Origin of the sequence: Streptomyces sp. NPDC059224 (assembly GCF_042754285.1) — a bacterium.
Taxonomy (GTDB): domain Bacteria; phylum Actinomycetota; class Actinomycetes; order Streptomycetales; family Streptomycetaceae; genus Streptomyces.
This window is the reverse complement of the sequence record NZ_JBHZAN010000003.1, coordinates 1-113,834: the sequence shown is the minus strand read 5'-3', so window position 1 is coordinate 113,834 and position 113,834 is coordinate 1. Positions and strand designations below refer to the sequence as shown.

General features: G+C 71.5%; 99 protein-coding genes, 1 tRNA gene and 3 pseudogenes (1 of these 103 running past the window's edge). 51 read left to right on the top strand and 52 right to left on the bottom strand.

The window, feature by feature from the left end; genetic code table 11:
* The 3 genes in view from yvcK to uvrC are tightly spaced (each overlapping or abutting the next) and all read right to left on the bottom strand, a layout consistent with a single transcriptional unit that may run on beyond the window.
* Positions 1–689 carry the 5' portion of a uridine diphosphate-N-acetylglucosamine-binding protein YvcK gene (yvcK, locus tag ACFXI4_RS04370; protein ID WP_384988068.1) on the bottom strand. 379 nt of this gene lie to the left of the window's left edge, so only the first 689 of its 1,068 coding nucleotides appear in the window; the start codon lies at positions 687–689; its stop codon lies off the left edge, out of view.
* The gene (gene rapZ, locus ACFXI4_RS04365; RefSeq protein ID WP_384988066.1) at positions 686–1,732 is read right to left on the bottom strand and encodes an RNase adapter RapZ; all 1,047 of its coding nucleotides are present in this window, start codon (positions 1,730–1,732) and stop codon (positions 686–688) included. Before rapZ ends, yvcK begins: the two co-directional genes overlap by 4 nt.
* Positions 1,729–3,885, bottom strand: a complete 2,157-nt coding sequence (gene uvrC, locus ACFXI4_RS04360) for an excinuclease ABC subunit UvrC (RefSeq protein WP_384988064.1) — start codon at positions 3,883–3,885, stop codon at positions 1,729–1,731. Before uvrC ends, rapZ begins: the two co-directional genes overlap by 4 nt.
* A 759-nt stretch (positions 3,886–4,644) precedes the next feature.
* Here uvrC and ACFXI4_RS04355 point away from each other — a divergent pair.
* A complete protein-coding gene (locus ACFXI4_RS04355; RefSeq protein WP_362720338.1) occupies positions 4,645–5,592 on the top strand; it encodes a hypothetical protein in 948 nt (315 codons plus the stop codon).
* A gap of 26 nt (positions 5,593–5,618) precedes the next feature.
* Here ACFXI4_RS04355 and ACFXI4_RS04350 read toward each other — a convergent pair whose 3' ends face one another.
* Positions 5,619–6,050 (bottom strand): Rieske 2Fe-2S domain-containing protein, encoded by a 432-nt coding sequence (locus ACFXI4_RS04350; protein ID WP_384988062.1) that lies wholly within the window; start codon positions 6,048–6,050, stop codon positions 5,619–5,621.
* A 318-nt stretch (positions 6,051–6,368) separates the two neighbouring features.
* Between ACFXI4_RS04350 and ACFXI4_RS04345 the strand changes: the two genes are divergently transcribed.
* The gene (locus ACFXI4_RS04345) at positions 6,369–7,559 is read left to right on the top strand and encodes a LacI family DNA-binding transcriptional regulator (RefSeq protein ID WP_384988060.1); all 1,191 of its coding nucleotides are present in this window, start codon (positions 6,369–6,371) and stop codon (positions 7,557–7,559) included.
* Positions 7,556–8,467 carry a carbohydrate kinase gene (locus tag ACFXI4_RS04340; RefSeq protein ID WP_384988058.1) on the top strand — a complete coding sequence of 304 codons (912 nt, stop codon included), beginning with the start codon at positions 7,556–7,558 and terminating at the stop codon, positions 8,465–8,467. Before ACFXI4_RS04345 ends, ACFXI4_RS04340 begins: the two co-directional genes overlap by 4 nt.
* A 205-nt stretch (positions 8,468–8,672) precedes the next feature.
* Here the strand turns inward: ACFXI4_RS04340 and uvrA are convergent, their stop codons facing one another.
* A complete protein-coding gene (gene uvrA, locus ACFXI4_RS04335; RefSeq protein ID WP_384988056.1) occupies positions 8,673–11,702 on the bottom strand; it encodes an excinuclease ABC subunit UvrA in 3,030 nt (1,009 codons plus the stop codon).
* A 224-nt stretch (positions 11,703–11,926) separates the two neighbouring features.
* Between uvrA and ACFXI4_RS04330 the strand changes: the two genes are divergently transcribed.
* From ACFXI4_RS04330 to ACFXI4_RS04310, 5 genes are all read left to right on the top strand, one after another.
* Positions 11,927–12,613 carry a maleylpyruvate isomerase family mycothiol-dependent enzyme gene (locus tag ACFXI4_RS04330; protein ID WP_384988054.1) on the top strand — a complete coding sequence of 229 codons (687 nt, stop codon included), beginning with the start codon at positions 11,927–11,929 and terminating at the stop codon, positions 12,611–12,613.
* A gap of 44 nt (positions 12,614–12,657) precedes the next feature.
* On the top strand, positions 12,658–13,314 hold the full coding sequence (locus ACFXI4_RS04325; protein WP_362727506.1) for an MBL fold metallo-hydrolase: 657 nt from the start codon (positions 12,658–12,660) through the stop codon (positions 13,312–13,314).
* Between the two features lie 453 nt (positions 13,315–13,767).
* Entirely contained in the window at positions 13,768–14,652 is an 885-nt protein-coding gene (locus tag ACFXI4_RS04320) for an ABC transporter substrate-binding protein (protein ID WP_384988052.1), read from the top strand.
* On the top strand, positions 14,649–15,569 hold the full coding sequence (locus tag ACFXI4_RS04315; protein ID WP_384988050.1) for an amino acid ABC transporter permease: 921 nt from the start codon (positions 14,649–14,651) through the stop codon (positions 15,567–15,569). Before ACFXI4_RS04320 ends, ACFXI4_RS04315 begins: the two co-directional genes overlap by 4 nt.
* Positions 15,566–16,318, top strand: a complete 753-nt coding sequence (locus tag ACFXI4_RS04310; RefSeq protein ID WP_384988048.1) for an amino acid ABC transporter ATP-binding protein — start codon at positions 15,566–15,568, stop codon at positions 16,316–16,318. Before ACFXI4_RS04315 ends, ACFXI4_RS04310 begins: the two co-directional genes overlap by 4 nt.
* Before the next feature lie 4 nt (positions 16,319–16,322).
* Here ACFXI4_RS04310 and aroQ read toward each other — a convergent pair whose 3' ends face one another.
* Positions 16,323–16,796: a type II 3-dehydroquinate dehydratase gene (gene aroQ, locus ACFXI4_RS04305; protein WP_362731057.1), complete on the bottom strand. Its 474-nt coding sequence runs from the start codon at positions 16,794–16,796 to the stop codon at positions 16,323–16,325.
* Between the two features lie 139 nt (positions 16,797–16,935).
* Here aroQ and ACFXI4_RS04300 point away from each other — a divergent pair, with 139 nt between their 5' ends.
* Positions 16,936–18,240 carry an MFS transporter gene (locus ACFXI4_RS04300; protein WP_384988046.1) on the top strand — a complete coding sequence of 435 codons (1,305 nt, stop codon included), beginning with the start codon at positions 16,936–16,938 and terminating at the stop codon, positions 18,238–18,240.
* Positions 18,241–18,249: 9 nt separating this feature from the next.
* Here the strand turns inward: ACFXI4_RS04300 and ACFXI4_RS04295 are convergent, their stop codons facing one another.
* From ACFXI4_RS04295 to ACFXI4_RS04270, 6 genes are all read right to left on the bottom strand, one after another.
* Complete coding sequence (locus ACFXI4_RS04295; protein WP_362719120.1) at positions 18,250–19,350, bottom strand: ionic transporter y4hA; 1,101 nt, start codon at positions 19,348–19,350, stop codon at positions 18,250–18,252.
* A 381-nt stretch (positions 19,351–19,731) separates the two neighbouring features.
* On the bottom strand, positions 19,732–20,730 hold the full coding sequence (locus ACFXI4_RS04290) for a TerC/Alx family metal homeostasis membrane protein (protein WP_384988044.1): 999 nt from the start codon (positions 20,728–20,730) through the stop codon (positions 19,732–19,734).
* A 222-nt stretch (positions 20,731–20,952) separates the two neighbouring features.
* A complete protein-coding gene (locus tag ACFXI4_RS04285) occupies positions 20,953–22,914 on the bottom strand; it encodes a TerD family protein (RefSeq protein WP_384988042.1) in 1,962 nt (653 codons plus the stop codon).
* A gap of 48 nt (positions 22,915–22,962) precedes the next feature.
* Complete coding sequence (locus tag ACFXI4_RS04280) at positions 22,963–23,541, bottom strand: TerD family protein (protein WP_384988040.1); 579 nt, start codon at positions 23,539–23,541, stop codon at positions 22,963–22,965.
* Positions 23,542–23,699: 158 nt separating this feature from the next.
* Positions 23,700–25,847, bottom strand: coding sequence for an excinuclease ABC subunit UvrB (uvrB, locus tag ACFXI4_RS04275; RefSeq protein ID WP_384988038.1), 2,148 nt, complete (start codon positions 25,845–25,847; stop codon positions 23,700–23,702).
* 40 nt (positions 25,848–25,887) lie between these two features.
* A complete protein-coding gene (locus ACFXI4_RS04270) occupies positions 25,888–26,754 on the bottom strand; it encodes an MHYT domain-containing protein (protein ID WP_384988036.1) in 867 nt (288 codons plus the stop codon).
* A gap of 275 nt (positions 26,755–27,029) precedes the next feature.
* On the opposite strand from ACFXI4_RS04270, the gene ACFXI4_RS04265 reads away from it, so the two are divergent.
* Positions 27,030–27,899 carry a glycerophosphodiester phosphodiesterase gene (locus ACFXI4_RS04265; RefSeq protein ID WP_384988034.1) on the top strand — a complete coding sequence of 290 codons (870 nt, stop codon included), beginning with the start codon at positions 27,030–27,032 and terminating at the stop codon, positions 27,897–27,899.
* A gap of 49 nt (positions 27,900–27,948) precedes the next feature.
* Positions 27,949–28,503: a methylated-DNA--[protein]-cysteine S-methyltransferase gene (locus ACFXI4_RS04260; protein WP_384988032.1), complete on the top strand. Its 555-nt coding sequence runs from the start codon at positions 27,949–27,951 to the stop codon at positions 28,501–28,503.
* Between the two features lie 22 nt (positions 28,504–28,525).
* Here the strand turns inward: ACFXI4_RS04260 and ACFXI4_RS04255 are convergent, their stop codons facing one another.
* Positions 28,526–28,936: a VOC family protein gene (locus tag ACFXI4_RS04255; RefSeq protein ID WP_384988030.1), complete on the bottom strand. Its 411-nt coding sequence runs from the start codon at positions 28,934–28,936 to the stop codon at positions 28,526–28,528.
* Between the two features lie 99 nt (positions 28,937–29,035).
* Between ACFXI4_RS04255 and ACFXI4_RS04250 the strand changes: the two genes are divergently transcribed.
* Together ACFXI4_RS04250 and ACFXI4_RS04245 are read left to right on the top strand one after the other, a co-directional pair.
* Positions 29,036–29,944 (top strand): pseudouridine-5'-phosphate glycosidase, encoded by a 909-nt coding sequence (locus tag ACFXI4_RS04250; RefSeq protein WP_384988028.1) that lies wholly within the window; start codon positions 29,036–29,038, stop codon positions 29,942–29,944.
* On the top strand, positions 29,941–30,855 hold the full coding sequence (locus ACFXI4_RS04245; RefSeq protein ID WP_384988026.1) for a carbohydrate kinase family protein: 915 nt from the start codon (positions 29,941–29,943) through the stop codon (positions 30,853–30,855). Before ACFXI4_RS04250 ends, ACFXI4_RS04245 begins: the two co-directional genes overlap by 4 nt.
* Positions 30,856–30,917: 62 nt before the next feature.
* Here the strand turns inward: ACFXI4_RS04245 and ACFXI4_RS04240 are convergent, their stop codons facing one another.
* Positions 30,918–31,712, bottom strand: a complete 795-nt coding sequence (locus tag ACFXI4_RS04240) for a methyltransferase domain-containing protein (RefSeq protein WP_384988024.1) — start codon at positions 31,710–31,712, stop codon at positions 30,918–30,920.
* A gap of 289 nt (positions 31,713–32,001) precedes the next feature.
* Here ACFXI4_RS04240 and ACFXI4_RS04235 point away from each other — a divergent pair, with 289 nt between their 5' ends.
* Positions 32,002–33,129 carry a magnesium and cobalt transport protein CorA gene (locus ACFXI4_RS04235; RefSeq protein WP_384988022.1) on the top strand — a complete coding sequence of 376 codons (1,128 nt, stop codon included), beginning with the start codon at positions 32,002–32,004 and terminating at the stop codon, positions 33,127–33,129.
* 137 nt (positions 33,130–33,266) lie between these two features.
* On the opposite strand, the gene ACFXI4_RS04230 is transcribed toward ACFXI4_RS04235, so the two are convergent.
* A complete protein-coding gene (locus ACFXI4_RS04230) occupies positions 33,267–33,899 on the bottom strand; it encodes a uridine kinase (RefSeq protein ID WP_384988020.1) in 633 nt (210 codons plus the stop codon).
* 159 nt (positions 33,900–34,058) lie between these two features.
* On the opposite strand from ACFXI4_RS04230, the gene ACFXI4_RS04225 reads away from it, so the two are divergent.
* The 3 genes from ACFXI4_RS04225 (at position 34,059) to ACFXI4_RS04215 (ending at position 37,129) form a co-directional block, all read left to right on the top strand.
* On the top strand, positions 34,059–34,760 hold the full coding sequence (locus ACFXI4_RS04225; RefSeq protein ID WP_384988018.1) for a DUF2293 domain-containing protein: 702 nt from the start codon (positions 34,059–34,061) through the stop codon (positions 34,758–34,760).
* Between the two features lie 148 nt (positions 34,761–34,908).
* Complete coding sequence (locus tag ACFXI4_RS04220) at positions 34,909–35,388, top strand: DUF1772 domain-containing protein (RefSeq protein WP_384988316.1); 480 nt, start codon at positions 34,909–34,911, stop codon at positions 35,386–35,388.
* A gap of 253 nt (positions 35,389–35,641) precedes the next feature.
* The gene (locus tag ACFXI4_RS04215) at positions 35,642–37,129 is read left to right on the top strand and encodes a glutamate synthase subunit beta (RefSeq protein ID WP_384988016.1); all 1,488 of its coding nucleotides are present in this window, start codon (positions 35,642–35,644) and stop codon (positions 37,127–37,129) included.
* Between the two features lie 171 nt (positions 37,130–37,300).
* Here ACFXI4_RS04215 and ACFXI4_RS04210 read toward each other — a convergent pair whose 3' ends face one another.
* The 3 genes from ACFXI4_RS04210 to ACFXI4_RS04200 all read right to left on the bottom strand — a co-directional run bounded on the left by ACFXI4_RS04210 (position 37,301) and on the right by ACFXI4_RS04200 (position 39,304).
* Entirely contained in the window at positions 37,301–38,083 is a 783-nt protein-coding gene (locus ACFXI4_RS04210) for an SAM-dependent methyltransferase (RefSeq protein ID WP_384988014.1), read from the bottom strand.
* Between the two features lie 84 nt (positions 38,084–38,167).
* Positions 38,168–38,443 (bottom strand): DUF397 domain-containing protein, encoded by a 276-nt coding sequence (locus ACFXI4_RS04205; protein ID WP_362726559.1) that lies wholly within the window; start codon positions 38,441–38,443, stop codon positions 38,168–38,170.
* Entirely contained in the window at positions 38,444–39,304 is an 861-nt protein-coding gene (locus ACFXI4_RS04200) for a helix-turn-helix transcriptional regulator (protein WP_384988012.1), read from the bottom strand.
* A 378-nt stretch (positions 39,305–39,682) separates the two neighbouring features.
* Here ACFXI4_RS04200 and ACFXI4_RS04195 point away from each other — a divergent pair, with 378 nt between their 5' ends.
* From ACFXI4_RS04195 to ACFXI4_RS04185, 3 genes are all read left to right on the top strand, one after another.
* Positions 39,683–40,381, top strand: coding sequence for an ATP-binding protein (locus ACFXI4_RS04195; RefSeq protein WP_384988010.1), 699 nt, complete (start codon positions 39,683–39,685; stop codon positions 40,379–40,381).
* Positions 40,378–40,812 (top strand): hypothetical protein, encoded by a 435-nt coding sequence (locus tag ACFXI4_RS04190; RefSeq protein ID WP_384988008.1) that lies wholly within the window; start codon positions 40,378–40,380, stop codon positions 40,810–40,812. The genes ACFXI4_RS04195 and ACFXI4_RS04190 overlap by 4 nt, the downstream gene beginning before the upstream one ends.
* A 440-nt stretch (positions 40,813–41,252) precedes the next feature.
* Positions 41,253–43,121, top strand: coding sequence for an ABC transporter ATP-binding protein (locus ACFXI4_RS04185; RefSeq protein WP_362721701.1), 1,869 nt, complete (start codon positions 41,253–41,255; stop codon positions 43,119–43,121).
* A 137-nt stretch (positions 43,122–43,258) separates the two neighbouring features.
* Here ACFXI4_RS04185 and ACFXI4_RS04180 read toward each other — a convergent pair whose 3' ends face one another.
* Complete coding sequence (locus tag ACFXI4_RS04180) at positions 43,259–43,438, bottom strand: hypothetical protein (protein WP_362721692.1); 180 nt, start codon at positions 43,436–43,438, stop codon at positions 43,259–43,261.
* Between the two features lie 154 nt (positions 43,439–43,592).
* Positions 43,593–44,237: a DUF899 domain-containing protein gene (locus ACFXI4_RS04175; RefSeq protein WP_384988006.1), complete on the bottom strand. Its 645-nt coding sequence runs from the start codon at positions 44,235–44,237 to the stop codon at positions 43,593–43,595.
* A gap of 111 nt (positions 44,238–44,348) precedes the next feature.
* Between ACFXI4_RS04175 and ACFXI4_RS04170 the strand changes: the two are divergent.
* A pseudogene (locus ACFXI4_RS04170) lies at positions 44,349–45,380 on the top strand (endonuclease/exonuclease/phosphatase family protein); the annotation flags it as partial.
* On the opposite strand, the gene ACFXI4_RS04165 reads toward ACFXI4_RS04170, so the two are convergent.
* Both ACFXI4_RS04165 and ACFXI4_RS04160 read right to left on the bottom strand, forming a co-directional pair.
* Complete coding sequence (locus ACFXI4_RS04165; protein ID WP_384988315.1) at positions 45,317–47,287, bottom strand: FUSC family protein; 1,971 nt, start codon at positions 47,285–47,287, stop codon at positions 45,317–45,319. The pseudogene ACFXI4_RS04170 and the gene ACFXI4_RS04165 sit on opposite strands and share 64 nt — an antisense overlap.
* Positions 47,288–47,893: 606 nt before the next feature.
* A pseudogene (locus tag ACFXI4_RS04160) lies at positions 47,894–48,620 on the bottom strand (hypothetical protein).
* 307 nt (positions 48,621–48,927) lie between these two features.
* Here ACFXI4_RS04160 and ACFXI4_RS04155 point away from each other — a divergent pair.
* Positions 48,928–49,386, top strand: coding sequence for a GNAT family N-acetyltransferase (locus ACFXI4_RS04155; RefSeq protein WP_384988004.1), 459 nt, complete (start codon positions 48,928–48,930; stop codon positions 49,384–49,386).
* On the opposite strand, the gene ACFXI4_RS04150 is transcribed toward ACFXI4_RS04155, so the two are convergent.
* Both ACFXI4_RS04150 and ACFXI4_RS04145 read right to left on the bottom strand, forming a co-directional pair.
* On the bottom strand, positions 49,368–50,099 hold the full coding sequence (locus ACFXI4_RS04150) for an aspartate/glutamate racemase family protein (protein WP_384988314.1): 732 nt from the start codon (positions 50,097–50,099) through the stop codon (positions 49,368–49,370). The genes ACFXI4_RS04155 and ACFXI4_RS04150 overlap by 19 nt on opposite strands.
* Positions 50,100–50,104: 5 nt before the next feature.
* Positions 50,105–51,562 carry an NCS1 family nucleobase:cation symporter-1 gene (locus tag ACFXI4_RS04145; RefSeq protein ID WP_362722800.1) on the bottom strand — a complete coding sequence of 486 codons (1,458 nt, stop codon included), beginning with the start codon at positions 51,560–51,562 and terminating at the stop codon, positions 50,105–50,107.
* Between the two features lie 173 nt (positions 51,563–51,735).
* Between ACFXI4_RS04145 and ACFXI4_RS04140 the strand changes: the two genes are divergently transcribed.
* Positions 51,736–52,410 carry a GntR family transcriptional regulator gene (locus ACFXI4_RS04140; protein WP_384988002.1) on the top strand — a complete coding sequence of 225 codons (675 nt, stop codon included), beginning with the start codon at positions 51,736–51,738 and terminating at the stop codon, positions 52,408–52,410.
* A gap of 113 nt (positions 52,411–52,523) precedes the next feature.
* A complete protein-coding gene (locus tag ACFXI4_RS04135; protein ID WP_384988000.1) occupies positions 52,524–53,996 on the top strand; it encodes a LamG domain-containing protein in 1,473 nt (490 codons plus the stop codon).
* Between the two features lie 14 nt (positions 53,997–54,010).
* Here the strand turns inward: ACFXI4_RS04135 and ACFXI4_RS04130 are convergent, their stop codons facing one another.
* Complete coding sequence (locus ACFXI4_RS04130) at positions 54,011–54,736, bottom strand: uracil-DNA glycosylase (RefSeq protein WP_384987998.1); 726 nt, start codon at positions 54,734–54,736, stop codon at positions 54,011–54,013.
* A 149-nt stretch (positions 54,737–54,885) separates the two neighbouring features.
* Between ACFXI4_RS04130 and ACFXI4_RS04125 the strand changes: the two genes are divergently transcribed.
* The gene (locus ACFXI4_RS04125) at positions 54,886–55,539 is read left to right on the top strand and encodes an RNA-binding S4 domain-containing protein (protein ID WP_384987996.1); all 654 of its coding nucleotides are present in this window, start codon (positions 54,886–54,888) and stop codon (positions 55,537–55,539) included.
* A 42-nt stretch (positions 55,540–55,581) separates the two neighbouring features.
* Here ACFXI4_RS04125 and ACFXI4_RS04120 read toward each other — a convergent pair whose 3' ends face one another.
* The 3 genes from ACFXI4_RS04120 to ACFXI4_RS04110 form a co-directional block, all read right to left on the bottom strand.
* Positions 55,582–56,043: a DoxX family protein gene (locus tag ACFXI4_RS04120; RefSeq protein ID WP_384987994.1), complete on the bottom strand. Its 462-nt coding sequence runs from the start codon at positions 56,041–56,043 to the stop codon at positions 55,582–55,584.
* A 109-nt stretch (positions 56,044–56,152) separates the two neighbouring features.
* Positions 56,153–56,833 carry a class I SAM-dependent methyltransferase gene (locus tag ACFXI4_RS04115; RefSeq protein ID WP_384987992.1) on the bottom strand — a complete coding sequence of 227 codons (681 nt, stop codon included), beginning with the start codon at positions 56,831–56,833 and terminating at the stop codon, positions 56,153–56,155.
* 57 nt (positions 56,834–56,890) lie between these two features.
* The gene (locus tag ACFXI4_RS04110) at positions 56,891–57,844 is read right to left on the bottom strand and encodes an acyltransferase domain-containing protein (protein WP_384987990.1); all 954 of its coding nucleotides are present in this window, start codon (positions 57,842–57,844) and stop codon (positions 56,891–56,893) included.
* A 67-nt stretch (positions 57,845–57,911) separates the two neighbouring features.
* Here ACFXI4_RS04110 and ACFXI4_RS04105 point away from each other — a divergent pair, with 67 nt between their 5' ends.
* The gene (locus ACFXI4_RS04105) at positions 57,912–58,211 is read left to right on the top strand and encodes a DUF6343 family protein (RefSeq protein WP_384987988.1); all 300 of its coding nucleotides are present in this window, start codon (positions 57,912–57,914) and stop codon (positions 58,209–58,211) included.
* Between the two features lie 12 nt (positions 58,212–58,223).
* Here the strand turns inward: ACFXI4_RS04105 and ACFXI4_RS04100 are convergent, their stop codons facing one another.
* The 5 genes from ACFXI4_RS04100 to rpsA form a co-directional block, all read right to left on the bottom strand.
* The gene (locus ACFXI4_RS04100) at positions 58,224–58,610 is read right to left on the bottom strand and encodes a tetratricopeptide repeat protein (protein WP_362722957.1); all 387 of its coding nucleotides are present in this window, start codon (positions 58,608–58,610) and stop codon (positions 58,224–58,226) included.
* A 72-nt stretch (positions 58,611–58,682) separates the two neighbouring features.
* Positions 58,683–59,294 carry a dephospho-CoA kinase gene (gene coaE / locus ACFXI4_RS04095; protein ID WP_384987986.1) on the bottom strand — a complete coding sequence of 204 codons (612 nt, stop codon included), beginning with the start codon at positions 59,292–59,294 and terminating at the stop codon, positions 58,683–58,685.
* A gap of 177 nt (positions 59,295–59,471) precedes the next feature.
* On the bottom strand, positions 59,472–60,410 hold the full coding sequence (locus ACFXI4_RS04090; RefSeq protein ID WP_362725475.1) for a PAC2 family protein: 939 nt from the start codon (positions 60,408–60,410) through the stop codon (positions 59,472–59,474).
* A gap of 187 nt (positions 60,411–60,597) precedes the next feature.
* On the bottom strand, positions 60,598–62,124 hold the full coding sequence (locus tag ACFXI4_RS04085; RefSeq protein WP_384988313.1) for a flavin monoamine oxidase family protein: 1,527 nt from the start codon (positions 62,122–62,124) through the stop codon (positions 60,598–60,600).
* 401 nt (positions 62,125–62,525) lie between these two features.
* Positions 62,526–64,019 carry a 30S ribosomal protein S1 gene (gene rpsA / locus ACFXI4_RS04080; RefSeq protein WP_189947373.1) on the bottom strand — a complete coding sequence of 498 codons (1,494 nt, stop codon included), beginning with the start codon at positions 64,017–64,019 and terminating at the stop codon, positions 62,526–62,528.
* A gap of 366 nt (positions 64,020–64,385) precedes the next feature.
* Between rpsA and ACFXI4_RS04075 the strand changes: the two genes are divergently transcribed.
* On the top strand, positions 64,386–65,237 hold the full coding sequence (locus ACFXI4_RS04075; RefSeq protein ID WP_384988311.1) for a class I SAM-dependent methyltransferase: 852 nt from the start codon (positions 64,386–64,388) through the stop codon (positions 65,235–65,237).
* A 69-nt stretch (positions 65,238–65,306) separates the two neighbouring features.
* Complete coding sequence (locus tag ACFXI4_RS04070) at positions 65,307–68,207, top strand: ATP-dependent helicase C-terminal domain-containing protein (RefSeq protein ID WP_384987983.1); 2,901 nt, start codon at positions 65,307–65,309, stop codon at positions 68,205–68,207.
* On the opposite strand, the gene ACFXI4_RS04065 is transcribed toward ACFXI4_RS04070, so the two are convergent.
* From ACFXI4_RS04065 to ACFXI4_RS04055, 3 genes are all read right to left on the bottom strand, one after another.
* The gene (locus ACFXI4_RS04065) at positions 68,197–69,189 is read right to left on the bottom strand and encodes a DUF3068 domain-containing protein (RefSeq protein ID WP_384987981.1); all 993 of its coding nucleotides are present in this window, start codon (positions 69,187–69,189) and stop codon (positions 68,197–68,199) included. The two genes, ACFXI4_RS04070 and ACFXI4_RS04065, sit on opposite strands and share 11 nt — an antisense overlap.
* Before the next feature lie 22 nt (positions 69,190–69,211).
* Positions 69,212–69,346, bottom strand: coding sequence for an SPW_0924 family protein (locus tag ACFXI4_RS04060; RefSeq protein ID WP_384987979.1), 135 nt, complete (start codon positions 69,344–69,346; stop codon positions 69,212–69,214).
* Positions 69,347–69,510: 164 nt separating this feature from the next.
* Positions 69,511–71,259, bottom strand: coding sequence for a lytic murein transglycosylase (locus ACFXI4_RS04055; RefSeq protein WP_384987977.1), 1,749 nt, complete (start codon positions 71,257–71,259; stop codon positions 69,511–69,513).
* Between the two features lie 312 nt (positions 71,260–71,571).
* Here ACFXI4_RS04055 and ACFXI4_RS04050 point away from each other — a divergent pair, with 312 nt between their 5' ends.
* A complete protein-coding gene (locus tag ACFXI4_RS04050; protein ID WP_384987975.1) occupies positions 71,572–72,411 on the top strand; it encodes a DUF4184 family protein in 840 nt (279 codons plus the stop codon).
* Here ACFXI4_RS04050 and ACFXI4_RS04045 read toward each other — a convergent pair.
* Complete coding sequence (locus ACFXI4_RS04045; protein WP_384987973.1) at positions 72,347–72,718, bottom strand: hypothetical protein; 372 nt, start codon at positions 72,716–72,718, stop codon at positions 72,347–72,349. The genes ACFXI4_RS04050 and ACFXI4_RS04045 overlap by 65 nt on opposite strands.
* 141 nt (positions 72,719–72,859) lie before the next feature.
* Positions 72,860–75,586, bottom strand: coding sequence for a DNA polymerase I (gene polA, locus ACFXI4_RS04040; protein WP_384987971.1), 2,727 nt, complete (start codon positions 75,584–75,586; stop codon positions 72,860–72,862).
* A 198-nt stretch (positions 75,587–75,784) separates the two neighbouring features.
* Between polA and ACFXI4_RS04035 the strand changes: the two genes are divergently transcribed.
* From ACFXI4_RS04035 to ACFXI4_RS03995, 9 genes are all read left to right on the top strand, one after another.
* A complete protein-coding gene (locus ACFXI4_RS04035; protein WP_384987969.1) occupies positions 75,785–78,079 on the top strand; it encodes an FdhF/YdeP family oxidoreductase in 2,295 nt (764 codons plus the stop codon).
* 88 nt (positions 78,080–78,167) lie between these two features.
* Positions 78,168–78,653, top strand: coding sequence for a PaaI family thioesterase (locus tag ACFXI4_RS04030; protein ID WP_384987967.1), 486 nt, complete (start codon positions 78,168–78,170; stop codon positions 78,651–78,653).
* 82 nt (positions 78,654–78,735) lie between these two features.
* The gene (locus tag ACFXI4_RS04025; protein WP_384987965.1) at positions 78,736–79,143 is read left to right on the top strand and encodes a hypothetical protein; all 408 of its coding nucleotides are present in this window, start codon (positions 78,736–78,738) and stop codon (positions 79,141–79,143) included.
* Positions 79,140–79,733: a Tat pathway signal sequence domain protein gene (locus tag ACFXI4_RS04020; RefSeq protein WP_384987963.1), complete on the top strand. Its 594-nt coding sequence runs from the start codon at positions 79,140–79,142 to the stop codon at positions 79,731–79,733. Before ACFXI4_RS04025 ends, ACFXI4_RS04020 begins: the two co-directional genes overlap by 4 nt.
* A gap of 302 nt (positions 79,734–80,035) precedes the next feature.
* A complete protein-coding gene (locus ACFXI4_RS04015; protein WP_384987961.1) occupies positions 80,036–81,274 on the top strand; it encodes a branched-chain amino acid ABC transporter substrate-binding protein in 1,239 nt (412 codons plus the stop codon).
* Positions 81,275–81,388: 114 nt separating this feature from the next.
* Positions 81,389–82,321, top strand: a complete 933-nt coding sequence (locus tag ACFXI4_RS04010; protein ID WP_362722776.1) for a branched-chain amino acid ABC transporter permease — start codon at positions 81,389–81,391, stop codon at positions 82,319–82,321.
* 5 nt (positions 82,322–82,326) lie between these two features.
* Complete coding sequence (locus ACFXI4_RS04005) at positions 82,327–84,177, top strand: branched-chain amino acid ABC transporter permease (protein WP_384987959.1); 1,851 nt, start codon at positions 82,327–82,329, stop codon at positions 84,175–84,177.
* Positions 84,178–84,182: 5 nt separating this feature from the next.
* A complete protein-coding gene (locus ACFXI4_RS04000; protein WP_384988310.1) occupies positions 84,183–85,094 on the top strand; it encodes an ABC transporter ATP-binding protein in 912 nt (303 codons plus the stop codon).
* Positions 85,091–85,807, top strand: coding sequence for an ABC transporter ATP-binding protein (locus tag ACFXI4_RS03995; protein WP_362722770.1), 717 nt, complete (start codon positions 85,091–85,093; stop codon positions 85,805–85,807). The genes ACFXI4_RS04000 and ACFXI4_RS03995 overlap by 4 nt, the downstream gene beginning before the upstream one ends.
* 74 nt (positions 85,808–85,881) lie before the next feature.
* Here ACFXI4_RS03995 and ACFXI4_RS03990 read toward each other — a convergent pair whose 3' ends face one another.
* Positions 85,882–86,538 carry an ANTAR domain-containing response regulator gene (locus tag ACFXI4_RS03990; RefSeq protein ID WP_384987957.1) on the bottom strand — a complete coding sequence of 219 codons (657 nt, stop codon included), beginning with the start codon at positions 86,536–86,538 and terminating at the stop codon, positions 85,882–85,884.
* Positions 86,539–86,638: 100 nt separating this feature from the next.
* Here ACFXI4_RS03990 and ACFXI4_RS03985 point away from each other — a divergent pair.
* Positions 86,639–86,713: transfer RNA gene (locus tag ACFXI4_RS03985), tRNA-Leu, on the top strand.
* A gap of 106 nt (positions 86,714–86,819) precedes the next feature.
* Positions 86,820–87,494, top strand: a pseudogene (locus tag ACFXI4_RS03980) (transcriptional regulator); the annotation flags it as partial.
* A gap of 19 nt (positions 87,495–87,513) precedes the next feature.
* On the opposite strand, the gene pyk reads toward ACFXI4_RS03980, so the two are convergent.
* Positions 87,514–88,950, bottom strand: a complete 1,437-nt coding sequence (gene pyk, locus ACFXI4_RS03975) for a pyruvate kinase (protein ID WP_384987955.1) — start codon at positions 88,948–88,950, stop codon at positions 87,514–87,516.
* A gap of 187 nt (positions 88,951–89,137) precedes the next feature.
* Positions 89,138–89,845 (bottom strand): SIMPL domain-containing protein, encoded by a 708-nt coding sequence (locus ACFXI4_RS03970; protein WP_384987953.1) that lies wholly within the window; start codon positions 89,843–89,845, stop codon positions 89,138–89,140.
* A 150-nt stretch (positions 89,846–89,995) separates the two neighbouring features.
* On the opposite strand from ACFXI4_RS03970, the gene ACFXI4_RS03965 reads away from it, so the two are divergent.
* Positions 89,996–91,810, top strand: a complete 1,815-nt coding sequence (locus ACFXI4_RS03965) for a bifunctional metallophosphatase/5'-nucleotidase (RefSeq protein ID WP_384987951.1) — start codon at positions 89,996–89,998, stop codon at positions 91,808–91,810.
* A gap of 40 nt (positions 91,811–91,850) precedes the next feature.
* Here the strand turns inward: ACFXI4_RS03965 and ACFXI4_RS03960 are convergent, their stop codons facing one another.
* Together ACFXI4_RS03960 and ACFXI4_RS03955 are read right to left on the bottom strand one after the other, a co-directional pair.
* Complete coding sequence (locus ACFXI4_RS03960; RefSeq protein ID WP_384987949.1) at positions 91,851–93,272, bottom strand: lysine N(6)-hydroxylase/L-ornithine N(5)-oxygenase family protein; 1,422 nt, start codon at positions 93,270–93,272, stop codon at positions 91,851–91,853.
* Complete coding sequence (locus tag ACFXI4_RS03955; protein ID WP_384987947.1) at positions 93,269–94,627, bottom strand: pyridoxal phosphate-dependent decarboxylase family protein; 1,359 nt, start codon at positions 94,625–94,627, stop codon at positions 93,269–93,271. Before ACFXI4_RS03955 ends, ACFXI4_RS03960 begins: the two co-directional genes overlap by 4 nt.
* 207 nt (positions 94,628–94,834) lie before the next feature.
* Here ACFXI4_RS03955 and ACFXI4_RS03950 point away from each other — a divergent pair, with 207 nt between their 5' ends.
* Positions 94,835–95,383 (top strand): GNAT family N-acetyltransferase, encoded by a 549-nt coding sequence (locus ACFXI4_RS03950; protein ID WP_384987945.1) that lies wholly within the window; start codon positions 94,835–94,837, stop codon positions 95,381–95,383.
* Between the two features lie 26 nt (positions 95,384–95,409).
* On the opposite strand, the gene ACFXI4_RS03945 is transcribed toward ACFXI4_RS03950, so the two are convergent.
* The 4 genes from ACFXI4_RS03945 to ACFXI4_RS03930 form a co-directional block, all read right to left on the bottom strand.
* Positions 95,410–96,243, bottom strand: a complete 834-nt coding sequence (locus ACFXI4_RS03945) for an NAD(P)H-binding protein (protein ID WP_384987943.1) — start codon at positions 96,241–96,243, stop codon at positions 95,410–95,412.
* A gap of 113 nt (positions 96,244–96,356) precedes the next feature.
* Positions 96,357–98,840, bottom strand: a complete 2,484-nt coding sequence (gene pepN / locus ACFXI4_RS03940) for an aminopeptidase N (RefSeq protein WP_384987941.1) — start codon at positions 98,838–98,840, stop codon at positions 96,357–96,359.
* Positions 98,841–99,000: 160 nt separating this feature from the next.
* Positions 99,001–99,351: a chorismate mutase gene (locus ACFXI4_RS03935; protein ID WP_384987939.1), complete on the bottom strand. Its 351-nt coding sequence runs from the start codon at positions 99,349–99,351 to the stop codon at positions 99,001–99,003.
* 34 nt (positions 99,352–99,385) lie between these two features.
* Positions 99,386–100,258 carry a helix-turn-helix domain-containing protein gene (locus ACFXI4_RS03930; RefSeq protein WP_384987937.1) on the bottom strand — a complete coding sequence of 291 codons (873 nt, stop codon included), beginning with the start codon at positions 100,256–100,258 and terminating at the stop codon, positions 99,386–99,388.
* A gap of 105 nt (positions 100,259–100,363) precedes the next feature.
* On the opposite strand from ACFXI4_RS03930, the gene ACFXI4_RS03925 reads away from it, so the two are divergent.
* Together ACFXI4_RS03925 and ACFXI4_RS03920 are read left to right on the top strand one after the other, a co-directional pair.
* Positions 100,364–102,115 carry a beta-galactosidase family protein gene (locus ACFXI4_RS03925; protein WP_384987936.1) on the top strand — a complete coding sequence of 584 codons (1,752 nt, stop codon included), beginning with the start codon at positions 100,364–100,366 and terminating at the stop codon, positions 102,113–102,115.
* Positions 102,116–102,435: 320 nt separating this feature from the next.
* Complete coding sequence (locus tag ACFXI4_RS03920) at positions 102,436–103,329, top strand: hypothetical protein (protein ID WP_384988309.1); 894 nt, start codon at positions 102,436–102,438, stop codon at positions 103,327–103,329.
* Between the two features lie 11 nt (positions 103,330–103,340).
* Here ACFXI4_RS03920 and ACFXI4_RS03915 read toward each other — a convergent pair whose 3' ends face one another.
* Together ACFXI4_RS03915 and ACFXI4_RS03910 are read right to left on the bottom strand one after the other, a co-directional pair.
* Positions 103,341–104,246 (bottom strand): SDR family oxidoreductase, encoded by a 906-nt coding sequence (locus ACFXI4_RS03915; protein ID WP_384987935.1) that lies wholly within the window; start codon positions 104,244–104,246, stop codon positions 103,341–103,343.
* Between the two features lies 1 nt (position 104,247).
* Complete coding sequence (locus tag ACFXI4_RS03910; RefSeq protein ID WP_384987934.1) at positions 104,248–105,030, bottom strand: SDR family oxidoreductase; 783 nt, start codon at positions 105,028–105,030, stop codon at positions 104,248–104,250.
* A 101-nt stretch (positions 105,031–105,131) separates the two neighbouring features.
* Between ACFXI4_RS03910 and ACFXI4_RS03905 the strand changes: the two genes are divergently transcribed.
* Genes ACFXI4_RS03905 through ACFXI4_RS03885 form a run of 5 tightly spaced genes read left to right on the top strand, consistent with a single transcriptional unit; the run spans position 105,132 to position 108,768 of the window.
* Positions 105,132–105,884, top strand: coding sequence for an enoyl-CoA hydratase family protein (locus tag ACFXI4_RS03905; RefSeq protein WP_384987933.1), 753 nt, complete (start codon positions 105,132–105,134; stop codon positions 105,882–105,884).
* On the top strand, positions 105,877–106,725 hold the full coding sequence (locus ACFXI4_RS03900) for a CoA transferase subunit A (protein WP_384987932.1): 849 nt from the start codon (positions 105,877–105,879) through the stop codon (positions 106,723–106,725). The genes ACFXI4_RS03905 and ACFXI4_RS03900 overlap by 8 nt, the downstream gene beginning before the upstream one ends.
* Positions 106,725–107,453, top strand: coding sequence for a CoA-transferase subunit beta (locus tag ACFXI4_RS03895; RefSeq protein ID WP_384987930.1), 729 nt, complete (start codon positions 106,725–106,727; stop codon positions 107,451–107,453). Before ACFXI4_RS03900 ends, ACFXI4_RS03895 begins: the two co-directional genes overlap by 1 nt.
* Entirely contained in the window at positions 107,453–108,517 is a 1,065-nt protein-coding gene (locus tag ACFXI4_RS03890) for an NAD(P)H-dependent flavin oxidoreductase (RefSeq protein ID WP_384987928.1), read from the top strand. Before ACFXI4_RS03895 ends, ACFXI4_RS03890 begins: the two co-directional genes overlap by 1 nt.
* A gap of 32 nt (positions 108,518–108,549) precedes the next feature.
* Positions 108,550–108,768, top strand: coding sequence for an SIMPL domain-containing protein (locus ACFXI4_RS03885; protein WP_384987926.1), 219 nt, complete (start codon positions 108,550–108,552; stop codon positions 108,766–108,768).
* A 106-nt stretch (positions 108,769–108,874) separates the two neighbouring features.
* Here the strand turns inward: ACFXI4_RS03885 and ACFXI4_RS03880 are convergent, their stop codons facing one another.
* From ACFXI4_RS03880 to ACFXI4_RS03870, 3 genes are read right to left on the bottom strand one after another with little or no spacing between them, the layout of a single operon-like run.
* On the bottom strand, positions 108,875–110,032 hold the full coding sequence (locus ACFXI4_RS03880; RefSeq protein WP_384987924.1) for an acetyl-CoA C-acetyltransferase: 1,158 nt from the start codon (positions 110,030–110,032) through the stop codon (positions 108,875–108,877).
* Positions 110,033–110,078: 46 nt separating this feature from the next.
* A complete protein-coding gene (locus ACFXI4_RS03875; RefSeq protein ID WP_384987922.1) occupies positions 110,079–110,690 on the bottom strand; it encodes a TetR/AcrR family transcriptional regulator in 612 nt (203 codons plus the stop codon).
* Positions 110,691–110,705: 15 nt separating this feature from the next.
* Positions 110,706–111,494: an SDR family oxidoreductase gene (locus ACFXI4_RS03870; protein ID WP_384987920.1), complete on the bottom strand. Its 789-nt coding sequence runs from the start codon at positions 111,492–111,494 to the stop codon at positions 110,706–110,708.
* A gap of 53 nt (positions 111,495–111,547) precedes the next feature.
* Here ACFXI4_RS03870 and ACFXI4_RS03865 point away from each other — a divergent pair, with 53 nt between their 5' ends.
* Together ACFXI4_RS03865 and ACFXI4_RS03860 are read left to right on the top strand one after the other, a co-directional pair.
* A complete protein-coding gene (locus tag ACFXI4_RS03865) occupies positions 111,548–112,687 on the top strand; it encodes an acyl-CoA dehydrogenase family protein (protein ID WP_384988308.1) in 1,140 nt (379 codons plus the stop codon).
* A gap of 1 nt (position 112,688) precedes the next feature.
* Positions 112,689–113,651, top strand: coding sequence for an acyl-CoA dehydrogenase family protein (locus ACFXI4_RS03860; protein ID WP_384987918.1), 963 nt, complete (start codon positions 112,689–112,691; stop codon positions 113,649–113,651).
* Positions 113,652–113,834: the final 183 nt, after the last annotated feature.

Genomic DNA, 113,834 nt, shown 5'->3' with positions numbered 1-113,834 from the left:
GGGCCCAGCACCACCCAGTCCGCGTCCCGGACCGCCGCGACTGCCTCCGGCACGGCCGGCGGGTCGTGCGGCACCAGGTGCACGGACTGCACCTCGCCGGGCGTCAGGGCCACCGTGGCCTGCCCCCGGACGATGTCCACCTCCTCCGGCCGCTCCGGATCATGCCCCTTGACCAGGGCCTGCAGCTCCAGCGGAACGGCGGACATGGGCAGCACCCGCCCGTGCGCGCCGAGCAGCTTGCCGACCAGGTCCAGGGCCTGGACGTGGTCCCCGAGCTGTTCCCACAGGGCGACGATCAGCAGATTGCCGACGGCGTGCTCGTGCAGGTCGCCCTTGGACTGGAAGCGGTGCTGGATGACCCGGGCCCAGGTCTGGCCCCAGTCGTCGTCACCGCACAGCGCGGCCAGAGCCTTGCGCAGATCACCCGGAGGAAGCACGCCGAGTTCGTCACGAAGGCGCCCGCTGGAGCCACCGTCGTCGGCCACGGTGACGACGGCGGTGAGGTCGCCGGTGATCCGGCGCAGCGCGGCGAGCGAGGCGGACAGACCCATGCCACCGCCCAGCGCGACCACCTTGGGCTGGGTACCGCGGCGGCGCGGCCTGGCGCCGCGGGCCTCGACGGGGCGGCCCGAGCGGGACTCGGGCACGCCCCGGCGCAGCCTGGTCAGCCGTGGAGAGCGTCCGGTCACTCGCGCCCCATGTCCCGGTGCACGACTACGGTCTCCACTCCCTCGGCGGCCAGACGGGCGGCCAGTTTCTCGGAGACGGCGACCGAGCGGTGCTTGCCGCCCGTGCAGCCGATGGCGATGGTCACATAACGCTTGCCCTCGCGCCGGTACCCGGTCGCGATCAGCCGCAGCAGCTCGGCGTACCGGTCGAGGAACTCCTTGGCGCCCGGCTGGTTGAAGACGTACGCCGACACCTCTTCGTTGAGGCCGGTGTACGGGCGCAGCTCCGGCACCCAGTGCGGGTTGGGCAGGAACCGCATGTCGGCGACCAGGTCGGCGTCGACGGGCAGGCCGTACTTGAAGCCGAACGACATCACGGTGGCCCGCAGCTCGGGCTCTTCCTCGCCGGCGAACTGGGCGTCCATCTTGGCGCGCAGCTCGTGCACGTTGAGGCTGGAGGTGTCGATCACCAGATCCGCGTCCCCGCGCAGCTCGCGCAGCAGCTCGCGCTCGGCGGCGATGCCGTCCACGATCCGGCCGTCGCCCTGGAGGGGGTGCGGGCGGCGCACCGACTCGAAGCGGCGGACCAGCGCGTCGTCCGAGGACTCCAGGAAGACGATCCGGCGGGTCACGCCCCGGCTGTCGAGGTCGGCGAGGGACTCGCGCAGATTGTCGAAGAAGCGCCGGCCGCGCACGTCGACGACGACCGCGATCCGGGCCACGTTGCCCTGCGAGCGGGCACCCAGCTCGACCATGGTGGGGATGAGGGCCGGCGGGAGGTTGTCCACGACGAACCAGCCGAGGTCCTCCAGACACTTGGCCGCCGTCGAACGGCCCGCTCCCGACATGCCGGAGATGATCACCAGCTCGGGGATGGCCGCCTCGGGCACCCCCGCCGGTGTGGCATCCGTACTCACTTCTGCTCCGTTTTCCTGGACCGCTTCCGCCTCCGCTTGCTGCGGCTGATCCTGGCCCGCTTCGTCGGGCGTCTCCTGGGACGCGCCCTGCGTTTCGCTGAACGCCGGATCTCGTCGGGCTGTGTGCTCTGCGTCGCGCTCGGTCATCTCTCCTGCCCCCGATCGTCCGGGGCACCCGCGGATACGGGCTCCCCCGAGGCGTCCGCCGTCGTCTCGGGCACCTCGTCTTCCCTGTCATCCATGATCTCTCCGGTCGCCGTGTTCACGGCAGGCGCGGCCGGGGCCGCCTGGGCGAGGGCCACGGCGATGGTCTCGGCCGTCTTGCGGCCTATCCCGGGCACCTCCTGGATCTGCTCGATTGTGGCGGACCGCAGCTTCTTCACCGAGCCGAAATGCTTGATCAACGCCTGTTTGCGGGCCTCACCGAGCCCCGGTACGTCGTCCAGCGGACCGGAGCGGAAGCGCTTGGCGCGCTTGGTGCGCTGGTAGGTGATGGCGAAGCGGTGCGCCTCGTCACGGATGCGCTGGAGCAGGTAGAGACCCTCACTGCTGCGGGGCAGGACCACGGGGTCGTCGTCCTCGGGCAGCCAGACCTCTTCGAGACGCTTGGCGAGGCCGCAGACGGCGATGTCGTCGATGCCCAGCTCGTCGAGCGCCCGCTTGGCCGCGGCGACCTGGGGCTGGCCACCGTCGACGACCACGAGCTGGGGCGGGTAGGCGAACTTCCTGGGACGGCCGTCGTCATCCTTGAATCCGTTGACCGGGCCGTTGGCGTCGTCACCGTCGGTGCTGGAGACGGGGATGGTACGGGCGACCGGGGGCGTACCCGGGTCCGTGAGCGTGTCGGCGTCCGGGAGGGGGCTTACCGAGCCGTCCTCTTCCGACCATTCCCCGGTCCTCTCCTTCTCGGCAAGGTAGCGGCGGAAGCGGCGGGTGATCACCTCGTGCATGGAGCGCACGTCGTCCTGGCCGGCGAAGCCCTTGATCTGGAAGCGGCGGTACTCGCTCTTGCGCTGCAGACCGTCCTCGAAGACGACCATGGAGGCCACGACGTCGTCGCCCTGCAGGTGCGAGATGTCGTAGCACTCGATGCGCAGCGGAGCGCTGTCCAGGTCCAGGGCGTCGGCGATCTCCTCCAGGGCCCGAGAGCGGGTGGTGAGGTCGGAGGCACGCTTCGTCTTGTGCAGGGCGAGCGCCTGCTGGGCGTTGCGCTGCACTGTCTCCATCAGCGCCTTCTTGTCGCCGCGCTGCGGGATGCGCAGCGAGACGTTCGACCCGCGGCGGCCGGCGAGCCACTCCTGGACCGGCTCGACCGGCTCGGGCAGGGCCGGAACCAGCACCTCCTTGGGAACGGCGTCCCCGGTCTCCTCGCCGTAGAGCTGCTGGAGGGCGTGCTCGACGAGCGCCGCTGTCGTCACGTCCTCCACCTTGTCCGTCACCCAGCCGCGCTGACCGCGCACGCGCCCGCCACGCACGTGGAAGATCTGGAGGGCCGCCTCCAGCTCGTCCTCGGCGACCGCGATCAGGTCGGCGTCGGTCGCGTCCGCGAGCACGACCGCGTTCTTCTCCATGGCCTTCTTCAGGGCCTCGATGTCGTCGCGCAGGCGGGCGGCCCGCTCGTACTCCATCTCCTCGGCGGCCTCCATCATCTGCTTCTCCAGGCGGCGGAGGTAGGTGCCGGTACGGCCCGCCATGAAGTCGCAGAAATCCTCGGCGAGGTCGCGGTGGTCCTCCGGGGAGATCCGGTCGACGCAGGGTGCGGAGCACTTGCCGATGTAGCCGAGCAGGCAGGGGCGGCCGGTACGGGTGGCGTTCTTGAACACCCCGGCGGAGCAGGTGCGCACCGGAAACACGCGCAGCAGCAGGTCGACGGTGTCCCGGATCGCCCACGCGTGGCCGTACGGCCCGAAGTAGCGCACGCCCTTCTTCTTGTGACCGCGCATCACCTGGACGCGCGGGAACTCCTCGTTCATCGTCACCGCGAGGTACGGGTAGCTCTTGTCGTCGCGGTACTTGACGTTGAACCGGGGGTCGTACTCCTTGATCCAGGAGTACTCCAGCTGGAGCGCCTCGACCTCCGTGGACACCACGGTCCACTCCACGGACGCCGCGGTGGTGACCATCGTCCGGGTACGGGGGTGCAGGCTCGCCAGGTCCTGGAAGTAGTTCGCCAGACGCTGGCGCAGGCTCTTCGCCTTTCCGACGTAGATCACCCGGCGGTGCTCGTCACGGAACCTGTACACCCCGGGAGTGTCCGGGATCTGTCCCGGCTTGGGGCGGTAGCTGGAGGGGTCGGCCATGTCTCACACCCTACTGGCGCACACCGACACCGCGACGAGCCTGTGGACAACCCCGGAGGGGCCGGCGGACCTGCGAGATCGGCGGAGCAGCGGACCATCGAGCCGGCGGACCCGCGGACCGGCTGCCCCCGGCGGGGAGACGGCTCGGATCGGCGGGGCCGACTGCACCGGCGGGATGACGGGACCGGCTGGACCGGCTGGATGACGGGACCCGCGGGATGACGGGATCGTCGGGATGGGGCGGATCGGCAGGACCACGAGGACTGGCGGACCGCGAGGACCGGCGCGACCGGCGGTGGCAGCCGCAGCAGCTCCGCGAAGCGGATCTCGGAATCGGCCACCTCGGTGGCAACGCGAGCCGTCCGGACGCTTCGGCCAGGCGCACCCCGTCCACGCCCGCCCCCGGCCCGGCACAGAACCTCCGCCCCGGTCACGACGGACCTTGCGCGGCTTCCTCCCCAAATCGGTGCCCTGCGTGCGCGCCCGCCTCGATCCCCCGGACAGCCGCGGCACCCACTCCCCCGCATGATCCGTCCGGCGCCGGGGTCACGCCTCGGCCAGGTGGGCGCCTTCGGCCGGCCGAAGGTGTTGTCGGGGATTGGTCAACACGCTTCAATGCGGGGGAACTCGGGGCCGTGAGCAGCGGCCTGCGGACGCGGCGTACCCAAGTGCGGCCGCCCCGACGCCGCCGGGGTGGCCCCGGACCCGCGCCAACGGCCTGACCAGCCGTGGTGAACCCCAAGAGAAAGGCCCTCCTGCATGCGGCACGGCACACAGCACGCGGACGTCGCCACCGCGGAACTGGACTCGGCCCTGCGCGGCGGCCCCTTCCATGTGGCCCTGCGCGCCGCGATCGCCGCCCGGGGGCTGCCGCTCCAGCGCGTGCAGCATCACCTCTCGCGCTACGGGGTCAAAGTGGGCGTGACCAGCCTGAGCTACTGGCAGCAGGGAGCCCGTCGCCCGCAGCGCCCGGAGTCATTGCGCGCCGTCCGCGCGCTGGAGGAGATACTCCAGCTCCCGGAGGAGTCCCTGATCCGGCTGCTCGCCGACGCCGACCAGGGTCCCGCCGTACGCCGCCCCGCCGCCCGCTCCTACCGCTCCCTGATCGAGGCCTCCGACGCCCTGGACCGACTGCAGTCCGAGCTCGGCTGGTCCCTCGACGGCGGTCTGCACACCCTGGGACACCACGAGCGCGTGCGGATCGGCGCCCACCGCGAGCTGGCAGCCCGTGAGTCGCAGCACATCGTGCGCGCCCACCGGGACGGCGTCGACCGCTTCGTGGCCGTCCACCACGGCGACCCCGGCTGCACCCCGCAGCACATGAACGTGCGCGCGCTGGAGAACTGCCGTACCGGACGCGTCCGTTCGGACCCGGAGACCGGTCTGCTCGTCGCCGAACTGCTCTTCGGCACCCGCCTGCGCTCCGGCGACACCTTTCTCTTCCGCTACGCCGTGGAGGACGGCACGGCGGGCGTCTCCCGCGAGTACACCCGCGACTTCGGCTTTCCCGGCGGCCAGTACACCCTTCAGGTACGTTTCACCGCCGACGCGCTGCCGACGCACTGCCACCGGTTCGCCCAGCACTCCGCGGCGGCCCCGCGCAGTGGCCGACAGGCCCTCCCGCTGAGCGGGCTGCACCGCTCCGTCCACCTGGTCGAGCCCCGGGTACGGCCGGGCCTGCTGGGGATCGGCTGGGACTGGGAATGAGCCGGCGCTGAACCAGCCGCCCGGCCTCAGGCTCCCGGCCCCGCCACGATCCGACCGTTGGCCGCCTTGACCGGCAGTTCGTTCAGCGGCTCGGTGGCCGGCGACTGCACCACCTTTCCGGTCACGGCGTCGAACTCGCTGCCGTGGCAGGGGCAGATCAGCGTCGTGCCCTGGAGTTTGTTGATCGGGCACCCCGCGTGCGTGCAGATCGTGCTGTACGCCTTCAGGGTGCCGTCGGCGGACCGGCTGACGACGACGTTCTGGTCCCGGTAGAGCTTCGCGCCGCCCTTGGCGACCTCGCTCTCGGCCCCGAGGTCCACCGGAGCGGTCGGCGTCGCGTCCGCGGTGGCTCCGCCACCGGGAGCCGAGCAGGCGGCCAGCCCGAGCCCGGCGACCGGCGTGACCGCCGCTCCCCGCAGGACGGTACGGCGGCTGGCGGAGGGACGAGCGGCAGGCATCGGGGCTCCAGGCGGGGTGGGATGGGGTCGGGTGGGGTGGGGTCGCAGCGGCATGTGGGGCCGGTGGCGGTGGCACGATACCTGGGCGGATCATCCCGCTTCGGGGCGGGTCGGGGCGCGGGGGCGTCATAGGTGAGTTTGGGGCATCCGCAGCCGATGGCATGTCCTCGTGCGAGTTCATTCGAATGGACGTAAACGCTTGCGTAAGCGTTTACGCGGCGGTCTCGGATGGAGTAACTTCCCGGCCGAGGCCATCGGCAGCGCGGGAGGAAGCCGATAAGCCTCACCCGAACGCGGGATGCGGAGGAGGGAAGCCCTGTGCCCACCATGGCCGACGTCGCCCGTAGCGCCGGAGTCTCCGTGGCGACCGTCTCCCATGTGCTGAACGAGACCCGTCCGGTGCTGCCCCACACCCGTCAGGCGGTGCTCGACGCCATCGAGGAACTGGGCTACACGCCCAACACCCTCGCCCGCTCCCTGGTGACCTCCCGCACCCGGTCCATCGGGCTCGCGGTGTCCGCGATCAGTAACCCCTACTTCACGGAGATCCTCCAGGGCGTCGAGGCCGCTGCCCTGGCGCACGGCTACAGCCTGCTCATCGCCGATCCGCACGACGACCCCGCGCACGAACGCAAGGTCGTCCAGCTTCTGCACGAGCGCCGCGTCGACGGCATGATCGTCGCCACCTCCGCCGAACCGCGTGAACTCCTCGCCTACCTCGACCGGCACGCCGTACCGACCGTCCTCCTCGACCGGGTGATCGACGATCGCGCGGACGGCGGCCCGCGCTTCGACCAGGTCTGCGCCGAGAACACCGGGCCGACGGCCCGGCTGGTCACCCATCTGGCCGGTCTCGGGCACCGCCGGATCGGCCTGGTCGCCGGGCTGTCCGGACTCAGCACCACCAGTGAACGGATCACCGGCTACCGGCAGGGGCTCGCCGCCGCCGGGCTGCCCCTCGACGACGGTCTGGTCGTCCCGGGCAACTCCGAGTCCGCCGGTGCAGAGCGGGCCACCGCCGCTCTGATGTCACACGCCACACCACCCACGGCGCTCGTCACCGCCAACAACGCGATGACCATCGGCGCCCTGCGCGCTCTGCGCGAGCACGGCCTCTCGGTGCCGCACGACATCGCCCTGTGCTGCTTCGACGACTTCGCCTGGGCCGATCTGTTCTCGCCCCGCCTCACCGCCATCGCCCAGCCCAGCAGAGAGATCGGCGCCGAGGCGGTCCGGGTGCTCCTGGAACGCCTGGCCGCACCCGACCGGGCCGCCAGGACCGTGCGGCTTCCGTGCGCCTTCGTCCACCGGTCGTCGTGCGGCTGCCCCGAGGAGAACGGCGCGGCGGCGGCCGCGCGGAGCCGACCCGCCTGGTCGACGGGCTCTCGTCAGCGGTCCGCCCGCTCCCGGCCGGCCCCGCCGTCCGGGCAGCCAGATCATCCCCAGCATCCCGGGTGCTCCGGGCACCACGAGCACTCCGGGTATCCAGAGGAAGGAACCCTCTCGTGATCGTCGTCGCCGGTGAGGCACTGATCGACCTGGTACCGCAGGGCGCGGGCGCCCTCGCGCCCCTGCAGCCGGCGCTCGGCGGCGGCCCCTACAACACGGCCGTGGCCCTCGGCCGCCTCGGCTCCCCCACCTCGTTCTGCTCCCGCACCTCGCACGACGCCTTCGGCGAGGCTCTCCTGGACGGGCTGCGACGCGCGGGAGTCGACGTCTCCCTCGTGGAACGCGGCACGGAACCGACCACCCTCGCGGCCGCCACGGTCGACGCACAGGGATCCGCCTCCTACTCCTTCTATGTCGACGGCACCGCGGACCGTCTGTTCACGGCACCCGCCGCTCTCCCCGCCACGACTCGTGCCGTCTCCTTCGGCACGCTCTCACTCGTCCTGGAGCCGGGTGCGAGCGCCTACGAGGAGCTGATGCGGGGTGCGGCCGCGGTGGGTCTGTTCACCGCCCTCGACCCGAACATCCGGGCAGGCCTGATCACGGATCCGGATGCCTACCGGGCACGCTTCAAGAGCTGGCTGCCCTCGGTGACTCTCCTCAAGCTCTCGGAGGAGGACGCGCTCTGGCTGGGCGGCACCCCGCGCGAGTGGCTGGCGTCGGGCCCCTCGGCAGTGGTGATCACCCACGGCGGTGACGGCCTCAGTGCTTTCACCCCCGACGGCACCGTGTACGCCGTTCCCGGTGAGGAGGTCGGCGTCGTGGACACGATCGGTGCCGGCGACACCGTGAACGCGGCTCTGCTGCATGGACTCGCCGCCCAGGACGCGCTGTCCGCCGAGGCCTTGGCGGGGCTCGGCGCGGACGGCTGGACCAGGCTGCTGCGGTTCGCGGCGCGGGCGGCCGCGATCACCTGCTCCCGGGCGGGTGCGGAGCCGCCGTACGCGTCCGAACTCGGCGACCTGTAGGGGACGTTCGGATCTCCTTCGCCGATTCACCGGGTGCCCTCATGCCGGTGATTGCGTAGCTTCCGTTGCTTCCGCTGTTGATGAGTCAAGGTTCGTCGTAGCCGCGGGAATCCGGCGGCTGATGAGGGAACGAGCGGCGCCCCGCGGGAAGTTCCCACGGGGCGCCGCACTTTTCTGGATTTGTCACGACCTGGCGCCGAGGGCCTCAGGCCTTGCGGGCCCGGGTCGTCTTCTTCGCGGGCGCCGTCTTCCTCGTGGCCCCGGCCGCCTTCTTCGTGGCCGTGTTGTTGGCGGTCGAGGCGGTCGCCGTCTTCTTCGTCGCCGACCTGGCCGCGACCGTCTTCTTCGCCGCCGTCTTGCGCGGGGCCTTCACCGAGCTCGCGTCGCTGATGCGATCGGCGCCGAGGATCTCGCGCAGGAACTTGCCAGTGTGGCTGGCCGGGACGGCGGCAACCTCCTCGGGCGTGCCCTCCGCGACCACGAGCCCGCCGCCGGCACCGCCTTCCGGACCCATGTCGACGACCCAGTCCGCGGTCTTGATGACATCGAGGTTGTGCTCGATGACGATGACCGTGTTGCCCTTCTCGACGAGGCCGGCGAGCACCTTCAGCAGCTTGCTGATGTCCTCGAAGTGCAGACCGGTGGTCGGCTCGTCCAGGACGTAGACCGTACGCCCGGTGGAGCGCTTCTGCAGCTCGCTGGCGAGCTTCACGCGCTGTGCCTCACCGCCGGACAGCGTGGTTGCGGACTGGCCGAGACGGACGTAGCCGAGACCGACGTCGTGCAGCGTCGTGAGGTGCCGGTTGATCGCCGGGACGGCCTCGAAGAAGTGCATGGCTTCTTCGATGGGCATGTTCAGGACCTCGGAGATGGACTTGCCCTTGTAGTGGACCTCCAGCGTCTCCCGGTTGTACCGGGCTCCGTGGCAGACCTCGCACGGGACGTAGACGTCCGGGAGGAAGTTCATCTCGATCTTGATGGTGCCGTCGCCCGCGCAGTTCTCGCAGCGACCGCCCTTGACGTTGAAGGAGAAGCGGCCCGGCAGGTAGCCGCGGACCTTCGCCTCGGTGGTCTCGGCGAACAGCTTGCGGACGTGGTCGAAGACACCCGTGTACGTCGCCGGGTTCGATCGCGGGGTGCGGCCGATGGGCGACTGGTCGACGTGCACGACCTTGTCGACGAGGTCGTCGCCGTCGACCCGCGTGTGTCTGCCGGGGACGTTGCGCGCACCGTTGAGCTCACGCGCCAGGTGCGTGTACAGGATGTCGTTGACCAGCGTCGACTTGCCGGAGCCGGACACGCCCGTGACGGCCGTGAACACGCCCAGTGGGAAGGACACGTCGATGTCCTGGAGGTTGTTCTCGCGGGCGCCGTGCACCGTGAGCCGGCGGGTGGGATCCTGCGGGCGGCGGATGTCGGGCAGCGGGATCGCCTTCTTGCCGGACAGGTACTGACCGGTCTGCGACTCCTCGTTGGCCAGCAGTTCCTTGAGGGAGCCGCTGTGCACCACCTTGCCGCCGTGCTCGCCGGCGCCGGGGCCGATGTCGACGACCCAGTCGGCGACCTTGATGGTGTCCTCGTCGTGCTCGACGACGATGAGCGTGTTGCCCATGTCGCGGAGCCGGACCAGGGTCTCGATCAGCCGGTGGTTGTCGCGCTGGTGCAGGCCGATCGACGGTTCGTCGAGGACGTACAGGACGCCGACGAGACCGGAGCCGATCTGCGTGGCCAGACGGATGCGCTGGGCCTCGCCGCCGGAGAGCGTGCCGGCCGCGCGGTTCAGCGAGAGATAGTCCAGGCCGACGTCGACCAGGAACCGCAGCCGCTCGTTGACCTCCTTCAGGACACGCTCGGCGATCTTCTTGTCGCGCGCGTTGAGCTTGAGCTCGCCCAGGAACTCGGCGCAATCGCTGATGGACATCGCCGAGACCTCGGCGATCGACTTGTCCATGATCGTGACGGCGAGGACGATCGGCTTCAGGCGCGTGCCCTGGCAGGTCGGGCAGGGCACCTCGCGCATGTAGCCCTCGAAACGCTCACGGCTGGCGTCGCTCTCGGCTTCGCTGTGCCGGCGCTTGACGAAGGGCACCGCGCCCTCGAAGGGGGTGGTGTACACGCGCTCGCGGCCGTACCGGTTGCGGTAGCGGACCTCGATCTGTGTCTTGTGGCCGTAGAGCAGGGCCTTCCTGGCGCGCTGCGGCAGGCCGGCGAAGGGGATGTCGGTGCGGAATCCCAGCGCGTCCGCGAGGGCGCCGATCAGGCGGCCGAAGTAGTCCTTCGTGTGCCCGTGCGACCAGGGATGGATGGCGCCCTCGTCGAGGGACTTGTCCTCGTCCGGGACGATCAGCTCCGGGTCGACCTCCATGCGCGTACCGATGCCGGTGCACTCGGGGCAGGCGCCGAAGGGCGAGTTGAAGGAGAAGGAGCGGGGCTCCAGCTCCTCGAAGGACAGGTCGTCGTACGGGCAGTACAGGTGCTCCGAGTACATGCGCTCGCGCTCGGGGTCGTCCTCGGGGAGGTCGACGAAATCGAGCACGACCATGCCGCCGGACAGTCCCAGCGCGGTCTCCACGGAGTCCGTGAGGCGGCGCTTGGCGGTGTCCTTCACCGTGAGGCGGTCGACGACCACCTCGATGGTGTGCTTCTCCTGCTTCTTCAGTGCCGGCGGTTCGGAGAGCTGCACGGTCTCGCCGTCCACGCGTGCGCGGGAGTAGCCCTTGGTCTGGAGGTCGGCGAACAGGTCGACGAACTCGCCCTTGCGCTCGCGCACCAGCGGCGAGAGCACCTGGAAGCGGCTGCCCTCCGGCAGTTCCAGCACCTTGTCGACGATGGCCTGCGGCGACTGGCGGGAGATCGGGCGACCGCACTCGGGGCAGTGCGGCTTGCCGATGCGCGCGAAGAGCAGACGCAGGTAGTCGTAGACCTCGGTGATGGTGCCGACCGTCGAGCGCGGGTTGCGCGAGGTCGACTTCTGGTCGATGGACACCGCCGGGGACAGGCCCTCGATGAAGTCCACGTCCGGCTTGTCCATCTGCCCGAGGAACTGGCGCGCGTACGAGGAGAGCGACTCCACGTAGCGACGCTGACCCTCGGCGAAGATCGTGTCGAAGGCGAGGGAGGACTTGCCCGACCCGGACAGCCCCGTGAAGACGATGAGCGAGTCACGAGGCAGGTCGAGCGAGACATTCTTCAGATTGTGCTCGCGCGCGCCACGGACGATGAGACGGTCGGCCACAGCCGGTCCGCACCTTTCTTGAGAGAAGTGGCAGGGGCAGGGCCCCGTGCTTCTTCAGACTAGGGGGAGCCACTGACAACGCCGGTTGGATTCCTGGATGCGTAAACAATCCCGGACCATCCAGCATGCCCGACGTCGCCACCGACGATATAGCACGCGCATTCGAATTACGGACCCAGCGCGAAACCTTCACCCGATGGAGTGGCGGAGCTAGTGTCGGCCCCATGATTGATCACGCTCATGACCTGGCGTCTGTACAGGAAGCGACGGACCGGCTCCTCACCGCAGTCGCCGAGCTGGACAACGCGTCCGTGGCACGACCGTCACGGCTGCCCGGTTGGACGGTCGGTCACGTCCTGGCCCACCTCGCCCGCAACGCGGACGCGCTCACGAACGTCCTCGACGGACGTCCCATGTACGTCTCAGGCGAGGCCCGGGACGCCGACATCGCGCGCGACGCCCCGCGCCCTCTCGACGCCCAGCTCGCCGACCTGCGCGAGAGCGACGCCCGTTTCCGCGTGCGCGGAGCCGCCCCCGCGGACTGGGCGCGCACGGTGGAGCTGCGCAACGGGGTCACCGACAGTGCGGCGCGGGTGCCGTTCCGGCGCTGGGGCGAGGTCGAGCTGCACCATGTCGACCTGGGGATCGGGTACGAGCTGGAGGATGTTCCGGCGGACTTCACGGAACGGGAGATCGACTTCCTCGCGGACCGCTTTCTCGCGCATCCCGACGTTCCCGCGACGAGGATCACGGACGGCACGCGCGCGTGGCGCACCGGACGGCAGGCCCCCCGGCCGGAGGTCACCGTCACCGGCCGGCCCGCGGACCTGCTGGGCTGGCTCGCCGGGCGGCGTGCCGGGACCGCCCTGGAGGTACTCGGCGGGCCGCTGCCCGCGCTTCCTCCGCTGTAGCGCACGTCACCTCGCCGGCCACTCCCCGCTATAGGCTGAGCGTCATGACGTACAGCGGAGAGGTCACGGTCGGCGGACCGGCGGACGTGCACGAGCTCAAGGACCTGATGATCACCAAGATCGCGGTCGGGCCCATGAACAACAACGCCTATCTGCTGCGCTGTCGCGCCACGGACGAGCAGCTGCTGATCGACGCGGCCAACGACGCGGAGACGCTCCTCGGCACGATCGGTGACGACGGCATCGCGTCCGTCGTCACCACGCACCAGCACGGCGACCACTGGCAGGCGCTGGCCGAGGTCGTCGCCGCCACCGGTGCCCGGACGTACGCGGGCCGCGAGGACGCCTCCGGCATCCCGGTCACCACCGACGTCGCCGTCGACGACGGCGACGTCATCCGGGTCGGCCAGGTCGAGTTGACCGCCCGCCATCTCGTCGGTCACACCCCCGGCTCCATCGCCCTGGTCTACGACGACCCGCACGGCCACCCGCACGTCTTCACCGGGGACTGCCTCTTCCCAGGGGGTGTCGGCAACACGCGCAAGGACGCGAAGGCCTTCGCGAGCCTGATCCGTGACGTCGAGACGAAGATCTTCGACGCGCTCCCGGACGAGACCTGGGTGTATCCGGGGCACGGCAACGACACCACGCTGGGCACCGAGCGCCCGCACCTTCCGGAGTGGCACGCACGCGGGTGGTGAGCCCTGGGCCTGAGCCGTCCAAGTGAACCGCGTGTACGAGGTGCGCGTGTGAAGTGCGCGGCCCGGCGCACGGGCCCCGGCGCGCTCGGCGTGCGGTTCACAACTCCCGCCCGGCGCACGCCCCTTCACCCGCGCCCCGCGCGCACAACCTCACACGCCCCGCGCGGGGCCGACGCGCGCCCCGTGTGAAGGGTTCGCACGCGCCGGGGTGCAGCGCACTCTCCCCTCGCGCGTCGCCGCGCGGTCAACTGGTGACGGCCCCGCACAGGATGACGGCTCCTGCGCGGTACGGGCCGCCGGTCATCATTCCCCGCCCTCGACCGGCGGCCCTGGCGGGGTCGCCCCGCAACCCGCAGCGGGCAACGTTCACACGACCGCAACACCGGTTCCCAGCATGCGGACAGGTAACCCTTTGACCTGGACATACGCGGCGTTCGCTGTCACTCTCCGGCCATGCATCCTGCCCCGAGCGCACTGCGCAGCGCTGTCGCCGCCGCCACCATAGCCCTGCTCGCCACCGCTGTCGGCTGCGCTCCGCAGCCGGAGGAGAAGGCGTCCGGCGGATCTTCCTCGTCGGACCGAACCACCTGCGCCAGGGGTGAGTTGACGACCCGGACCTCCGGCAAGCTGACGATCGCGACGGACGAACCGGCCTACGAGCCGTGGTTCAAGGACGACAAGCCGGCCGACGGCGAGGGGTTCGAGTCAGCGGTCGCGTACGCCGTCGCGAAGCAACTGGGTTACGACAAGAGTGCGGTCGTCTGGCAGAGCGTGCCGTTCAACAAGGCGTTCGCGCCCGGTGCGAAGACCTTCGACTTCGACATCAACCAGGTGTCCATCAGCGCCGAGCGCAAGAAGGCCGTGGACTTCTCGTCGGGTTACTACGACGTCCGTCAGGCGGTCATCGCGCTCAAGGGCAGCAAGGCCGCGAAGGCGACGGGTATCGCGGATCTGAAGGGGCTGAAGCTGGGAGCCCAGGTCGGCACCACCAGCCTCGAGTACATCACCGACGTGGTGAAGCCGTCGCAGCAGCCCGCCGTGTACGCCAAGAACGACCAGGCCAAGTCGGCGCTGAAGAACGGCCAGGTGGACGCGATCGTGGTCGACCTGCCGACTGCCTTCTACATCACCTCGGCCGAGGTGACGAACGCGGAGATCGTCGGCCAGTTCGAGAACCAGGGCGGCACGCCCGAGCAGTTCGGTCTGGTCCTCGACAAGGGCAGCGCGCTCACCTCGTGCGTCACGAGCGCGGTGGACGCCCTGCGGCGGGACGGCACACTGGCGAAGATCGAGCAGCAGTGGCTGTCCGACGCGGTCGACGCCCCGGTGCTCAAGTGACCGTCGCCGAGGACGGGCCCGGCCGGGAGGGCGCGGACGGCACGAGCGGCATGTCCGCGCACGCGGACGACGGCTACACGCCCTCCGAACGGCGGCTGAAGCGGGAGCGCCACAGGCGGGTCCGCGCCCGGCGCGCCACCGCGATCGCCGCGCTCTCGACGCTGGTCACGGCGGCCGTGCTCTACCTGGTCGTCGTGAACGCGCCCGGCTGGCCGCGCACCAGGGAGACGTTCTTCAACGGGCAGTACGCGCGCGAGGCGTTGCCGAAGGTCCTCGAAGGGCTGTGGCTGAACGTCCGGCTGCTGCTCGTCTGCGGCGCCGCCGTACTCGTCCTCGGCATGCTGATCGCCATCGCGCGTACGCTGCGCGGACCGGTGTTCTTCCCGCTGCGTGCGCTCGCAGCGGCGTACACCGACTTCTTCCGCGGGCTGCCGCTGCTGATCAACCTGATGATCGTGGTGCTGGGCGTCCCGGCGCTGCGCCTCCAGGGCGTGACGGTCGATCCGGTGCTGCTGGGCGGTACCGCGCTGACGCTGACGTACTCCGCCTATGTGGCCGAGGTGTTCCGCGCCGGCATCGAGTCCGTTCACCCCTCGCAGCGCGCGGCGGCCCGCTCCCTCGGCCTCAGCAACCGGCAGGCCCTGCGCCACGTCGTGCTTCCGCAGGCGATACGGCGTCAGGTTCCGCCGCTGCTGAACGACCTGGTGTCGCTCCAGAAGGACACCGGTCTCGTGTCGATCGGCGGCGCGATCGACGCCGTACGGGCGGCGGACATCATCGTGGGCCGCAGTCTCAACTACACGCCGTACATCGTCGCCGGGCTGGTCTTCGTGGCGCTGACCATCCCGATGACCCGCTTCACGGACTGGGTGACGGCACGGATGGACCGGCAGCGGGCCCAGGGAGGATCCATATGAACGACGCACCTGTCCTGCGCATGGAGTCCGTCCGCAAGACATTCGGCGGTTCGGTGGTGCTGCGCGACGTGGACCTGGCGGTCGCCCCGCACACGGTGACCGCGCTGATCGGGGCGTCCGGCTCCGGCAAGTCGACGCTGCTGCGCTGTGCCAACCTCCTCGAGGAGATAGACGACGGCGCAATCTGGCTGGACGGCGAGGAGATCACCGCTCCGCGCGCGGACCAGGACGCGGTACGCCGCCGCATCGGCGTGGTCTTCCAGTCGTACAACCTCTTCCCGCACATGACCGTGCTGGACAACATCACCCTGGCACCGCGCCGGGTGCACGGCGTCTCCCGCGCGGAGGCCGAGGAACGGGCCCGGGAGCTCCTGGAGCGCCTCGGACTGGGTGACAGGACGGACGCCTACCCGGACCGGCTGAGCGGCGGTCAGCAGCAGCGGGTGGCGATCGTGCGCGCCCTGGCGGTACGGCCCCGGCTGCTGCTGCTCGACGAGGTCACCGCCGCCCTCGACCCGGAGCTGGTCGGCGAGGTACTCGCCGTGGTCCGCGGCCTGAAGGACGAGGGCATGACCATGGTGCTGGCGACGCACGAGATGGGCTTCGCCCGGGACGTCGCCGACCAGGTCTGCTTCCTCGACGGCGGTGTCGTGCTCGAACGCGGCAGCCCCGAGCAGGTGTTCGGCGATCCGCGGCAGGAGCGCACCCGGCGCTTCCTGCGGCGGATCGTGGAGGCCGGACGGCTCTGAGGCGTCAGGCGTCGGCGGTGGCCGCGCCGGCCAGCGCCGCCACCCGCTCGACGCCGAACACATAGCCCTGCACACCGCATCCGGCGATCACCCCGTCGGCACGCAGGGAGACATAGGAGTGGTGCCGGAACGACTCGCGCTTGTGGATGTTGGAGATGTGGACCTCCAACACAGGCATCCCGTCGCAGGTGTTGAGGGCATCCAGGATGGCGACCGAGGTGTGCGAGTAGGCGCCCGGGTTGATGACGATCCCACAGTGGTTCAGGCGCGCCTCGTGGATCCAGTCGACCAGTTCGCCCTCGTGGTTGGACTGCCGGAAGTCCACGGTGCCGCCGTGCGCGGCCGCCGCCTTGACGCAGAGGGCCTCGACGTCGGCGAGCGTGTCGGAGCCGTAGATCTCGGGCTGACGCTGGCCGAGCAGGTTCAGGTTGGGCCCGTTGAGGATCATGATCGGGGCGTTGGCCAGGGTGCGGGGCACGCTTCCTCCGGTCCGTTCGGACGATGAGCGGCCCTGGGCGGACCGCGGGTCAGACCGGTTTATCACGGTGCGCCGAGGCGCCCGCGAAGGGCGCCGTGCGCCCCCGTAACGGACGGTCACCCTGGGTAGTTGACGCGGCATGCGCGATGTACGCACCGTAAGGGTTCCCTCGATGCTGCGGCTGGCGGCCGCCTCGCTCGCCGGGACCGCCATCGAGTTCTACGACTTCTTCGTCTACGGCACGGCCGCGGCGCTCGTCCTGGGGCCGCTGTTCTTCCCGACGTTCTCACCGCTCGCGGGGACGCTGGCGGCTTTCGGTACGTTCGGCGTGGGGTTCGTGGCCCGCCCGCTGGGCTCGGTGCTGTTCGGGCATATCGGGGACCGGCGCGGCCGGCGTCCGGTCCTGGTCGCGTCCCTGCTGCTGACCGGCGCCTCGACGGTCGCTGTCGGCTGCCTGCCGGCGTACGGCACGATCGGCGTCGCCGCCCCTGTGCTGCTGCTCGTGCTGCGCTTCCTGCAGGGGCTGGGACTCGGCGGTGAGTGGGGCGGGGCGGTGCTGCTGACCGCGGAGCACGCGCCGCCCGGGCGGCGCGCCCTGTGGTCCAGCTTTCCGCAGATCGGCCCTGCCGTCGGGTTCCTGCTCGCCAACGGCGTGATGCTGGCGCTGTCCGCGTCGCTGTCCGAAGCGCAGTTCGCGCAGTGGGGCTGGCGGGTGCCGTTCTGGGCGGCGGGGGCGCTGGCGCTGAGCGGGCTGTGGCTGCGTTCGTCGCTGGCCGAGAGCCCGAGGTTCCTGGAGCTCGACGACCACGCGCGCGTGCCGATCGCCGAGGTCGTACGCCATCACTGGCGGACGGTGCTGCTGACGGCGGGGGCACTCGCGGTCGGGTACGCGGTGTTCTACGCGGTGACCACCTGGTCGCTGGCGTACGGGACGGAACGGCTCGGGGTGAGCCGTACCGTCATGCTCGTCTGCATCATGGCCGCCGTGGTGGTGAAGGGCTCGCTCACGCCGGTGATGGCTCTGCTCGGCGACCGCTACGGACGACGGCCGCTGTGTCTCGCGGGGTGCACGGCCTCGGCGCTGTGGATGTTCCCGATGGTCGCGCTGCTGGCGACCGGTGAACCCCTGCTGATGTTCCTCGGGTTCACGGGCGCGCTGATCGCCTTCATCGCCATGTTCGCGGTCGTCGCCGCCTATCTGCCGGAGCTGTACGAGCCCCGGGTGCGCTGCACCGGTGCCGCTGTCGGCTACAACCTCGGCGGGGTGCTCGGGGGCGCGCTCACTCCGATCGTCGCGACAGCGCTGGCGGAGCACAGCGGGCGCGTGCCGTGGGCCGTGGGGACCTATCTGACGGCGATCGCGCTGCTGAGCCTCGGCTGCTTCGCACTGCTGCCGGAGACGCGACCGGTGCCGGTGGCGGCGGCCGAGCCGGTCACCGGCTGAGTGCGGCGTCTACGGGTTGATCGCCAGCTCCAGGTAGGCGGCGAACAGCACCAGGTGGACGCCGCCCTGGAGCGGCGTGGCCCGGCCCGGCACGACCGTGAGGGAGCTAACCACCACGGTGAGCGCGAGCAGCAGCATGTGGGTCGCGCCGAGACCGAGGAGCAGCGGGCCGGTGAGCCAGATAGAGGCGAGCGCGACGGCCGGTATGGTCAGGCCGATGCTGGCCATGGCCGAGCCCAGCGCCAGGTTGAGGCTGGTCTGCACGCGGTCGCGGCGGGCGGCGCGCAGGGCGGCGATGGTCTCGGGGAGCAGCACCAGCAGGGCGATGATCACACCGACGACGGCTTGGTGCAGTCCGGCCGCCTGCACACCGGACTCGATGGTCGGTGACACGCCCTTGGCCAGACCGACGACGCCGACGAGGGCGAGGCCCAGCAGTCCGAGGCTGATCCAGGCGGTGAGCGCGGAGGGGGCATCGGCGTGGTCGTCGCCGTCGATCACCTCGCCCTGCCTGGTGATCGGAAGGAAATAGTCGCGGTGCCGCACGGTCTGGGTGGCGACGAACAGGCCGTACAGGATCAGTGAGGACAGGGCCGCGAAGGTCAGCTGTACTCCGGAGAACTCCGGACCCGGTTTGCTGGTGGTGAAGGTCGGCAGGACCAGGCTGAGTGTGGCCAGGGTGGCCACGGTGGCGAGGGCGGCACCGGTGCCCTCGGGGTTGAAGACCGCGGTGCCGTGGCGCAAGGAGGCGACGAGGAGACAGACGCCGACGATGCCGTTGCAAGTGATCATCACGGCGGCGAAGACGGTGTCCCGGGCCAGGGTGGAACTCTTGTCACCGCCGTCGACCATGAGGGTGACGATCAGGGCCACCTCGATGATCGTGACGGCGATGGCGAGGACCAGGGAGCCGAAGGGTTCGCCGACACGGTGGGCGACGACCTCGGCATGGTGGACGGCGGCGAGGACGGATCCGGCGAGCACCACGGTCACCAGCGCGACGACCGCGCCCGACAGATCGCGGCCCCAGGTGAACAGGAGCAGGACGACCGCGAGCACCGGCACGAGGAACGTCCACTGGGTGGTGAGCGACCTGAGCCGAATGATCATGCAGCGATGGTGACAGAGGCGTACTGGGTTCGCATTCCGGTCCTTTCGGGTGCCGGGCGCCTGCCGCCGGCGCGGTACGGCCCCAGTTGAACTCGATCACGCCCAGGTAGCGGCCCGGCCGGCTCCGGCCCCTGAGGATCAGTCGGCGCATCGGGCTGTTCTCGCCACCGGCGTGCTGGCTGCCCAACTCGCCGGCGAGGGCCCTCATCTCGTCGATGCGGTCGGTCTCGAAGTCGACGATCTGGGCGAATGTCACGGTTGCCTCCACCAGGTGGCGGCACGCCCGATCGGGGACACTCCGCCACCCGACGAAGCACCGGGAGCGGTGGGTCGGCAATGCGCTGCGCACCGCTCCACGGGGTGGTCCTACGTCCGACGTGGTCAGACGTCGACACTGTCCTTCGGAGCGCCTTCGCTCCGGCCCTGCGCCGCCTCGGCCGCCTGCTTCCCGGAGGCCCTCAGGCTGGTGATCGTGGTGACGATCAGAACCGCGCAGATCACGCCGAGCGAGACCGGGATGCTGATCTCCGGGACGTGCACACCGGACTCGTGCAGAGCGTGCAGCACGAGCTTCACACCGATGAAGCCGAGGATGATCGACAGACCGTACGACAGGTGGACCAGCTTCCTCAGCAGTCCGCCGATGAGGAAGTACAGCTGCCGCAGACCCATCAGCGCGAAGGCGTTGGCCGTGAAGACGATGTACGGGTCCTGCGTGAGACCGAAGATCGCAGGGATGGAGTCCAGCGCGAACAGGACGTCGGTCGAACCGATCGCAAGCATCACGACCAGCATCGGGGTCATGACCCGCTTGCCGTTCTGCTGGATCCACAGCTTGGTGCCGTGGTACCGGTCGGCCACGCCGAACCTGCGCTCCGCGGCCTTGAGCAGTTTGTTCTCCTCGAACTCCTCTTCCTCCTCGTCGGCGCGGGCCTCCTGGATCAGCTTCCAGGCGGTCCAGATGAGGAAGGCGCCGAACAGGAAGAACACCCACGAGAAGCTGGCGAGGATCGCGGCGCCCGCGGCGATGAAGATCGCCCGCAGGACCAGGGCTATGAGGACGCCGACCAGCAGCACCCGCTGCTGGTACTGCGAGGGCACGGCGAACTTCGCCATGATCAGGACGAAGACGAAGAGGTTGTCGACGCTCAGCGACTTCTCGGTGATGAAGCCCGCGAAGAACTCACCGGCGGGCCGGCCGCCACCGAAGAGGAACAGGCCGATGCCGAAGAGTCCGGCCAGGGCGATCCAGACGACGGTCCAGATCCCGGCTTCCTTGACGGACACGTCGTGAGGTTTGCGGCCGATGAAGAAGTCGACCCCGATGAGGGCTGCCAGCCCCAAGATGGTGAGGACCCAAAGGGTCACGGACACATCCACTGCGCCTCCGGTTTGTGAATGGCAAAGGGTCAGCGTTGTCGCTGCCGGAGGTCTCTTCCACCCGAGACGGGCCGACGCCCCGGGATCCGGCCGGATCCGTATTGACGGGTACGCCGCAGCAGACAGGGAGTACTCCCCTCCGTGAGGAAAACAGTACCTCAATCACCAAGGATTGGTAAAGCATCAGGTAAAGGGAAGGCAGAATTGGCTGGTCAGAGGATTTTACATACGCTTGGTACAAGCGATCGCGACCTGGCGGAGCACGTGCTGGAGCACCTGGCTGCCGGGCGGCACACGGCAGGGCTCGTACGTCCAGGCATGCCCCACCCACGGGTCGGCCAGGTGGTCGTCCGGCACCGGCGTGAGTCGCATCAGTGAACGCCACAGTGGATCGAGCAACGGTCCGTAGGCGGCGGCGTCCTCGCGGTCGGCGACCAGCAGGAGATGGACACCGGCGTCCGGACCTTCATCCGCGAGATACCTCAGCTGCGTGACGGCTCGGTCGTCGAAACCGTGCGGGAACTCGTTGACGATCAGCAGGTGCCGTGAGGTGTCCAGGCCGGGCGGCAGGGCGTCCGCCGCGCCACCGCGTACGGCCATCCGCACCAGGTCGACGCGCTCGGTCAGCCGGCCCAGCACCTCCGCCACCCCGGCCGCGCCGGTCGCGGGCGGCCCGGCCAGTACGCCGGCTCCCGTCAGCGAGGCGAGTGCGGCGGCGCCCGAACCGGCCGGATCGATGACCTGCACGCCGAACTCACCGGCCGGGTGCACGGCGAGCAGCCGGGCCGCGAGCGCCACCGCCGTGTCCAGAGCAAGGTGCCTCAGCTCACCGGCGTCGGGAAAGCCGCCGTCGGGAGTCGAGGTGAGGCCGCTGTCCATCCACAGACCCCGCTCCAGCGGCAACCGGACCAGCAGCGGAATGCGCAGCGGATCGCTCTCGGCGAGGTGGAGGTCGCCCAGGCGCACGGCCATGGGCATTTCCGTCGGTACCCGGTAGGCGTGCCAGACAGGGTTGTCCCACCGTGCGTACGCCGGTGGCAGGGCGGGCTCGACGACCTCGGACTCGGCGGTGAGCTGGGTCAGGTCGCGGTCGAGGACCGCCTGGGCCCGGTCGACCAGTTGGGCCTGCCGGGCGCGGGCCGCCTCGCGTGCGGCGTCGCCCGCCGAGCCCAGGCGGTTACGCGGGTCGGCGAGGACCTGGTCGAGATCCTTCTCCATCCGGGACTCGGCGAAGTCGACGGCGCTGCGGTAGGCGGCGGTGGAGCGGGCCAGGTCCTCGAACATGCCCCAGACCTGGTTGTACAGCCGCTCGTCCATGGACCAGCCGACCGCATCGCCCGCGACGGGCGGGACGGGTCCGTCGGCCGGAGCCGGCGGAGCCGGGGTGGGCGCCTCCGGGACCGTGGGCACGGACTGCCGGCGGCGCTTGGGATGCGTGTAGTCGACGGGGCCGTCGGCGGGTGCCGCAGCCTCGGCGGCAGCGCGTTCCTCGGGTGTCGGGGACCCCCCGTCGGCGGGGGCCTGGACGTCGTACGGGGACCCGGCGACGGTGCCGGACGCGTCCGGACCGGCGACGGAGGCGGCCGTGGGGCGGGAGCGGCCGGTGTCCGCGTGCACCGGGACCGCCCGGGCCACGCCGCGTGCCACCGCCTCCTCGATACCGCGGGCGAGCTCGGCGGCCTGCGGCAGACCCTGGTCGGTCAGGAGCGCGGTGAGGCCCTGCGCGTAACCCTGGCCCACCGCGCGGATCTTCCAGGCGCCCTGGCGGCGGTAGAGCTCCAGGGCCACGACCGCCGACTCGGCGTCCAGGCCGGCGAGGGTGTAGCCGGCGACCTCGGTGCCGTCGAGACTGGTGACGGCGGCGCGCGGCGCGGCGACCGCGCCGAAGCGGAGCGGGCCGCCGGGTGCGGCGGGCAGGGCGATCAGGACGCTGACCCGGTGCACGGTCTCGGGCAGGGCGTCGAGGTCGACGGCGAGCCGGTGTTCGGCGGCCGCCTGCCGGGGGACCTCGATCCCGGGCAGCGTGGGTGCGCCCGGGTGGGCCACCCCGTCGGCGTCCCGTACCCGGCCGCTGTCATCGGCGAGGGTGGCCCCTGCAACGACCGGCACGTCGGCCGAGATCCGGATCTCGATCCGGTTCCGCGGAAGCGGATGGTTCTGGCCGCGCGTCAATTCGGCCGACATCGCCCGTGTCCCCCTGTGTGTCGTGTCGTCGTGCGCCGCGGGCCGCTCCTAGAGGACCGGCAGGATCGTGGGCACCAGGTCCTGGAAGGTACGGCCCTTGGCCGGCACACCCAGGGCCGTCAGCGTCCAGCCCGAGCCGGACCGGTGCACCTTCGCCATGATCTGGGCGGTGTACTCGCCCCCGCCGTCGAGCGTGTAGCGCGCGAGTTCCTGGCCGTTGGTCTCGTCGACCAGCCGGCAGAAGGCGTTCTGCACTTCCTGGAAGGTCTGGCCGGTGAAGGAGTTGACGGTGAAGACGATCTGGTCGATGTGGACCGGGACGCGCGAGAGGTCGACGAGGATGGCCTCGTCGTCGCCGCCGTGTCCCGCGCCGCCGACGAGGTTGTCGCCCGTGTGCCGGACGGAGCCGTCGTCGCTCACCAGGTGACGGAAGAACACGACGTCGACGGGCTGCTTGTCGGCGAACAGCACTGCCGAGGCGTCCAGGTCGATCTCCCGGGTGCGCGAACCGAACAGCCCGCGGCGGGGTGCCGCCTTCCAACCAAGACCCATGCGGACCGCGCTCAGGGAGCCGCCGTCCTTCTTCTCCAGGCTGATGGCCTGACCCTTGGTCATGTTGACGGTCACGGCTGCTGTCCCCTCGTCGGATGTCCCCGGTTACCGCGGAGTGCACGGTTGTCCAAAACCCTATGCAGCGCCACTGACAGTGCCGAACCCCGGTCCGCGGTTTGTGTCGGTGTTGCAACACTTCGCGTCCTTACCGGGGTCCGGCGGCGACCCGGTGGTCAGGCCAGGCCCGCCTCCCTCATCTGGCGCAGTTCCTTCTTCATCTCGGAGACCTCGTCACGCAGCCGGGCCGCGATCTCGAACTGCAGATCCGCGGCGGCGGCACGCATACGCTCCGTCATCTCCTCGATCTGCTCGGCGAGTTCGGCCGCCGGGCGGTCGGTCGGCACCGTTTCCTTCGCCTTGCCCCCGGCGGCCTTGCCCGCCTTCGCGCCCTTCGCCGCCTTGCCGCCCAGGGCCGGAACGGGTGCCTTGGCCGCCTTGCCGTCCTTCTGCCCCCGGTAGCCCGTGCCGAGCAGCTGTTCGGTGTCGACCTCTTCGCGGGCGATCTGCGCGACGATGTCGTTGATCTTCTTGCGCAGCGGCTGCGGGTCGATGCCGTTGGCCGTGTTGTAGGCGACCTGCTTCTCCCGGCGGCGGTTGGTCTCGTCGATGGCCCGCTCCATCGCCGGGGTGATCTTGTCGGCGTACATGTGGACCTGGCCGGAGACATTGCGCGCGGCGCGGCCGATGGTCTGGATCAGCGAGGTGCCGGAGCGCAGGAAGCCTTCCTTGTCGGCGTCGAGGATGGCCACCAGGGACACCTCGGGCAGGTCGAGGCCCTCACGCAGCAGGTTGATGCCGACCAGGACGTCGTACTCGCCGGAGCGCAGCTCGCGCAGCAGCTCGACGCGGCGCAGGGTGTCGACGTCGCTGTGCAGATAGCGCACCTGGATGCCGAGTTCGAGGAAGTAGTCGGTGAGGTCCTCGGCCATCTTCTTGGTGAGGGTGGTGACCAGGACCCGCTCGTCCTTCTCGGTGCGCTTGCGGATCTCGTGCACCAGGTCGTCGATCTGGCCCTCGGTGGGCTTGACGACGACCTCCGGGTCGACGAGGCCGGTGGGGCGGATGATCTGTTCGACGACGCCGTCCCCGCGCGACAGCTCGTAGGTGCCGGGGGTGGCCGACAGGTACACGGCCTGCCCGATGCGCTCCTGGAACTCCTCCCACTTCAGGGGGCGGTTGTCCAGGGCGGAGGGCAGCCGGAAACCGTGGTCCACGAGGGTGCGCTTACGGGAGGCGTCGCCCTCGTACATGGCGCCGATCTGCGGCACGGTGACATGCGACTCGTCGATGACGAGGAGGAAGTCGTCCGGGAAGTAGTCGAGCAGGGTGTTGGGCGGCGAGCCGGGCGAACGGCCGTCGAAGTGCATCGAGTAGTTCTCCACGCCGGAACAGGTGCCGATCTGGCGGAGCATCTCGATGTCGTACGTGGTGCGCATGCGCAGCCGCTGGGCCTCCAGGAGCTTGCCCTGCTTCTCCAGCTCCGCGAGGCGCTCCGCCATCTCCTTCTCGATGTCGTTGACGGCCCGCTCCAGGCGCTCGGGACCCGCGATGTAGTGGGAGGCCGGGAAGACGTACAGCTGCTGGTCGTCGCTGATGATCTCGCCGGTGAGCGGGTGCAGCGTGGACAGCGCCTCGATCTCGTCGCCGAACATCTCGATGCGGACGGCGAGCTCCTCGTAGACCGGGAAGATCTCGATGGTGTCACCGCGGACGCGGAAGGTGCCCCGGGTGAACGCCATGTCGTTGCGCGTGTACTGGATGTCGACGAAACGGCGCAGCAGGAGGTCGCGGTCGATCTCGTCTCCGACCCGCAGCGGGACCATCCGGTCGACGTACTCCTGCGGTGTGCCGAGGCCGTAGATGCAGGACACGGAGGCGACCACGATGACGTCTCGGCGGGTGAGCAGCGAGTTGGTGGCGGAGTGGCGCAGTCGCTCGACCTCCTCGTTGATCGAGGAGTCCTTCTCGATGTAGGTGTCCGACTGCGGGACGTACGCCTCGGGCTGGTAGTAGTCGTAGTACGAGACGAAGTACTCGACCGCGTTGTTCGGGAGGAGCTCGCGGAACTCGTTGGCCAGCTGCGCGGCCAGGGTCTTGTTCGGCGCCATCACCAGGGTGGGGCGCTGGAGCTTCTCGATCATCCACGCGGTGGTGGCGGACTTGCCGGTGCCGGTCGCGCCGAGAAGGACGACGTCCTTCTCACCGGCCCCGACGCGCTTGGCCAGGTCGGCGATGGCCGCCGGCTGGTCGCCGCTGGGCTGGTACGGGCTGACGACCTCGAAGGGCGCCACCGTGCGTTCGATGTGGGAAACGGGCCGCATGGCATCAACCGTACGACCCCGCACTGACAACCGGCTCTGATCAGCGATTCTGCGGGGTGCGGGAGCTGCGGTGGCCCTGCTGGCGGCTGATGCGCAGCTGCGGCCGGCGGCTCGGGTGGTGGGTCACCTCGTCGGCCGGGACACCCGGCTTGTGCTCGACGCGGAGCCGCTCGGGCCTGCCGATGATCATCATGGGGTCGAGGACGACGACCACGGCGGCGAGGCAGAGGAAGGCCAGCGGGCCGATCAGCATGGGGGCGAGCAGGGAGGCCGGCGAGTCGCCGGGGGGCGTGCCACCGGTGTGGTGGAGGTGCACGGTCATGGCGGCCATGCCGGTGTAGTGCATACCGCTGACGGCCAGTCCCATCACGAGGCTCGCGCCGACGCTCCACAGGAAGCCGCGGACCCGCCCGGCCGCCCACAGCGCCGAGGTGGCGGCCACGACCCCTATCAGGACCGACGCGACCATGGTGAGCGTGTCGTACTCCAGGGTCCCGTTGAGGCGCAGGCCGGCCATGCCGAGGTAGTGCATCGAGGCGATGCCCAGGCCGGTGATCGTGCCGCCCGTGAAGAGCGCGGTTCCGGTGGCACCCCGGTAGCCGACTATGAAGATCCCGACACTCACCATGACGATGGCGAGGCCGAGGCTCGCAAAAGTGATCGTCTTGTCGTAGTGGACCGGCGTCTCCTTGACGCTGAACCCCATCATGGCGACGAAGTGCATGGTCCATATGCCGGAGCCGATCGCGGCCGACCCCAGGGCGAGCCAGGCGGGCCGCCAGGACTGTGCCACCAGCATCGCGCGGGTCGTGCAGCGCAGCCCGAGGGCACCGCCGAGGCAGGCCATCACGTAGGCCACCAGCGGGGTGACGACCCCGTAGCTGAATCCGTCGACCGTGCCCTGCATACGTGGCTGCCCTTCACCCTTTGCGTCCCGGAATATTTGATATGCGCCCCGTCCCAGGACCGCCCGAGCGGTCAGGGTTGACGCAGAGAGTATGACCCGCACCGGAATGGTCGAACGATTTTCCGGCAAAGAAACACGGCCTTGCCGCACTTGTGCGGCATCAGTGAGCGGACTTGGGTAACTCCGTTCATCTGTGGCCGTCCCGTACCCGGCCGCCGTTGACTCCTTGCTGTCAGTCTTGTGCTGTACGTATTCGACCGACATGAGGAGGACGCATGCACGCGCGTGCCGTCGCCGCCACGACCACCGCGCTGCTGGGCACGGCGGCCCTGCTCAGTCCCGTGCCCGCCGCCGGGGCCGGCGACGCCCGCGAGCCCACGGTGCTGGCGCACCGGGGTGCCTCCGCCTACGCGCCGGAGAACACGCTGCCCGCCGTCGACAAGGCGGCCGCGCTGGGCTTCACCTGGGTCGAGAACGACGTGCAGCGCACCAGGGACGGCCGGCTGGTGGTCCTCCACGACGACAGCCTCGCGCGCACCACGAACGTCGAACAGGTCTTCCCCGGCCGCGCGCCGTGGAAGGTGAAGGACTTCACCGCCGCGGAGATCGCCCGGCTGGACGCGGGCAGCTGGTTCTCGGCCTCCTGCACAGGCACGCGCGTGCCCACGCTCACGCAGTACATGCGAAGGATCGAGCACAACCACGAGAAACTGCTCCTGGAGATCAAGAACCCGGAGCTGTATCCCGGCATCGAGCGGCAGATCGTCGACCTGCTGGGGAACGAGGGCTGGCTGGACGGCCGTCACCTGGACCGGATCGTCGTGCAGAGTTTCAGCGCGGACAGCCTGCGCGTCGTGCACGGTCTCAGGCCCGCGGTGACGACCGGCTACCTCGGCACACCGCCCGTGTCGGCCCTGCGCCGGTACGCGGGATTCACGGACCTGGTCAACCCCTCGGTGGACTCCATTTCCGCCGGTTACGTCTCCTCCGTGCACTCGTTCGACGGTCCGCACGGCAGGCCCCTGCGCGTCTTCACCTGGACGGTGAACGACGCGGCCACCACCTGGAAGGCCGTCGGCTACGGCGTCGACGGGATCATCACCAACAAGCCTGACGTGGTGCGGGCCGCGCTGCGCGCGGGCTGAGCGGAACGGGCGGACCGGGTTGTCAGTGGCGGGTCGTACGGTGGGTCGCATGGACAGCGAAGGGCAGTACGGGCAGCGGGTGGTGTGGGCCGTCGTGGGCACCGACATCGGTCCGCTGCTGCTGGCGGCGACCCGTGAGGGCCTGGTCACCGTGGTGTTCCACGCCACGGACGCGGTGCGGGAGCGGACTCTGGAGCGGCTGGCGGCCCGGCTGGGCGCCGAGCCCGTCGAGGACGCGGGGGCGCCGGTGCTGGTGGAGGCGATACGTCAGCTGCGGGCGTACTTCGCGGGCGAGCGGCAGGACTTCGAGCTGCCGCTGGACTGGTCGCTGATCTCCGGCTTCAACCGTCAGGTGCTGCGTGAACTGGCCGCCGGCGTGCCCTACGGCAGCGTGGTCGGATATGGCGACCTGGCCGGGCGGGTCGGACAGCCCGGCGCGGCGCAGGCGGTGGGCGCGGCGATGGGCGCCAATCCGCTGCCGGTGGTCGTGCCGTGTCACCGGGTGGTGGAGAGCGACGGCGGCATCGGCGGGTTCGGCGGCGGCCTGGAAACCAAGCGGAAGCTGCTCGCCCTGGAGGGCGTCCTGCCCGAGCCGCTGTTCTGAGGCGCCCCGGCGCAAGGGGCGCTCAGGCGTAGTGCCGCACCTCGACGACATTGCCGTCCGGATCGCGGAAGTAGAAGTTGCGCGGGGCCTTGCCCCAGGCACCGAAGAAGTCGTGGCCGATGCCGGTCATGGGGACCGTGTGTTCGGCCAGGCGGGCGCGCAGCGCGTCGAACGGCAGGGACAGACAGATGTGGTTCACCGGCTGGCCGGCCGAGCCGGGGTGTGCCGGCATGCGGTCGGCGAGGGTGTGCGGCGCAAGGTCGAGGATCGTCTCCTCGTTGACACGTACCGAGGGGAAGGGCGCCTCTCCCGCGGTGAACTCGGCCGGCCTCAGCGGCTCCAGGCCGAGCGTCCGCTCGTAGAAGCCGGCCGCGGCGGCCGGATCGGCGGCCCAGAGGACGACATGGTCCAGGCGTGCCGTGTGATGCGTCATGCGTCTGAGGCTGGTGGCGTCACGCACAGCCCGCAAGCGTTTATCCGGGTGTGCCGCCCGCCAGGGATGAGGGAAGACCGACGGACAGGAGGCAGGCGCGTGGTGCTGATGGTGTCGGATGAGGTCCGGGAGGCGCTCGGCGCGGGCCGGGCAGTGGTGGCCCTGGAGTCCACGATCATCGCGCATGGGCTGCCCCGCCCGCGCAATCTTCAGGTGGCGCTGGAACTGGAGGAGGCGGTACGACGCGAGGGTGCGGTACCCGCGACCATCGCGGTGCTGGACGGGCGGCCCCGAGTCGGTCTGGCCAAGGACCAGCTGGAGCGGGTCGCCAATGAGGGCGGGATCCGCAAGCTGGGCCACCGCGACCTGCCGCTCGCCGTGGCGGCAGGGGTGAGCGGGGCGACCACCGTGTCGGCGACGGCACAGCTGGCGGCGCTGGCCGGCATCCGGGTGTTCGCGACGGGCGGTCTCGGCGGGGTCCACCGGCAGTGGACGGTGACCCAGGACGAGTCCGCCGATCTGGGTCTGCTGGCACGCACCAGGATCACCGTGGTGTGCGCGGGCGTGAAGTCGATCCTCGACGTGCCGGCGACCCTGCAGCGTCTGGAGACCCTGGGGGTGGCGGTGGCCGGCTACGGCACGGACCGTTTCCCCGGCTTCTACCTGTCCGACTCCGGGCACCCGGTCGACTGGACGCTGCAGACCCCGGCGCAGGTCGCCGAGGTCATGCGGGCGCAGGACGCCCTGGAGGCGGCGGACACGGCGCTCATCGTCGCGAACCCGGTTCCCGAGGCGGAGCAGCTCGATCCCGCACTGCACGCGCGGGTGCTCGCCGACGCGCTGCGCGCGTGCGACGGGGAGGGGGTCACCGGTCAGGGGGTCACGCCTTTCCTGCTCGACTATCTGGTCAGGCACACGGACGGCGCCTCGCTGGAGGCCAACCTGGCGGCCGTGCGCGGCAACGTACGGCTGGCGGCACGGATCGCGTCGGCGTGGACCAGGCGGTGACGACTGCCGAAGAGGGCGCCCTGCTGGTCGTCGGGGACGTCGTCACGGATGTCGTCGCCCGGCACCGGGGGCCGCTCGCGACCGGTACGGACACGGTGGCCGTGATCCGGACCGTGCCCGGCGGGGCGGGTGCGAACGTGGCCTGCTGGGCCGCCCGTTCGGGCTGTGCGGAGGTGCGGCTGCTGGGGCGGGTCGGCGTGGACGCCGCCGAGTGGCACCGGCGGGAACTGGTCGCGGCGGGGGTGCGACCACGCCTCGTGGTGGATCCCGAGGCCGCGACGGGGACGGTCATCTGCCTGGTCGACAACGGCCACTCGGCCGAGCGCACTTTTCTCACGGACAGCGGGGCGTCGCTGCGACTGGAGCCCGCCGACTGGTCGGACGCGCTGCTCGACGGGGTGGCCCGGCTGCATCTGTCGGGTTACCTGCTGTTCTCGGAGCCGAGCCGGGCACTGGCGGCGGTGGCGCTGGCGTCGGCCCGCGCGCGTGGCGTGCCGGTGAGCCTGGATCCTGCGTCGGCGGGGTTCCTCGTCGCGATGGGCGTGGAGAGCTTCCTGGCGCTCGTCGAGGGGGTGGACGTCCTGTTGCCGAGCCGGGACGAGGCCTGTCTGCTGACGGGGCTGTCCGATCCGGCCGAGGCGGCGGTGGAGTTGAGCCGCCGGGTGCCGCTGGTGGTGGCCAAGGCGGGGGCGGACGGCGCGCTGGTCGCCCGGGCGGGCGACATCCTGGCGCGGGTCCCGGCCGAACCGGCGACGCCCCGGGACACCACGGGCGCCGGTGACGCCTTCACCGGGGCGTTCCTCGCCGCGCTGGTCGCCGGTGCGGATCCCCGGCGGGCGGCGGAGCGGGGCTGCCGGGCGGGCGCACTGGCGGTGGAACGCGTGGGCGCCAGACCGCCCGTCCATGGCTGACACGGCACCGCGGCCGAAGGCGGCGGACCGGCGCCCTGCCCGGCGGGCCCCTTCCGGCGGGTCTACTTCCTGACGCCCCACGCCGAGATCATCGGGGCGGTGGCGAGGTCCATGGTGCCCGCCGCCACGTTGGCGAGGTGCTGGTCGATCTCCTCGTCGGTGGCCAGACCCGCGCTGACGAGCCGGCCGCGGATCTGGCGGACCGTCGCGGACTCCAGGGCGGTGCAGGCCGGCGAGGCGATGGGGAAGTAGGCCTCGGCCGCCACCTGGTGCAGTCCGGCCTCGCGGAGCAGCCGCGGGAGTTTGCGCCCGTACGACAGGTCGGCGCCGCGTTCGGCGAGGAGCTTGCGGAAGCCCTGGCGCAGGCGGTTGGCGAGCCGCTGCTCGGGTCCGTACTCGTAGGGGCAGGTCAGGGGCTGGAGAGCGGGGTCGGCGTCCTCGATCAGCAATCGTCCGCCGGGGCGCAGTGCCTTGATCATGGAGCGCAACGCATGTTCCCGGTCCGGGACATGGACCAGCACCAGCCGGGCGTGCACCAGATCGAAGTCCTCCCCCGGCGGCTCCTCAGTGCCGACGTCGTGGGTGCGGACCTCGACCGGTGCGTGGGCAACCGTGGCGAGCAGCGAGGTGTCGATGTCGGTGGCGACGACCTGGCCCGCCGGTCCGACCTGGCCCGCCAGCCAGGACACCACGGAGGTGCCGCCGGCCCCGACCTCCCAGCACCGCCGGCCCGCTCCGATACCCAGTGCCTCGAGGTGCCGGAAGGTGGTGGGGTCGAAGAGCGCGGCGAAGGCGTCGAAGCGCTGCCGGGCCTCGCTCTGGCGGTTGTCGAGGAGGTATCCGTCGGCTTGTGTCATGGAGCGATGATTCCAGTTGCCCGGGTTGTCGGGACGGTCGACGCCCGATGGTGCGGTGGACGACTGCCGGTGCGCTCGACGCTCCGGTGCGGGGGGGATACGGCCGCCGGGCGTGGGGAACCTGTGGCCGACCGGCGGGAACAGCCCTCGGGAGCCTGGTTGTCCACAGGCGGGAACCAACCGGAACCCGTCACTCCCCCACCCTTACCCGTGTTTCACACCGGGCTGGCAGACTTGCCCGGCAGGGCGCGAGAGCGTTGCGCGAGGGGACCCATGCAAGGAGATCCGGATGACGATGGCAGGGAATCTGCGGAAGGTCACGGGGCTGGGCAGGGCCGGCGGCCTGGGCAAGGTGGCGCGGCTGGCCCGGCGGCGGCCCCGCGTCGACCTGAACCATCACGCGCGGTCCCCGCTGGGCTCCTCTGTCGTCAACTGCGTGACGTACGAGGACGGGAAACGGGTCCCCGAATGCGGCGATCTCTACTCGGCGGTGGAACGCGTACGGAGGAAGGGCGAGGGGTTCGTCTGGCTGGGGCTGCACGAGCCGACGGACAGCGAGTTCGCGGGCATCGCCGAATTGTTCGACCTGCATCCGCTGGCCGTGGAGGACGCGGTCGAGGCCCATCAGCGCCCCAAGGTGGAGCGGTACGGCGAGACGCTGTTCGCGGTCTTCAAGACGGTCTGCTACGTCGAGCACGAGAAGCTGACCGCGACCAGTGAAGTGGTGAACACCGGCGAGATCATGGTGTTCGTCGGTGCGGACTTCGTGATCACGGTGCGGCACGGCCGCCATGGCTCGCTGGGGCCGCTGCGCGAGGAACTGGAGTCGGCACCCAGCCAGCTGGCCAAGGGTCCGGCGGCGGTGCTGCACGCGATCGCTGACCATGTGGTCGACGACTATCTGAACGTCACGGACGCGGTGCAGGCGGACATCGACCAGGTCGAGGCCGACGTGTTCGCGGAGGACGGCGCGCGGGCCGACCCGGGGCGGATCTACCAGATGAAGCGTGAACTCCTCGAGCTGAAGCGGGCGGTGGTGCCGCTGAGCAGGCCCATGGAGGAGCTGACGACGCGCCCGATACGGGTGATCGCCCCCGAGATACAGGCCTACTTCCGGGACGTGCTCGACCATCTGATGCGGGCCAAGGAGCAGATCGCGTCCTTCGACGAACTGCTCAACTCCATTCTTCAGGCGCATCTGGCACAGGTGACGGTCGCCCAGAACGAGGACATGCGGAAGATCACGGCCTGGGCCGCGGTGATCGCCGTGCCGACGATGGTGTGCGGGGTGTACGGCATGAACTTCGATCACATGCCGGAGTTGCACTGGCGGTTCGGCTATCCGCTCGTCATCGGCGTCATATCCCTTGCCTGTCTGGTGTTGTACCGGGGCTTCCGGCGCAACGGCTGGCTCTGAGCATCAGCCTCGGCGGCGCCGAGGACCACGGCCCCGCCGAACGGCCGCTCAGCGCGGACCGGCCGCTCAGCGCGGACCGGCCGTTCAGCGCGGACCACCGGGGGCCGGCGCGGACCACCAGGGCCGGCGCGGGATGCTCAGCCGTTCCACGCCGGATGCCGCGGGTCGTCGGCGCGGACCAGCACGTCCGCCACGCCGGCGGGGTCGCTCTCGGCTTCGTAGCGCTCGAAGGCGGGAAGGGTCCAGTGCTCGGACTCGGGGGTACGACGGCGAAGGGCGCCGGGGGACAGCAGGAGGTGAACGGTCAGGTCGAACGGGAACCAGTGCCGCAGCAGCAGCGGGCCGCACAGCAACAGCAGCCCACCGGGCGGGAGTTGGATGTAGGGGCTGCGGGTGGCCCGGTCGGTCGCCGGGTCCCACAGGTCGGGCAGGACGCGTCCGGTGCCGCCGGGGTCGAGGGGGCCGAAGACCTCCCGCCACAGGGCGTTGGTGTCGAACCAGCCGCCGTAGTAGGACTCGGCGTCGCGGTGGCCGTGTTCCAGACGCAGTGAGGCGGGGCGCAGGAAACCCTCGGTGCCCACGACGAGCGACGGCAGGCCCCGTAGGCGCAACGCCTCCGCGACGCGCTCCGCGAGGTCCCCGGGCAGGGCCGCCGGGGCTCCGTCCAGGGCGACGCGCGGCCAGGCACTCCCGTCTGCGGGCTTCAGCCCGGCCAGCCGCTCGGCGAGGCGGTCGGCGAGCCGGTCCCAGGTGATCGCTTCGAGTCGCACGGGGCCATGATGCCGCCCGGTCAGGTCGGCGGAGGCGCCGGGGGCGGGGCACCCAGGTGAGGTTCGCAGGGATGCCCGGCGCCCCGGCCTGACCGCCCGCCGTGCGTCCGCCGCCTCGCGGACGTGAGATCCCATGCCAGGACGGGGAAAGAACCGCATATGACACGCCTGGCAACTCCCCCTCATCACGGTGGACTTCTGGTGGTCCAGCCTCTCAGGCACAAGCGGTGTGCGGCCTGCCGGCGAGGGCCGTTGTCGATGCTGGTGCTGGAGGCCGGAGCGCCGCGGTGTCTGGTGTGTACCGATCTCGCGCATCTGGTGTTCCTGCCGCGTGGCGACACCGCGCTGACCAGGCGGTCGCGGGAGGAGAGCGCGCTGTCGGCGGTGGTGGTGCGGTTCAACCGGCGCAGAAGCCGGTACGAACGGCAGGGCGTCCTCGTCGAGGAAGCCGCACTGGCCCGGGCCGAGGCACGGTGTCTGGCCGATGCCGAGGCGCGGCGGCGGCGCCGGGCGCGGGACGCGAAGCGCCGGGCGACGCAGGACGTGCGGTTCACGGAGGCCTTCGCGGCGGAGATCCTGCGTCTTTTCCCGGGATGTCCGGTGGAGCGGGCTCGGGCGATCGCGGCGCACGCGTCGGTGCGGGGCAGCGGGCGGGTGGGGCGGACGGCGGACGGGCGGGCGCTCACTGAGGGGGCGGTGGTCTCGGCGGTGGTGGCGGGCGTACGGCATGGGGACACGCCGTACGACCAGCTGCTGATGGGCGGGGTGCCGCGGTACGAGGCGCGGCGGCGGATCGCGAGGACGGTCGAGGCGGTGCTGCGGGAATGGGAGGCCGGGGTGGAGATACGCCTGACCGGGTGACGTCGGCGGAGACGGACGGAACAGCCGGGCCGCACATGGCCCGGCGCGGGAGGCGGGCAGGCAGGGCAGGCAGCCGGAAGGGGAGGCATGGCGTGGAATCGAATGGCGGCGGTGTCCGGGGCGAGCGACGAGAGCGGGCGTGGTGGAAGTGATCGACGGACCGTATTACGTACTGGTCCTGCTGGGAGTGCTGGGGACCGGGCTGGTGGCGGGGGTGTTCTGCGGGTTCTCGACCTTTGTGATGCGCGGACTGTCGGCGTTGCCGCCGGCACAGGGGGTGGCCGCGATGCACGCGATCAACCGGGCCGCGGTCACCACCGCCTTCATGCTGGTGTTCGCGGGGGCGGCGGTGCTGTGCGCGATGATCGCGGTGGTGACGTTCGTGGTGTGGCCGGACGAGAGGAAGACGGAGCTGCTGCTGGGCAGTGCGCTGTATCTTTCGGGTTCGTTCGGGCTGACCCTGGTGGCGAACGTGCCCCGGAACGAGGCGCTGGCCGCGCTGGAGCCGGGCACCCCGGAGGCCGCCTCCTACTGGCCGGCGTACGTGCGCGAGTGGACCCGGTGGAACCATGTCCGCACCCTCGCGTCGGCCGCCGCGTCGGTCATATATGTGCTGGCCCTGTCCTGAGAGAGGCTCGGGGGGACTCCGGCGCCCGCCGCCCACCCGGCGGGGTCGCGCCTGGCCCCCGCCGGGTCCCTGCCGGCACTCGGCTGACCGTCCGCCGGCACTCGGCTGGATCTTTGCCGCCCGGCGGCTGAGGAGGCCCTGGCAGAAGGCACTGTCAGCCACTCTGCGGGCGCAACCGAGCGGACGTATCGTGGCCGAAAGAGTGCCGCCCGATGACGCATGACCCGGGCAATCGCACACGAGGAAGTCGACCATGGCCGATCCCAAGGGTTTCATGACCACGCCGCGGGAGGAGTGGCCGCGGCGACCGGTCGAGGAGCGGGTCCGGGACTGGGACGAGGTGTACGTCCCGGGGGCGCTGCTGCCCATCATCAGCAAGCAGGCGGACCGCTGCATGGACTGCGGGGTGCCGTTCTGCCACGACGCGTGTCCGCTGGGCAACCTGATCCCCGAGTGGAACGACCTGGTGTCGCGGGAGGACTGGCGGGCGGCGGCCGACCGGTTGCACGCGACGAACAACTTCCCCGAGTTCACGGGGCGGCTGTGTCCGGCGCCGTGCGAGGCGGGGTGCGTGCTGGCCATCAACCAGCCGGCGGTCACGATCAAGAACGTCGAGTGTGCCATCGGCGACCGGGCGTGGGCGGAGGGTTTCGCCTCGCCGCGCCCACCGGACCGGCTGTCCGGGCGGACCGTGGCGGTGATCGGGTCCGGCCCGACCGGCCTGGCGGCGGCGCAGCAGCTGACCCGGGCCGGGCACACCGTCGCCGTGTACGAGAAGGACGACCGGCTGGGCGGACTGATGCGGTACGGGATCCCCGCGTTCAAGATGGAGAAACACCATCTGGAGCGGCGGCTGGGGCAGATGCGGTCCGAGGGGACGAAGTTCCGTACGTCGGTGACGGTGGGCCGGGACATCGGGGCGACGGAGCTGCGGATGCGGTACGACGCGGTGGTGATCGCGACCGGAGCGACGGCGTGGCGGGAACTCACGGTGCCGGGCCGGGAGCTGGACGGGATACATCAGGCGATGGAGTACCTGCCGCTGTCCAACAGGGTGGGCGAGGGCGATCTGGAGCGGTCACCGTTGTCGGCGGCCGGCAGGCACGTGGTGATCGTGGGCGGCGGTGACACGGGGGCGGACTGTCTGGGGACGGCGGTGCGGGAGCGGGCCGCGTCGGTGACCCAGCTGGACATCTACGCGCAGCCGGGGGCGGAGCGGGACGAGGACGTCGAGCCGTGGCCGACGTATCCGAAGATCTACCGGCTGTCGGCGGCGCACGAGGAGGCGCGGGACCTGGAGACGGCGCCCGACGCGCACGCGGACGCGCGGTTGTTCGCGGCGTCGACGCTGCGGTTCAGCGGCGACGGGAACGGGCATGTGCGGTCACTGCACCTGACGGAGGTGGACGCGGCGCGGCGGCCGTTGGAGGGCACCGGCCGGACGCTGCCCGCCGACATGGTGCTGCTCGCCCTCGGCTTCTCGGGGCCCGATCTGGAGGACGGGCTGGTCGACCAGTTGGGCGTGGTGACGGAGCCGCGCGGGACGATCGCCCGGGACGCGGAGTTCACCACCAACGTGCCCGGTGTGTTCGCCGCCGGGGACGCGGCGCGCGGGCAGTCGCTCATCGTCTGGGCGATCGCGGAGGGGCGGGCGGTGGCGGCGGCGGTCGACCGCTATCTGACGGGGAGTTCGCAGCTCCCGTCGCCGATATCGCCCTACGACCGGCCGATGACTGTATAGGGACGAGGGTGCGGGGGGAGCCGTAGAGCGGCCGGGTTCCCGGCCCGGCTGGGCCGGGTCCGGGCGTCATACGTCTGCCCGTCCGCGACGGGCGGGCCGGCCTGCGCGGGCCCTCCTGCAGGCTGAGCGCCGGCCTATCCGGTGGTGGCCCGGGGTTCGGCGCAGGGGCCTTCACGGCTTGCGTCCCACCGCCGCGTATCCCGGGATCACGCCGTCGTCCTGCCCCGGCACCGGCTCGCCCAGTTCCGGATGCCAGTGGTGGACCACCGAGACGCCGGGATCGGCCAGGTCCAGGCCGTCGAAGAAGCGGCCGAACTCCCCACGGGAGCGCAACGCCAGGGTGACTCCGGCCGCCTTGAGTTTCGCGGTGGCCGCCGCCGACTCCTGAGGGGTGAAGTCGGCGGTGGCGTGGGTCATGGTCAGGTAGCTGCCGGAGGGCAGTTCGGCGAGCAGGCTGCCGACCAGCTCGTGCGCGCCGTCGGCGTCGGGGACGAAGTGGAGCAGGGCGACGAGCGACAGCGCGACCGGGCGGTCGAGGTCCAGGATCTCGCGCGCGCCGGCGACGATCGCCGCCGGGTCGCGGACGTCGGCCTGGAGGTACTCCGTGGCGCCCTCGGGCGTGCCGCGCAGCAGGGCGGCCGCGTGGACCAGCACGATCGGGTCGTTGTCGCAGTAGACGACCCGGGCGTCGGGCGCGACGCCCTGGGCGACCTGGTGCAGGTTGGGCTCGGTCGGGATGCCCGTGCCGATGTCCAGGAACTGCCGTACGCCCCGCTCGGCCAGCCACCGGGTGGCGCGGTGCATGAAGGCGCGGTTGACCCGGGCCATCACCGGCACCCGGGGGTCGAGGGCCAGCATCTGCTGGCCCATGTCCTCGTCGACGGGGTAGTTGTCCTTGCCGCCGAGGTACCAGTCGTACATCCGCGCGGGATGGGGCCTGCTGGTGTCGATCACGAGGCGCTCCGCAGGCGTTCGACACGGTCGATGATCAATTCAGCACCATTACAAAGGAAGTTGAACAAGAAAAATTAAACAGTGTCAGGTGAGCAGGAAGTCGGCCTCCCCCGCTTTGGCGCCCTCGATGAAGGCCGTCATCTCGTCCGTGGTGTAGATCAGCGCCGGTCCGTCGGGGTCGGTCGACTGGCGGACGGCGATCCGGCCGTCGGCCAGCTTCATCGCCTCCAGACAGTTGCCGCCGTTGCCGCCGCTCCACGGCTTGTGCCAGCCCTCACTGCCCAGTTCCCGTGCGGGCATGCCGTTGTAGATCCGGTCGGTGCGGTTCCGTGGCCCGGACTGGGGCTTGATGCGATCCATTCACAGCTCCTTGCGGAGATCCCGGAGGATCTCCTTCGTGCGTTGTGCCGTAGCGGCCTGCGCCGCCATGCGGTCCATGACCTCGAGGTGGGTCGCCACCTCGGTGCGGGCGTCCAGGTAGACGGCGCCGGTCAGGTACTCGCTGTAGACCATGTCCGGGAGTTCGGGCATGGCGAATCGGAACAGCACGAAGGGCCCGTACGTCCCCGGGTGCGGCCCGTCGGCGAACGGGGCGACCTGGAGCGTCACATTGGGCAGCTTCGTGACCTCTAGCAGCCGGTCGATCTGCGCGCGCATCACCTCCGGACCCCCGACCGGGCGGCGCAGGGCGGTCTCGTCCATCACGGCCCAGAAACGTGGGGCGTCATCGCGGGTGAGCAGATCCTGGCGTTGCATGCGCAGGGCGACATGGCGCTCGATCTCCTCCGGCTGGGTCTGGCCGACGGCTCCCGACTTGAGCACCCCGCGCGCGTAGCCCTCGGTCTGCAGCAGCCCGGGCACGAAGTGCGGCTCGTAGGAGCGGATCAGGCTCGCCGCGCCCTCCAGGCTGACGTACATGGAGAACCAGCCCGGCAGGATGTCGTGGAACCGCTGCCACCAGCCGGGCTGGTTGGCCTCCTCGGCGAGCAGGACGAAGATCTCGGCTTCGTCGTCGGTCACCCCGTAGGCCTTCAGGAGCAGTTGGAGGTACGGGATCTTGAGGGCGACCTCGGCCATCTCCATACGGCGGACCGTGGCGGGCGCCACGCGGAGCACACGGGCAGCCTCCTCACGCTTGAGCCCGGCGCGTTCACGCAGGTCAAGGAGGCGCCGGCCGAGGACCACCTGGCCCACGGTCGGCGCGGACCGCGGCTCGCTCACGCTCCACCTCCACGAAGTTCCCTGGCCGGACCGTCACTTGTGTTCACCGGCGGTATGACCGCCGCCACATACAGGTGTCACCCGGCTGCAGGTGCCAGCGGCATGCTGACAGCCCAGCGGCGCCATTCGAAGACTCATTCGAGGATCCGACGGGGCGACCGGACCGAGCAGGGTGACCGAATTGACCGTAATGGCCGGAAACTTCCGGTTGAGTCGCATCGACCGCACTGGCCGGATCGGTCCGTCGGATCCTCACTCATCCCAACTGGCGCCGCTCGACATGCTGTTGCGAGCAGTGTGCCACGGCGTCCGACCGCGTCACACAGCACTCTGCATTTTTCAGAGTGACTCTTGCCAAGTGTTCACGGCGGGGCGATAGTGGCAAGCGTGATTCCGTCCCCGCCCTTAGGGGCAGACGCCGCCGCGGACCGTCTCGGTCTCGGCGCTGCCGCGGTTGTCGCCCCTGGTGGGGGCGGTGCCGAGCGCCGGTTCCGGTTCGAGCTGGCCGCTCATCCGGGTTCCCCCGCCCAGGCGAGACACCTGGTGCGTGCCCGGCTGACCGGCTGGTCGGTCTGCGAGGACACCTGCGACACCGCCGTGCTCGTCATATCCGAGTTGGTCACCAACGCGATCGTGCACACCGCGAGCAGTCGGGTCGTGTGCGAACTGCGCGACCACGACGACACGGTGCGCATAGCCGTGCAGGACGAGGGCTGTGCACCGGATGAGCCCCACCCGTCCCCACAGCGTCCGGAGGAGGAGCACGGGAGGGGGTTGCTCCTCGTCGAGGCGCTGTGCCAGGCCTGGGGGGCTCAGGAGCACGGTTCCGGGCTGCTGGTCTGGGCGGAGCTGTCGCGCCGGGCCGATGCCGCCCAGGACACCGCCGGGGCGCGCAACGACCTGGGGTGGGGCGCTCGCCCCGAGCCGGGCCCGTCGCGTGGCTCGTCCCGCGGAACCACGCGCGACCCCTCGCACGGGCCCGCGCACAGCCCGGTCCACCGTCCCTCGCCCGGTTCCGGGGAAGAGGGGCAGTCGGAGGCGGCGCTGCGCCCGGTGCCCGGGCGGAGGCAGGCATGAGCGGCGCCCCCGGTTCGGGCCGGCCGCTGGGCCTGGACACCCTGGTCAGGCTGCAGCGCGGCCGGCCGGCGGCCGCCCCGGGCGGTGACCGGCGACTCCTGGTGCCGGAGGGCATGACGACGCCGCTGGGCTGCGACGCCGTGGCGGTACCGGCACGTCTCGGGCCGCTGGTGGTACCCCGGTTGCCACGAGTGGGCTGCGTGTACGCCGACGGCACGCGCTGGTGGTGGATCGTCCCGTCCGACTCCGACTACGCCCTCAGCTGGCCCGCCCCGGCCCACTACAGCGCGGGAGCCCCGCTCGTCGGCGCCGCCCGGCTGATCCACCGTCCCGAGGGCACGGTGCCGTACACCCCGCCGATACCGCTCTACCTCGCCCTGTGCCGGGTGACCGGGACGACACCGGAGTGGTCACGCCCCCTGAGCGCGTGACCGCCACGCGGTTCCGGCCGGCGGCGGCGCGGGAGGCACTCGCCCGTTCCGAGGGCCGCCGTACGCCGGCGTAGTACCGACCCGCCCGTTCCGACGCCGACTGGACGCCGGCGTAGTACCGACCCGCCCGTTCCGAGGCCCGGCGAGGGCTTCGGACCAGGTCTTCTCCGGTCGGCCGGACCGGCCTCCCGTCCTCTCCCGCGGCCCACCCCGTCCTCACCGCCTCACCTCCTCGCCCCGCACCCCGCACCACCCCGGCGCACTCCCCCGTGCCCCGTGAGCCCCGTCGCACGCTCTGCCCGGGGGCCGCCGTGGCCGCGATAGTGGCCGTTCGTCCACGGCCCTGGGGGAGGAACTCGGTGACGAAGAGGCGGGACACGGCGGCGTCCGAGGTGTCGGAGTCGGAGGAGCTGTTGTTCGGGGGGCCGCTCCGCTACGACATGGGGTGGAACCAGCACCGGGACGCCTTCCTGGAACTTGACCTCCGCGCGATGCTGACCCGCCTTCCCGGCATGCTCATGTCGAGCCTGCGGCTGGCACGCCAGGCCGACGCAGGCGCCGCGCGCGTGGTGCTGGCCGCCCAGTTGGTCATCGGCGTGACCCAGGCCGTGAGTCTGCTGGCCGTCAACAGCGTGCTGGGGCGGCTGATCGGCGCCGGCGCCGGCACCATCGAGGAACGGCTGCGCGGTGCCGCCCCGGCCCTGGTGGTCATGGCCGCCGTGATGTTCCTGGCCGCCCTGCTGCGCGCCGCGTCCACCTACGCCACAGGCCGCCTGGAGCCCAAGGTCGAGCGGGTGGCGACCGAGATGTACCTGGAGCGCGCGGCGGCCGTCGAGCTCGCCGCGATCGAGGACCACGCCTTCCACAAGCTGCTGGACACCGCACAGTACGGCGCCTCCTCCGCCCGCCGCATGATCATGTACGGCACGCGGGTGGTGAACGCGATGATCTCGCTGATCGCCGCGGCCGGTGTGCTGACGGTGCTGCATCCGGCCCTGCTGCCGCTACTGGTCACGATGACGGTCCCGAGCGCGTGGGGCGCCCTGACCAACGCCCGGCGCCGCTACGAGTCGTTCCACACCTGGGTGCAGCACGCCCGCGCCGGTCATCTGATCAGCTCCCTGCTCACCGAACCGGAGGCGGCGCCGGAGATCAGGGTGCACGGGGTCGGACCGTTCCTGCTGCGGCACTTCCGGGCGATGTCGGAGACGGCGGAGGCGGAGCAGGCCCGGCTGGCCCGGCTCGCCGCCCGCACCGGCCTGATCGCGGCGGCCTGGACCGGTCTGGCGACGGTCGCCACGTACGCGACGCTGGGCGCGCTGCTGCTGAGCGGGGCGATGGCCCTGTCGGTGGCCGGTACGGCCGTGATCGCGATCCGTACCGGCTCGGCCAGCCTCAACACCCTGGTGCTGGAGGTCAACACGCTGCACGAGGAGGCGCTGTTCGTGGGCGACCTGGAGCGGCTGTACGTCGAGGCCGCCGAGCGGGCCATCCCGACCGGTGGCGACACGCTCCCGGAGGATCCGCGGGAGATCCGCTTCGAGAAGGTCACGTTCAGCTACCCCGGTGACGCGACCCGTCCCGCCCTGGACGACGTCTCCCTCACACTCCCGCTCGGCCGGATCATCGCCCTGGTCGGCGAGAACGGCTCCGGCAAGACCACCCTGGTCAAGCTGCTGGCCGGGCTGTACCAGCCGGACCGGGGCCGGATCCTGTGGGACGGGGTCGACGCGGCGCGGGCCGACCGGCACCGGCTCGCCGAGCGCATCGCGATGGTGGCCCAGGACTTCAAGCGGTGGCCCTTCACCGCCAAGGTCAACGTGGCCGTCGGCCGCTCGTCGGCGCCGCTCACCGAGGAGCGGCTGGCCAGGTCGGTCTCGGAGGCGGGCGCCGAGGAGGTGGTCGAGGACCTGCCGCACGGTCTGGAAACCCTGCTGGCCCGCAACTTCAGCGGCGGTCACGAGCTGTCCGGAGGCCAGTGGCAGCGGCTCGGCATCGCACGGGCCGCCTACCGGCGCGGTCGCATCCTGATCGTGGACGAGCCGACGGCCGCCCTGGACGCCCGGGCCGAGCTGGAGGTCTTCGAGAAGATCCGCGCGCTGGCGGGCAGCGGGCAGACCGTCGTGCTGATCACGCACCGTCTGGCGTCGGTCCGCCATGCCGATCTGGTGCACGTCCTCGACCAGGGCCGGGTCGTGGAGTCCGGGACCCCCGACGAACTCCTGGCCAACGGCGGTGTCTACGCGGAGCTGTACGCGCTCCAGGCGGACCAGTTCACGACCAAGGTGCCCGCCCGGAAGGTGAGTTAGCCCCGGCCGGTCCCAGACCGGCCCCGCCCCGAACCGGTCCCCGCCCCCGGACCGGCCCCGCCCCCGTTCCGGGCCGGTCCCCATCCCCGTCGCCGACCGGCTCGGCCGGCCCCCGATGAGCCCTCGCCCAACCTCGCCTAGCCCTGGGCTCCGTCTCCGCCGCGGACGATGACCAGGAACGTGTCCGTGGCCAGGTCCATCACGACCTCCGCGGGCATGCCCTCGAGTCGCCGCGCATGCGCGAACTCCTCCGCCGGCCATGATCCGCGCGGTCCGCCTGCGGGAAAGCGTTCGAGCACGGTTCGCCCGTTCACCATCCTGCACCTCCAGAAGTGCGTCGTACTTGTTGGAGTTAACGCTCTGGAGAACACGAATGGCTCGCCCGGTGACGGTACTGAGACACAGCCGACACGTCACCGGCGCGGAGGGTGAGGGTCCGTTGACTTTCGGCCACTTCCGTGACCGCTTGTGTCAGTCCTCGTACTCGTCGTGACAGCGCACCGGGCCGCTGCCCCCGGACGCCCGGCCGAACGCCGTCAGGTCGAGCAGGGAATTGGTCGAGCCGAGTCCGTCGAGACCGCGGTCGTGGGCGGAGTAGGTGTGGAAGACCCGGTCGCGCTCCCTCAGGAAGCAGCTGATGCCGGGCCGTTCGACCGGTTCGTCGTCGACCACGAGGGTCGCCCCGAAGTCGCGGTTGAAGTCGCTGTGGCAGGAGGAGTACCAGGGCAGCGTCCAGCCCATCCGCGCCTTGAACGGCAGGATCCTGGTGAACGGCGCCCGGGACACCGCCGCGAACGAGGTACCGCGCGCCCGCAGATGGGCGAGATGGCCGATCTGGTCCAGGAACGCGGAGCAGTTGGGACAGCCTGCCTCCCACTCCGGCGCGAACATGAAGTGGTACACGATCAGTTGCGCCCGTCCTTCGAAGAGGTCGAGCAGGGTGGCCTTGCCGTCGCCGCCCTCGAACACGTACTCGGGGTCCACCTCGACCATCGGGAGCCGGCGCCGCTCGGCGTTGAGCACGTCCCGCGCGCGCGTGAGCGCCTCTTCCTTGAGCAGCAACTCCTCGCGCGCGGCACGCCACCGCTCACGCGAGACGATCTCCGGAAGCGACATGGGCCCTCCTGTACGACGGTCGGTTCCGGGTGGTGACCGCCGGGAGGCGGAGAACTCATCGGCGCGGCCGGAGATTTTTTCCGGCGTCACCGTCAGGTGCCGTAGCCCCTGATGCGCCGGCCCTGGGCGGCGGCCGGCGGCGAGCGGCGCTCACCGTCTCGACGTAGGGCAGCGTCCTCGCGCCGGGTGAGCCGGACCGCACATCCTGTCCCGGCTCTGTCGTGCACCGGCGGGGGCGAGCACGCTGGCGGCACCACCTCCTGGAAGGAGCCGGGCATGCTCCTCGGCACCTGGAACCTCGAGAACCTCTACCGACCCGGTAGCCCCTTCGGCCCCAAGGACAAGTCCGCGTACGAGGCCAAGCTCGCCGCCCTCGCCTCCGTGATCGGCGCGCTGGACCCGGCCCTGCTCGGAGTCCAGGAGGTCGGCGACCCCGGTGCCCTGGCGGATCTGGCCGAACTGCTCGGTGCGAACTGGCACGTCGCTCTCTCCGCGCACGCCGACGGCCGGGGAATCCGGGTCGGCTTCCTGGCCCGCACCGAGCTGACCGTGGTCTCCGACACCGCGGCTCTCCCGGCCCAGCTGGACCCGGTGCAGACCGACGACTCGGGGACCACCGTCACCGGGACCGGGCGCGGCTTCCTGGCCGTGACCGTGCAGACCCCGGCCGGTCCGCTGACGGCGGCGGTGGCCCATCTCAAGTCCAAGCTCCTCAGCTACCCCGGCGACCGTTTCTCCCCGCGCGACGAGGGCGAACGGGCGCGTTACGGCGCGTACGCCCTCTTCCGGCGGGCCGCGGAGGCGGCGGCCCTGCGGGCGCTGGCGGACGAACTGCTGGACGGGCAGGGCAGGTCCAGGGACGTGACGGTGCTCGGGGACCTCAACGACGAGGTGCAGGCGGCCACCACCCAGATCCTGCTCGGCCCGCCCGGCTCGGAGATCGGCACCACCGGCTACGACCGCGCCGACCGGGGCGACGCCTTACGGCTGTGGGACACGGCCCCGCGGATTCCGGCCGGGCAGCGCTACTCCCGTGTGGACTCCGGCCGCCGCGAGCTGATCGACCACATCCTCGTCAGTCACCACCTGGTCCACCGTCTGGCGGCGGCGGGCACCGGCCTGCCGGGCGCCACCGCGCCGCCGGACCTGCCGTCGGTGGGCGAGGACCCGGCGGAGCGCCGCGGAGTACCGGGGTCGGACCACGCACCGGTGTGGGCGCGGTTCGAGGACTGAGGCGTACGGCATGGCCGGGGTCGCCCGTGCCGCCGGGCCGCGGCCGGCATCCGCAGCACCGTGAGTCCGAGCTTCTGTCCGTCGCGCTCCAGCTCGGCCGCCAGGTCGTCGAGTCGCCGGGCCTGCCGGGGGGTGAGGCGTCCGGTCTCGTCGAGGTGCACGGCGCACGCGGTGGTCGTGTCCACGAGCCCTTCGAGTACGGCAGCCACCGCGTCGGTGCCCTCGGTGCGCCGGGCGAGGGCGGGGAGTTCGGCGGCGGCGAGGGTGATGGCGGTGCGGGCCTCGGCGAGGGTGCGGTAGGCCTCGCGGCGCAGGGCCGGGCGTTCGCCGCGGTCGGCGGACTCGCTCAGGACGTGGTCGAGGTAGGCGTGCGCGGCCCGCCCGGCCGCCGCGAGCCGGGCCCGTACCCCGCCGCCCCGTTTCCCGGCCATCGGCAGATGGCCCACGATCAGCACGATCGCGCAGGCCAGCAGGGTCTCGCCGATGCGGCTGAGGGATGCCTGCGGTTCGCCGCCGGCCATGACCAGGGCGAGCACCAGGACGGTGGCGGCGGCGGTCTGGGCGGCGAAGTGCCGGGTGGCCACCGGGAGGACCGCTCCGCAGACGGCGACCAGCGCGACGAGTCCCTCGGGCCGGGGCAGTACGGCGGCGAGGCCCGCGAAGACGAGGGCGCCGAGGACGGTGCCGGCGGCCCGGCACAGCACCCGGGAGGCGAGCGGTCCGAGGTCGGGCTTGACGAGGAAGACGGCGGTGGCGGGCAGCCAGTACCAGTGCTGGTGCTCGCCGTACCAGCGGGCCTGGTGCAGGGCCTGGGCGATGGCGGCGCTGGCCCCGAAGCAGAGGGCGACCCGCAGCCCGTACTCCCGGCCGCCGCTGCCGAACGCGGCCCGCAGGATCTCCTTCGGGCCGCGCCGCCGGGCGGGTGGCCGCTGCCCCGCGCCCTCGGTCTCGGCCCGGTCGAAGGACTCGGCGGCGCGCAGCAGGGCGTCGTCCAGGGCGCGCAGGGCGGGTACCGACCGGGACGGCGCGGGCAGTGGCCCGGTGGCGGCGTTGCCCCGGACCGCCGCGGCGAGCCGCCGGGGCCCCTCGGCGGCCCGCTCGGACGTCCGCCGGTCCGCCCAGGCGAGGGCGGTGGCCGCCTCGGCGAGGGGCAGCGCGGCCGCGTACTGCGCGTACAGCCGGCGCTCGGCGGCGGAAGTGGCGTACCGCCGCAGCCGGGGCCCGGTGAGCGCGTCCTGGGCCTGGTCGAGTGCGGTGCTCAGCGCCTTGCGCCGGCCGAGGGCGGCCTCGCCGCCGACGGCGTCGAGGAGGTCGGCGACGGCGTCGTACACGGCGGCGACGGCGTCGCGTTCCCCGTCGAAGCGGTAGTCGCCGGCGAGGGCGCCGGGGGTGGGCAGGGCGAGCCGCAGCACCAGCAGCCAGCCGGCGCCGGCGAGGAAGGCGAGGGCCCGCTGCCCGCCCGGTTCGGCGACCGGCATCCCGGCGCCGATGGCGGCGGCGACCAGTAGCTGCGTCCCGGCCGCGGAGGCGACCGGCCCGACGGCGCTCGCCCCGCCGGCGACCAGTCCGAGCCCGGTGAGCAGCAGGGTCAGGGGGACGGCGGTGAGGTGTTCGCCGCCGTACGTCCCGGCCAGCAGCCCGACGCCCCCGGCGGCCGCGGGCACCCCGAGCCGGCGTACGGCGGCCCGACGGCTGCCCGGCCGGTCGTTGATCCCGGCGAGCATCGCGGCGATGGCGGCGACCACCCCGAGACAGGTGTGGTGGAGGACGATCGCGGTGAGCAGCAGCGGTCCGGCGGCCATCGCGCCTCTGGTCACGGCGGTCCACGGGACGGGCCCGCGCTGAGCGCGCAGGGCGTGGGCGAGCCAGGGCGGCAGGGCGGCGGGAGGGGACACGGGGCTCCTGTCCGGGCGCGGGCGGGGTGTGCCTTCGGACGACGGTGGCCGGGCTGTCGGCTTCGGTGTTCCCACCGTAGGCCGTGTTCCCGTACGGAAAGGTCCGTCTGTATTTCGCAGGTGTGACAAGTGGGGCGAAGAGCCGTGTTCTTTATGAACGCAATTTCACGGTGAACGGGAACGGGCCCGGGAGCGTAGCCTGCCCCCGGGCCCTGGAGAGCCGCCCATCGTCACACGCCGGTCCACTTGAGAACCCGGGTCAGTCGTGAGGTCGCCGCGTCCTTCCTTTGGACCACCACGCATCGAGCTGCGCGGGCAGGACTTGAACCTGCATTTCGACGTGCTGGGGCCCGGGCCCGGTCGATCCGGCGATCGGCGGCGAATGCCGAGTCTGGAGCGAGAGTCTGAGATTCAACGCGGTCCGCCCCGTGTTCTGTGGGGGTACGACCGCTCGTCACGACAAGGCTCAGCTTCAGCTTTGCGCTCCTCGCGCACCCCGGCCGCGAAGGGCCGGGGAGTCTGGAACGGCTATCCGAAGAGATAGCCGAACACGGCGTCACCGACCCGCTGGTCGACGACGTCGGTGCCGTTCGCCTCCTCGCGGGCGAATTTGACGGCCTGCTGCAACTTCTCGACCCGGTCGAGGAGTTCGTTGATCCGCCGGGCGGGCAGAGCACCCGAGAACTTCACGGTGGTCCAGTACCCCACCGGAACGTCCTCGTAGTACACCTCGACCTGCGCCGGGTGTTTCTCGGTCGCCTCGGCCTTCACGTGGTTGCGGGGCACCTTCTTGGTCCGCAGGGTCCGCACCGGCTCGGTCTTCCAGGCGTCGGTGGAGGGATCCTGCACCCACGACTCGGAGGCGTCGAGCACGGGCAGCTTCCGCACGAAGGTGTTGAGATCGACGAGCTGCTTCTCCAGGAACAGCAGGTAGGCCACGGGTACGGCGGCGACGAGCACCCGCCCGTCCACCTTCACGTCGGCCCTGGCCGCGCAGTTGGCCCAGTCCTTGGTGGCGGTCACGTCGAAGAGCCGCGTCAGCGTGGCCGAGGTCTCCCGCAGCACGTCCTCGGCCTTGACCTGAACCCGCGTGGACTCGGGCGGCAGCTGCTCACCCTCCTCGTCCTTCGGCTGATACGTCCGCGAGATTCCGGCCAGCAAAGCGGGCTTCTGCAGCCCGTGATGAGCTGCCGTCAGGTCCTGCTGAGCCTTTGATGCCCTTCTCGACCGCGATGATCTGATTGAGTTTCGCCACGTGAGGGACGGTAGCAACGTCAACTCGGCTGTCTCCAACGGATTTTCGAGCGGCGAATGGATTCCGTCCGCGATCCCGCAGGAATGCCGTCGACAGGACATGGGAGGTGCGGGAATCCGGCGGACCCCGCGGCCGGTGGTCTCCCTGCCGAACGGAAATCCGGGTGCGATCACGGGCCCGTGTCCGGATGATCGGTACACCGCCGGTCGTCTGCCCGAGGAGCTGCCGTGATCCGTCGTGTCACCACCCCTGTCCTCCTTCCGCCGCCCCGCTGTTCGCACGCCTCCGTCGTCGAGGGGGCGGGTGCGTGAGCGCGGCTGACGAGGCCGTGGTCCGGCGGGCGCTGGAAGGGGATGCCGCCGGCGTCGCCGATGTCTGGCTGCGCTCGTTCTCCGCCGCCCTGCCCACCGTCGTCCGGCCGCGCTCCGACGACGAGGTGCGGGCGTACTTCAGGGACGTGGTGGTGCCGGAGCGGGAGACCTGGCTCGCGCAGGCGGACGGCCGCGTGGTGGGCGTGATGGTGCTCGACGAGGGTGTGCTGTCCCAGTTGTACCTCGACCCCCGGTGGCGGGGGCGCGGCCTCGGCGACCGGTTCGTCGCGCTGGCCAAGGAGCGCTCCCCGCGGGGGCTCACGCTCTGGACGTTCGAGGTCAACAAACCGGCGCATCGGTTCTACGAGCGGCACGGCTTCGTCGCCGTCGAGCACACGGACGGCAGCGGGAACGAGGAACGGGAGCCGGACGTGCGCTATGTCTGGCGCCCCTGAGGGCCGCCCCACGCCCGCCTCTTCGGCAACGGCTTCGCGTAGCTGCCCGCCCGGCTGGTCGTGAGCCCGAGCGTCACCAGTGACTCCGCCAGTTTCACCGCCGCGCCGACGCCGTCGACCACCGGGAGCCCGAGCTTCTCCCCCATCGCGCGCTGCAGTCCCGTCATCCCGGCGCAGCCGAGGACCAGGACCTCGGCGCCGGCGTCCCGGGCGCGTTCGGCCGCCGCGAGGAACGCGGCCTCGGTGCGCCCGGGGTCACCGGCGAGGTCGAGGACGCCGAGTCCGGTGCCGGCGACGGCGACGCAGTTGCGGGCCACCCCGGCGTTCTCCAGGCTGTCCTCGATCTGCCCGCGCGACCGGTCCAGGGTGGTGACGACGCCGTAGCGGCGGCCCAGCAGGCAGGCCAGGTGGGCCGCCGCCTCGGTGATGTCGACGACGGGGACGTCCAGCAACTCACGGGCGCCTTCCCGCCCGTGCTCTCCGAAACCGGCCATGACCACCGCGTCGTACGGCGGACCGGCGTAGGTCCGCAGTGCGTCGAGGACCGCCGCCGCCGACAGGTAGCTGTCCAGCCAGCCCTCCGCCGACTCGGGTCCCCAGTCGGGGGTCAGGCCGGTCACGGTGGTGCCCGGGCCTGCGGCGGCCCGGGCACCTCGTACGATCTCCTCGGTCATCTCCTGCGTGGTGTTGCAGTTGGTGACGACGATCCGCACGGCCGTCATACCTCCCGCGTGGCGACGGCCCGCTCGGTGCGGCAGAGCGCCGCGTACAGCCCGGCGGCCAGCGCCGTGCCGATGAACCAGGAGTACGGCGCCACCTCGCTGAACGTCTTCACGAGCGCGAGCACCGCCGCGACCGCCGCCGACGGCAGGAACGCCCACAGGGCCTTGGGGTTGACGCCCTTGCGGTAGTGGTACGGCGCTCCCGGCGCCGCGTCGAAGAGCTTCTCGACGTCCACTGCGCCGCGCTTGACCCAGTAGTAGTCGACCATGATCACGCCGAACAGCGGGCCCAGGAAGGCGCCGAGGCCGCCCAGGAAGTAGTTGACGACGGTGGGGTTGGAGAAGAGGTTCCAGGGGGTGACGACCAGCGCGGCGACCGTGCTGATCATGCCGCCGGCCCTGAAGCTGATCTTCTGCGGCCAGACGTTGGCCAGGTCGTACGCCGGTGAGACGAAGTTGGCGACGATGTTGACGCCCATGGTGGCGACCGCGAAGGTCAGCGCGGCCACCACCAGGACCCAGGTGTTGCCGACCTTGGCGACCAGTTCGGCGGGGTCGGTGATGGCCTCGCCGAAGACCTCCAGCGAGCCCGCCGTGACGATCACGGAGACGACCACGAACGCCGTGGAGTTGATGGGCAGGCCCCAGAAGTTGCCGCGGCGGACGGTGCGGTAGTCGGGTGCGAAGCGCGAGAAGTCGCAGAAGTTGAGCATCAGCGTGCCGTAGGTGGCCAGGATCAGCCCGATCGCACCGAACCACTGCCGCCACTGCTCGCCGGCCGAGACCGGGTGCGGGGTGGAGGTGAGCGAGATGCTCCAGTGGGCCCGGGCCAGGATCCAGAGGGCGAGCGCGATCATCACCAGCCAGATCGCGGGGCCGCAGAAGTCCTGGAACCTGCGGATCGTCTCCATGCCCCGGCTGATGATCGCCGCCTGGATCAGCCAGAGGGAGACGAAGGAGGTCCAGCCGAGCGCGTCCAGGCCCAGGAAGGAGTGGTGGGTCCAGGACTCCAGGCCGGGCCAGGCCGCCAGCAGCATCACGTTGACGGCGACGGACGCCAGATAGGTCTGGATGCCGTACCACATGATGGCGATCACGGCCCGGATGAGTGCCGGGACGTTGGCGCCCCAGACGCCGAAGCTGATCCGGCTGACCACCGGGAACGGCACGCCGTGGCGCTGTCCGATCCTGCCCATCCGGTTCATGCCGACGTAGATGAGCACGAAGCCGGCGAGGAGGGAGGTGAAGACCTGCCAGACGTTCATGCCGAGGACCAGGAGGCCGGCGGCGAAGGTGTAGTTGCCGAGGTTGTGGACGTCGGACATCCACATGGCGAAGAGGTCGAAGACCTTCCAGTTCCGCTTCTCGGCGGGGGCGAGGTCTTCGTTGGTGAGCCGGGGGTCGGGGACGAACGCGGGTGCGCCGGTGGCTTCGGCGCGGTCGGCCAGGGACACGGGGCCTCCAGGAACTACGGGGCTGCGGGGACAGGGAGGGGCGGAGGGTGATTGCCGAATGGTGCGCGTTTGGTATACCAAACTGGGGTCATGGTCCTCCCGTCAAGCGTTCCGACCGATGTCCGTCCCGTTACGGCTCCGTAAAAGCCCCCCAGGTCGGCGAGGATGGCCTCATGGGATCCCCCACGACGAAGATCGAACCCCTGGGCGCGGTGCGCGAGCGCGTCCTCGCGACGCTGCGGCAGGACATCATCGCGGGGCGTCTGGGCCCGGGCGACCGGCTGGTCGAGCGCGAGCTGGCCGAGCGGTTCGGGGTGTCCCGGGTGCCGGTGAGGGAGGCGATCCGGGCCCTGGTCGCCGAGGGATTCGTCCTCTTCGAGTCGGCTCGCCGCACCGTCGTGCGCCGGCTGACCCCGACCGACGTCAAGGAGCTCTTCGAGCTGCGCGAGGCGCTGGAGGTGTACGCGGCCGGGCTGGCGGCGGCACGGGCGACCCCGCAGGCACTGGCCGAGCTGCGGGACCTGCTCGACCGGGCCGCCACCGCGACGCGGGCCGGGGACGCCGAGACGATCACCGACATCAACACCCGTTTCCACGACCGGATCCTGGCCCTGGCCGGCAACAGCCTGCTCATCTCGGTGATGGAACCGGTCGACGGCCGGCTGCGCTGGCTCACCCGGCGGAACGAGGAGTGGCCGCAACTGCTCACCGAACACCGCGAGCTGTACGACGCGATCGCCTCCGGCGACCCGGACCGCGCCCGCGCCCACGCCCTGCGCCACGTCCGGGCCAACCACCGGTCGACGGTACGGCACCTCTTCGGCGAGGAGCCCGGGCAACAGCCCTGACCTCACATCAAGCCATCCACAGGAACACCCGTTCGAACAGCAATCTCCTAGAGTTCACCTCATCGGCGAAGACCGGAGCGGATCCGGTCGGACCACACGGGGAGGACATCACCATGGTGAGCAGGCGGGGGCTGTTGAGCGGAGCCGCGCTGATGGGAATGGGCGCGGTGGGCGGCCTGGCGGCGAGCGCGGGGACCGCCGCGGCCGACACTCCACTGGACACACCGTTCACCCCGGTCTCCGCACCGCATCTGGCCGAGGCCGAGCAACTGGTGCAGTACCAGCGCATGCTGGCGGCCGGCTACCTGCCGACGGGACTGGCCGGGCACTGGCCGCTGGACGGCTCCGGCACCGACCGCTCCGGCCTGGAGCATCCCGTCGCCCTGGGCTCCGGAGCGAGCTGGACCGGCCTGCGGGCGGGCGGTGAGCTGAGCCTCGACGGCACCTCCGGCGCCTACGCGGCCACCGGCCCGGTGCTGGACACCACGACCCCGTTCACGGTGACGGCCTGGGTCCGGCTCGCTGACGACGCCGTACTGACGAACATGTACACGGCCGTCAGCCAGGACGGCGCCGGCGCCAGCCGATTCCTGCTCCAGTACGACGACGCGGCCGGGACCTGGGCCTTCAAGGTGCGCAGCGAGGACCAGAGCACCAAGGTCTCCGCACTGGGCGCCACACCCGTCACCAGGACCGGCGTCTGGACCCATCTCGCGGGTGTCTGGGACGGCACCCGCGTCCGGCTCTACGTGAACGGTGTACTGGAAGGCAGCGCCGACACGACCCTGTCCTGGGCCGCGCCGCAGGGCTTCAGCATCGGCCGGGCCCGCTGGGACGGCGGCTACGTCAACCGCTTCAAGGGCGCGATCGACGACGTCCGCGCCTACGGCCGCGCCCTGAGCGCCGCCGAGATCGCCCTGGTCAGCGGCGCCACGGCACGTGCCAACAACGTCTACCTGATGAACGCGACGGCGACCGTCAGCTGGGGCCGCCCGGACGACCCGGCGAGCTGGGTGGCCCGGGCCCGCTGCTCGTCCTTCGTCACGGCGCTGCTCAGACACACCTACGGCTGGGCGACCGACGCCTACTTCCTCCAGTACTTCCAGGACAAGGGACCCGAAGCCGCCGACTACTGCACGGCCTTCCTGAAGAACACCGGCGGCCCCCGCTTCCGTCCCGTCCGCGAGGTCGCCGACCTACGGCCGGGCGACCTGATCGCGATCGACTACAGCGGGCAGGACACCGAGAACACCGGGCACATCGTGATGGTCCGTGCGGTCAAGGGCGTCTTCAGCGGCGTCGCCGACTTCCCGAACGAGACCCAGTACGCCGTCGAGATCATCGACTGCACCTCCGACCCGCACGGGGTCTACGGCCTGAAAAACTACCCGCAGTACCCCGACACCCGCATGGTCAGCAACGTGGACGGCGAGAGCCTCCAGGGCGTCGGCATCGGACACATGATGTTCTACGCCGCCGACGCCACCGGAGCGTTCTCCCGCTACCGCTGGAGCGTCAACTCCTCCGCGTCCACCGGCACCCACCCGGTCACCGACCGCCCGGTGGCGGCCGCCCGCGTGGTCTGAGCGCTCTGCCGTCCTCACAGCCCGGCCGCCTCGGCCGCCGTGCGCAGCACCTCGCGGAGCATCTCGGGGGTGAGGCGACCGGTGAAGGTGTTGCGCTGGCTGACGTGGAAGCAGCCGAAGAGGTCCAGGCCGTCGAGGCCGACCCGGGTGCCGTGACCGAAGGCCGGCCGGGGCCGGGGCACGCTCCAGCCGGCCGCGGCCAGCGCGGGCAGCGCGGCCTGCCAGCCGAAGGCACCGAGCACGACGGCGGCGCGCGCCGTCGGACGCAGCACCGTCAGCTCCTCGACCAGCCAGGAGCGGCAGGTGTCGCGCTCCTCGGGGGTCGGTTTGTTGTCGGGCGGGGCGCAGTGCACAGGCGCGGTGATGCGCACTCCGTGCAGTTCCAGACCGTCGTCGATGCGCTCCGACGTCGGCTGCGAGGCGAGCCCGACGTCGTACAGCGCCTGGTACAGCACGTCACCGGAACGGTCTCCGGTGAACATCCGGCCGGTGCGGTTGGCACCGTGCGCGGCCGGCGCGAGGCCGATGATCAGCAGCGGGGCGTCGGCCGGCCCGAAGCCCGGGACGGGCCGGCCCCAGTACGTCCACTCGGAGAACGCGGCGCGCTTGGTACGCGCCACCTCCTCCCGCCAGGCGACCAGGCGGGGGCAGGCCCTGCATTCGCTGACCCGCTGGTCTAGCCGGGCGAGGGGGGTGAGCGGGGAGGGGACGGGGTGGGGGGAGGGAGGGGGGAGGGGCACAACCCCAACGGTAGAGCTGCAGGCACCTGGCCGTACGGCGTGGGGGCTCGTTCCTGTCGCCCCGAGTGGTCTGCGTACGCTGCACGGGCTGCGTGGGCGTCCGGGAAATCGGCTCCGTTTCTCTCCGCTCGTGGGGCTAAGGTCGGGGCATGGCTTCTGAGGACGCGGGTGAGAGCAGGGAGCGCGGGAGCGGCGGGACGGGAATCCCCGCCGCCGCACAGCCTGCCGAAGGCGCCGGAGCGCCTGCCGCCCAGACCCCCGACTCGTCCCCTGACTCGTCCCCCGGCTCCGCTTCCGCCCCCGACCCCGCCGCAGTGGCGGCGGCCGTCGCCGCCGCCGAGGCCGCGGGGCCCGCTCCCGGTGAGAACGTGCGGATCGACAGCTGGATCTGGGCCGTACGCCTGATCAAGACACGCTCGATGGGAGCCACGGCCTGCCGGGGCGGGCACGTCCAGGTGAACGGCGAGCGGGTCAAGCCCGCCCACTCCGTGCGCGTCGGGGACGAGGTGCGGCTGCGTCAGGAGGGGCGTGAGCGGGTCGTCGTCGTGAAGCGTCTGATCCGCAAGCGGGTCGGGGCCCCGGTGGCCGCCCAGTGCTACGTCGACAACTCGCCGCCGCCCCCGCCCCGGGAGGCCTTCGTCCCGATCGGCCTGCGTGACCGCGGTGCCGGACGCCCCACCAAGCGCGACCGCCGCGACCTGGAACGGCTGCGCGGGCTCGGCGGGACGGGCGGTCCGGGTGGGGCGGGCGGTCCGGGCGGAACGGGCCGGCCACCGGGTGGCGGACGCCCCGGCGGACGGTGATCCACCGGGGTCGGTCCGCCCTGCGCGCGGCGGTCGCGGGGGTCATGTGCGTGACCGCAGCAGTCCCCACAGCCGGGTGTTCTGTTCACGCCGGGCCCAGGCGATCAGGGCCAGCGGCACGATCAGGATCAGCGGGGTCGCCGCGTTCTGGCCGTCGAAGACGGTGACCTGGACGATGAACGCGCCCACCATGAGCGCGCTCAGCGCCGTCGCCGCCACCGACTGCAGCACCGGTATCAACAGGGCGACCGCACCGGCCAGTTCGAGTGCGCCGATGGTGTACATGCCGACGCCGCCCCAACCGATCCTGTCGAAGGAGTCGACGGCGGACGGGTGCGCGATCAGCTTGGGCAGGGCGCTCGCGACGGCGTAGAAGAGGGCGAGCAGCACCTGCACCGTGCGCAGGGCCAGGCGGGCCCTGCGGCCACGGGCCGCCGCCGGCTCGGCGATGCCGGGGGCCGAGGCGGTGGTGGCGAGGGAGGCGGAGGCGGCGGACTCGGTCATGGGGTTCTCCTGCGGGAAGCGGTCCCTGTTGCTGTCACAGAGGTAGACCCGCCGCCGGCCCGGAACTCATCGAGTGCCGGCAGGATTTCCCGGCCGCCGCCGTTTCTCGCTATGCCGCCGGTACCGCCCGCACCCACACTCCGTCCTCGGTCAGGTACTCGGTGGCCGTCAGTCCCGCTTCCGCGAGTGCTTCCTCGAACTGCTCCCGGGTGAGTGGCCGGGCCAGGAACGTCTGTGTCCAGGCGGCGTCCGGGAACTCGTATTCCACGTGCACGGAGTTCACGCCGTCCCCGACCGGCCGCGCGGACACGATCCGTACCGTGTAGCCGCTGGGGTCGACGCGTTCCCTCGGCACGTTCGAGTGGTAGTCGGCGCCCTCCCGCTGGATGAGCACGCAGCCGCCGTCCGCGACGTGTGCCGCGCAGGTGCGCAGCATGCCCCGGCGTACGTCCGGGTCCCCGGTGTGCACCAGGAACGACGCGAGCATCACGACGTCGAATTTCTCGCCGAGGTCGAGCTCTTCGATGGTGCTGTGGATCGTGCGTGCGCCGTGGACGCGTTCCAGCATCTGGGCTGACTCGTCCACCGCCGTGACGGTGAACCCGCGTGCCAGGAGTGGGTGTGTCATCCGTCCCACGCCACTGCCCAGTTCCAGGATGTGGGCGCCGGCCGGGACCGCCGCCTCGATGATGTCCGGCTCGCCGCCGACGGACAGCCGCGAGTAGAGCTCCACCGCGCAGCCGTCCGGGGTGATCGCACCGGGCCCCGTCCCTTCGTACCCGTCACGCATCTCAACCGTCATGCCCGTCCAACGACCCGTCCGGGTGGGGACGTTCCCGTGACGGGGTCATCCTTTCCAGGGGAGCCAGCCGTGTCCGAGGTACCAGTGGCCGCCCGTCCGCAGGTGGTCGCCGACCGCCCGCTCCACCGAGGTGCGGCGGGGCAGGTCCTGGATAGGCAGGTCCGGGGCGCCGAACACGAACTGGACGGCCGCGGTGTCGACCGGCTCGGTGTCCTCGTATCCGGGGCGGAACCGTTCCTGGAAGCGGACGATGTTCGAGTCCGCCCGCAGGTAGCGCTTCAGCTGCGGGTCGAGCAGCCAGGAGTGGCAGGTGGCGACCGCGTACTCCGTGTCGGGGAAGTGCCGGGGGAAGAAGCCCCGTGCCAGGGCCAGCGAGCGGTCGCAGGCGGTGGGGGTCAGGGGCCCGCGGTAGTCGGGTATGTGCAGGTCCAGACTGGGCGTCCCCGGAGCGACGGCCGCGGACGGGTCCGTTCCGGTCGCGGTGATCGCCTGGGCCGTGCGTTCGCCGAGCCGGGTCCGTTCGTACTGCAGCCGGCCCAACTGGTACAGCTCGCCGCGGAAGTGGCGGACGAGCCAGGACGCCTGGAAGGCCGACAGTCCTCCCCTGCCGTAGCGCCTGCGGTGCAGCGTCATGCCGCGTCCCAGGTCGGCGAGCGTGTGCCGGGACACGTCGGCGGGGATGTTCCGTGCCTGGTGGTAGGCGCGGGCGTGGGGCAGTGCGGCGAGGAGGACGTAGACCAGGAAGTATCCGTCGAGTGCGGCCGGGGCGGCGGCGGCGAGCTCGTCGAGCCCGGACGGGCTGCCGGACCCCGCCGGAGCGGCCGGAGCGGCGGGATCGGAAGAGGTGCCGGTGACCTCGTCGGCGCCTGCGGCGAGCAGCCGCAGTACTCCCGGGTCGGCGGTCACCGTCCGCCGCAGGGCCACCACCTCGTTGATGTCCTCGTGCGGCACGGCGAGGTCGAGGAGCAGGTCGGGCAGGTCGTCGGCGTCCGGCAGCACGGTGGGTTCCCCCCTTGGTGAACGTCCTGGTCGAAGAGTACGTTGCAGAGAGGAGTGGTGATCCGTGATGCGTACCGGCAGTGAACCGGCGACCGCGCGCAGTGCGCTGAGGGCGCGGTTGTGGCTGAGTGTGTGGGGCGTGGCCTGGGCGATCTTCGGGACGGCGGCGTTCGCGCTGGTCGGCCGTCCGGGCTGGGCGGCGGCCTGTGGGGTGCTGTGGCTGGTGGCCACGGCCGACATGATGATGATCCTGCGGCACATCCGGCAGGGTCCGCATTACCAGCCGGGTCGGGACGTGCCGCCGTACCGGCCGGCGGACGGTGGTCCGCGGCGGCTGCGGCGTCCGCCGCAGCACCGTCACCCGTGAGTGGCCGTTCGCTCACCCGGCGTCGTCGAAGCGGGCCGCTTTCAGGTACTCGGGGTTCGGGTCCAGGGCGGCCGCGAGCCGGAAGTGGCGTATCGCGAGGTCGGCGCGGGCCTGGCGTTGGTAGGTGCGGGCGAGCGCGAAGTGGGCGAACGCGTTGTCCGGCTCGCGTTCGAGGACGATGGTGAACTCCAGCTCGGCGGGGCGTAGTTGCGCGGCGGCGAAGAAGGCACGCGCGCGCAGCAGCCGGGCGGCGGTGTTCTCTGGGTGGGCGGCGATCACTCCGTCGAGCAGTTTCACCGCACCCCGTGGGTCCCGTGCGTTGAGCAGTTGCTCGGCGGCACGGAAGTCGATGACATGCGTCTCCGGAGTACGTCCTGTCGAACCGCTGGTCTCGGGCACGGCACAGTCCTTCCCTCGCTGAAGCGGTTCAACGCCCGGACGGGTGCCCGCTATTTCGAAGAGGTGTGGCGGCTAGTCCGGGCGGCCTTCGCGGGCCCGGCGCACGAGGTCGGTCCAGACCGTGGCGACCTGCTGTTCGAGCTGGTCCAGGGGGACGTCGTTGTCGATCACGATGTCGGCGATCTCCAGGCGCTTCTCGCGTGTCGCCTGGGCGGCCATGCGCGCGCGTGCGTCGTCCTCGGTCATCCCGCGCAGGCGGGTGAGCCGGTCGAGCTGGGTGTCGGGGGCGACGTCCACGACGATGACGAGGTCGTAGAAGGGGGCGAGGCCGTTCTCCGCGAGGAGCGGAACGTCGTTGATCACCACTGCGTCGTCGGCGGCGGAGTTCTCCAGTTCGCGGGAGCGGGCTCCGACCAGGGGGTGGACGATCGAGTTCAGTAGGGCGAGCCTGTCGGGGTCGGCGAAGACGATGGAGCCGAGCTTCGGCCGGTCCAGGGTGCCGTCGGCGGCGAGTACGCCGGGTCCGAAGGCCTCGACGACGGCGGTGAGGCCGGGGGTTCCGGGCTCGACGACCTCGCGGGCGATGCGGTCGGCGTCGATCAGTACCGCTCCGTGTCCGACGAGCAGTCGTGACACTTCGCTCTTGCCGGCGCCGATCCCGCCGGTGAGACCAACTTTCAGCATGCTCCGAAGCTTAGGCCCTGCCACCGACACGGGTCCGGACCGGTCCGGGGTACCGCCTCGGGCCGGCCCTCCCGGGTACCCGGGAGGCCCCTGGCCGCGGGGAGACCCGGGTCGCGGGAGGCTCAGGTCGCGGGCGCACCCTGGTCCGGGACGGGCCCGGTGGAGGCTGCGCGGGGTTCAGCCGTCGCCTTCCCGCTCCGCGAGGAAGCGCTCGAACTCCAGGCCGATCTCGTCCGCCGAGGGGATCTCCACCGGCTCGGCGAGCATGTTGCCCCGGGTCTCGGCGCCCGCGGCGGCGTCGTACTGGTGTTCAAGGCCCTGGACCAGGGCGGTCAGTTCCTCGTCGCCCTCCTGGACCTGGCGGTCGATCTCCGTCTGCGTGCGGTACGCGTCCGTGCGCAGGGCGTGCGCAATGCTGGGGAGTACCAGGCCGGTCGCGCCCGTGATGGCCTCCAGGACGGTCAGGGCGGCGTCGGGGTAGGCGGAGCGGGCGATGTAGTGCGGTACGTGTGCGGCGACGCCCAGGACGTCGTGGCCGGCCTCCATGAGGCGGTATTCGACGAGTGCCTCGGCGCTGCCGGGTACCTGGGCCTCGTCGAAGGGGCTGCTGTGGCCCGGGACGAGGTCGGTGCGGTTGCCGTGCGGTGTGAGGCCGACGGGCCGGGTGTGGGGGACGCCCATGGGGATGCCGTGGAAGTTCACGGCCAGCCGGACGCCGAGCCGTTCCACGATCTGCCGTACGGCGGCGGCGAAGCGTTCCCATTCGACGTCCGGTTCGGGGCCGGACAGCAGCAGGAAGGGTGCGCCCGTGGCGTCCTGGACCAGCCGGACCTCGATGCCGGGCTCCTCGTACTCGGTCCAGCGGTCCCGCTTGAAGGTCAGCAGCGGGCGGCGGGCCCGGTAGTCCACGAGCCGGTCGTGGTCGAAGCGGGCGACGACCTGGTGGGGCAGCGAGTCGAGGATCCGGTCGACGATCTGGTCGCCGGTCTCGCCCGCGTCGATGTATCCGTCGAAGTGGTAGAGCATGACAAGACCTGCCGACTCCTGGGCCAGCGCCATGTCCACCACGGCGAGGCCCTTCGGCTCCCATGCGTACAAACCCTGCGGATCAAGCACTGTGACCGCTCCTCCTCGTGTTCGTACGGGACAACGTGGCGGGGGCGGCGGGCATTCCCGCCCCCGCTGCGATCAACTGACCGTTCGGCGTCCTGTCATGCCGGAGGGTTCCCGGCGCACGCCCGTCGACGTTCTTCCCGTGCCGGCGGGACGCGGCTGCGTGGACGTGTCCGCGTCCTGGCGGGCCCTATGCGGACAGCACGCGCGCGTGCAGTGCGGTGACCGCTTTGCGCGCGGAGCTGAACGCGCCGTGCTGCCAGGCGTCCGTGTGGCTGAGCCAGTCGCCGGCGAAGTAGACGCGGCCGGTGGGTTCGTTGAGCGGCTTGTAGCGCACGTCGTCGGGGCCGCCGGGGGTGTCGTGCCAGGCGGCTTCCAGGTGGGGGGTCTGGCGCCAGTGGTGGGAGAAGGAGGAGACCAGCTCGGTGCGGTACTTGTCGCCGTAGATCTTCACGCCGGCGGCCACGGCGCGTCGTTCGCGCCGGGCCGGGGTGAGTTCGGCGTAGGAGTCGGCGTCGGAGCCGTAGTTGTAGTAGCCGATGAGGACGCCTCGTTCGCCGTGGAAGCCGTGGGAGGGGTGCCAGATGTGGGTGACGTCCTGGTCGGTCTCGGTGATGCCGCCGTAGATGCGGTGGTCCAGTTCCCACCAGCGGGAGCGGTATTCGAGGCCGATCTTGGCCGCGGACGACGGGGTGACGGCCGCCAGGGCGTTCTGTACGCCGGAGCCCAGGTTGTGCGGCACTTCGGCGAGGATGTTGGGGGGCATGGCGGCGACGCAGTAGTCGGCGTCGACGGTCCTGGTACGGCCGCCCTGGGTGTAGGTGACGGTGACGCCGTGGCCCTTGTCGGTGATCGCGGAGACGACGGCTCCGGTGCGGATGCGGTGGGCGCCGATCGCCCGGGTGAGCGCTCTCGGTATCCGGTCCATGCCGCCGACCGGCTGGAACATGAGCATCGCCTGGTCGAAGCCGAACTCGAAGGAGAAGTAGCGTCCGACTCCGCTGGCGAACACCTCGGAGGCGGCCGGGACGTCGCCGAGGAGGACGCCGGGGGTGCCGGCGGCGGCGGGGACGGTCGTGTATCCGCGGCGCTCACCGCCTTCGTAGGTCAGGTTGTCGCCGAGTGCGCCCCAGTCCTTGAGGAATTCGACGAGCCGCTCCTGGTCGGCGGCGGTCAGTTCCTTGTCCAGGGCGCCTTTGTCGGTGGCCTTGGCGAGCAGTTCCGAGACGTAGCCGTACACGTCGGCCTTGGCGGTGCGGTAGCGCTCGGGTCCGGTCATGCCGGCGGACTCGTTGTAGAGGTACGCGTCGGCGTTGGTGTTGGTGAACACCTCGATGGGGACGCCGAGTTCACGGCAGTAGTCGAGGGTGATCATCCATTGGGGTATGCGGGCCGGTCCGGCGTTCATGTAGTGGCCGGTGGCGAATCGTGCGGTCTGTGTGTGGCCGTGGAGGTCGGTGGTGGAGTCGCCGCCGCGGACGGTGAAGTTGCGTCCGCCGGTGCGGTCCCTGGCTTCCAGGACCGTGCAGTGGTAGCCGGCCTTGCCCAGTTCGTAGGCGGTGGTGAGGCCGGCGATGCCTCCGCCGAGGACGACGACGGTGGCGGCGGCGCGCCCGGTGAGGGTGAAGTCGCTGGTGCCGGGCGCCCGGAAGGGCTGTTCGCGCTGGGCGGCCTGGGCAGTGGGGGCGAGGCCGAGGGCGCCCATGGTGGCGAGCATGGTGCCGGCGCCGCCGGTGAGACCGACGTTGCGCAGGAACGTCCGCCGGCTCGTCCCTGACCCGTGCTGAGGCTGTGCCATGTCCGGACTCCTCTCCCGATCTTGAACGAAGACCGGGGAAGCGTCCCAGCGCCGCGTTACGGCCCTGCGGTTACTCGTGTATCCCGCACGTTTCTGTGTACGGGACGTCCGGCGCCACGAGGGGGCGCCGGGGAGCCCGCGTTGCCACGGGGTACGGGGAGCCGCGCGCTCAGCCGCGAACGAGGCCGTGCGGGCGGACGATCGCGTGCCCGTGGACGAACGCCGAAAACACCGGGAACACCGGGAACACCGGGAACACCGAGGGGCCGTACCTCGGAAGGTACGGCCCCTCGGTCACCGGTTAAACCCAGTGGCGAGCGTCAGCTCTGGCCACCCGCGAGCTTCTCGCGGAGCGCGGCCAGCGCCTCGTCGGAGGCGAGTGCACCGGAGGTGTCCGCACCCTCGGAGGAGTACGAACCGCCACCCGAGGCGGCCGGAGCGGCAGCCTCGCCACCCTCGGCGGCAGCGGCAGCGTCGGCCTCGCGGCTCTTGATGACCTGCTGCTGGTGCTGCTCGAAGCGCTGCTGCGCCTCGGCGTACTGGTGCTCCCACGCCTCGCGCTGGGTCTCGTAGCCCTCGAGCCAGTCGTTGGTCTCGGGGTCGAAGCCCTCGGGGTAGATGTAGTTGCCCTGGTCGTCGTACGAGGCAGCCATGCCGTACAGGGTCGGGTCGAACTCGACCGAGGCCGGGTCGGCACCGAAGGACTCGTTGGCCTGCTTGAGGGACAGCGAGATCCGGCGACGCTCCAGGTCGATGTCGATGACCTTGACGAAGATCTCGTCGTTGACCTGGACGACCTGCTCCGGGATCTCCACGTGGCGCTCGGCCAGCTCGGAGATGTGGACCAGACCCTCGATGCCCTCGTCCACGCGGACGAACGCACCGAACGGAACCAGCTTGGTGACCTTGCCCGGGACGACCTGGCCGATCTGGTGGGTCCGGGCGAACTGCTGCCACGGGTCTTCCTGGGTCGCCTTCAGCGACAGGGAGACACGCTCGCGGTCCATGTCGACGTCGAGGACCTCGACGGTGACTTCCTGGCCGACCTCGACAACCTCGGACGGGTGGTCGATGTGCTTCCAGGAGAGCTCGGAGACGTGGACCAGACCGTCGACGCCACCCAGGTCCACGAAGGCACCGAAGTTGACGATCGAGGAGACCACGCCGGAGCGGACCTGACCCTTCTGCAGGGTCGTGAGGAACGTCTGGCGGACCTCGGACTGGGTCTGCTCCAGCCAGGCACGGCGGGACAGGACCACGTTGTTGCGGTTCTTGTCCAGCTCGATGATCTTGGCCTCGAGCTCCTTGCCCACGTAGGGCTGGAGGTCGCGGACGCGGCGCATCTCGACCAGGGAGGCCGGGAGGAAGCCACGGAGGCCGATGTCGAGGATGAGACCACCCTTGACGACCTCGATGACGGTACCGGTGACGATCCCGTCCTCTTCCTTGATCTTCTCGATGGTGCCCCAGGCACGCTCGTACTGGGCGCGCTTCTTCGAGAGGATCAGGCGGCCTTCCTTGTCCTCCTTCTGGAGAACAAGGGCCTCGATCTCGTCACCGACGGCGACGACCTCGTTGGGGTCGACGTCGTGCTTGATGGAGAGCTCGCGGCTCGGGATAACGCCTTCGGTCTTGTAACCGATGTCGAGCAGGACCTCGTCCCGGTCGACCTTCACGATGACGCCGTCGACGATGTCGCCGTCGTTGAAGTACTTGATCGTCTCGTCGATCGCGGCGAGGAAGGCTTCCTCGTTACCGATGTCGTTGACCGCTACCTGCGGGGTGGTGGCGGTGGTCTCGGTGCTGCTCGTCATGTGGGAAAGGGCTCCGGTACGGACATTGAAGTCGTAGGTACTGCTTACGCCGGGAGCCCGTTTCGCTCTGATGAAGACCGGACAGCCAAGGAAGCGCCACACAAAACCGCTGGTGGCGCCTCGAAAACCGAGGGGGCAAACAACAGATGCGAGCGCAGCCTGCTACGTCTGAGGTGCGCAGGCCCGCAGCGCAACTTGTAGCATACGGGGGCAGCCGGACAGGGTCAATGCGCGAAGGCGCACACCCGGGGCGGATCGCCGCATACCCGGCACAAAAGCCGTCCCACGAGGCCACGCAGGCCTGCCAGACCTCCTCCGTGACACCCCCCTGAACGGGTTGCACGGAAGAGTACGACGAGGGAGCCGATCATCCAAGAGCCCGATTCGTTCGACCTCGAAGAGGCCGGGTCAGAGCCCGGAACAGAGGACGAACCCGAAGCCACCCGGCGTGCCGCCGGCGTCACCGAGAGCAGCCGGGCCAACCGGGGCTGGTGGGACCGCAACGCCGACGAGTACCAGGTCGAGCACGGCACGTTCCTCGGCGACGACCGTTTCGTGTGGTGTCCCGAGGGCCTCGACGAGGTGGAGGCGGAGCTGCTCGGCCCGCCGGAGGACCTCAAGGACAAGGACGTCCTGGAGATCGGCGCCGGCGCGGCCCAGTGCGCGCGCTGGCTGGCCGTCCAGGGCGCCCGTCCGGTCGCCCTGGACCTCTCGCACCGCCAGCTCCAGCACGCGCTGCGCATCGGCGGATCGTTTCCGCTCGTCTGTGCGGACGCCGGCACGCTGCCCTTCGCCGACGGCTCCTTCGACCTGGCCTGCTCGGCGTACGGTGCGCTTCCCTTCGTCGCCGACCCCCGCCTGGTGCTGCGCGAGGTGCGGCGGGTGCTGCGCCCGGGAGGCCGTTTCGTCTTCTCCGTGACGCACCCCGTGCGCTGGGCGTTCCCGGACGAGCCGGGCCCCGAGGGGCTCACGGTCTCGGCGTCCTACTTCGACCGCACGCCGTACGTCGAGCAGGACGAGGACGGCCGCGCGGTGTACGTCGAGCACCACCGGACGCTGGGCGACCGGGTCCGGGACATCGTCTCCTCGGGGCTGCGGCTGGTCGACCTGGTGGAACCGGAGTGGCCGGCCTGGAACACCGCCGAGTGGGGCGGCTGGTCGCCCCTGCGGGGCGGTCTCGTCCCGGGGACGGCGATCTTCGTGTGCGAGCGGGACTGAGCGCGGGCGCGGGGCCGTTTCCCACGGCCGTGATCCGCGGCCGCAGGACGCCGTAAGACACTGGGTGGCGTGATCCGTTACGACGCCCTGGGCGAGCTGCCGGTACGACAGGCCCTGCCCGGTCTGGACGACGCCCTGGCCGGGCACGGCACCGCCGTGCTGGTGGCGCCGCCCGGCACCGGCAAGACGACGCTGGTGCCACTGGTGCTGGCCGGGCTGCTGGACGAGGGGCGGCCCGCGCGGCGGGTGGTCGTGGCCGAGCCCCGCCGGATCGCGGCGCGCGCGGCGGCCCGCCGGATGGCCTGGCTGCTCGGTGAGCCGGTAGGGCGGAGCGTCGGCTACACCGTGCGCGGCGAACGGGTCGTGGGTCCACGCGCGCGCGTGGAGGTCGTCACGACCGGCGTGCTGCTGCAGCGGCTGCAACGTGACCAGGAGCTGTCGGGCGTGGACGTCGTCGTCCTCGACGAGTGCCACGAGCGGCATCTGGACGCGGACACGGTGGCGGCCTTCCTGTGGGACGTGCGCGAGACGCTCCGCCCCGAGCTGCGTCTGGTGGCCGCCTCGGCGACCACGGACGCGCAGGGGTGGGCGCGGCTGCTGGGCGGTGCGCCGGTGGTCGAGGCGGACGGCGTGTCGTACCCGGTGGAGGTGGTGTGGGCGCCGCCGGTGCGGCCGGTGCGGCCGCCGCACGGGATGCGGGTGGATCCGGCGCTGCTGGCGCACGTGGCGTCGGTGGTGCGGCGGGCCTTGTCCGAGCGGCCCGGTGACGTGCTGTGTTTCCTGCCCGGGGTGGGAGAGATCGCGCGGGTGGCGGGCCAGTTGGGTGACCTGGGGGACGTGGCGGTGCTCCAGGTCCACGGCCGGGCGCCGGCCGCCGTCCAGGACGCGGTGCTGACGCCCGGGGAGCGGCGCCGGGTGGTGCTGGCCACGGCGGTCGCCGAGTCCTCGCTCACGGTGCCCGGGGTCCGGGTGGTCGTCGACTCCGGGCTGGCCCGGGAGCCTCGGGTCGATCACGCGCGCGGGCTGAGCGCGCTGGCGACGGTGCGGGCGTCCCGGGCGGCCGGGCGGCAGCGGGCGGGCCGTGCCGGGCGGGAGGCCCCGGGGGCGGTGTACCGCTGTTGGACGGAGGCCGAGGACGCCCGCCTGACGGCCTTTCCGGCACCGGAGATCAAGGTGGCCGACCTGACCGCGTTCGCCCTTCAGGCGGCGTGTTGGGGCGATCCCGGGGCGGCCGGGCTGGCGTTGCTGGATCCGCCGCCGGGCGGGGCGATGGCGGCGGCCCGGGAGGTGCTGACGGCGATCGGGGCGGTCGGCCCCGCCGGACGGGCCACGGAACGGGGGCTGCGGCTGGCCCGGCTGGGGGTGCATCCGCGGTTGGGGCGGGCGTTGCTGGACGGCCCGGGCGGGAGCGCCGAGGTGGTCGCGCTGCTGAGCGAGGAGCCGCCTCGGGAGTACGGGGACGACCTGGCGGCCGCGCTGCGGACGGCCCGGCGGGGCGGCGGCGCCTACGCGGGACGGTGGCTCACGGAGGTACGCCGGCTACGGGCGGGCCACCGTGACACGTCGACCACCCCTGCGGACGCCCGCCGGGAGACCGTGCGCCCGGCGAAGGCCCCGGCGCCGCACGACCACAGGGCGGACGGCCCCACGGAGAACAGCCCCGCGGCAGCAGACCGCCCGGCGGACCACCTCACGAGCGATCCCCGCACGGCCAACGACCGCACGACAGCCGACGGCACTAGAGCCGACCGCACGGGGAACGGCCGCGCGGGCCAAGCCACCAAGGACATCGGCCCCACGGCGGCCGCTCCTGCAGACAACAGCCCCGCGGCAGCAGACCGCCCGGCGGACCACCTCACGAGCGATCCCCGCACGGCGAACGACCCCGCAGTGAACGCCCGCACGGCGAAGGCCCCCGCCGTGGACGACCGGGCCGTGGACGACCGGGCGGTGGACGACCGGGCGGTGGACGACCGGGCGGTGGACGACCGGGCGGTGGACGACCGGGCGGTCGGGCTGGTCACCGCTCTCGCCTTTCCCGAGCGGGTCGCCAAGGCGGACGGTGGCTCGTATCTCATGGCCTCGGGCACCCGGGCCGAGCTCGCCGACGGCAGCCCGCTGCGTGGTGCCCCGTGGCTCGCGGTGGCCGTCGCGGACCGGCCGCTGGGCCGGGGGCACGCACGCGTGCGGCTGGCCGCGGCGGTGGACGAGGGCACGGCCAGGTCGGCGGCGGCGTCGCTGTACTCGGAGGGCCAGGAGGTCCGCTGGGCCGACGGGGACGTCGTGGCCCGGCGCGTGGAGCGGCTCGGCGCGATCGAGCTCGTGGTGCGGCCGCTGCGCGACGCGGCCCCCGCCCTGGTACGCGGTGCGCTCCTGGACGGGCTGCGGCAGGAGGGGTTCGGCCTGTTGCGGTGGACGGCCGACGCGGCGGTGCTGCGGCAGCGGCTCGGGTTCCTGCGGCTGCGCGTCGGGGAGCCCTGGCCCGACGTCGGCGACGACGCGTTGCACGCGCGCGTGGACGAGTGGCTGGAACCGGAGCTGAGCCGGGCCCGGCGCCGGGCCGACCTCGGGCGGATCGACGCCGGGGAGGCGCTGCGGCGGCTGCTGCCGTGGGCGAGCGGCCAGGCGGGGCGGCTCGACGAGCTGGCGCCCGAGCGGATCGTCGTGCCCAGCGGGTCACGGATCCGGGTCGACTACGCGAATCCCGAGCAGCCGGTGCTCGCCGTGAAGCTGCAGGAGATGTTCGGGGCGCAGGAGTCGCCGGCCGTGGCCGGGGTGCCGGTGCTCGTGCATCTTCTGTCGCCGGCCGGACGGCCCGCCGCCGTCACCGCCGACCTCGCCTCGTTCTGGCGGGACGGCTACAAGGGCGTACGGGCCGAACTGCGCGGTCGCTATCCGAAGCACCCCTGGCCCGAGGACCCGGCGTCCGCCGAGCCCACCCGGCACACCAACGCGCGGCTCAGGCGCTGACGGGTTCCGCCACCGTGGCCGGGGCGGGTTCCGGATCGGCGGGGCGGCGGCCGAGGGCTTCCAGGCACAGGGCGAGGGCGAGCAGGGCGATGCCGAGGGAGAGGAAGCCCCAGGGGAGGTAGGAGGTCAGCATCAGGACGAGGGTGCGGTTCTGCTTGACCAGCGCGACCGTGTGCTCGATGTAGTCCTCGCGCATCTTCACGTCGCCGGCGAAGGCCGTCACCTTGGCGCGGCCGCCCAGCAGGGTGCCGCCGCGCAGCTCCTCCTTGTGGATCTCCTCGCCGTAGACGGGGGCGCCGGTGACGGGTTCCACCCAGAACCTGCGGACCGTGGTGTACCAGCGGGTGGTGCCGGTCTTGGCGACCGTCTCGGGGGTGATGCCCTGCACAGGCATCTTCTTGGGCATGGGGACCTTGGTCCAGGGGATGGTCTGCTCGAAGTAGTAGACCTGCACGCCCCGGAAGGTCTGCGTCCCCTGGTAGTGGATGGGGTTGGTGGTGCGGGTCTGCGCGTCGAAGTACTCGTAGTCCCGTTTCTCGGTGAGGAACGGCCACTTGAACTCGATGCCGTCCCGTTTCACCGGGTCGCCGTCGACCATCTCGCCGGTGGCGTGGACGGGTTCCTGGCTGTGGGCGTCGAAGATGTAGCGCTCGGGGATCTCGGAGACCATCTTGCCGTCGGGGCCCTGGACGTAGGACAGGCCGTCCCAGACGACGACGTCCCGTCCCGCCGTCTTCTCGATCCTCTCCGCGGCCGCCACGTCGCCCTTGAGGGTCTGCACGATGGTGACCTGCGGGACCTTTTTCGCCTTCATGGTGCCGTAGTCGAGGAGGGTGGCGTCCTTCGCCACCAGGACCATGTCCTGGTACTGGTTGGCGGGGATCTTGGCCAGGCGCGGGAAGGCGTACCAGCGCAGCAGCGGGGACAGCGCCGCGAAGAACACGGCGCAGGCGAGCAGGACCAGACTGGCCTTGCGGCGCATCTCGGCCTCCCGGGGCGGCGGTTTACGGATGTGAGGGCACCGTCGTGAGCAGCGGCTCGGGGGACGTCTTTCCGGCCGGTGAGCCCAGGGCGCTGACCGTGACGACCAGGACGATCGCGAGGGCGAGACCGGTCGCGGCGGCGATCAGGGCACGCATGCGGGGCCTCCCGACGGCCGGTTGTTTCCCTGCGGTTGTCCTGATGGTTCGTCAGGTCCGGGCACCGTAGCAACGGGAGGGTGAGATGAGAACAGGTCGTACGACGCCGAAGGGCGCCGTCCCGCGTCGGCGGGAGGGCGCCCTTCGGTGTCGACGACCGCGGGTCAGGGGGTGGCGGAGGCGCTCGGGGAGGCGGACGCCGACGCGGACGCGGACGGGCTCGGCGACGGGCTCGGTGAGGAGTCGGCCGCGGCGACCGTCAGTTCCACGGTGAGGGTCGCGCCGCCGGTGGTGGTGATGCGGAGCAGGAACGTGCCGGTGGTGTCGTCCGCGTAGAGCTTGGGCAGGGTGAGCAGGCCGTTCGCGTCCGTCTTGAGGTCCGTGAGGGTGCGTACGGCGTTGCCGTCGGCGTCCTTGAAGTACGGGCCCTTGTCGTTCTCGCCGGTGTCGTCCGCCGACTTGACGAGCGTGGCGGTGGCGGCGACCTGGCCGGCGACGGCGCCGTGGTAGGTGGCCTTCACCTGCACCTGGTCGGTGAACTCGGCGCCCGGGGTGGCCGTGGGCGCGGTGGTGTCGACGAGGGCGAGGGTGTCGGCGGCGCGCGCGGTGACGCTCGCCGTGTAGTCGACGCCCTTGACCGTACGGCCGACCACGCCGGCCCGGATCGTGAAGTCACCGGTCTGCTCGCCGGCCCGGAGGGTCGGTGCGACCGCGACGCCCTTGCTGTCGGTGGTGACCGTGGCGACGCTCTCGCCGCCGGTGAAGGTCGCGTCCGTGTCCCCGACGATGGTGAACCGGACCCGGACCTTGGCGGTGGCGCGGCCCGTCCTGGTCTCCGCGCGCGTGCTGATCTTCTTGGTGAACGCGTCGCCGGCCGTCGCCGTGAGCTTGGCGGTGCCCGCGTCCTCCAGGTGGTCCACGGTGTCGGTGGCCGTGGGCGGCACGGTCGGGGTCGTGGTCGGCCCGCCCGGCCTCGGCTCGTCGGGCTTCGGGGTGCCGGTGCCCGGCGCGCTGGGCGTCGGGGATCCCCCGGAGCCGGTGTGGCCGGGCTTGTCGTCGTCGCTGCGGTGGCTGGGCACGCCGCCGGTCCCGTTCGGGATCGAGTGGGTGCCCTTGCGGTAGAACTCGTACCAGGACAGCACCAGGTTCAGGTACTCCTGCGAGCCGTTGTAGCTGAGGATCGCGCGGTTCATGTCGGCCTGGACGGACAGGTCCCAGTCGTAGCGGCACAGGTAGTGGCCGGCGGCGAGCGCCGCGTCGTAGACGTTGTTGGGGTCCTTGACGCCGTCGCCGTTGCCGTCGCGGCCGGCCCACGCCCAGGTCGAGGGGATGAACTGCATGGGGCCGACGGCCTGGTCGTACGAGCTGTTGCCGTCGTACTGGCCGCCGTCGGTGTCCTTGATGAGCGCGAAGCCGTTGCCGTCGAGCTGCGGGCCCAGGATCCGGTGCAGGGTGTTGCCCTCGGCGTCGACGTCGCCGCCGCGGGCCTGTCCTGACTCCACCTTGCCGATGGCGGCGAGCAGTTGCCAGGGCAGGTTGCAGCCCGGCTTGGAGCCGCGCAGTTCGGCCTCGGCCTTCTTGTAGGCGTCGAGGACGGTGGCCGGTATGCCGGCCTCGGCCGCGCCCCGGGAGACGGCGGTGCCGATGCTCGACGAGGAGGCGGTGGGACTGGCGCTGGGGGCCGGGCTGTTGAGCGGCGGCAGGTCCGTGTAGTACGGCGAGTTGCCGGTGGCGCCGTCCGTCGCGCCGGCCTTGTCGGATGCGGAGGTGCTGGCGCCGGCGTTCGACTGCCGGCCCGTGTCGCCGCTCGTCGCGCCCGGTGCCTGGGACGCGGACAGAGCCGCCACCGCCAACGCGGCCGCGGCGGTCGTCGCCGCTCCCTTGCGCAGCCGCCTGCCGAATTGCGCCGCCATAAGGTGAACCCCTCCCATGGGCGCCTTCTGAGCGCCCGTCTCCGTCTGTCCGCTCGCCCCTGGTGGGACGGTCGACCTGGTGTTGTGGTTGCCCCCTGTTACCTCTTTCGAGTGGTGAGGTAGCGCACCGGTGGAGCCCGCCGGGGCGGCGACCCAGGCGACACTACGACAACTTCCATTCCGCGGACACCCGGCGGTGCCCGATTTTCACCAGTTGGCCATTCCCCGTTGAACGATGGTGGTGTCGCGGATACTTGCCGTACGCGATCACTTGTTCGGCGCTTCGGCCGACGACTGCTCCAGGGAGACCGGGTGCCGTTCACTCTCAGCCACGCCGCCGCCGTCCTGCCCGTCGTGCGTGGCGACGGTACCGGGCGCGGGCGGCTGGTACCGGCGGTGCTCTTCGCCGGGTCCTTCTCCCCCGACCTCACCTACTACGCGGCGAGCGCGGTGCCGGACGCGATGGAGTTCGGCACGTTCACGCACTCCTTCACCGGGGTCCTCACCGTGGACGTGCTCTTCTCGTGGGCGCTGGTGGGTGCGTGGGTGCTGGTGCGGGAGCCGCTCGTGGCGCTGCTGCCCCGGGCCCGGCAGGGGCGCCCGGCGGCTCTGCTGCGCTGCGGGGCGCCACGGACGCGTGCCGGTCTGCGCGTCGCGGTCCGGTGGTACGTCTGCGCCGTGCTCGGCGCTCTCACCCATGTCGTCTGGGACGCGTTCACGCACCACGACCGCTGGGGGACCCGGCTGATCCCCGCGATCGGCCGGACCGTGGCGGGTGTTCCGCTCTACACCCTGCTCCAGTACGGCACTTCGGCGGTGGCCGCGGTCGTGCTCGCCGTGTTCGTGCTCCGTGCGCTGCGGCGGGCCCGGGCCGGGGAGCCGGTGGGGGTGCCGCCGCTGTCCGCACGGGACCGGTGGTGGGCGGGGGCGGGGATCGCGGGCTGCGCGTTGGTCGCCGCGGTGCAGCGGGCGACGCGGTGGTGGGCCTACTGGGGTTCGACGGCGAAGTCCTGGGAGCTGCTGCCCACCGTGCTCTTCGGAGGGGGCGCCGGGCTGCTGCTCGGGGTGCTGGGGTACGCCGTGACGGTCAGGGTGTGGCGTCCGGCGCCGGTGGCCGGGAATGTGCGCCGGAATCCTTCGGCCGTTCGGTGAGGGTCGCCACGAACACGGTCATGGTGCGGGGGCGGCGGGGGCCGGGGAGTGTGCTGAGGAGCAGCGCGAGATAGCTGCGGACGAGATCGAGCCACTGCCGTGGCCGGGGGCGGGTGCGGAGCCTGCGCCGGAGGCGGGCGACCGCTTTGCGCACGGTGAGGACGAGGTCGGTGGGGATGCGGGCGGAGCTGGCGCCGGGTGCCATGGCCGGGGCCGACGGGACCGCCGTGACCTGCGCCGCGGCGGAGCGGGCCTTGGCCGGGGGCCTGGTCTGGGGCGTCCGGCCGTGAAGCATGCGTATACCCATGCCCGCATCCTTGCCGCTGCCCGGTGCGGGGGCGTTCTGACGGGGTCCAGCTGAGTGACGGCCGGGGTGCGGCGCGGGGCGGGCGCCGCCGCACCGGTGCCGGTGCGGCGGCGGCCGCCCCGCGCGGGGGACCGCCGAAGGCTAGTGGGCGGCCGATTCCCAGTCCGGGCCCACGCCGACCGAGACGTCCAGCGGGGCCCTGAGGCGGACCGCGTCGGCCATCTCGCGGCGCAGGATCGCCTCCACCTCGGTGCGCTCGCCGGGGGCGATCTCCAGGACGATTTCGTCGTGCACCTGCAGGAGCATCCGGGAGTTCAGGTCCGCCGCGCGCAGCGCGCCGTCCACCTTCAGCATGGCCAGCTTGACGATGTCCGCCGCAGTGCCCTGGATGGGCGCGTTGAGCGCCATCCGCTCGGCCGCCTCGCGACGCTGGCGGTTGTCGCTGTTGAGGTCGGGGAGGTAGCGGCGGCGGCCGAAGAGCGTCGCCGTGTAGCCGGTCGCCCGTGCCTCGTCGACCACCCGGCGCAGGTAGTCACGGACGCCGCCGAACCGCTCGAAGTAGGTGTCCATCAGGGCGCGGGCCTCGCCCGCGTCGATGTTCAGCTGCTGGGAGAGGCCGAACGCCGACAGTCCGTAGGCGAGGCCGTACGACATCGCCTTGATCTTGCGGCGCATCTCCGCGTCGACGGCCGGGCCGTCGACGGAGAACACCTGCGAGGCCACCGTGGTGTGCAGGTCCTCGCCGGAGGTGAACGCCTCGATCAGGCCCTCGTCCTCGGAGAGGTGGGCCATCACCCGCAGTTCGATCTGGCTGTAGTCGGCCGTCATCAGCGACTCGAACCCCTCGCCGACCACGAAGCCACGGCGGATCGCCCGGCCCTCGTCGGTACGGACCGGGATGTTCTGAAGGTTGGGGTCGGTGGAGGAGAGCCGGCCGGTCGCGGCCACCGTCTGGTTGAACGTGGTGTGGATACGGCCGTCCGCCGCCACCGTCTTGATCAGGCCCTCGACCGTCACCCGGAGCTTGGCCTGCTCACGGTGGCGGAGCATGATCACCGGCAGTTCGTTCTCGGTCTGGCCGGCCAGCCAGGCCAGCGCGTCGGCGTCGGTGGTGTAACCGGTCTTGGTCTTCTTGGTCTTGGGCAGCGCCAGCTCACCGAAGAGGACCTCCTGGAGCTGCTTGGGCGAGCCCAGGTTGAACTCGTGCCCGGCGGCCGCGTGTGCCTCCTTCACGGCCTGCTGGACCGCGCCCGCGAACATCTGCTCCATCGCTTCGAGATGCGTGCGGTCGGCCGCGATGCCGTGCCGCTCCATGCGGGCGAGGAGGATGGAGGTGGGCAGCTCCATGTCACGCAGCAGGTCCGCCGCGCCGACCTCCTGGAGCCGGCCCTCGAAGGCCTCCCCCAGGTCGAGGATGGCGCGGGCCTGGATCATCAGGGCGTCGGCCTCGGCGCCGTCGTCCGCGCCGAACGCCAGCTGGCCGTCGGCCGCGGCGGCCGGGGCCAGCTCGCGGTGCAGGTACTCCAGGGTCAGCGCGTCCAGGTCGAAGGAGCGGCGGCCGGGTTTGACCAGGTAGGCGGCGAGCGCGGTGTCCATCGTGACGCCGTCGACGCTCCAGCCGTGCTCGGCGAAGACCCGCATGGCGCCCTTGGCGTTGTGGAAGACCTTGGGCCGCGCCGCGTCGGCCAGCCAGGCCGTCCACGCCCTCTCGTCGGCCTCGTCCAGTTCGGCGGGGTCGAACCAGGCGGCCGCGCCCTGGGCGGCGGCCAGCGCGACCTCGGCGACCGATCCGGTGCCGAGCGCCCAGGTGTCGACAGTGGCGACGCCGAGCAGACCGGTGCCGTGCTCGGTGAGCCAGCCGGTCAGCTCGCCGGTGCCGAGGACGGTGCCGTCGACCGCGACGCCCGCCTCGGGGGCCGGTGCGGACTCGGCCTCCTCGGCACCGGGGTCGACGGCGTGGAGCCGCTCGCGCAGCGACGGATTGCGGATCTCCAGGGTGTCCAGGATCATCGCGACGTTCTTGCGGTCGTACGGCGCGCGCTCCAGGTCGGCGACCGTCCTCGGCAGCTCGACCGCGCGATCCAGCTCGGTGAGCCGGCGGTTGAGCTTGACCGACTCCAGGTGGTCGCGGAGGTTCTGGCCGGCCTTGCCCTTCACCTCGTCGACGCGCTCCACCAGCTCGGCGAAGGAGCCGAACTGGTTGATCCACTTCGCGGCCGTCTTCTCGCCGACGCCCGGGATGCCGGGGAGATTGTCGGACGGGTCGCCGCGCAGGGCCGCGAAGTCGGGGTACTGGGCGGGCGTCAGGCCGTACTTCTCGAACACCTTCTCCGGGGTGAACCGGGTCAGCTCGGAGACGCCCTTGGTCGGATAGAGCACCGTGGTGTGTTCGGTGACCAGCTGGAAGGAGTCCCGGTCGCCGGTGACGATGAGGACCTCGAAGCCGGCGGCCTCGGCCTGGGTGGCAAGGGTGGCGATGATGTCGTCGGCCTCGAAGCCCTCGACGGCGAAGCGCTGCGCGTGCATGGCGTCGAGCAGCTCGCCGATCAGCTCGACCTGGCCCTTGAACTCGTCCGGGGTCTTGGAGCGGTTCGCCTTGTACTCGGTGAACTCCTGCGAGCGCCAGGTCTTGCGGGAGACGTCGAAGGCCACCGCGAAGTGCGTGGGCGCCTCGTCACGCAGGGTGTTGGCCAGCATCGACGCGAAGCCGTAGATCGCGTTCGTCGGCTGGCCCGTCGCGGTCGTGAAGTTCTCCGCGGGCAGCGCGAAGAACGCGCGGTAGGCCAGCGAGTGCCCGTCCATGAGCATCAGCCGGGGACGGGTCCCACTGGGGGTCGGGTCGGTCTTCTTCGATGCTGTCTCTGCCACGCCCCCGATCCTGCCACGCCGCACTGACAGTGAGGGCCGTCGGTTCGGATCGCGGTGGCCGCGGCGCGCGACCTGGGGCCCGGCGCTGTCGGGCACAGCGTGCGTGCTCGTCCGCCGCACCCCTTCGGCCGACGTCGGCCGGTCGTGCGAGGATCGGCTGCACAGGGCAGTGATGCTGGCGTAGAGGGAGTGCGTGTCATGGCGACGAAGCCGCCCCAGGGGGATCCCGTTCAGGACGCGCCTCGGGTCGTCGACCCGAAGCACGCGGCGGCGGGGCTGCCGGCCGTCGGGCACACTCTGCGCGTCGCCCAGCAGCAGATGGGGGTGAAGCGCACCGCGCTGACGCTGCTGCGGGTCAATCAGAAGGACGGCTTCGACTGCCCCGGCTGCGCCTGGCCGGAGCCCGATCACCGGCACACCGCCGAATTCTGCGAGAACGGCGCCAAGGCGGTGGCCGAGGAGGCCACCCTGCGCCGGGTCACGCCCGATTTCTTCACCGGGCACTCGGTCGCCGACCTGCACCACCGCAGCGGCTACTGGCTCGGCCAGCAGGGGCGGCTCACCCACCCCATGTATCTCGCCGAGGGCGCCGACCACTACGAGCCGGTCGGCTGGGACCGTGCCTTCGACATCATCGGTGAGGAGATCGCCGCCCTCTCCTCCCCCGACGAGGCCGTCTTCTACACCTCGGGCCGCACGAGCAACGAGGCGGCGTTCCTGTACCAGCTGTTCGCACGCGAGCTGGGCACCAACAACCTGCCGGACTGCTCCAACATGTGCCACGAGTCCTCGGGCTCGGCGCTCGGCGAGACCATCGGCATCGGCAAGGGCAGCGTCCTTCTCGAGGACCTCTACCAGGCGGACCTGATCGTCGTGGCCGGGCAGAACCCGGGGACCAACCATCCCCGGATGCTGTCGGCACTGGAGAAGGCCAAGGCCAACGGCGCGAAGATCATCAGTGTCAATCCGCTCCCGGAGGCGGGCCTGGAGCGGTTCAAGAACCCGCAGACCCCTCAGGGCATGCTCAAGGGCGCCGCGCTGACCGACCTGTTCCTGCAGATCCGCATCGGCGGCGACCAGGCCCTGTTCCGGGTCCTCAACAGGATGATCCTGGAGACCGAGGGAGCGGTCGACGAGGAGTTCGTGCGCGAGCACACCCACGGGTTCGAGGAGTTCGCCGAGGCGGCCCGCGCCGCCGACTGGGACGAGACGCTCGCCGCCACCGGTCTGACCCGCGCGGAGATCGAGGAGGCGCTGCGCATGGTGCTCGCCTCCGAGCGCACCATCGTGTGCTGGGCCATGGGTCTGACCCAGCACAAGCACTCGGTCCCGACGATCCGGGAGGTCGTCAACTTCCTGCTGCTGCGCGGCAACATCGGCCGTGCCGGCGCGGGCGTGTGCCCGGTCCGCGGCCACTCGAACGTGCAGGGCGACCGCACGATGGGCATATTCGAGCGCCCGGCCCCGGCGTTCCTGGACGCCCTGGAGAAGGAGTTCGGCTTCGCGCCGCCGCGCGAGCACGGTCTCGACGTCGTCCGGGCCATCCGCGCGCTGCGCGACGGCGAGGCGAAGGTCTTCTTCGCGATGGGCGGCAACTTCGTCTCCGCGACCCCCGACACGGAGGTCACCGAGGCGGCGATGCGCCGGGCGCGGCTGACCGTGCACGTGTCGACGAAGCTCAACCGCTCGCACGTCGTGACGGGCGCGCGGGCGCTGATCCTGCCGACGCTCGGCCGCACCGAGCGTGACCTCCAGGGCAGCGGCGAGCAGTTCGTCACCGTCGAGGACTCGATGGGCATGGTGCACGCCTCCCGCGGCCGCCTGGACCCCGCGAGCCCGCACCTGCTGTCGGAGCCGGCGATCGTGTGCCGGCTCGCCCGCCGGGTGCTCGGCGCGCGGAGCGCCACCCCCTGGGAGGAGTTCGAGAAGGACTACGCGACGGTCCGCGACCGCATCGCGCGCGTGATCCCCGGTTTCGAGGACTTCAACGCGCGCGTGGCCGAGCCGGGCGGCTTCGCGCTGCCGCACGCCCCTCGCGACGAGCGCCGCTTCCCGACCGCCACCGGCAAGGCGAACTTCACGGCGGCGCCCGTGGAGTACCCCGAACTGCCCGAGGGGCGGCTGCTGTTGCAGACGCTGCGTTCGCACGACCAGTACAACACCACGATCTACGGTCTGGACGACCGCTACCGGGGCATCAGGAACGGCCGCCGGGTGGTACTGGTGAACCCGGAGGACGCGCGGGCGCTGGGTGTGGCCGACGGGTCGTACGTCGACCTGGTGAGCGAGTGGAAGGACGGCGTGCAGCGGCGGGCGCCGGGCTTCCGGGTGGTGCTCTATCCGACGGCCCGGGGCTGCGCGGCCGCTTACTACCCGGAGACCAATGTGCTGGTGCCGCTCGACGCGACCGCCGACACCAGCAACACCCCGGCCAGCAAGTCCGTCGTGGTCCGCCTGGTCGGCGGTGTGCCGCGGCAGAGCACGGCGGACTGAACGGGCGTTCGGGCCGTCTGGAAGAATCGGCGGCCTACTGAGCGTTTGCTCAGTGACGAGACAGCCGTACGACGATCGGAGCCGGCCCATGGGCGAGCAGCAGCGTGTGAAGTTCCCGCAGGAGGTCATCGACGAGTACGCCGCGCTCGGTGTCGACCTGCCCGCCCTGTTCTCGGCGGGTCACCTCGGCACCCGGATGGGCGTGCAGATCCTCGAGGCCTCCGCGGACCGGGTCGTCGGCACGATGCCGGTGGAGGGCAACACCCAGCCGTACGGACTGCTGCACGGCGGGGCCAGCGCGGTGCTGGCGGAGACCCTGGGGTCGGTCGGGTCGATGCTGCACGGCGGCAGCTCGAAGATCGCGGTCGGCGTCGACCTGAACTGCACGCATCACCGCGGGGCCCGCTCCGGCCTGGTCACCGGCGTGGCCACACCCGTCCACCGGGGGCGTTCCACGGCGACGTACGAGATCGTGATCAGCGACGCGGAGGGCCACCGGGTGTGCACGGCCCGCCTTACCTGTCTGCTGCGCGAGCTGACGGGCGACTCCCTCCCCTCCGCGGTCCAGGGCTGAGCCGCCGGCCACCGCCCCGGGGCCGGGGCCCGTCGCCGACGGGCCCATTGCTCCCCGCCGTCCCCGCCCTTACCTTCGGCGCATGGGACGGCGAGGAGGCACCCTGCCGGGTGGAGCGACCGCACTGGGTCTCGGACTCGTTCTGCTGACCGGCTGCGGCACCACCCCCGCTCCCACCGCCGCTCCCACCGCCGCGGGCCCCACGTCCCCCTCGGCATCGGCCGCGGCGACCTCGGACGCCACCCTGTGCGCCGCGATCGTCGCGCACTGGGCGCGCGAGGTGCTCGACAGCGGCACCTACGGCGACTACCAGTCGATGGGGCTCTCCAACGGCCAGTACGAGATCCTCCGGGACGTCGTCGACGCCGCACGGGCCGTGAGGCACCGTCAGGGAGCCCCTGCCGCACATCGGTTGACGGACCGTCGGGCGCGCGCCGCCTGCACCGAGCGGTACCGCGACGGCGTACCGACGGGAGGCCCCTGGCAGTGAGCGGAACGACCGGCATCGGCCCCGTGGAGCCGGGCGAGGGCACCCACGGCCTGGAGCTCCCCGGACCCGCGGCCGCCCCTCCCCCGCACCCCGGCCGCCGCCGCGCGGCCCTCGCCCTGGCCGCGGCCGCCGCCGTGCTGGCCGGCGGCGGGTACCTCTACGCGACCCGGCCGCACGACCCGCCACCGCCCGAAGTCCCTTACCCCGCACAGACGGTGGCGTTCACGTTCCTGGGCGACCGGGTCACCCCGCCCGGCGCCCCGACCCGCAGCTTCAGCTTCGCGGTGCGGATGAGCGTCCTGGAGGGACCGCCGGTCACCGCGGACCGGATCAGCCAGCCCTACGCCGGTCTCTCACTGACCGAGACGCCCCGCGCACCCTTCCGGACGAAGGCGGGCACACCGCGCGACATCACGATAACCATGCACGTGACCGACTGTGCGACGGTTCCGAAGGACGCCGGACTTCCTTTCCTGGACGTAACTCTGCGTAATACGCGCGCAATACAAGTCCAGAGTTTCATCCTGGGGACCCGCTACGCACAACACCTGTCACGCGCCCTGAAAGTCGCCTGCAGCAACGGCCGGTAAGCGCTTCAAGTAATTACCAAAAGCCCTGAGACGCCTGATCGGATTACGGCGGGTCCTGCGGGTTCTCACCATGCGGACGGAGCGAATCGGCCTGAATTCCACTCTTCTCGACACCATGTACCGCTCTGCATTACCTCGTGTCATAACAAGAGCGTCACAGCATCGGTCAGACCCTCCTCCACGTTCCCCAAGCCCGCTTAGAGTCACGGCCAGTCACGGCGCCGTCGGAATGTTCACTTCGACAGGGCGCGCGACTCGACCGTCTCCACGGGGATGCGGTTGTTCAGGGGAAAGGACTGATCGTGCGTCAACGTTCGCTCATCGCCATCACCGCAGCTCTGGCAGCGGGAGCACTCACCCTCACGGCCTGCGGCTCGCGCGACAGCGGCGACAAGGGCTCCGACTCGGGCAGTGGTGGCACCACGGTCACCATCGGCGTCGACGCCCCGCTGACCGGCGACCTGTCCGCGCTCGGCCTGGGCATCAAGAACTCCGTCGACCTCGCGGTCAAGCAGGCCAACAAGAAGAAGTACGTCGACGGCGTCACCTTCAAGATCGAGGCCAAGGACGACCAGGCCCAGCCGTCCTCCGGCCAGGCCAACGCCTCCGCGTTCGTCAGCGACAACAACGTCTACGGCGTGGTCGGCCCGCTGAACTCCTCCGTCGCCCAGTCGATGCAGAAGGTCTTCGACGACGCGAAGCTGGTCGAGGTCTCCCCGGCCAACACCAACCCGGCGCTGACCCAGGGCGACAACTGGCAGACGACGAAGACGCGTCCGTACAAGTCGTACTTCCGTACCGCGACCACGGACGCCATCCAGGGCCCCTACGCCGCGCAGTACGTGTACAACACGGCGAAGCTGACCAAGGCCTTCATCATCGACGACAAGAAGACCTACGGCGCCGGCCTCGCCGCCACCTTCACCGACGAGTTCAAGAAGCTCGGCGGCAAGGTGGTCGGCACCGAGCACATCAACCCCGACTCCAAGGACTACTCCGCGGTCGTCACCAAGGTGAAGAACTCGGGCGCCACCGTGGTCTACTACGGCGGCGAGTACCCACAGGCCGGCCCGCTGAGCAAGCAGCTCAAGGCCGCCGGCGCCAAGATCCCGCTGGTCGGCGGTGACGGCATCTACGCCGACGACTTCATCAAGCTGGCGGGCACCGCCGCCACCGGCGACATGGCCACCTCCGTCGGCGCCCCGGTCGAGACCCTCGACTCCGCCAAGGAGTTCGTCGCCAACTACAAGGCGGGCGGCTACGCGGAGGCCTACGGCGCCTACGGCGGCTACTCCTACGACTCGGCCTGGTCCATCATCGAGGCCGTCAAGAAGGTCGTCGACGACAACGGCGGCAAGCTGCCGTCCGACGCCCGCGCCAAGATCACCGCCGCGGTGCAGAACGTCTCCTTCGACGGCGTGACCGGCAAGGTCTCCTTCGACGAGTACGGTGACGCTACCAACAAGCAGCTCACCGTCTACAAGGTCACCGGCGGGGCCTGGAAGGCCGCTACCTCGGGCACGTACACGCCGAGCAGCTGACCCTCACCCGTACGCAGCACCGAGCCGCGCGGGGCGCTGTTCCACTGGCGCCCCGCGCGGACTCGCATCCGGCCTCATCCGTCGAACTTATCCGAACGTCTCGGAGGACATGCGGTGAACGAACTGCCGCAGCAGCTGGTCAACGGCCTGCTACTGGGATCCATGTACGGGCTGGTCGCCATCGGCTACACGATGGTCTATGGCATCGTCCAGCTCATCAACTTCGCCCACGGCGAGATCTTCATGACCGGCGCCTTCGGCGCGCTCACGGTCTACGCGTACGTACTGCCCGGCGGCACCTCGATGTGGATAGCTCTCCCGCTGATGCTGGTGGGAGCAATCATCGTCGCCACCCTGGTCGCCGTCGGAGCGGAACGGTTCGCCTACCGGCCGTTGCGCACCGCCCCGCGTCTCGCCCCCCTCATCACCGCCATCGGCCTCTCCCTGGCCCTCCAGCAGGCGGTGTGGGCCTGGTACCCCGAGGCGAAGTCCGCCCGGACCTTCCCGACCATCCCGGGCGGCCCCTTCGACATCGGCAACGTCACCATCCAGACCGGTGACATCTTCCTGGTGGTCGTGGCCCCGCTCAGCATGGCCTTCCTCGCCTACTTCGTGATGCGCACCCGCACCGGCCGGGGCATGCAGGCCACCGCCCAGGACCCGGACACCGCGAAGCTCATGGGCGTCAACACCGACCGCATCATCGTGATCGCGTTCGCCCTCGGCGCCGCCTTCGCCGCCGTCGGCGGCGTCGCCTACGGCCTCAAGTACGGCCAGATCGACTTCAAGATGGGCTTCCTGCTCGGCCTGAAGGCCTTCACCGCGGCCGTCCTCGGCGGCATCGGCAACATCTACGGCGCCATGCTCGGCGGACTCGTCCTCGGCGTCGCCGAAGCCCTGTCGACCGCCTACATCTCGGACATCCCCGGCATGGGTCAGTTCGGCAGCCAGTCCTGGGCCGACGTCTGGGCGTTCGTACTCCTCATCCTCGTACTGCTGTTCAGACCACAAGGTCTGCTCGGCGAACGCGTCGCGGACAGGGCGTGACACCGATGACCACAGAGACCACCACATCCGAGACCCCCGAGACCCCGGGGACCCCGACGACCGAGAACACCTCCGCACCCGCCGCGACCGGCCTCATCGGCCTGCCCACCCCGCTGGGCCGGGCCCTCGCCACCGGCGGCGGCGTCCTCGCCGTCATCTCCACGTTCATGTCCTGGACCTGGACCTCCGCCTTCCCCGGCGACCTCACGGTCTACGGCTACCCGGGCGGCCTGCAGGTCCTCGTCCTGATCGGCGGCCTCCTCACCACCCTGTTCGGCCTCGCCTCCTACGGCGTCAAAGGCCTCGGCGCGCTGACGCCCGGCAGCGCCGACAGCGCACTGAAGATGGCCGCGCTCGGCACCTTCGCCACCGCCTGGTACACCGTCATCGCCATCAGCGACGAACTCGGCGGCGTGGTGAACCTGGACCCCGGCGGCTTCGTCGTCGCGATCGCCACCCTCGCCGCCCTGATCGGCGCGATGTCCCTGCCGTTCGAACGGCCCGAGCCCGACCCGGTCGACCCCGACGACACCGGCTGGGAACTGTTCCGGCACAACACCCGCCAGAACTGGAACACCTTCCGCGCGTCCTTCGCCGCCAAGACCCCCGCCCCGGCCCGCCCCATGGCCGCCTGGGCCGAGATCCTGGTGATCGTCGCCGCCATGGCCGTCGGCCTGATCGTCTTCAGCTACGGCGTCGGCACGTCCTACGACGAACTGTTCATCGGGTTCCTCATCACGGCCGGCTTCGGCTTCGCCGCCCTCTCCAAGGCCGGGATCGTGGCCCGGGTCTCGGCGATCACCGCGAAGCACCGGAACATCACCATGACCGGCGCCTTCCTGGCCGCCGCGGCCTTCCCGTTCACCCAGTCCAACGACCAGTACGCGACCATCGGCGTCTACATCCTGATCTTCGCCACCGTCGCACTCGGCCTGAACATCGTCGTCGGCCTCGCCGGCCTCCTCGACCTCGGCTACGTCGCCTTCCTCGGCGTCGGCGCCTACACCGCCGCCCTGGTCTCCGGCTCGCCCTCCTCCCCCCTGCACGTGCAGTGGCCCTTCTGGGCCTCCGCACTGCTCGGCGCCGCCGTCGCAATGATCTTCGGCGTCATCATCGGCGCACCGACCCTGCGACTGCGCGGCGACTACCTCGCCATCGTCACCCTCGGCTTCGGTGAGATCTTCCGCATCACCGTCCTCAACCTGGACGGCACCTCCGGCCCCGACGTCACCAACGGCTCCAACGGCATCTCGTCCATCCCGAACCTGGACATCCTCGGCTTCGACTTCGGCGCCGAACACCAGATCCTCGGCTCCACCATCGGCCGCTTCGCCAACTACCTGCTCCTGATGCTGATCATCACGCTCATCGTGGTCATCGTCTTCCGGCGCAGCAGCGACTCCCGCATCGGCCGCGCCTGGGTCGCCATCCGCGAGGACGAGACCGCCGCACTCGCCATGGGCATCAACGGCTTCCGTGTCAAGCTCATCGCCTTCGCCCTCGGCGCCTGCCTCGCCGGCCTCTCCGGCTCGGTCCAGGCACACGTCACCTACACGGTGACCCCCGAGCAGTACCAGTTCGCCTACGTCGTCCCGCCCAACTCGGCCTTCCTGCTCGCCGCGGTCGTCCTCGGCGGCATGGGCACCATCTCCGGCCCCCTGGTCGGCGCCTCCCTGCTCTACCTGATCCCGGCCAAGCTGCAGTTCCTCGGCGACTACCAGCTCTTCGCCTTCGGCGTGGCACTCATCCTGCTGATGCGCTTCCGCCCCGAGGGCCTCATCCCCAACCGGCGCCGCCAGCTCGAATTCCACGAAGAGGCCGAAGCGCCCGCCGTCCTCACCAAGGCAGGGGCGTGACCACGATGACCACCGACACCACCGTCCAGGACACCACCCCCGGCGCCACCGACCCCGGCCGGACCGTGCTCGACGCACGCGGCGTGACCATGCGCTTCGGCGGCCTCACCGCCGTACGCAACGTCGACCTCACCGTCAACAGCGGCGAGATCGTCGGCCTGATCGGCCCCAACGGAGCCGGCAAGACCACCTTCTTCAACTGTCTGACCGGCCTCTACATCCCCACCGAGGGCGAAGTCCGCTACAAGGGCCAGGTACTGCCGCCGAAGTCCTTCAAGGTCACCGCCGCCGGCATCGCCCGCACTTTCCAGAACATCCGGCTCTTCGCCAACATGACCGTCCTGGAGAACGTCCTGGTCGGCCGGCACACCCGCACCAAGGAAGGCCTGTGGTCCGCACTCCTGCGCGGCCCCGGCTTCCACCGCGCCGAAGCGGCCTCGCGGGCCCGCGCCATGGAACTCCTGGAATTCGTCGGCCTGGAACACAAGGCCGAACACCTGGCCCGCAACCTCCCCTACGGCGAGCAGCGCAAACTCGAGATCGCCCGCGCCCTCGCCAGCGAACCCGGACTGCTGCTCCTCGACGAGCCCACGGCCGGCATGAACCCCCAGGAGACCCGGACCACCGAAGAACTGGTCTTCAAGATCCGCGACAAGGGCATCGCCGTCCTCGTCATCGAGCACGACATGCGCTTCATCTTCAACCTCTGCGACCGCGTCGCCGTCCTCGTACAGGGCGAGAAACTCGTCGAGGGCGACAGCGCCACCGTGCAGGGCGACGACCGCGTCATCGCCGCCTACCTCGGCGAACCGTTCGAGAACGCGCCCGGCGACGAGGAAGCCGCCGAGGTCGAGACGGCCGAGGCGAACGCCGAGTCCCCGACCGACGCCGCGCCCGGCAAGGAGAACGACCGATGACCGCACTGCTCGAAGTCGAGGACCTGCGAGTCGCCTACGGCAAGATCGAGGCCGTCAAAGGCATCTCCTTCAAGGTCGAGGCCGGCCAGGTCGTCACCCTGATCGGCACCAACGGCGCCGGCAAGACCACGACCCTGCGCACCCTGTCCGGACTGCTCAAGCCGGTCGGCGGACAGATCCGGTTCAACGGCAAGTCGCTCAAGAAGATCCCGGCGCACAACATCGTCTCGCTGGGCCTCGCCCACTCCCCCGAGGGCCGGCACATCTTCCCGCGCATGACCATCGAGGACAACCTGCGCCTCGGCGCGTTCCTGCGCAGCGACAAGCCGGGCATCGAGAAGGACATCCAGCGCGCCTACGACCTGTTCCCGATCCTCGGGGAACGGCGCAAGCAGGCCGCCGGCACCCTCTCCGGCGGCGAGCAGCAGATGCTCGCGATGGGACGGGCGCTCATGTCCCAGCCCAAGCTGCTGATGCTGGACGAGCCGTCCATGGGACTCTCGCCGATCATGATGCAGAAGATCATGGCGACCATCGCGGAACTGAAGTCCCAGGGGACGACGATCCTGCTGGTCGAGCAGAACGCCCAGGCGGCGCTCTCACTGGCCGACCAGGGACACGTCATGGAGGTCGGCAACATCGTCCTGTCGGGAACCGGCCAGGACCTGCTGCACGACGAGTCCGTCCGCAAGGCCTACCTCGGCGAGGACTGACACCCCGCTTCGATACGCCGAGGCCCGCGCTCCCTTCTCCGGAGCGCGGGCCTCGGTGCCGTTACGGGACGTCGTCAGCCCTTGCCGGACTTCTTCTCGTCGCTGTCCACGATGACCGCCTCCGCGACCTGCTGCATCGACATACGACGGTCCATCGACGTCTTCTGGATCCAGCGGAACGCCGCCGGCTCGCTCAGCCCGTACTCCGTCTGCAGGATGGACTTCGCCCGGTCGACCAGCTTGCGGGTCTCCAGACGCAGGGTGAGGTCGGCGACCTCCTTCTCCAGCTCCTTCAGCTCGGTGAAGCGGGAGACCGCCATCTCGATCGCGGGCACCACGTCGCTCTTGCTGAACGGCTTGACGAGGTACGCCATCGCTCCGGCGTCCCGCGCCCGCTCGACCAGGTCGCGCTGCGAGAACGCGGTGAGCATCAGGACCGGGGCGATGGACTCCGCGGCGATCTTCTCGGCCGCGGAGATGCCGTCCAGCTTCGGCATCTTGACGTCCAGGATGACCAGGTCGGGGCGGTGCTCGCGGGCGAGTTCGACGGCCTGCTCACCGTCACCGGCCTCGCCGACGACGCTGTACCCCTCCTCCTCCAGCATCTCTTTGAGATCGAGCCGGATCAGGGCCTCGTCCTCGGCGATGACGACACGGGTCGTCAGCGGAGGCACGTGCGACTTGTCGTCGTCGGGTACGTCGACTGGCTTGGGCGACTCGGCGGCGGTCACGGGGGCTCCTCGTTCAGGGCAGGGCTACTGCTGACAAGAGCCTACCTAGCTGCGGTAAGGTGGACGCGCGGAGGGTCGGGTACGACCTTTGATTCTTCGAGCCCCGGTAGCCCAATTGGCAGCAGGCAACGGATTCAAAACCCGTACAGTGTCGGTTCGAGTCCGACCCGGGGCACTTTTCCTTATTTTCCAAGGTCACGGGATTCAAACGGAGGATCACGTACGCGTGGACCTCGTCTTTTTGCCGCGTGTCGCCGCGGACCTCCTCTCACAGTGGCCTCATGTACGACGTCAGCACACGCAAGCGAGCCCTCGCACTGGTTGCTCAGGGCCGAAGCCTGAACTCCGTCAGCAAGGAGACGGGGGTGTCCCGGGCCGCGATTCGCTCGCGGCAACACCGCCTTGAGCCGCTCCCCCGCATGACGGCTCCAGACCCCGGACCGCCCGCCGACGAACGCGCGTACTCCTACCTGCTGGGCCTCCACCTCGGCGACGGCTGCATCAGCACCCACCCACGCGGCACTGGTCACTACCTGCGGATCGCCTGCGCCGACGCCTGGCCAGGGCTCATCGAACGGTGCCGCGACGCCATCAAGACGGTGCGGCCCGCCGCGGGTGCCTACCTCAAACACGAGCGCCCCATCGTCCTCGCACCCTGGCAGCGCGCGATCGTCGACGCCCACCCCTGGGAGTTCGTCCGCGGCCTCGTCCATTCCGACGGCTGCCGCATCACCAACTGGACGACCCGCATCGTCGCCGGTGAGCGCAGGCGGTACGAATACCCGCGCTACTTCTTCACCAACAAGTCCGACGACATCCGGGGCCTGTACACGGACACCCTCGACGGACTCGGCGTCAGGTGGACGCACTGCGCCCGCGGCGACAACCCGTACAACATCTCCGTCGCCAAGAAGGCCTCCGTGGCCCTCATGGACACCCACGTCGGCCCCGAACACGGACAGGGACCCACCGGTGCTACTTGGGGCTGTCGTCCTCGCCGATGTGGTGGACGCGGACCATGTTCGTGGAGCCGGAGACACCGGGCGGGGAGCCCGCCGTGATGACGACGACGTCGCCCTTGTGGCAGTGGCCGTGCTTCAGCAGCAGTTCGTCCACCTGGTCGACCATCTTGTCCGTCGAGTCGACGTGCGGGCCGAGGAACGTCTCCACGCCCCAGGTCAGGTTGAGCTGGGAACGCGTGGCCGGTTCCGGGGTGAAGGCGAGCAGCGGGATCGGGGAGCGGTAGCGGGAGAGCCGGCGGACGGTGTCTCCGGACTGGGTGAAGGCGACCAGGAACTTCGCGCCGAGGAAGTCGCCCATCTCGGCGGCGGCCCGGGCGACCGCGCCGCCCTGGGTGCGGGGCTTGTTGTTCTCGGTCAGCGGCGGCAGCCCCCTGGCGAGGATGTCCTCCTCGGCGGCTTCGACGATCTTCGCCATGGTGCGGACGGTCTCGACGGGGTACTTGCCGACGCTGGTCTCGCCGGAGAGCATCACCGCGTCGGTGCCGTCGATGACCGCGTTGGCGACGTCGGAGGCCTCGGCGCGGGTGGGCCGGGAGTTCTCGATCATGGAGTCGAGCATCTGGGTGGCGACGATGACCGGCTTGGCGTTGCGCCTGGCCAGTTTGACGGCGCGCTTCTGGACGATCGGTACCTGTTCCAGGGGCATCTCGACGCCGAGGTCGCCGCGGGCGACCATGATGCCGTCGAAGGCGGCCACGATGGAGTCGATGTTCTCGACGGCCTGCGGCTTCTCCACCTTGGCGATGACCGGGAGGCGGCGGCCCTCCTCGGCCATGATGCGGTGGACGTCCTCGACGTCGCGGCCGGTACGCACGAAGGAGAGGGCGATCACGTCGAAGCCGGTGCGCAGTGCCCATCGCAGGTCGGCCTCGTCCTTGTCGGAGAGGGCCGGGACGGAGACGGCGACGCCGGGGAGGTTGAGGCCCTTGTGGTCGGAGACCATGCCGCCTTCGACGACGGTGGTGTGCACCCGGGGACCGTCGACGTGGGTGACTTCCAGGCAGACCTTGCCGTCGTCGACGAGCACGCGCTCACCGGGGGTGACGTCGTCGGCGAGGCCGGCGTAGGTCGTGCCGCACTGCCGGCGGTCGCCCTCGGCGCCCTCTTCGACCGTGATGACGAAGGTGTCGCCGCGTTCGAGGAGTACCGGCCCCTCGGTGAAGTGGCCGAGGCGGATCTTCGGGCCTTGAAGGTCGGCGAGCATTCCGACGCTGCGGCCGGTCTCGTCGGAGGCCTTGCGGACGCGCTGGTAGCGCTCCTCGTGCTCGGCGTAGCTGCCGTGGCTGAGGTTGAACCGGGCGACGTCCATTCCGGCCTCGACCAGGGCCTTGATCTGGTCGTACGAGTCGGTGGCGGGCCCCAGAGTACAGACGATCTTTGCTCGGCGCATGCTTCGAGCCTAGGCCTTACCGGCGGGTAGAGAATTGGTCGCGCATGACGACCCAACAACCTTTGCGTGAAGGCCTATTGACAAGTGTTGAATTGTGCGGGGGCCCGCTCTGATGAGCATCTCGCACAGGTTGAACGCGGGAATGCGTGCGCTCGCTCAATCGATACACCGAACGCACGCTTCCGGCTCACAGCCGTGGCGGTGCCATCGTGAATTGCGCGCCGACCTGAGCGGTCACGCGCAGTTGCGGGGGTTCGAGATCGAGGGGTTCGGCGGGCTCGGCGATTTCGGCGGCGGCCGCCATCCGGCGGACCCCGCCGCCGACGGCAGGGCGTCGCGGCCGCGGCCCCTCGCTGCCGGTGTCGGCGAGTTCGATCAGGGCGACGAGGGAGGTGCCGAGGGCGCCGGCGTACTCGCGGGCGCGCTGTACCGCCTCGGAGACCGCCTGTCGTCGGGCTTCGCCGTGCACCGGTGAGTCGGGGCGCAGCGACCACCAGGGGCCGTCGACCTGGGTGAGTTCCAAGTCGGCCAGTCTGGTCGCGAGTTCGCCGAGGACGGTGAAGTCGGTGAGCTCGGCGGTGAGCTGGACCCGGCCCTGGTAGCTGCGGACCCGTTCGCCGCGGCCGCGCTCGGCGAATTCGGGGGCGATGGAGAAGGTGCCGGTCGACAGGCGGGTCACCGCTTCGCCGTAGGACTTGACGAGGTCGAGGGCGGCGGTGTTGCGGCGGGTGAGGTCGTCCAGGGTGGAGCGGCGGTCGCGGCCCCGGGCGTTCACCGTGACGCCGATCCGGACCAGCTCGGGCTCGACCTCCAGTTCGGCCTCGCCGCGTACGACGAGCAGGGGGGCCTCGGCGGTGCCCGCCGGCCGGCGGTCCTCGGGCGGGGGTGCGGTCATACGCCCCACTGTGTCACGGCATCCTCGGGTGTGCGCACCGGAGTTCACGGTCCGGGTCACCAGATCGCAACCTTCCGGACCTGTTGCCGTCGGTCATGTCCAAGAAAGAATCTACGCGCGTCGTTGACCATTTCTCGAGGAGATCAAGACATGTCCTTGAACCGCCGGAAGTTCCTGACGAAGTCCGCCGTCACCGGAGCGGGGGTCGCGGTCGCCGGTGCGGCGGCGGCTCCGGCGCGGGCCGCCCAGGCCTCCCCGAAGCCCGCCGAGCCCGCCAGGCACCCCAAGCGGTACTCGCTGACCGTCATGGGCACCACCGACCTGCACGGGAACGTCTTCAACTGGGACTACTTCAAGGACGCGGAGTACTCCGACGCCAAGGGCAACGCGCTGGGCCTGGCGCGGATCTCGACCCTGGTGAACCAGGTGCGCGAGGAGAAGGGCCGCTGCAACACCCTGCTGCTGGATGCCGGCGACACCATTCAGGGCACCCCGCTGACGTACTACTACGCCAAGGTCGACCCGATCACCGCCAAGGGCGGTCCGGTGCATCCGATGGCGCAGGCGATGAACGCGATCGGGTACGACGCGGCGGCGCTCGGCAACCACGAGTTCAACTACGGCATCGAGACCCTGCGCAGGTTCGAGAGCCAGCTGCGCTTCCCGCTGCTCGGCGCCAACGCGGTCGACGCCAGGACCCTCCGGCCCGCGTTCCCGCCGTACTTCATGAAGGAGTTCCACGTGCCGGGCGTCCCGCCGGTCAAGGTCGCCGTGCTCGGTCTGACCAACCCGGGCATCGCGATCTGGGACAAGGCCTTCGTCCAGGGCAGGCTGGCCTTCCCGGGGCTGGAGGAGCAGGCCGCGAAGTGGGTGCCGAAGCTGAGGGCGATGGGCGCGGACGTGGTCGTGGTCTCGGCGCACTCCGGCACCTCGGGTACCTCCTCCTACGGCGACCAGGTGCCCTACGTGGAGAACGCGGCCGCGAACGTGGCCAGGCAGGTGCCGGGCATCGACGCGATCCTGGTCGGCCACGCGCACGTGGAGATCCCGGAGCTGAAGGTCGTCAACGAGGCGACCGGGAGGACCGTCGTGCTCTCCGAGCCGCTGTGCTGGGCCGAGCGCCTCACCCTCTTCGACATCGAGCTGGTGTTCGCCAAGGGCGGGTGGGAGGTGGAGTCGGTCGCCGCCTCGCTGCGCAACTCCAGCACGGTCGCCGACGACCCGAGGATCACCCGGCTGCTGAAGGACGAGCACGCCCGGGTGGTGGCGTACGTCAACCAGGTCGTCGGCACCGCCACCGAGACCCTCACCACGGCCGAGGCCCGTTACCGGGACGCCCCGATCATCGACCTGATCACCAAGGTCCAGGAGGACGTGGTGAGGGCGGCCCTGGCGGGCACCGAGTACGCGGCTCTCCCGGTGCTCGCCCAGGCCTCGCCGTTCTCCCGGACCTCCCAGATCCCGGCCGGCGAGGTCACCATCCGGGACCTGTCCGGCCTCTACGTCTACGACAACACTCTGGTCGCCAAGTTGATGACGGGCGCTCAGGTCCGCGCCTATCTGGAGTACTCGGCGGAGTACTTCGTGCAGACGGCCGCGGGCGCGCCCGTCGACGTGGAGAAGCTGACCAACGCCGGCAACCGTCCGGACTACAACTACGACTACGTCTCGGGCCTGCGGTACGAGATCGACATCGCGCAGCCGGCCGGGTCCCGCATCAGGAACCTCAGCTACGAGGGCGCGGCCCTGGACGATGCCCGGCAGTTCGTGCTCGCGGTGAACAACTACCGGGCCAACGGCGGTGGCGCGTTCCCGCACGTGGCCTCGGCCAGGGAGCTGTGGTCGGAGTCGACGGAGATCCGTACCCGGATCGCGGAGTGGGTGACCGCCAAGGGTGTCCTGGACCCGAAGGACTTCGCGTCGGCGGACTGGCGGCTGACCCGCGAGGGCACGCCGGTGTTCTGACAAGACGGCGGGCGCCGGTCCGGGGACCGGCGCCCGTCCTTCAGTCGGCGAGGGGGGTGAGCTGCCTGGGCCGCTGCCCGTTCTGTGGGGGGACCCTGTCCTCGGACCGCTCCAGGCCGAAGCTGGTGAAGGCCGTGCGGGCGGGCAGCGGATAGGGCTCCTTGCCGGTCAGGGAGTTGAGGATGGTGGCGCTGCGCCAGGCGGCGAGCCCCAGGTCGGGGGCGCCGACGCCGTGGGTGTGCAGTTCGGCGTTCTGTACGTACGCCGATCCGGTCACCGACGGGTCGAGGACGAGCCGGAACTGCTGGTCCACGCGCGGGCGTTGGCTGCTGTCCCGGCGCAGGTAGGGGTCGAGTCCGGCGAGCAGCCGCCCCAGGGGGCGTTCACGGTAGCCGGTGGCCAGCACCACGGCGTCGGTGGCGAGCCGGGAGGCGGTGCTCTGCTGGATGTGTTCGAGGTGGAGTTCGATCTTGGCGGTGGCGATACGTCCGGCCGTACGGACCTGGACGCCGGGGGTGAGGACGGCGTCGGGCCAGCCGCCGTGCAGGGTGCGGCGGTAGAGCTCGTCGTGGATGGCGGCGATGGTGTCGGCGTCGATGCCCCGGTGCAGCCGCCACTGGGAGGCGACCAGCCGGTCCCGGACGGGCTCGGCCAGGGCGTGGAAGTAGCGGGTGTGGTCGGGGGTGAAGTGCTCCAGGCCGAGCTTGGAGTACTCCATGGGCGCGAAGGCCTCGCTGCGCCCGATCCAGTGCAGTTTCTCGCGGCCCGCCGGGCGGTGGCGCAGCAGGTCGAGGAAGACCTCGGCGCCGGACTGTCCGGAGCCGACGACGGTGACGTGTTCGGCGGCGAGGAAGGCCTCGCGGTGGTCGAGGTAGTCGGCGGCGTGCACGACGGGCACGCCCGGTGCCTCCACCAGGGGCTTGAGCGGGTCGGGCACATGGGGGACGGTGCCGACCCCGAGCACCACGTTCTTCGCGTAGGTACGGCCCAGTGCCTCGGCCTCCCCTTCGGCGCCGAGCCGGGTGAAGTCGACCTCGAACAGGTCGCGCTCGGAGTTCCAGCGGACCGCGTCCACCTGGTGGGAGAACCGCAGCCCGGGCAGGCTCCCGGCGACCCAGCGGCAGTACGCGTCGTACTCGGCGCGCCGGATGTGGAAGCGCTCGGCGAAGTAGAACGGGAAGAGCCGGTCGCGGGACTTGAGGTAGTTCAGGAAGGACCAGGGGCTGGCGGGATCGACGAGGGTCACCAGGTCGGCGAGGAAGGGGACCTGGATGGTGGCGCCGTCGATCAGCAGCCCGGGGTGCCAGTCGAAGCCGGGGCGCTGTTCGTAGAAGACGGCGTCCAGTTCGGCGAGCGGGTGGGCGAGGGCGGCGAGGGAGAGGTTGAACGGTCCGACGCCGATGCCGACCAGGTCGCGGGGTGCGTCCTGTTCCTGGTGTGGGGGGGTGGGCAGCGAGCTCATTGGGGCGTCGTTCCTTCCACGAGTTTGAGGAGGACGGCCAGTTCGTCCGGCCGGGTGTGGGGGTTGAGGAGGGTGGCCTTGAGCCAGAGTCGGCCGTCCAGCCGGGCCCGGCCGAGGACGGCGCGGCCGTCGTGCAGCAGCCTGCGCCGTATGCCGGCCACGTCGTCGTCGGTGGCCTCGGTGGGGCGGAACAGCACCGTGCTGATGTCGGGCCGGTCGTAGAGCTCGAAACCGGGGTGCTCCCGGACCAGGGCGGCGAACTCCCGGGCCCGGGCGCAGACCTGGTCGACCAGTGCGCCGAGTCCGGAGCGGCCCAGGGTCCTGAGGGTGACCGCGATCTTGAGGACGTCGGGGCGCCGGGTGGTGCGCAGTGAGCGGCCGAGCAGGTCGGGGTAGCCGGCCTCGGTGTCGTCGTCGGCGTTGAGGTAGTCGGCGCGGTGGTGCAGTACGCCGAGTTCGGCCGGGCGGGCGACCGCGAGGAGGCCCGCGGCGACCGGCTGCCAGCCGAGTTTGTGCAGGTCGAGGGTGACGGTGTGGGCGCGCTCCAGGCCGGCCAGCTTGTCCCGGTGCCGGTCGCTGAAGGCGAGGGCGCCCCCGTAGGCGGCGTCGATGTGCAGCCGGGCGCCGTGGGCCGCGCACAGGCCGGCGATCTCGGGCAGCGGGTCGATGAGGCCGGCGTCGGTGGTGCCGGCGGTGGCGGCCACGACGAACGGTTTCGGCAGCTGGGTGAGAGCGGCGTGCAGGGCGGACGGGTCGAGGATGCCGTTCGGTGCCGGGACGACGACCGGGTCGGGCAGGCCCAGCAGCCAGGCGGCGCGAAGCAGTGAGTGGTGGGCGTTGGCGCCGCAGATCAGCCGGACCCCGCCGCCCAGGGTCTCGCGGGCGAGGAGGAGGGCGAGCTGGTTGGACTCGGTGCCGCCGCTGGTGACCACGGCGTCGGAGAGACCGACGGAGTGGGCGAGGCCGCGGGTGACGATGGCTTCCAGGGCGGAGGCGGCCGGGGCCTGGTCCCAGGAGTCCAGTGAGGGGTTCAGGGCGCTGGCGGCGAGGTCGGCGGCGGTGGCGACGGCGAGCGGCGGGCAGTGCAGGTGCGCCGCGCACAGCGGGTCGGCGGGGTCGGCAGCGCCCGCCGCGAGGGCGGCCACCAGGGTGCGCAGGGCGTCGGGGTCGCCGTCGTCCGGGAGTACGTCGCCGACGGCGTCCGCGACCCGCTCGGCCACCGCCTCCGGGCCGCCCGCGGGCAGCGGTCCGCCACGGTCCCGGCCGCCGTCGCGCAGCGCGTCGAGCACGGTGTCGAGCAGGGGCCGCAGGGCGTCGGGGCCCTGGGGTCCGGATGCGAGGGGCGGCGTGCTCATGGGTCTCCTCGGGGCGCCGGCCGAAAGGGGTTGTCCGCGTGGGGAGTTCCAGCTTGTACGGGATCGGGTCTGCGCGCCCCCGAAGCTCAACGATCGGAACCCGAAAGTGGGTACTGCCGTGCGGGGAAAACGTGTCGGGGCGGCTATGCCGGAGCAGGCGGTGACGGGGCGTTGAGACCGGGGCTGACCGGGGTTAACGTCGGTCGGGTGGTTGACGCGTGGATGATCGACGTGCCCGGTGAGCGGGTGCTGGTACGGGAGCCGCTGCCTATCGACGAGGCGCCGCTGCTGGATCTGTTCGAGGCGTGCGAGGACTGGTTCGTGGCGGCTACGGGGCTGCCGTCCGGGCCGGGTGATGTGCAGAGCCTGTTCTACGGGCTGCCCGAGGGCGCCGACCCGGACGACAAGGTGCTGCTCGTACTGGAGCGGGACGGGGTCGTGTCGGGCCTGGTGGACGCGGTGCGCAACCATCCGGTGCCGGGCGCGGTCGCGGTGGGCCTGTTCCTGCTGGCGCCCTGGGCGCGGGGCCGGGGCCTGGGGCGGGCGCTGGCCGAGTCGCTGCTCGCGCATGCCGAGGGGGTGTCGCTGGTGACGGCGAGCGTGCCGCCGGGCTGGCGGTCCGGGGAGTGTTTCCTGGAGCGCCTCGGCTTCACGCTGGGCGCACAGGCGCCCCGGGCGGCCGAGGTGGGCAACCGGCGCGCGGGTCCGCGGGAGGGCGGCGTGCGGCGGGCGGAACTGCGGCCGTCGACGGGCTGAGGTCCCGGCTCAGGGCGTCGGTTCGCTCACGGCTGGAAGTCGGCCGCGTGGTCCTCGGCCCACTGTCCGAAGGTGCGGGCCGGGCTGCCGGTGATCTCCTGGACCGTGGTGGTGATCTCGGGGGCGACGCCGACGGTGTCGGCGAAGGTCCTCAGCAGGCCCCTGACCAGTTCCGGCGGCGTCCGCGGGAAGAGCAGCGGGCCCGCTTCCTCCGGTTCCACCTCGACGAAGGCCAGGTCCCGGCCGACGGCCGCGCCGATCGCGGCGATCTGGCCGGTGTTGGTGGTGGCGGCGGGCCCGGTGAGGCGGTGCGCGGCGCCCTCGTGGCCGTCGTCGAGGAGGGCGCGGGCCGCGACGGCGGCGATGTCGTCCTCGTGGACGGGGGCCGTGAGCATGTCCGCGAAGACACCGCGGACGGTGTTGCCGCTCCGGATCTGGGGCGCCCACTGTAGGGCGTTGACGGCGAACGCGTTGGGGCGCAGGAACGTCCAGGCGAGGCCGCTGTCGCGGATCTGCCGCTCGGCGGTGGCGTGCATGGCGTGGATGGGGTGGGTCTCGTCGGCGCCCTCGCGGATGATCCCGGAGGAGAGCAGGACGGCCTGCCGCACCCCGGCCGCGCGGGCCGCGTCCAGCAGCTCGGGCATCCGTCCGCCGGCGCCCTGGACGTACAGGAAGACCTTGTCCGCGCCCTCGAACAGGGCGGCAAGGCCGTCCGGCCGGAACTTCACCACCTCGGCCCTGCCGGGCAGTGCGGCCCGCTCCGGGGCACGGGTGAGCGCCCGTACGGGAGCTCCGGCGGCGACGAGGCGGCCGACCAGGGCGCGGCCGACGTTGCCGGTGGCACCGGTCACTACGATCACGGGTCTCTCCATGGGTCGGCGGTGCTGGTCCGGCACCGAGCCTAGGAGCGGCGGCGGGCCCCCGCATCGTCATCGGGGACCAGCCGCGCCCGTGTCGTCCTACGTCGGCGGCCCTACGCCTCCCGGATCCGCAGTGCCCTTTCCAGGTCGTCGAGTTCGTCGGTCAGGCGGCGGCGCAGAGCGGTGACGGGGTCGCCGTCGCGCAGGCAGGCCCGGCCCAGGGCGAGGTTCTCGGCGTCGACGGCGTGGGAGGGGAAGGCCTCCCGGCCGGCGACGGCCGCGATGGCGGGGCCGCGCCGGGCGGCGACGGCGGCCGCCTCCTCGTAGTAGCGCGGCACGTACTCCCTCACCAGGTCGGCCTGTTCGGGGTGCCAGAAGCCCTGGGCGGTGGCGGTGAACAGGTAGTTGGACAGGTCGTCGCCGGTGAACATGGCCTCCCAGGCCCTGCGCTTGGCCTCGGGGTCGGGCAGCGCGGCCCGGCAGCGGGCGGCGCCCTCCTGGCCGCTGGCGCTGGGGTCGCGGGCCAGCTCGGCGGCGATCTGCGCCTCGTCGGTGGCGCCGAGGACGGCGAGCCGGCTCAGGATGCGCCAGCGCAGCTCGGGGTCGAGCTCGGGGCCGCCGGGCACCGTGCCCTCGGTGAGCCAGGCGGCGATGGTGTCCGGGTGGGCGGCCGCGCGGACGAAGTGGCGTACGGCGATCAGGCGCAGGCCGGGGTTGTCGCCGTCCTCGGTGCGCCGGATGAAGTCGCGGCACAGGGCGGAGACGGTGGCGAGGGCGGCCGGACGGTCCTCGGGCCTGAGGTACCGGTCGACGACGTGGACCGTGGTGAAGGCCAGCACGCCTTGGACGAGGGCGAGGTCGGTCTCGCGCGGGAGGTGGGCGCGGGCGGTCTCCAGGTAGTCGGCGGGCGGGAGTTCGCCGTCGCGGACCGCGTCCCGCAGGGCGTTCCACACCACCGCGCGGGTGAGCGGGTCGGGCAGGCCCGACAGGTCGGCGCGGACCGCCTTGGCGGACTCGGCGTCGAAGCGGACCTTGGCGTAGGTGAGGTCGCCGTCGTTGAGCACGAGCAGTGCGGGGCGCTTGCCGACGGCCTGCGGAGTGTTCTGCGGGACGTCGAGGTCGATGCGCTCGCGCAGGGTGAGCCCGCCCGCGTCGGCGAGGTCCCGGTCGTAGACGCCGACGCAGACGCGGTGCGGGCGGTTGCCGGCGTGCTCGACGGTGAGGGTGCGGGTGCCGTCGGGGGCGGTGGCGAGGACCGGGGTGAGGGTGTCGACGCCGGTGGTGCGCAGCCAGGCGTCGGCCCAGGCGTGTACGTCGCGTTCGGTGCCGGCGGCCAGGGAGTCGATGAAGTCGGCCAGGGTGGCGTTGCCGAACCGGTGCCGCCGGAAGTGGATGTTGATGCCGGCGAGGAAGTCCTTCTCGCCCATCCAGGCGACCAGTTGGCGCAGTGCGGAGGCGCCCTTGGCGTAGGAGATGCCGTCGAAGTTGAGCAGGGCGGCGGCGGTGTCGTCGACGGCCTCGGGGGCGACCGGGTGGGTGGAGGGGCGCTGGTCGGCGTCGTAGCCCCAGGCCTTGCGGGCCACGCCGAAGTCGACCCAGGTGTCGGCGAAGCGGGTGGCCTCGGTGAGGGTCTGGTAGCCCATGTACTCGGCGAACGACTCGTTCAGCCAGATGTCGTCCCACCACTTCAGGGTGACGAGGTCGCCGAACCACATGTGGGCCATCTCGTGGGCGATGACCATCGCGCGGGTCTGCCGCTCGGTGTCGGTGACGGCGGAGCGGTAGACGAACTCGTCGCGGAAGGTGACCAGGCCGGGGTTCTCCATGGCGCCGGCGTTGAACTCGGGGACGAACGCCTGGTCGTAGGAGTCGAAGGGGTAGGGCTCCTCGAACTTCTCGTGGTAACGGTCGTAGCAGGCGCGCGTGATGTCGAGGATCTCCTCGGCGTCGGCGTCGAGGTGCGGCGCCAGCGAGCGGCGGCAGTGGATGCCGAAGGGCAGGCCGCGGTGCTCGGTGCGCACCGAGTGCCAGGGGCCGGCGGCGACGGCGACCAGGTAGGTGGAGACCAGCGGGGTGGCGGCGGCCCGCCAGCGGCCCTCGCCGAGGTGCTCGGTGACCCCGTTGGCGAGCACGGTCCAGTCTTCGGGGGCCCTGACGGTCAGCTCGAAGACGGCCTTCAGGTCGGGCTGGTCGAAGGCGGCGAAGACGCGCTGTACGTCGTCGAGGAAGAGCTGCGTGTAGACGTAGGTCTCGTCGTCCGTGGGGTCGGTGAAGCGGTGCATGCCCTCGCCGGTGCGGGAGTAGCGCATCGTGGCGTCGACGCGCAGTTCGTGCTCCCCGGCGGCGAGGTTCTTCAGGGGCAGCCGGTCCTCGTGCAGCGTCCCGGGGTCGAGGGGTTGTCCGTCGAGGCTGACGGCGCGCAGTTCGGCGGGCTTCATCTCGACGAAGGTGTCGCCGTCGGACCGGGCCGTGAACCTGATCACGGTGCGGGAGTCGAAGGTCTCGTCCCCGGTGGTCAGGTCGAGGTCGATCGTGTAGCGGTGGACGTCGAGGAGCTCGGCGCGGCTCTGCGCTTCGTCGCGAGTCAGTACGGACATGCGGGCCATGCTGCCCGATGACACCGACAACGCACAGGGGTGGGGGTGTTACGCGGCTTATGTCCGCTCCTGGCCGTGGCGTGGGAGGAGACGGCGCTGGTGGGCGCGGTGCGGCCGGCGGCGGGCCGGCCGGGGCCGCTCCACGGGGCGGGCGGCCGGGTCAGCGCGCGTCCGCCGCCTCCTCGCCGACGGTGTCCTCGGCGATGGACTCGTGGTGTCTGATCACCTCGGCGATGATGAAGTTCAGGAACTTCTCGGCGAAGGCGGGGTCGAGCTTGGCGTTCTCGGCCAGGGCGCGCAGCCGGGCGATCTGACGGGCCTCGCGGGCCGGGTCGGCCGGGGGCAGCCGGTGGACCGCCTTGAGGTGCCCGACCTGCTGGGTGGCCTTGAAGCGTTCGGCGAGCATGTGGACGACGGCCGCGTCGATGTTGTCGATGCTGTCGCGCAGCCGGCCGAGCTCGGCGCGGACGGCGGGGTCGACGTCACCGGTACCGGTGTTGCTGGTGGTCATGGGCGTCAACCCTAAGGGGACGACGCCGTGATCACTAAAGGCCGTCGCCCGTGCCGTCCGCGTCGAGGCCGTCGTGCCAGTCGTCGGGGACGGCGCGGCTCTGCTGGGCGCGGAAGCGTACGGGGGCCGTGCCGACCCGGCGGGTGAACAGGCGGGAGAAGTAGGCCGGGTCGTCGTAGCCGACCCGGCGGGCGACGGCGGCGACGGAGAGTTCGGTGGTGGCGAGGAGTTCCTGGGCCCGGCCGAGCCGGATGCCGATCAGGTAGTCCCTGGGGCTGCACCCGGCGATCCGGCGGACGGCGGTGCGCAGCTCGGCCGGGGTCATGCCGTGCCTGGCCGCATGGCCGGCGACGGTCATGCCGGTGCAGGCGTCCCGGGCGAGCGCCTGCAGCACCGGGTCCCCGTCGGGGGCGAGGTCGGCACGCGCGCGGCGCAGGGCGACCAGGAGCTCGTGCACGGCGGCGCCGGTCTCGGCCTCCAGGAGGGGGTTGCCGTGGCGGGCGGCCCGGGCGATCTTGGCGATGACGTCCCGGGGTCCGGCGGCGTCCGCGAGGGGCACCACGGGCCGCTCGGGCTCGATGTAGCCGAGTTCCGTGTAGGTCGCGGTGTCGGGCCCGGTGAAGGTGACGAAGCCCTCGTCCCAGCCGCTGTCCGGGTCGGGCCCGTAGTGGTGCGGGACGCCCGGCGTCAGCCACACCAGCGCGGGCGCGGTGACCGTCGTACGGCGCCCGTCGGGTGTGCGGTACCAGCCCCGGCCGGAGCTGACGACCACGGCGACGTGCCCGTCGAGCACGCGCGGGCCGACGGCGGGCACCGCGCCGTACTGGAGGCCGACGCCCTGGCAGACCAGGCCGAGCCGGTGGTGGACGGGGCCCGGTGTGAAGAACCGCATCCAGGTGTGGAACACCGGCGCTCCGCCCGCCACTGCGCGCCCCCTCTTCGGCGTCTTCCGTCCAAGTGCTGTTGATCTTTGTCCATGGTGCCGACGGCCGCCAGGGGCGAAGGTGGGCGCATGACCGACTTCACGGTGGGCGAGACGGATTTCCTGCTCGGCGGGCGGCCGGTGCGGCTGCTGTCCGGCGCGCTGCACTACTTCCGGGTGCACGAGGAGCAGTGGGGTCACCGGCTGGCGATGCTGCGCGCCATGGGGCTGAACTGTGTGGAGACCTACGTCCCGTGGAACCTGCACGAGCCGCGCCCGGGCTCCTTCGAGGACGTCGGCGCCCTCGGCCGGTTCCTCGACGCGGCGCGGGACGCGGGCCTGTGGGCGATCGTGCGCCCGGGACCGTACATCTGCGCGGAGTGGGAGAACGGCGGTCTGCCGCACTGGGTGACGGGCGAGCTGGGGGCCCGGGCACGCACGCGTGAGGAGCGTTTCCTGCGGCACGTGGACCGCTGGTTCCACCGGCTGCTGTCCGAGGTCGTGCCCCGGCAGCTGGACCGGGGCGGCCCGGTGATCATGGTCCAGGTGGAGAACGAGTACGGCAGCTACGGCTCCGACGCCGAGTACCTGGCGCACCTCGCCGGGCTGCTGCGCGCCGAGGGCGTCACGGTGCCGCTGTTCACCTCGGACGGACCCGAGGACCAGATGCTCACCGGCGGCTCGGTCCCGGGGCTGCTGGCGACGGTGAACTTCGGCTCCCAGGCGGGCGCGGCCTTCGAGACGCTGCGCCGGCACCAGCCGCGGGGTCCGCTGATGTGCATGGAGTTCTGGTGCGGCTGGTTCGACCACTGGGGTGGCGAGCACGTCGTGCGGGAGGCGGCGGACGCGGCCGAGGTGCTGCGGGAGATCCTGGACTGCGGGGCCTCCGTGAACGTCTACATGGCGCACGGCGGCACCAACTTCGCCGGCTGGGCGGGCTCCAACCGGCCCGGCGGCGAGCTGCACGAGGGCCCGCTGGAGCCCGACGTGACGTCGTACGACTACGACGCGCCGATCGACGAGTACGGCCGCCCCACGGAGAAGTTCTGGCGCTTCAGGGAGGTGCTGGCCGGCTACCACGCCGAGCCGCTGCCCGAACCGCCGCCCGCTCCCGACGGGCTGGTCTCGGCGGCGGACGTGGCGGTCACCGGCTGGGCGCCCCTGGCCGGTGTCCTGGAGGCGCTCGGCGGCCCGGAACGCCTCCACGCCGTGCCGCCCACCTTCGAGGAGCTGGGCGTCGGCCGGGGCCTGGTCCGCTACGAGGCGGACGTGCCGGGACCCCGCCGGCCGTATCCGCTCACCGCGCGGGGGCTGCGCGATCTGGCGGTCGTGTACGTCGACGGGGAGCGGGCCGGCGTGCTCACCGAGGAGGAACCCCAGCTGGAGAAGCCGATCGCCGGCCCCGCGCGCGTGGAGCTCTGGGTGGAGTCGCTGGGCCGCGTCAACTACGGTCCCCGCTCCGGCGAGACGAAGGGCATCACCGGCGGCCTCCTGCACGAGCGCCAGTTCCTGCACGGGGTACGCGCGCGTGGCCTGGATCTGGACGCGTTCGAGGGGGGCGTGGCGGCGGTGGCCTTCGGTTCACTCCCTCCGGACGGCGCACCCGGGCTGTACCGGGGGACGGTGACGGTCCGCGGGGCCGGTGACGCCCGTGTCGAACTCCCCGGCTGGACCCGGGGCTTCGTCTGGGTCAACGGCTTCAACCTGGGCCGCTACTGGTCGGCGGGCCCGCAGGAGTCCCTGTACGTGCCGGGTCCGGTCCTGCGGGAGGGCGCGAACGAGGTGTGGATCCTGGAACTCCAGGACTCGGATCGAGGGGCGGTACGGCTGGCGCCCCTCTAAGGGCTGTCCCGTAATCCCCGGCGGGCGCACGACGACAGCTACGGCACCTCGCAGCGTTGTCGGGCTCGCCCGAACACGCCCAGTATGAGGACGACCCTCCGCCTTGCGATGCACCGCATCCGACGCCGCGCGCTGATCCACCAGGAATTACGGGACAGCCCTTAGGGGCGCGGGTCCGGGGAGAAGTGCGGCCACCGCCGCGTGGGCGCGCTCGGCCCCCGCCGGCCCGCAGCGTCCGAACAACCCTCGGCCCCCCGATCTCCCCCGTCCCCCGCATAATGTGAAAGACAGCTCCAGCGGCGTCGGTGGGGGTGGAAGACGTGGCGAACGGCGGCCCGGTGGAACACGGCTACCCGCACCTGGACACCGTGCGGGCCGCCGTCACGGCGTTGTACCGGCGGCTGTCGTACGACACCGTCCAGACCTTCGCCACCAGCGTGCTCCCCGCCGACGTCGCGTTCTGTGACACCGACGACCTCCACCTCGGCGCCCAGCGGGTCGCCCACGAGATGGTCCGGCACTTCCGGCTGCCGGACGCCCGGATGATCGTCGGCTTCCGGGAGATGACCCATGCGGCGAACGTCGAACTCACCGCGGGACCCGAGTACTTCATCGAGCTGAACGACCGGTTCCGCACCCATCGCCGGGACATCGGCGCGGCCCTCGCCCACGAGGTGATGCACGTCTATCTGCACCGGCTGGACCTGTCCTTCCCGAGCACCGCGGAGAACGAGATCCTCACGGACACCGCGACCACCTACCTGGGCGCGGGCTGGCTGCTGCTCGACGCCTACCGGGAGCACGGGGAGGCGTCGCAGAAGCTCGGCTACCTCACCCCGGAGGAGTTCGGCTACGTCCTGGCGAAGCGGGCGCTGGTCTTCCACGAGGACCCGTCCGTCTGGTTCACCAGTCCGCAGGCCTACACGGCGTACGAGAAGGGCATGGCCCGGGCCCGCCAGGACGGGGAGCAGCCGCCGCTCACCGCGGCGGGCTGGGCGGGCCGCCGCCGCTACGCCCGGGACCGCCGGCACGCGCCCGCGGCGGCTCCGGCCCCGCGGTCCGGCACCGCCTACACCTTCACGCCCGACGACGGCGGCCGGCTGCGGGTCTCCTTCCCGTGCCCGACCTGCCACCAGCGGATCAGGGTGCCGGTGCGGGGCCGGGTCCGGGCCCGGTGCTCGCTGTGCCGGACGGTGCTGGAGTGCGACACCTAGGGTCCGCCCCCTCAGGCTCCGTACACCGCCCCCGGCGTCGCCGCGCCGGCCAGCAGTTCCCGTGCCGTCTCCCCCGCCTCGGCCGGGGTCCGGCGGGCGCCCTTGTCGGCGGTCGGCCCCGCTCGCCAGCCCTCCATGACGGTGATCCGGCCGCCCTCGGTCTCGAAGACCCGTCCGGTGACTCCGGCGCTCGCGGCGGAGCCCAGCCAGACCACGAGCGGGGAGACGTTCCCGGGTGCCATGGTGTCGAACCCGGAGCCGGGGGCGGCCATGGTCGCGGCGAACGTGTGCTCGGTCATCCGGGTGCGGGCGGCCGGGGCGACGGCGTTGACGTGGACGCCGTAGCGGGCCAGTTCGGCGGCCGCGACCAGGGTCAGGCCGACGATGCCGGCCTTGGCGGCGCTGTAGTTGCCCTGCCCGACCGAGCCCAGCAGTCCGGCTCCGCTGCTGGTGTTGACGATCCGGGCCGCCGGGGTGCGGCCCGCCTTGGCCTCGGCCCGCCAGTGCGCGGCGGCGTGCCGCAGCGGCAGGAAGTGTCCCTTGAGGTGCACCCGCACGACCGCGTCCCAGTCGTCCTCGCCGAGGTTGACGAGCATGCGGTCGCGCAGGAACCCGGCGTTGTTCACGAGGGTGTCGAGCCGGCCGTAGCTCTCCACGGCCGTCGCGATCAGCGAGGCGGCCCCGGCGGTGGTCGCGACGTCACCGCCGTGCGCGACCGCCTCGCCACCGGCCGCGCGGATCTCGTCCACGACGGTCCCGGCGGGGCTGTCCGGGTCCGGCCCGCCGTCGAGGCCGACGCCGAGGTCGTTGACGACGACCCGGGCGCCCTCGGCGGCGAAGGCCAGCGCGTGCGCCCGGCCGAGCCCGCGCCCGGCGCCGGTGACGACCACGACCCGGCCCGCGCAGATTCCGCTCATCTCAGTCCTCCTGGTCGGACGGCTTGTTGGCAGTTGCGGCATCGAGAAAGGGCGGCCGTTCCCCGCCGCCGTGCACGAGCAGGCTCGCCCCGCTGATGTAGGCGGCCGCGTCGGAGGCGAGGAAGAGCGCGGCGGCGCCGACGTCGGACGGGGCGGCGAGGCGGCCGAGCGGGACGGTGCGGGAGACGGCGTCGATGCCGTCCCGACCGCCGTAGTGGAGGTGGGCCAGCTCGGTGCGGACCATGCCGACGACCAGCGTGTTGACCCGGACCTGCGGTGCCCACTCCACCGCCATGGACCGGGCGAGGCTCTCCAGTCCCGCCTTGGCCGCGCCGTAGGCGGCCGAGCCCGGCGAGGGGCGGCCGCCGCTGACGCTGCCGATCATCACCACGGTTCCCCGGGCCCGGCGCAGGTGTTCGTACGCGGCGAGGGAGGCGGTCAGCGGGGTGAGGAGGTTCAGTTCGATCACCCGGGCGTGCCGTTCGGCGTCCGCTTCGGCGAGCCGCCGGTAGGGGGTGCCGCCCGCGTTGTTGACGAGCACGTCGACCCGGGGCAGGGCGTCGAAGAAGGCGCGCACGGCGGGCGGGTCGCGCAGGTCGAGGGGGGTGAACTCGACGCCTTCGAGGGGTTGTCCGGGCGGTCGGCGGGCACAGGTCACCACGTGTGCGCCGGCGTCGGCGAAGGCCCGGGCGATCCCGGCGCCCACGCCCCGGGTACCGCCGGTGACCACGACGGTCCGGCCGCGCAGCGAGTCGTCCGCGGCGCCTCGCGCCAGGTTTTCCACAGGGCCTCCCGCTCGCTCGCACCGGCTGCTAGCTTCGAAGCCTCACACCTAACAAATGTTTGGTGGAAAGGTTGTTGAGTGCGAAGGTAGCTGATGCGTCCATGGGTGTCTCCACCTCGTCTCCGGAAAAGGGCGTCGCGCTGGTCACCGTCGACCACCCGCCGGTGAACGCGCTGCCGGTGCGCGGCTGGTCCGCGCTGGCGGAGGCGGTGACCGCGGCGGGCCGCGACCCCGGCACCCGGTGCGTGGTGCTGGCCGCACGGGGCCGCGGATTCAACGCGGGCGTGGACATCAAGGAGATACAGGCTTCCGGGCACGAGGCGCTGCTCGGCGCCAACCGGGGCTGCGCGGAGGCCTTCGCGGCGGTGTACGACTGCGAGATTCCGGTGGTGGCGGCCGTGCACGGCTTCTGCCTGGGCGGCGGGATAGGCCTGGTGGGCAACGCGGACGCGATCGTGGCGAGCGAGGACGCCGTCTTCGGGCTGCCCGAGCTGGACCGGGGCGCCCTGGGCGCGGCCACGCATCTGGCCCGGCTGGTCCCGCCGCATCTGATGCGGACGCTGTACTACACCTCGCGCACGGCGACCGCGGCCCAGCTGCACGCGCACGGCTCCGTGTGGCGGGTGGTGCCGCGCGGGGAACTGCTGTCCGCGGCGATGGAGCTGGCGCGGGAGATAGCCGCCAAGGACGGCCGGCTGCTGCGCCTGGCCAAGGCCGCCATCAACGGCATCGACCCCGTCGACGTGCGGCGCAGCTACCGCCTGGAACAGGGCTTCACCTTCGAGGCCGCCCTCAGCGGGGTGGCCGACCAGGTCCGTGACACCTTCGGGAAGGAGGGTGCGGGGAGTGACTGACAAGACGATGACCGCCGACGAGGCCGTCGCCCGGCTGTGCAGCGGCATGACCCTCGGCATCGGTGGCTGGGGTTCCCGACGCAAGCCGATGGCCCTGGTCAGAGCAGTGCTCCGGAGCGGCATCGACGATCTGACCGTGGTCTCCTACGGCGGTCCGGACGTCGGGATGCTGGCCGCGGCCGGCCGGGTGCGCAGGCTGGTGACGGCCTTCGTCACCCTCGACTCCATCCCGCTGGAACCGCACTACCGGGCCGCGCGCGAGCACGGGGCCTTCGAGCTGACGGAGGTGGACGAGGGCATGTTCATGTGGGGCCTGCGGGCGGCCGCCGACCGCCTGCCGTTCCTGCCGGTGCGCGCGGGGATCGGCTCGGACGTCATGCGGGTCAACCCGGGTTTACGGACCGTCACTTCGCCCTACGCCGACGGGGAGACGTTCGTGGCGATGCCCGCGCTGCGCCTGGACGCGGCCCTGGTCCACGTCAACCGCGCCGACCGGCTGGGCAACGGGCAGTACCTGGGCCCGGACCCGTACTTCGACGACCTGTTCTGCGAGGCGGCGGATGCGGCCTACGTCTCCTGCGAACAGATCGTGGACACCGCCGAGCTGACGAAGGCGGCTGCCGCGCAGTCACTGCTGATCAAACGGCTGCACGTGACGGGGGTCGTGGAGGCCCCGGGCGGCGCGCACTTCACCTCCTGCGCGCCCGACCACGGGCGGGACGAGGACTTCCAGCGGTTGTACGCGAGGACCCCGTGGGCGGAGTTCTCCGAGCGATTCCTGGCCGGGGACGAACAGGACTACCACGCGGCGGTGCGGAACTGGCAGGAGGAGCGGGGCTGATGGAGGTACTGCGCGCCGACCACTGCGTCATCGCCTGCGCCGAGGCCTGGCGCGGCTGCGGTGAGATCCTGGCGAGCCCGATGGGCCTGATCCCCTCCCTGGGCGCCCGGCTGGCCCGGCACACCTTCGCCCCGGACCTGCTGCTGACCGACGGGGAGGCGCTGCTGGTCCGCCCGGACGGCACACCCGAGGGCTGGCTGCCCTACCGGCAGCACCTGGCCCTGGTGTCCGGTGGCCGCCGGCACGTGATGATGGGCGCGAGCCAGCTCGACCGGTACGGCAACCAGAACATCTCGGCCATCGGCGACTGGTCCCGGCCCCGTCGCCAGCTGCTCGGGGTCCGTGGTGCGCCCCTGAACACACTGAACAACCCGACCAGTTACTGGGTCCCGAAGCACTCGCGGCGGGTGTTCGTGGCGAAGGTCGACATGGTGTGCGGGGTGGGGTACGACCGGGTCGCCGAGCACCCCGGCACGGAACGCTTCCACCGCATTCCGAGGGTCGTCACCGACCTGGGCGTCCTCGACTTCGAGACCCCGGACCGCTCGATGCGGCTGGCCTCGCTGCATCCTGGGGTGAGCGTCGAACAGGTGCGGGAGGCCACGGACTTCGAGCTGACCGTCCCGGACGAGGTGCCGTACACCCGCGATCCCACCCCCGGGGAGCTGCGGCTGATCCGCGAGGTGCTGGATCCGGCCGGCGCGCGGACGAAGGAGGTGACGGGCTGATGGAGACCGCGCTCACCCGGCTGACCGGGGTCCGGCATCCGATCGTGCAGACGGGGATGGGCTGGGTGGCGGGCCCCCGTCTGGTCTCCGCGACCGCCAACGCCGGGGCCCTCGGCCTCCTGGCCTCGGCGACGATGACCCTCGACCAGCTGCGGGCCTCGATAGCCGAGGTGCGGTGCCGCACGGCCGCCCCGTTCGGGGTGAACCTGCGGGCGGACGCGGCCGACGCGGGCGAGAGGGTGCGGCTGATCGTCGACGGGGGTGTGCGCGTGGCGTCCTTCGCGCTCGCCCCCGCCCCCGAGCTGATCGCCGAGCTGAAGGAGGCGGGCGTGGTGGTGATCCCCTCCGTGGGAGCGCGGCGACACGCCGAGAAGGTCGCGGCCTGGGGTGCGGACGCGGTGATCGTGCAGGGCGGTGAGGGCGGCGGGCACACCGGCGAGGTGGCGACGAGCGTACTGCTGCCGCAGGTGGTGGACGCGGTGCGGATACCGGTGGTGGCCGCCGGAGGGTTCTTCGACGGCCGGGGACTGGTGGCGGCGCTGGCCTACGGGGCGGCGGGGGTGGCGATGGGCACCCGCTTCCTGCTCACCTCGGACTCCACGGTGCCGGACGCGGTGAAGGCGAGGTATCTGGCGGCTGCGGTCAAGGACGTCACGGTGACCAGGGCGGTGGACGGCCTGCCGCACCGGATGCTGCGCACCCCGCTGGTCGACTCCCTGGAGAACACCGGCCGGACCCGGCGGCTGCTGCGGGCGGTGCGCCACGCGGCCGCCTTCCGGGGCCTGTCCGGCCTCACCTGGCGGCAGCTGCTCCGCGACGGTCTCGCCCTGCGGCACGGCAGGAACCTGACCTGGAGCCAGGTCCTGCTCGCCGCGAACACCCCGATGCTGCTCAGATCGGCGATGGTCGACGGCCGTACGGACGTCGGGGTGATGGCGTCCGGCCAGGTCGCCGGCGTGATCGACGACCTGCCGTCGTGCGCGGAGCTGGTGGACAGGGTGATGGCCGAAGCCCGGGAAATCATCGGTGCGCTGCCGGGGACGGGTGCCTCAATGCGCGGGTGACGGAGACGGTCGGCAGACCGGGGGGAATCGATGTGGTCGACCGAGCGGACTTCGACGTGCGCGACAAGCCGGCCCTGCGGGACGAGGCACGCCGCGAGGCGGTCGCGGCGGCCCGCCGCAGGGCCGGGGTGTCCACGGAGGCGGCGGGCGTGCCGCTCGGCACGGTGCTGCACATCACGGACGTGGCCGCCGGGTCGGTGTACAGCCGGTATCAGGGCCACGTGGGCGGGGGCGGCGGCTCGGCCGGGTGATCTGGCGCCGGGCACGGTGGAGGTGTCGGTGGCCGTGCCGACGGGCTCCCCTCTCGGACGCTGACCCGGCGGGAAGGAAGTCTGCCGGGCCGGCGCCTTTGGCCCGTCAGAGCCGCTCGATGATCGTCACGTTCGCCTGGCCGCCGCCCTCGCACATGGTCTGGAGGCCGAAACGGCCCTGGGTGCGCTCCAGTTCGTGCAGAAGGGTGGTCATCAGCCGGACGCCGGTGGCACCGAGGGGGTGGCCGAGGGCGATCGCGCCACCGTTGACGTTGACCTTGGCGGGGTCGGCGCCGGTCTCCTTGAGCCAGGCGAGGACGACCGGGGCGAAGGCCTCGTTGATCTCGACGAGGTCGACGGCGTCGATGGTGAGGCCGGTCTTCTTGAGGGCGTGCGCGGTGGCCGGGATCGGGGCGGAGAGCATCCGGATGGGGTCCTCGCCGCGGACGGAGAGGTGGTGGACGCGGGCACGGGGCCGCAGCCCGTGTTCGCGGACCGCCCGCTCGGAGGCGAGCAGCATGGCGGCGGCACCGTCGGAGACCTGCGAGGAGCAGGCGGCGGTGATGGTGCCGCCGTCGACGACCGGCTTCAGGGCGGCCATCTTCTCCAGGGAGGTGTCGCGGCGCGGGCCCTCGTCCACGGCGACCGGGCCGTAGGGCACGATCTCGCGTTCGAAGCGGCCCTCGTCGATGGCGCGCAGTGCCCTGCGGTGGGAGTTCAGGGCGAACTCCTCCTGGTCCCGGCGGCTGACGCCCCACTTGGCGGCGATCGTCTCGGCGCCTGCGAACTGGTTGACGGGCTGTCGGCCGTACCGCGCCCGCCAGCCCTCACTGCCGTGGAAGGGGCCCTCGGTCAGCCCCAGCGGCTCGGCGGCCTGCCGGGAGGCGAAGGCGATCGGGACCTGGGACATGTTCTGGACACCGCCCGCGACCACCAGGTCCTGGGTGCCGGAGAGCACGGCCTGCGCGGCGAAGTGCACGGCCTGCTGCGAGGAGCCGCACTGCCGGTCGACGGTCACGCCCGGCACCTCCTCGGGCAGCCCGGCCGCCAGCCAGCAGGTGCGGGCGATGTCACCGGCCTGCGGTCCGACCGCGTCGAGGCAGCCGAAGACGACGTCCTCGACGGCGGCCGGGTCGATGCCCGACCGCCCAACCAGGGCGGTCAGCACATGGGCGCCCAGATCGGCCGGGTGGACCCCGCTCAGTCCGCCCCGGCGCCGCCCGACGGGCGTGCGTACCGCTTCGACTATGTAGGCCTCGGCCATGTCAGCGACTCCCTCGGCAGAAAGGGGCTTTCAGCGAATGGGTGGGCTATTCACGCACGGCGATCCCGTCCAGCACCATCGACAGGTACTGCCGGGCGATCTCCTCCGGACTGTGCTGTCCGCCGGGCCGGTACCAGGAGGCGGCGACCCACACGGTGTCGCGCACGAACCGGTAGGTCAGGCGCACGTCCAGGTCGGCGCGGAAGACGCGCGCGGCGACCCCCCGCTCCAGCGTGGCCAGCCACGCCTTCTCGAACCTGCGCTGCGACTCGGCGAGGAAGGTGAATCTCTCCTGCGCGACCAGCTGCTTGCTCTCCTTCTGGTAGATCGCCACGGCCGCGCGGTGCCGGTCGATCTCCCGGAAGGACTCGGTGACCAGGGCTTCGAGGGTCTCGCGGGGACCGAGCCCGGCGTCCAGGACGGTGTCGTAGCCGCCCCAGAGCTCGTCGAGGAACGTCCGCAGAATCTCCTCCAGCATCGATTCCTTGGAGTCGAAGTGGTAGTAGAGGCTGCCCGCGAGCATGCCCGCGTGGTCCGCGATCTTGCGTACGGTGGTGGCGTTGTAGCCCTGCTCGGCGAAGACCTCGGCGGCGGTTTCGAGGAGTTCGCGGCGCCGGGCGGGGGCGGCGGTCACCTGGGACTTCTTCTTGGTCGGCACGGATACATTCTGGTCCTACGGGTGCTGGCTGCTGACGGAGACGACCTCTCCGGTGAGGTACGAGGAGTAGCCGGACGCCAGGAAGACGATCGTGTTGGCCACTTCCCAGGGCTCGGCGTACCGCCCGAAGGCCTCGCGGGCGGTCAGCTCCTCCAGCAGTTCGGCGGAGGTCACCTTCACCAGGTGGGGGTGCATGGCGAGGCTGGGCGCCACCGCGTTGACGCGCACGCCGAATTCGGCCGCCTCGATCGCCGCGCACCGGGTCAGTGCCATCACCCCGGCCTTGGCGGCGGCGTAGTGCGCCTGTCCGGCCTGGGCCCGCCAGCCGACGACGGAGGAGTTGTTGACGACGACCCCGCCCCGTCCGCTGTCACGGAAGAGCCGCAGGGCGGCGCGCAGGCATCGGAAGGTGCCGCCCAGAGTGACGTCCAGGACCCGCGCCCACTGCTCGTCCTCCATGTCGACCAGTGCCGAAGTCCCGCCCAGACCGGCGTTGTTGACGACGATGTCCAGACTGCCGTGGTTGTGTACGGCGGTCTCGAACAGGGCTCGCACCTGTCCCTCGTCGGTCACGTCACAGGGCACCGCGGTCACGGCGCCCGGATGCGCGCCCGCCAGCTCGGCCTCGTAATCCTTCAGCCGGCGGGCGTGCGCGTCACTGATCAGCACGCGCGCGCCCTCCTCCAGGAAGCGGCGCGCGGTGGCACCGCCGATCCCGGCCCCGGCCGCGGCGGTCACCACGGCCGTGCGCCCCGCCAGCAGCCCGTGCCCGGGCACGTACTCCGGGCTCTCGACGCCTGTCATGGGCCCACGCTAACCTACCAAACACTTGTTAGGGAAGGACGGTGACGGCGACCGTGGACCTGACCCACACCCCGGCCGACGAGAAGTTCCGCGCCGAGGCCCGCGCCTGGCTCGCGGAGCACGTGCCCGACCCCCCGCTGCCCTCCCTGGAGACTGCGGGGGGCTTCGCGGCACACCGCGCCTGGGAGGCCGAACTGGCCGCGGACCGCTGGTCGGTGGTGTCCTGGCCGCAGCGGTACGGCGGCCGGGACGCGGATCTGATGCGCTGGCTGGTCTTCGAGGAGGAGTACCACGCGGCGGGCGCGCCGGGCCGGGTCGGGCAGAACGGCGTGAGCCTGCTCGCCCCGACCCTCTTCGACCACGGCACGGAGGAGCAGCGCGCCCGGATCCTGCCGCCGATGGCCACCGGTGAGGTGGTCTGGGCGCAGGCCTGGTCCGAGCCCGGTGCCGGTTCGGACCTCGCCTCCCTCACGTCGAGGGCGGTTCGGACGGACGGCGGCTGGCTGCTGCGCGGCCAGAAGACCTGGTCGTCACGGGCCGCTTTCGCCGACCGCGCGTTCGGCCTGTTCCGCAGCGATCCGGACGCGCCCAGACCTCATCAGGGGCTCACCTACCTGATGTTCGACCTGCGCGCCCCGGGGGTCACGGTCCGCCCGGTCGGCCGCCTGGACGGAAAGCCCGCCTTCGCGGAAATCTTCCTGGACGAGGTGTTCGTCCCCGACGAGGACGTGATCGGCGAGCCCGGCCAGGGCTGGCGGATCGCGATGTCGACGGCGGGCAACGAGCGGGGGCTGACGCTGCGGTCGCCGGGCCGGTTCCTGGCCGCCGCCGACCGGCTGCTGCACCTGTGGCGGGCCCAGGGCGCCCCGGAGTCCGCCGCGGGCCGGGTGGCCGACGCGGTCGTCGGCGCCCGCGCCTACCAGTTGTTCACCTACGCTGCCGCCTCCCGCCTCCTGGACGGTGCGGCGCTCGGCCCCGAGTCCAGTCTGAACAAGGTGTTCTGGTCCGAGCTGGACCTCGCGCTGCACGAGACCGCCCTCGACCTGCTCGGCACCGACGGCGAGTCGGCGGACACGCCGTGGGCCGAGGGATACGTCTTCTCCCTGGCCGGTCCGATCTACGCGGGCACCAACGAGATCCAGCGCGACATCATCGCCGAGCGTCTCCTCGGCCTGCCGAAGGGACGCCGCTGACATGCGTTTCCGCCTCGACACCGAGCAGCGCGACTTCGCCGGCTCCCTGCGGGCGCTGCTGGCCGCAGCGGACACACCGGCGGTGATACGGGAGTGGAGCCGCGGGGAGCACACGAGCGGGCGGGCGCTGTGGGCGCGTGTCGGCGCGGCGGGGGTGTTCGGTCTCGCGGTGCCCGAGGAGTACGGAGGGGAGGGGCGCCGCCCTGTCGAACTCGCGCTCGCGTTCACGGAGCTGGGGCGGTACGCGGTCCCCGGACCTCTGGTGGAGACGGTGGCCGCGGCGGTGCTGCTCGGTGCGGAGCCGGATCCGGCCGAGCGGTTCCTGCCCGGGATAGCCGCGGGACGGACCCTGGCGACGGTGACGGTCGCCGAACACGGGTACGGGTACGCGCTGGACGGGGACGCGGCGGATGTGCGGCTCGCCGCGACGCCGGAGGGCGTGCGGCTGTCCCCCGGCGCCGGTGCGGTACGCCGGTCCCTGGACCCCGCGCGCCGCCTCACCCCGCTCGCCCCGGTCGGTGAGCTGATCAGCGCGGAGCCGGCCTGGGCGGACGCGCTGACCTGGGCCCGGCTGGCGGTGGCCGCGCAGGCGCTGGGGGTCGGCCTGGCGCTGCTCGACAGCACGGTGGCCTACGTCGGGACGCGGACCCAGTTCGCCGTGCCCGTCGGCTCGTTCCAGGCGGTGAAGCACCGGCTGGCCGACGTGAAGATCGCGCTGGAGTTCGCCCGGCCGCTGGTCCTCGGGGCGGCGGTGACGATGACGGCGCCGGATGTGGCGGCGGCGAAGCTGGCCGCGTGCGAGGCGGCGCACCTCGGTTCCAGGGCCGCGCTGCACCTGCACGGGGCGATCGGCTACACGGCGGAGTACGACCTGTCGTTGTGGCTGACCAAGGCGCGGGCGCTGCGGGGGGCCTGGGGAACGCCGGAGGAGTGCCGCAAGGATGTACTCGAAGGCCGTCTCTGAACCGCGGGCCGGCGGGGGCTTGCGTCCTAGGACTTGTCTGACAAATGGCCTTCGAGTGCCCGACTCATCCTAGTTTGCGAGATGCTGAAGCCAGTCCTGCAGGAGTGCGGTCTCGACGGGGCGGAGCGGGACGGTAGCTGGATCCGCCCCGTTGAGGGTGGCATCGAGCGCGAGGGCGCGAGC

Excerpts from the sequence above, each read along its gene's own strand:
- ACFXI4_RS03955 (WP_384987947.1), bottom strand. The coding sequence starts at position 94,627 with ATGAGCACGCCGCCCCTCGCATCCGGACCCCAGGGCCCCGACGCCCTG.
- ACFXI4_RS04330 (WP_384988054.1), top strand. The coding sequence starts at position 11,927 with ATGATTGATCACGCTCATGACCTGGCGTCTGTACAGGAAGCGACGGAC.
- ACFXI4_RS04215 (WP_384988016.1), top strand. The coding sequence starts at position 35,642 with ATGGCCGATCCCAAGGGTTTCATGACCACGCCGCGGGAGGAGTGGCCG.
- ACFXI4_RS04065 (WP_384987981.1), bottom strand. The coding sequence starts at position 69,189 with ATGCGCCGCAAGGCCAGTCTGGTCCTGCTCGCCTGCGCCGTGTTCTTC.
- ACFXI4_RS04300 (WP_384988046.1), top strand. The coding sequence starts at position 16,936 with ATGCGCGATGTACGCACCGTAAGGGTTCCCTCGATGCTGCGGCTGGCG.
- ACFXI4_RS04355 (WP_362720338.1), top strand. The coding sequence starts at position 4,645 with ATGCGGCACGGCACACAGCACGCGGACGTCGCCACCGCGGAACTGGAC.
- ACFXI4_RS04060 (WP_384987979.1), bottom strand. The coding sequence starts at position 69,346 with ATGCGTGCCCTGATCGCCGCCGCGACCGGTCTCGCCCTCGCGATCGTC.
- ACFXI4_RS04105 (WP_384987988.1), top strand. The coding sequence starts at position 57,912 with ATGCGTACCGGCAGTGAACCGGCGACCGCGCGCAGTGCGCTGAGGGCG.
- ACFXI4_RS04255 (WP_384988030.1), bottom strand. The coding sequence starts at position 28,936 with ATGACGCATCACACGGCACGCCTGGACCATGTCGTCCTCTGGGCCGCC.
- uvrC (WP_384988064.1), bottom strand. The coding sequence starts at position 3,885 with ATGGCCGACCCCTCCAGCTACCGCCCCAAGCCGGGACAGATCCCGGAC.
- ACFXI4_RS03895 (WP_384987930.1), top strand. The coding sequence starts at position 106,725 with ATGGAGGTACTGCGCGCCGACCACTGCGTCATCGCCTGCGCCGAGGCC.
- ACFXI4_RS04310 (WP_384988048.1), top strand. The coding sequence starts at position 15,566 with ATGAACGACGCACCTGTCCTGCGCATGGAGTCCGTCCGCAAGACATTC.
- ACFXI4_RS04325 (WP_362727506.1), top strand. The coding sequence starts at position 12,658 with ATGACGTACAGCGGAGAGGTCACGGTCGGCGGACCGGCGGACGTGCAC.
- uvrB (WP_384988038.1), bottom strand. The coding sequence starts at position 25,847 with ATGCGGCCCGTTTCCCACATCGAACGCACGGTGGCGCCCTTCGAGGTC.
- ACFXI4_RS04235 (WP_384988022.1), top strand. The coding sequence starts at position 32,002 with ATGACGATGGCAGGGAATCTGCGGAAGGTCACGGGGCTGGGCAGGGCC.
- ACFXI4_RS03870 (WP_384987920.1), bottom strand. The coding sequence starts at position 111,494 with ATGACAGGCGTCGAGAGCCCGGAGTACGTGCCCGGGCACGGGCTGCTG.
- ACFXI4_RS03995 (WP_362722770.1), top strand. The coding sequence starts at position 85,091 with ATGACCGCACTGCTCGAAGTCGAGGACCTGCGAGTCGCCTACGGCAAG.
- ACFXI4_RS04260 (WP_384988032.1), top strand. The coding sequence starts at position 27,949 with ATGGACAGCGAAGGGCAGTACGGGCAGCGGGTGGTGTGGGCCGTCGTG.
- ACFXI4_RS04270 (WP_384988036.1), bottom strand. The coding sequence starts at position 26,754 with ATGCAGGGCACGGTCGACGGATTCAGCTACGGGGTCGTCACCCCGCTG.
- ACFXI4_RS03960 (WP_384987949.1), bottom strand. The coding sequence starts at position 93,272 with ATGAGCTCGCTGCCCACCCCCCCACACCAGGAACAGGACGCACCCCGC.
- ACFXI4_RS04295 (WP_362719120.1), bottom strand. The coding sequence starts at position 19,350 with ATGATCATTCGGCTCAGGTCGCTCACCACCCAGTGGACGTTCCTCGTG.
- ACFXI4_RS04120 (WP_384987994.1), bottom strand. The coding sequence starts at position 56,043 with ATGACCGAGTCCGCCGCCTCCGCCTCCCTCGCCACCACCGCCTCGGCC.
- ACFXI4_RS03880 (WP_384987924.1), bottom strand. The coding sequence starts at position 110,032 with ATGGCCGAGGCCTACATAGTCGAAGCGGTACGCACGCCCGTCGGGCGG.
- ACFXI4_RS04190 (WP_384988008.1), top strand. The coding sequence starts at position 40,378 with ATGAGCGGCGCCCCCGGTTCGGGCCGGCCGCTGGGCCTGGACACCCTG.
- ACFXI4_RS04320 (WP_384988052.1), top strand. The coding sequence starts at position 13,768 with ATGCATCCTGCCCCGAGCGCACTGCGCAGCGCTGTCGCCGCCGCCACC.
- ACFXI4_RS04135 (WP_384988000.1), top strand. The coding sequence starts at position 52,524 with ATGGTGAGCAGGCGGGGGCTGTTGAGCGGAGCCGCGCTGATGGGAATG.
- ACFXI4_RS04125 (WP_384987996.1), top strand. The coding sequence starts at position 54,886 with ATGGCTTCTGAGGACGCGGGTGAGAGCAGGGAGCGCGGGAGCGGCGGG.
- ACFXI4_RS03965 (WP_384987951.1), top strand. The coding sequence starts at position 89,996 with ATGTCCTTGAACCGCCGGAAGTTCCTGACGAAGTCCGCCGTCACCGGA.
- rapZ (WP_384988066.1), bottom strand. The coding sequence starts at position 1,732 with ATGACCGAGCGCGACGCAGAGCACACAGCCCGACGAGATCCGGCGTTC.
- ACFXI4_RS04055 (WP_384987977.1), bottom strand. The coding sequence starts at position 71,259 with ATGGCGGCGCAATTCGGCAGGCGGCTGCGCAAGGGAGCGGCGACGACC.
- ACFXI4_RS04175 (WP_384988006.1), bottom strand. The coding sequence starts at position 44,237 with ATGTCGCTTCCGGAGATCGTCTCGCGTGAGCGGTGGCGTGCCGCGCGC.
- ACFXI4_RS04085 (WP_384988313.1), bottom strand. The coding sequence starts at position 62,124 with ATGCTCGCCACCATGGGCGCCCTCGGCCTCGCCCCCACTGCCCAGGCC.
- ACFXI4_RS04035 (WP_384987969.1), top strand. The coding sequence starts at position 75,785 with ATGGCGACGAAGCCGCCCCAGGGGGATCCCGTTCAGGACGCGCCTCGG.
- ACFXI4_RS03970 (WP_384987953.1), bottom strand. The coding sequence starts at position 89,845 with ATGACCGCACCCCCGCCCGAGGACCGCCGGCCGGCGGGCACCGCCGAG.
- ACFXI4_RS04240 (WP_384988024.1), bottom strand. The coding sequence starts at position 31,712 with ATGACACAAGCCGACGGATACCTCCTCGACAACCGCCAGAGCGAGGCC.
- ACFXI4_RS03890 (WP_384987928.1), top strand. The coding sequence starts at position 107,453 with ATGGAGACCGCGCTCACCCGGCTGACCGGGGTCCGGCATCCGATCGTG.
- ACFXI4_RS04140 (WP_384988002.1), top strand. The coding sequence starts at position 51,736 with ATGGGATCCCCCACGACGAAGATCGAACCCCTGGGCGCGGTGCGCGAG.
- ACFXI4_RS04285 (WP_384988042.1), bottom strand. The coding sequence starts at position 22,914 with ATGTCGGCCGAATTGACGCGCGGCCAGAACCATCCGCTTCCGCGGAAC.
- ACFXI4_RS04025 (WP_384987965.1), top strand. The coding sequence starts at position 78,736 with ATGGGACGGCGAGGAGGCACCCTGCCGGGTGGAGCGACCGCACTGGGT.
- ACFXI4_RS04000 (WP_384988310.1), top strand. The coding sequence starts at position 84,183 with ATGACCACCGACACCACCGTCCAGGACACCACCCCCGGCGCCACCGAC.
- ACFXI4_RS03905 (WP_384987933.1), top strand. The coding sequence starts at position 105,132 with ATGGGTGTCTCCACCTCGTCTCCGGAAAAGGGCGTCGCGCTGGTCACC.
- ACFXI4_RS04030 (WP_384987967.1), top strand. The coding sequence starts at position 78,168 with ATGGGCGAGCAGCAGCGTGTGAAGTTCCCGCAGGAGGTCATCGACGAG.
- ACFXI4_RS03925 (WP_384987936.1), top strand. The coding sequence starts at position 100,364 with ATGACCGACTTCACGGTGGGCGAGACGGATTTCCTGCTCGGCGGGCGG.
- ACFXI4_RS03915 (WP_384987935.1), bottom strand. The coding sequence starts at position 104,246 with ATGAGCGGAATCTGCGCGGGCCGGGTCGTGGTCGTCACCGGCGCCGGG.
- ACFXI4_RS04180 (WP_362721692.1), bottom strand. The coding sequence starts at position 43,438 with ATGGTGAACGGGCGAACCGTGCTCGAACGCTTTCCCGCAGGCGGACCG.
- ACFXI4_RS03860 (WP_384987918.1), top strand. The coding sequence starts at position 112,689 with ATGCGTTTCCGCCTCGACACCGAGCAGCGCGACTTCGCCGGCTCCCTG.
- ACFXI4_RS04005 (WP_384987959.1), top strand. The coding sequence starts at position 82,327 with ATGACCACAGAGACCACCACATCCGAGACCCCCGAGACCCCGGGGACC.
- pyk (WP_384987955.1), bottom strand. The coding sequence starts at position 88,950 with ATGCGCCGAGCAAAGATCGTCTGTACTCTGGGGCCCGCCACCGACTCG.
- ACFXI4_RS03935 (WP_384987939.1), bottom strand. The coding sequence starts at position 99,351 with ATGACCACCAGCAACACCGGTACCGGTGACGTCGACCCCGCCGTCCGC.
- ACFXI4_RS04205 (WP_362726559.1), bottom strand. The coding sequence starts at position 38,443 with ATGGATCGCATCAAGCCCCAGTCCGGGCCACGGAACCGCACCGACCGG.
- ACFXI4_RS04225 (WP_384988018.1), top strand. The coding sequence starts at position 34,059 with ATGACACGCCTGGCAACTCCCCCTCATCACGGTGGACTTCTGGTGGTC.
- ACFXI4_RS04350 (WP_384988062.1), bottom strand. The coding sequence starts at position 6,050 with ATGCCTGCCGCTCGTCCCTCCGCCAGCCGCCGTACCGTCCTGCGGGGA.
- pepN (WP_384987941.1), bottom strand. The coding sequence starts at position 98,840 with ATGTCCGTACTGACTCGCGACGAAGCGCAGAGCCGCGCCGAGCTCCTC.
- rpsA (WP_189947373.1), bottom strand. The coding sequence starts at position 64,019 with ATGACGAGCAGCACCGAGACCACCGCCACCACCCCGCAGGTAGCGGTC.
- ACFXI4_RS04045 (WP_384987973.1), bottom strand. The coding sequence starts at position 72,718 with ATGGGTATACGCATGCTTCACGGCCGGACGCCCCAGACCAGGCCCCCG.
- coaE (WP_384987986.1), bottom strand. The coding sequence starts at position 59,294 with ATGCTGAAAGTTGGTCTCACCGGCGGGATCGGCGCCGGCAAGAGCGAA.
- ACFXI4_RS04185 (WP_362721701.1), top strand. The coding sequence starts at position 41,253 with ATGGGGTGGAACCAGCACCGGGACGCCTTCCTGGAACTTGACCTCCGC.
- ACFXI4_RS04115 (WP_384987992.1), bottom strand. The coding sequence starts at position 56,833 with ATGCGTGACGGGTACGAAGGGACGGGGCCCGGTGCGATCACCCCGGAC.
- ACFXI4_RS04265 (WP_384988034.1), top strand. The coding sequence starts at position 27,030 with ATGCACGCGCGTGCCGTCGCCGCCACGACCACCGCGCTGCTGGGCACG.